We start from the raw sequence: 114,100 nt of genomic DNA on the forward strand, positions 1-114,100 counted from the left end.
CCGGTGGTGTGCTGCTGCCGTTCTTCTCCTTCATGACGTTCCTCATCGCCGTCCCCACCGGCGTGAAGTTCTTCAACTGGATCGGCACCATGTGGAAGGGCTCGCTGTCCTTCGAGACGCCGATGCTCTGGGCGACCGGCTTCCTGATCACCTTCACCTTCGGTGGTCTGACCGGTGTCATCCTGGCCTCGCCGCCGATGGACTTCCACGTCTCCGACTCGTACTTCGTGGTGGCCCACTTCCACTACGTCGTCTTCGGCACCGTGGTGTTCGCGATGTTCTCCGGCTTCCACTTCTGGTGGCCGAAGTGGACCGGCAAGATGCTGGACGAGCGCCTGGGCAAGATCACCTTCTGGACGCTGTTCATCGGCTTCCACGGCACGTTCCTGGTCCAGCACTGGCTGGGTGCCGAGGGCATGCCGCGCCGGTACGCCGACTACCTGGCGGCCGACGGCTTCACCGCGCTGAACACGATCTCGACGATCAGCTCGTTCCTGCTCGGCATGTCGATCCTGCCGTTCCTCTACAACGTCTGGAAGACCGCCAAGTACGGCAAGCCCGTCGGCGTCGACGACCCGTGGGGCTACGGGCGCTCCCTGGAGTGGGCCACCTCCTGCCCGCCGCCGCGGCACAACTTCATCACCATGCCGCGGATCCGCAGCGAATCCCCGGCGTTCGACCTGCACCACCCGGAGATCGCAGCTCTCGACCAGCTCGAGAACGTGGGCCACGGCGACAAGGCCCTCGCTGGCGGCAAGGAGGCCGGCAAGTGAAGATCCAGGGCAAGATGTTCATGTGGCTGAGCGTCTTCATCCTCGTCATGGCGATCGTCTATGGCGTGTGGTCGAAGGAGCCGGCCGGCACCACGGCCCTCTTCCTGGCCTTCGGCCTCGCGATCATGATCGGCTTCTACCTCGGCTTCACGGCCAAGCGGGTGGACGTCGGCGCGCAGGACGACAAGGAGGCGGACGTCGCGGACGACGCCGGCGAGGTCGGGTTCTTCAGCCCGCACAGCTGGCAGCCGCTCTTCCTGGGCATCGGCGGCGCCCTCGCCTTCCTGGCGGTCGCCATCGGCTGGTGGCTGATGTACTTCTCGCTGCCGGTCATCCTGATCGCCGTCTGGGGCTGGGTCTTCGAGTACTACCGCGGTGAGAACCGCACCCAGTAGGACACACGAGCGCCGCAGGGGCCCGGACACTCCGAGAGGAGTGTCCGGGCCCCTGTTGTCGTGTCCGCCGTCCACCGCAATGCGTGTCACTCGTACGAGTCATCCGGCGTGCCGCGATTGACGCCGCTTCCTAGCGTGAGGTCATGAGCCACACAGCGAACTCCCGCCCCGTCGTCAGCTGCACGCTGCTGGTGATAGCCCTCTGCGCGGGCGTCACCGCCTGCGGCTCGGACGGCGACCCGCTCTCCGCCCGCCCCTACGACGCGGCGGACCAGATCTCCTTCAACGCCCCCACCGAGGGGAACAGGAAGGCCGACCCGGACAAGCCCCTCGAAGTGGTCGCCGAGGACTCCGACGGACGCATCACCGACGTCACGGCCTACGACGCCTCAGGGCGCTACGTGGCGGGCGAACTCGCCGCCGACGGGCGCCGCTGGCACAGCACCTCCCCGCTGGCCGCCGACGCCGGCTACACGGTCCGGGTGAGCACCGAGAACGAGGACGGGGAGCCCGGCCGCAAGGTCATCACCTTCGACACCGGAAAGCCCACCGTCAAGAAGCGCCTGGACGTCGCGTTCGGCCCGAAGAAGGGCACGTACGGCGTCGGCCAGCCCGTCACGGCCGAGCTGAGCCAGCCCGTGAAGGACCCCGCCCAGCGGGCCGTCGTGGAGCGCGCCCTCAAGGTCACCTCCACGCCCGCCACCGAGGGCGCCTGGCACTGGGTGGACGACAAGAAGCTCCACTACCGCCCCAAGGACTACTGGCCGGCCCAGGCCACCGTCCAGGTCCGCAGCAACCTGGAGGGCATCAAGGTCGGCGACCGCATGTGGGGCGGCAAGGCCAAGCCGCTGACCCTCACCACCGGCGACAAGCTGGTGGCCGTCACGGACGCCGCGGCCCACCGGATGACCGTCTACAAGAACGACGAGGTCATCCGCGAGATACCCGTCACCACGGGCATGCCCGGCTACGACACCCGCAACGGCGTCAAGGTCGTCCTCGCCAAGGAGGGCACCGTCCGCATGACCAGCGCCAGCATCGGCGCCTCGGACTTCTACGACCTGATCGTCCACCACTCGGTCCGGGTCACCAACAGCGGCGAGTACGTCCACGCCGCCCCCTGGTCGGTCGGCTCCCAGGGCTTCGCCAACGTCAGCCACGGCTGCACCGGCATGAGCACCGAGAACGCCGCCTGGTTCTACGACACCGTCCGCGAGGGCGACATCGTCGAGGTCGTCAACTCCGGCGGTGACACGATGGCCCCGTTCGGCAACGGCTTCGGCGACTGGAACCTCGACTGGGCGAAGTGGCGCACCGGCAGCGCGCTGGTGGGCGGCACGTCCGACGGGGCCGCACAGGCCGACACGGCCCGCCTGACGCCGCAGAGCGTGTGAGCGGCCCGCACAGGCTCCCCGGGCTCCTAGGCCTTGAGAGCGGCCTTCTCCCGCAGCAGGGAAGCCAGCGCGGAGGCGAACTCGACCGGATCCACCGGCAGCGTCACCGCCGCCTCCGCGCGGCTCCACGTCGCCAGCCACGCGTCCTGCGGCCGGCCGATCAGCAGCAGCACCGGCGGGCAGTCGAAGACCTCGTCCTTGATCTGCCGGCAGACGCCCATGCCGCCCATGGGCACGGCCTCGCCGTCCAGGACGCAGACGTCGATCCCGCCCTTGTCCAGTTCCTTCACCACCGCCGCGGGGGTCGCGCACTCCACGAACTCCACGACGGGCACGTCGGGTGCCGGCCGCCGTCCCGTGGCGAGCCGTACCTGCTCGCGGGTGTGGGAGTCGTCGCTGTAGACCAGCACCGTGGCGGTCGGCTGCATTGTTCCTCCGTGACGTCAGCGTCGTAAGGACAGGCCCGTTGGGCCGGATGCTACTCCCTTGAACACCACGTCAACACCGGTACGAACGGGTTAGACACTCCGAACGGCACCCCCCGGAGTGAGGGCGGGATAAGCGACCGACATAATGTCGGTCGTGGCGACAGCAACGACAGTAGAAACCGGGCACGCGCACCCGTCGGTCAACCGGCCGAACCTCACCAGCGTCGGAACCATCATCTGGCTGAGTTCCGAGCTGATGTTCTTCGCGGCCCTCTTCGCGATGTACTTCACCCTGCGATCGGTGACGGGTCCCGATCACTGGAAGGAGATGGCGAGCCATCTCAACTTCCCGTTCTCGGCGACGAACACCACGATCCTGGTGCTCTCCTCGCTCACCTGCCAGCTCGGCGTCTTCGCCGCCGAGCGCGGTGACGTGAAGAAGCTGCGGATGTGGTTCATCGTCACCTTCGTGATGGGTGCGATCTTCATCGGCGGTCAGGTCTTCGAGTACACGGAGCTGGTCAAGGAGGCGGGCCTGTCCCTGTCCTCCGACCCGTACGGCTCGGTGTTCTACCTGACCACCGGTTTCCACGGCCTGCACGTGACAGGCGGTCTCATCGCCTTCCTGCTGGTCCTGGGCCGGACCTACGCGGCCCGGAGGTTCACCCACGAGCAGGCGACCGCTGCGATCGTCGTGTCCTACTACTGGCACTTCGTCGATGTCGTCTGGATCGGCCTCTTCGCCACGATCTACATGATCAAGTAGCAGGGCCCCCAACCGCGCGTGCTCGACGAAGCGCGCATCCCAGAAGCATCGACGCAGAAGATCCTGACACCGGGGTAATCCGTGAAAAAGCTCTCCGCACGACGACGCCACCCGTTGGCGGCGCTCGTGGTCCTACTCCTCGCGCTGGCATGCACCGGGGGGCTGTACGCCGTGTTCGCACCCGCGGACAAGGCGCAGGCCGACGAAACCGCCCAGTCCCTCACCATCGAGGAGGGCAAGAAGCTCTACGCCGTCGGCTGCGCCAGTTGCCACGGCACCGGCGGTCAGGGCACCTCCGACGGGCCGAGCCTGGTGGGTGTGGGCGCCGCGGCCGTCGACTTCCAGGTGGGCACGGGCCGTATGCCGGCCGCCACCTCCCAGGGCCCCCAGGTCCCGGAGAAGAAGAACATCTACTCGCAGGCCGAGATCGACCAGCTCGCGGCGTACATCGCCTCGCTGGGCGCCGGTCCGTCCGTTCCGACGGAGGAGCAGTACGGCCCCGAGGGTGCCGACATCGCCAAGGGCGGTGAACTGTTCCGCACCAACTGCGCGCAGTGCCACAACTTCACCGGCAAGGGCGGCGCGCTCACGCACGGCAAGTACGCGCCGACCCTCGAGGGCGTCACCCCGAAGCACATCTACGAGGCCATGCAGACCGGCCCGCAGAACATGCCGTCCTTCCCCGACACCACGCTGACGGAGAAGAACAAGAAGGACATCATCGCGTACCTCGACGCGGTCAACAGCGAGAAGACCGAGAGCCCCGGCGGCCTCGAGCTGGGCGGTCTCGGGCCGGTCAGCGAGGGTCTGTTCGGCTGGATCTTCGGTCTCGGCGGACTGATCGCCGTCGCCGTATGGGTCGCCGCCCGGACCGCAAAGGCCAAGAAGTCATGAGTAGCCAAGACATTCCAGAAGAGAACCTGCCCGCCGCGCAGTCCGCAGGACACGACGAGCACGGCGTGGTGAGCGTCGCGGACGACAAGCACCCGTTCGCCGACCCGGGCCTGCCGCCCCACGAGCACCGGATCCAGGACATCGACGAGCAGGCCGCCAAGCGGTCCGAGCGCTCGGTCGCCCTGATGTTCACGGTGTCGATGCTGGCCACCATCGCCTTCATCGCTGCGTTCGTGGCGATCCCGGTCGACAAGTCGGTCTACATCTTCCCGCTGGGCCACATCAGCGCGCTGAACTTCGCGCTGGGCGTCACGCTCGGCATCGCGCTGTTCTGCATCGGCGCGGGCGCCGTCCACTGGGCCCGCACCCTGATGTCGGACGTGGAGATCGCCGACGAGCGTCACCCGATCGAGGCGGCGCCCGAAGTCCGCGAGAAGGTCTTCGCCGATTTCAAGCAGGGCGCCAAGGAGTCCGCGCTCGGCCGTCGCAAGCTGATCCGCAACACCATGCTCGGCGCGCTGACGCTGGTCCCGCTCTCCGGTGTCGTGCTGCTGCGCGACCTCGGCCCGCTGCCCGGCGAGAAGCTCCGCCACACCCTGTGGTCCAAGGGCAAGCTGCTCGTCAACATGAACACCAACGAGCCGCTGCGTCCCTCCGACGTCGCGGTCGGTTCGCTGACCTTCGCCAAGCCCGAGGGCCTGGAGGAGCACGACCACGACTTCCAGAACGAGATCGCCAAGGCCGCCCTGATGATCGTCCGGATCCAGCCGGACAACATCAAGGACAAGCGCGAGCTCGAGTGGTCGCACGAGGGCATCGTCGCGTACTCGAAGATCTGCACCCACGTGGGCTGCCCGATCTCCCTGTACGAGCAGCAGACGCACCACGTGCTCTGCCCCTGCCACCAGTCCACCTTCGACCTGTCCGACGGTGCCCGAGTGATCTTCGGTCCCGCCGGTCACGCCCTGCCGCAGCTGCGCATCGGCGTGAACGACGAGGGCTACCTCGAGGCGCTCGGCGACTTCGAAGAGCCCGTCGGTCCTGCCTTCTGGGAGCGCGGATGAGTAACAAGGACGACCGCCGCAAGGCACCCGCCGGAGAGCGGGTCGCCGACTGGGCCGACGGCCGCCTGGGGATCTACTCCCTGGCCAAGGCCAACATGCGCAAGATCTTCCCGGACCACTGGTCCTTCATGCTCGGTGAGATCTGCCTCTACAGCTTCATCATCATCATCCTGACGGGTGTGTACCTGACACTGTTCTTCCACCCGTCGATGAACGAGGTGGAGTACCACGGCAGTTACGTCCCGCTCCAGGGGCAGCTGATGTCGGAGGCGTTCGCCTCCACGCTGGACATCAGCTTCGACGTCCGCGGCGGTCTGCTGATCCGGCAGATCCACCACTGGGCGGCGATCATCTTCCTCGCCGGCATGTTCGTGCACATGATGCGCGTCTTCTTCACCGGCGCGTTCCGCAAGCCGCGCGAGATCAACTGGCTGTTCGGCTTCCTGCTGTTCGTCCTCGGCATGTTCACCGGTTTCACCGGCTACTCGCTCCCGGACGACCTGCTCTCCGGCACCGGTGTCCGCTTCACGCAGGGCGCGATCCTGTCCGTGCCGATCGTGGGCACGTACATCTCGATGTTCCTGTTCGGCGGGGAGTTCCCGGGAACCGACTTCGTCGCCCGGTTCTACTCGATCCACATCCTGCTGCTGCCGGGCATCATGCTCGGGCTCGTGGTCGGCCACCTGATCCTGGTCTTCTACCACAAGCACACGCAGTTCGCGGGTCCCGGACGGACCAACAAGAACGTCGTCGGCATGCCACTGCTGCCGGTCTACATGGCCAAGGCCGGAGGCTTCTTCTTCCTGGTCTTCGGTGTCATCGCGGCCATCGCCGGCATCGCGACCGTCAACCCGATCTGGGTCCTGGGCCCCTACCGTCCCGACCAGGTGTCGACCGGTGCCCAGCCCGACTGGTACATGGGCTTCGCCGAGGGTCTGGTCCGCGCCATGCCGGGCTGGGAGATCAACTTCTGGGGTCACACGCTCGTCCTTGGCGTGTTCATCCCGCTGGTCCTCTTCGGCCTGTTCCTCGCGATCATCGCCCTGTACCCGTTCATCGAGTCGTGGATCACCGGGGACAAGCGCGAGCACCACATCCTGGACCGCCCGCGCAACGCCCCGACCCGCACGGCCGTGGGTGTCGCCTGGGTCACCGGCTACGTGATCATGCTGATCGGCGGTGGCAACGACATCGTCGCGACCCACTTCCACCTGTCGATCAACGCGGTCACCTGGTTCGTCCGGATCGGGTTCTTCCTCGGCCCGGTCGTCGCCTTCGTCGTCACCAAGCGCATCTGCCTCGGCCTGCAGCGCCGGGACAAGGAGAAGGTGCTGCACGGCCGCGAGTCGGGCATCATCAAGCGCCTGCCGCACGGTGAGTTCATCGAGGTGCACGAGCCGCTCAGCCAGGAGCAGATGTACACGCTCACGGCGCACGAGCAGTACCAGCCGGCCGAGATCGGCCCGACGGTCGACGAGAACGGCGTCGAGCGCAAGGTGAAGGGTTCCGAGAAGCTGCGCGCCAAGCTCAGCGACGCCTACTACGGCGACGGTTCCCAGATCGCCAAGCCCACCGTCGAGGAGTACCGGGAGATCACGAGCGGCCACGGCCACCACTGATCACTGCTTCGCCACGCCACCGAAGGGCCTCGTCCGGTGTACGGACGGGGCCCTTCGCCCTGTCCGGGGCTGGATAGGGTGGACGCGTCGAGACATTCCGTCCCGCAGTGCGGGACATCTGACCCTGGAGCGGCTTATGAGCGCTGTGACCCCCGCCGGAGGCGACACCGCGGCGGCCCGCTCCTGGCCCCTGCTGCTGAACGGCCTGCTTCAGGGCCGGGACCTGACCGCCGACGACACCGCGTGGGCGATGGACCTGATCATGCGCGGCGAGGCCACGGACGCGCAGATCGCCGGTTTCGTGGTCGCGCTGCGCGCCAAGGGTGAGACCGTCGAGGAGATCTCCGGGTTCGTCCGGGCGATGTACGCGCACGCCAACGTGATCGAGGTGCCCGGACCGGCCGTCGACATCGTCGGCACGGGCGGCGACGGTGCGAAGACCGTCAACATCTCCACGATGTCGGCCATCGTCATCGCCGGCACGGGCGCCAAGGTCGTCAAGCACGGCAACCGGGCCGCCTCCTCGGCGTCCGGGGCCTCGGACGTCCTGGAGAAGCTCGGCGTCAACCTGGAACTGCCGACGCACCGGGTGGCCGGCGTGGCCGAGGAGGCGGGCATCACCTTCTGCTTCGCGGCGAAGTTCCACCCCTCGATGCGCTACGCGGGTGCGGCCCGCGGCCAGTTGGGCATCCGGACGATCTTCAACGTCCTGGGCCCGCTGACCAACCCCGCCAAGGTCCGCGCCCAGGCGGTGGGCGTGGCCGACCCGCGCATGGCGCCGATCGTCGCGGGCGTGTTCGCCGGGCGCGGTCACTCGTCCCTGGTCTTCCGCGGCGACGACGGCCTCGACGAGCTGACCACCACGTCCACCTCCCGGGTCTGGACCGTCCGGGACGGCACGGTGACCGAGGAGGCCTTCGACCCGCGTGACGTGGGTCTGGAGCTGGTCCCGGTCGAGGCGCTGCGCGGCGCGGACGCCTCCTACAACGCCGAGGTCGCCCGTCGCCTCCTGGACGGCGAGACGGGCCCGGTGCGGGACGCCGTCCTGCTCAACTCGGCGGCGGCCCTGGTGGCGCTGGAGCCGGGCACGGGGACGCTGGCCGAGCAGATCGGCGCCGGCATGGCGAAGGCGGCGGAGTCGATCGACTCCGGGGCGGCCAAGCGGACCCTGGAGCGCTGGGTGGCCGCGACCAACGCCTAGGTCGTGTCCGCAAAGTCCCGTCGTTCGCCCGGAGGGCGGGCCCCGCGGCGTCTGGTGCGTGCTCTCGGCGTGCCGGGCGGAGTCCCTCGTACTGGATCGTACTTGGGGCTTCGTCCGGTGCGGCGAGAGTGCGTGCCAGGCGTCGCGGGGCAGGCGGGACTTTGCGGACACGACCTAGCGGCTGCGACGAGGGCGTCCCGCGATCCGGACTCGGGTTGCGGGGCGCCGATCTCTTCGCGTACGTTCCTGAACAGGTCATGAGTGACAGTCATGAGGCCCCGGCCGACTGTCCGGCAACCCTCCGTCCGTGGCGGGGTGCCCCGGGTGAAGACCGGGCCGCAGGCAGCGAGGTCTGCGGCAAGCGCGGACCCCTCGCACGCTTTTGACAAGTGTGGGGCCAGGGGTCCTGGTCGTCGAGGAGTTCTCCGTGAGTCAGCGAATGCGATAGGGCCGCAGAGCCCCGCCTCCGCATCCCTCTTTCTTTCCTCACCCCCCGTCGGCAGCCCTCCGGGCCCGCGGGTGGTCCCGCCTGATCTCACGGGAGTTCACCATGTCCGTCTCCACCGTTGCCGCCGAACAGTCCGTTTGTGCCCCGCTGCCCGTTCTGGGGCGGGATGTCACCGTGCCGCTGGTGACCGGCGGAGAGGTCACCTACGCCGCGCTCGACTACGCGGCCAGCGCCCCGGCGCTCCAGCGGGTCTGGGACGACGTCGCCGCCTACGCGCCCTACTACGGCAGTGTCCACCGGGGCGCCGGGTACCTGTCCCAGCTGTCCACCGACCTCTTCGAGAACGCCCGCCGCACGGTCGCGGAGTTCCTCGGCTGCCGGGACGGCGACCAGGTGGTGTTCACCCGGTCCACCACCGACTCCCTCAACCTCCTCGCCGCCGCCCTGCCGGAGGACTGCCGGGTCTTCGTCTTCGAGACCGAGCACCACGCCTCCCTGCTGCCCTGGCGCGACGCCCACGTCACCTGCCTCGACGCCCCGAGGAGCCACGTCGAGGCCGTCGAGACCCTGGAGCGGGCCCTGGCCGACCGGGACCCCCACGGTCCGGCCCTGGTGTGCGTCACCGGTGCCTCCAACGTCACCGGTGAGCTGTGGCCCGTGCGGGAGCTCGCGGCGGCCGCGCACGCCCACGGCGCCCGGATCGTGCTCGACGCCGCCCAGCTGGCCCCGCACCACCCCGTCTCCGTCGCGGACCTCGACGTCGACTGGGTCGCCTTCTCCGGGCACAAGCTGTACGCGCCCTTCGGCTCCGGCGTGCTCGCAGGCCGGTCCGACTGGCTGCGCGCGGCCGAGCCGTACCTCGCGGGCGGCGGCGCCTCGCGCACGGTCACGCGCCGGGAGGACGGCGGCGTCGACGTGGAGTGGCACGACAGCGCCGCCCGCCACGAGGCCGGCTCCCCGAACGTCATCGGCGCCTACTCCATCGCCTCCGCCTGCAAGACCCTCACCGAGGCCGGGTTCGACACGCTGGTCGCCCGCGAGCAGCACCTGATCGACCGGGTGCGCGCGGGGCTCGCCGAGGTGCCCGAGGTCCGGGTCCTGTCCCTCTTCGGCGACGACGCGCCGCGTGTCGGCGTGATCTCCTTCGTCGTGGACGGCTGGAACAGCTCCCACTTCGCCGCCGCGCTCTCCGCCGAGTACGGCATCGGCGTCCGCGACGGGCTGTTCTGCGCCCACCCGCTGGTGCGCACGCTGCTCGGCGGCGACCCGCAGCAGCAGGGCGCGTGCGGAGCGCCGGAGGCGGCGCCCGGCGAGAAGGCGCTCAACGCCATCCGGGTGAGCTTCGGCGCGGGCACGCCGGACGAGCACGTGGAGAGGTTCGTGCGGGCCGTGCGGGAGCTGGTGACCGACGGGGCGAAGTGGAACTACCGCACGGAGGACGGCCGTTGCGTGCCGGACACCTCCGCCTGAGCCGCCGTCCCTACGCGTCCAGGCCGATGGAGAACGCGGCCTCCAGGTCGTGCTGCGAGTAGGTGCGGAACGCCACGTGCGTGTCCGTGCCCTCCACACCGGGGATCTTGCTGATCCGGCCGGGGATGACCTCGGCCAGGTCCTCGTGCCGGCTCACCCGGACCATCGCGATCAGGTCGTAGGTGCCGGTGACGGAGAAGACCTCGCTGACGTTCTCCAGCGCCGCGATCGACTCAGCGATCTCGGGGATCCGGTCCACGCTGGTCTTGATGAGGACGATCGCGGTGATCACGGCTGGTTCTCTCCCTCGGGGGCCGGAGCAGGGGCGGTCCTCACTCTAGTAGGGCCGGTCGGGCGGCCGTAGCGGACGGACGCGTAGCCGAAACCCAGCCCGAACCCGATCAGGTGGGCCAGGTAGGCCACCCCGGGCCCGTCCGAGGCGCGCCCCGCCGCCAGCCACTGCAGGGCCGCCCAGAACGGCAGTACGACCCACGCCGGGAACCGCACCGGCAGGAAGAACAGGAACGGCAGGAGACTGGTCACCCGCGCCCGCGGGAACAGGTACAGGAACGCGCCGAGGACGGCGGAGATCGCCCCCGAGGCCCCGACCAGGGACTGCCCCGAGTCCGCGTTGGCGACGGCGTAGCCCAGCAGGGCCAGGCAGCCGCAGCCGGCGTAGAACAGCAGGAACTGCACGCGGCCCATCCGTTCCTCGGTCATCGCCCCGAAGACGTAGAGGAAGAGCATGTTGCCGAGCAGGTGCACCCAGCTGCCGTGGACGAACAGCGCGGTCACGGGGGTGAGCACCGAGCCGCCGGTGTGCGCGGAGCCGTCGAACAGCTCCGCGGGGATCACCCCCCAGCGGCGGAAGTAGGCCCGCTGCGCCGCCAGCAGCTCGTCGCCCGTGCCGTACGCCGGATTCAGGCCCGAACCGGGCCCGGCCAGGAAGGCCAGGCAGCACAGGGCGATCAGTGAGTACGTCACCGGTGCCGACGACCCCCGGGCCGCTCTGCCGGCCCGGACGAACGACGCGCTCCACTTGCGGATCATGGCTACAGAGCATGACGTAAGGGGACGCAGTCGGACAGACCGCCTCGCCGCCGTGGACACGTGGGCGGTGGGCATCCGCCAGGCCGTAGGGTTACGAGCCACACGCACCGGGGATGCCGGTGGCGTCACGGACACTATAGGAAAGAGAACAGGTCACGATGACGGTTCCCCTGCCGACCGCCGGGACGCGCTGGCGCTGCACCCTCTGCGGCAACCTCACGCGGTTCGACGTCACCCGCTCGTCGAAGGTCGTCGAGTACGTCCACCTCGACCTGGCCGGAGAGCCGAAGGTCGAGGAGCGCGAGGTGCTCAGTGAGACCATCGAGTCGGTGCGCTGCCGCTGGTGCAACGCGGTGGACCAGGTGGAACTCGTGGACAGGCCGGGCGCCGGCTCCTGAGAGGAGCAGGGCGCGCACAGCATTGGGGTGTGACGGATGGTGGAGACCACGGGCGGGGAGCCGGGCGACGGCGCCGCCGAGGTGCTCGACCGTCCGCTGCCCGACGGCGTGCGCCGCAGGGTCGTGCAGATCGTCTCCGACGGCTTCGGCTCGCTGACCGTCGGCGAGCTGCCCGCCCAGCTGCGGCAGTACGCCCGTTTCGCCCCCAACCGGCGGGCCAAGTTCGCCGGCAACGCCATGGCCTCGGCGCTGGAGACCGACCCGCTGTTCCGCCAGCGTATCGGGGAGAAGCTCAGAGAGACCCAGCCGGAGCTCACCGGCGCCCTCGACTCCGGCTCCCCGCCCCCGGCCGCGGACCCGCTCGACGTGGCGGCCGCGGCCTACGTACTGCGTCCGCCCGGCTGGGTGAAGCTGGTCGCGGCCGCCGGCGAGGAGGCCCAGCGGGCCGACGCCGAACGGGCCGACGAGGAGAGCCGGGCCGAGCTGGCGCGGCTGCGCGCCGAACTCGACCGGGCCCGGGAGGCGACCCGGACCGAGACCGAGCGGCTGCGCGCGGAGCTGGAGACGGCCAAGAAGGAGAGCGAGGCGCTGCACCGCAAGCTGCGCGCCGCCCTCAGCGACGTCAAGCGCGGCGAGGCCGCCCTGCGCAAGGCGCACGGCGAGATCGAGGCCGTGCGCGCCGAGGGGCACGCCCAGGTCTCCGCCGCCGAGAGCGAGACCCGGCGGCTGAAGGCGCGGCTCGGCGAGACCGAGGCGGCCCTGGAGGCCGCCCGGCGGGCCGCGCGCGAGGGCCGCAGCGTGGAGGACATGCGGGTGCGGCTGCTGCTGGACACCCTGCTGGACGCCACCCAGGGGCTGCGCCGCGAGCTGGCCCTGCCGCCGGTGTCGGTCCGCCCCGCCGAGACGGTGGACGCGGTCGAGCCGGGCCGGATGACGCCCAAGGACATCGCCGCCCGCGCCCTGTCGGAGAACGACCCCCAGGTCCTCGACCAGCTGCTCGCGCTGCCGCAGGCGCATCTCGTCGTCGACGGGTACAACGTCACCAAAACGGGTTATCCGCAGATGCCGCTGGAGAAGCAGCGTCTCAGGCTGCTCGGGCAGCTCTCCCAACTGGCCGCGCAGAGCGGCGCCGAGGTGACCTGCGTCTTCGACGGAGCCGAGCTGGCCGCACCGGTGCTGCTCGCGCCGCCGCGCGGGGTGCGGGTGCTGTTCTCGAAGCCGGGCGTCACCGCCGACGAGCTGATCCGGCAGCTGGTGCGCGCCGAACCCCCGGGCCGCCCCGTCATCGTGGCCTCCACCGACCGGGAGGTGGCCGACGGGGTCGCCCGCGCCGGTGCGCGGCCGGTGGCCTCGGCGATGCTCCTCAAGCGCCTTTCGTGAGCCTGTAGGGCGTACGCCCCCATGCGCAACGTCCGGGCGTGATGCCCGGATTGGTGAGGGCTGTGGGCCACGGTGCGTCAAGTGCGTCTCACCGCCTGTGAGTCCAGGGGAAAAGATGGCTTACCGTGACGCGAATTTTCATCTGAGGATTTGAACTGATCACAGGAAGGTCACTAGGGTCGGCCCCAACCTCCGCTCGGGTGATCACTCATCGGGAGAGACGGCGGAGGGGCCAGAAGGAGCTTTTCACCCGTGGCGTCCCACCGTCGTCCGAAGCAGCCCAGCCGCGCACGTGTGACCGTGCTGACCACCGCCGCCGCCGCTGCCGTCGCCTTCAGCTCGCAGGCCGCCAACGCGGCCCCCAGTGAGAAGCCGAGCAAGGACGAGGTCAAGACCAAGGTCGACAAGCTCTACGAGGAGGCCGAGAAGGCCACCGAGAAGTACAACGGCGCCAAGGAGAGGCAGGAGAAGCTCCAGAAGGAGATCTCCACCATCCAGGACAGCGTCGCCCGCGGCCAGGAGGAGCTCAACGAGCTGCGCGACAGCCTCGGCCTCGCCGCCGCCTCCCAGTACCGCACCGGCACGATCGACCCGTCCGTCCAGCTGTTCCTCTCCGCGGACCCGGACGACTACCTCGACAAGGCCTCCACGCTCGACCAGTTGAGCAGCCAGCAGGTCGAGGCGCTGAAGAAGGTCCAGGACAAGCAGCGCGAACTGGCCCAGGAACGCGCCGAGGCCGCCGAGAAGCTCAAGGACCTCGCCTCCACCCGGACCGAACTGGGCAAGAAGAAGACGGAAGTCCAGGGCAAGCTCGCCGCCGCGCAGAAGCTGCTCAACAGCCTCAGCGCCGCCGAGAAGGCCGCGCTGGCCGCCGAGGAGACCCGCGCCACCCGCGCCAGCGAGCGCGACGCCCTCGACGTCGACGTGCCGCCCGGCTCGGGCCGCGCCGCCGCCGCGTTCGCCTTCGCCCAGAGCCAGCTCGGCAAGCCCTACGTCTACGGTGCCACCGGCATGAGCTCCTTCGACTGCTCCGGCCTCACCTCCCGGGCCTACGCGGCCGCCGGCGTGCAGATCCCGCGCACGTCCGAGGCGCAGACCGGGGCCGGCACCAAGATCTACTCGGTCAGCCAGCTCAAGGTCGGCGACCTGGTGTTCTTCTTCAACGACCTGCACCACGTCGGCCTCTACGCCGGCAACGGGCAGATCATCCACGCCCCCCGCACCGGCACGGTCGTCCGCTACGAGTCGATGAACACCATCGGCGGCCCCTTCATGTTCGGCGTCCGGGTCTGACACCCGGACCGCCGGAACCGGTCCGGCTTCCCCCGGACCGGGAGATCACGTCCGCCGTTCGGGGGAATCCCGACAGCCCCGAGTGAGCCCGCGCCCCGCCGGTGACCTGCGTCAGCGGCGGGGCGTCGCGCCGCGTACCCCCGGACGGTCGTTGGCGGTCACCCGCCGCGGGGCTACTGTCTGCCGCGTTCATTCCGCCAGCGGAAGGAGAGCGGCTTCCCGTGGGGTCCCATCGCCGCCTTGCACCGTCCCGGCCCGACCGGGGCGCCGGTGCCGCGTTCGGCCTGCTGTCCGTGGCGGCCGCCGCACTGAGCACCGTCCCGGCCGCCGCCGCACCGCACGACGACACCCGGGCCACGGTGGACCGCCTCTTCGAGCAGGCGGAGCGGGCGACCGAGGCCTACAACGAGGCCGACGAGCGCGCCGACGCCCTGCGTGAGGAGGTCGGCACCGCCCGGGACCGGATCGCCCGCCAGCAGCAGCGCGTCAACTCCCTGCGCGAATCGCTAGGTTCACTGGCCGGAGCCCAGTACCGCTCGGGCGGTGTCGACCCCGCCGTCGAGCTGCTGTTCTCCGACGACCCGGACGACTACCTCGACCGGGCCGCCCGGCTCGACCGCCTCACCGCCCACCAGGCCCGTGAACTGAAGGAGTTGCAGGGCGCCTTGCGCGAACTCGCCCAGGACCGTGAGGAGACGGCGGACAAGCTCCGCGAACTGGAGCGCAGCCGCAAGGCCGTCGCCACCCACAAGAGGACCGTCGAGCACAAGCTCGTCACCGCCCGGCGGCTGCTCAACTCCCTGTCCGACGGCGAACGAGAGGCCTACGACCGGGCCTCCCGCGCCGGCCGCACCGACCTGCCCGCCCCCGGCGCCGCCGCCTCGGGTCGCGGGGCCGCCGCCGTAGCCGCCGCCCGCAGCGCCCTCGGCAAGCCCTACGTCTGGGGCGCCAACGGGCCCACCGGCTTCGACTGCTCGGGCCTGATGCAGTGGTCGTACGCGCAGGCCGGGGTGGCCCTGCCGCGCACCTCGCAGGCCCAGCGCTTCGCGGGGCGGCAGGTTCCGCTGTCCGAGGCGCGCCCCGGCGACCTGGTCGTCTACCGGTCCGACGCCAGCCACGTCGGGATGTACATGGGCAACGGCCAGGTCATCCACGCGCCCTACCCGGGAGCGCCCGTGCGCTACGACCCGGTCGGGATGATGCCGGTCTCCTCGGTCACCAGGGTCTGACCGGACCGGCCGGGCGCCCGTACGATCGGGAGGTGGCTGGTCGAAGGTCGGGGTCCGCGGTGCTGGTGCTCGTCCTGCTGCTCGTGGCCCTGGCCGGCTGCGGCGGGCCGTCCACCGCCGACAGCACCACCATCGACGTCCAGCGGCTGCTGGACCGCCGGGCCGCGGCCGTCCTGGACCGTGACGCACGGGCCTACGCCCGCACCGGCAAGGGAGTCGACTTCGGCCGGCTGCGCGCCGTGCCCCTGACCGCCTGGTCGTACCGCGTGACCGAGCTGCGCCGCACGGGCGGCACGGCCACCGCCGACGCCGAGCTGCGCTACCGCCTCGCCGGGTACGACCGGGCGCCGGTCACCGCCCGGCGCACCCTGCGGCTGAGCCGGGACGCCGACGGGGACTGGACCGTGGACGCCGAGCGGCCCGCCGAGAAGGCCGCGCAGCAGCTCTGGGACCAGGGGACCGTGCGGCTGGTCCGGGGCGAGCGCAGTCTGGTCCTGGGTGTCGGGCAGTCCGCCGGCGCGCTGCGCGACTTCGCCGGACTGGCCGACCGCGCGGTGCCGGCCGTGACGGACGCCTGGGGCGCGGACTGGAGCGGCCGGGTCGTCCTCCTGGTGCCCGACTCGCTGACGGGCATGGCGGGCCTGCTGGGCTCGCCCGCCTCCTCGTACCGGGGCATCGCGGCGGTCACCACCGGGGAGACCGGCGCTTCCGGCCGGTCCCCGGCCGACCGGATCATCGTCAACCCGGAGGCGTTCGCCCTCCTCGGCGGCCCCGGGGAGCAGGTCGTCGTCACCCACGAGACCACGCACGTCGCCACCCGCGCCCACACCGGCGCCGCGACACCCCTGTGGCTCTCCGAGGGGTATGCCGACTGGGTCGGCTACCGCGCGGCGGGCCGCGCCCCCGCCGAGGCCGCCCCGGAGCTGTCCCGGGCGGTGCGCCGGGGCGAGGTCCCGGCCGGACTCCCGTCGGACGAGGACTTCGGCTTCACGGGTGACGCGGGCCGGCTGGCCCGGTCCTACGAGAGCGGCTGGACGGCGTGCCTGATGATCGCGGGCCGCTGGGGCGAGGCCCGGCTGCGCGCCTTCTACCGGGCCGTGGGGGAGCACGGGACACGGGAGGGGGCGGTGGAGGGGGCGATGCGCGACGTCCTGGGCACGACGCCGCAGGCGTTCACCCGTGAGTGGCGGGCGTACCTGCGGGATCAGCTGGGCTGACCGGGCGGGAGCAGGTCGCCCGCCGCACGGCGCGCACCGGCGGGCTCCGGCTCGCCGGACACCCCGGACCGGTCGCGGTCGCCGCGGGCGGAACCGGCGGGCACCCGGGCGGAAGCCGCCCCCGGGACCGTCGCGCGCCACAGGACGCGCGCCGCGACCAGCGTGGCGGCCACCAGCAGGCCGTTGCGCAGGAACAGCAGGGTCAGCCCGAGGCCGTTGCTCGCCACCACGTCGGCGAAGTACAGCGGGAACTCCAGCACCGTCACGAAACACGCCACCAGCACCAGCGTCACGGGCAGGCGCATCCGGCTGCCCGGGAAGCACAGGCACACCGCCGCCAGACCGACCAGCCACACCATGTACTGCGGGCTGATCACCCGGCTCGTGGTGGTGAACATCAGCACGGCCACGAAGGCCGCGTCGGCGAGGGTGTGCTCCTCGAAGCGCCGGGCCAGCAGCCGCCACAGCACCAGCCAGCCGAAGGCCGCCCCGGTGAAGAACAGCGCCCCCGTGCTCACCTCGCTCACGTACGGGCCGAGGAACTCGATGGAGCCGTAGTTCAGCTTGATCTCGCCCTGCCAGCCGAAGTGCCGGGCGACGTGGAAGACCAGCGCGCCCAGCGACTCCACCTCCGTGCCCCGGTCCCGCTGGAAGGTCAGGAACGCGAACGGCCCCGGTATGGTCAGCAGGAACAGCGCCGACACCAGCAGACCGGTGCCCAGGGCCGACACCCAGGCGCTGCGGCGGCGCGCGGCCAGCAGCAGCATCGCCGGCCACACCTTCAGCAGCGCGCCGAAGGCCGCCAGCACGCCGAGCGTCCTCGGGTGCCGGACGCCCGCGAGCAGGGCGGCCACCGCGACCGCGGTGACCATCACGTCGTAGCGGGCGTAGACGGTGGGGCCCAGCAGCGGGACGCCGACGACCCACACCCAGGCACCGCGCGGGGACCGGCCCGGGCGGCGCCCGGCGTACGCCAGCAGCGCCAGGACGAGCAGGTCGGTGACGCAGACCAGGACGAAGAACGCCGTGGCGTAGTCGAGGAAGGGCAGCAGGCCGGGGGAGAGGATCGCCAGGGCGGCGGCCGGCGGGTACTGCCAGGTGACGTCCTCCAGCGGGAACGTTCCGCCGCGCAGCACGTCGTACCAGCCCTGGTAGATCACGTGCACGTCGCTGGTGACGTCCGGGCCGGGGAAGACGTACACCTTCAGCACCCACAGCAGCAGCAGCGTCCTCGTGAGACACCAGATCACCGGCAGCCATGCCAGGGACCGCCTCGTGCTCGTCGTCTCCACGTGATCCCTGTCCGTTCGGCTGCCGCGTCGATGGGGCCATGATGGGGCCGCCGCCTGTGAGCGTGCCACACCCGCCGCCGCGCGGGGGCCCGCGGGGCCGTTCGGTAGGGTCTGCGGCGTGCGCAAGACCCTGATCGTGACCAACGACTTCCCGCCCCGGCCCGGTGGCATCCAGGCGTTCCTGCACAACATGGCGCTGCGGCTGGATCCGCAGCAGCTGGTCGTCTACGCCTCGACGTGGAAGCGCGGCAGCGAGGGGATCGAGGCGACCCGCGCCTTCGACGCCGAGCAGCCCTTCACCGTCGTACGCGACCGGACGACCATGCTGCTGCCGACGCCGGGGGCGACCCGCCGGGCCGTGGGACTGCTGCGCGAGCACGGGTGCACGTCGGTGTGGTTCGGCGCGGCCGCCCCGCTCGGCCTGATGGCCCCGGCCCTGCGCGAGGCGGGCGCCGAGCGGCTGGTGGCCACCACGCACGGGCACGAGGCCGGCTGGGCCCAGCTGCCCGCCGCCCGGCAGCTGCTGCGCCGCATCGGCGACGCCACGGACACGCTGACCTACCTCGGCGAGTACACCCGCTCGCGGATCGCGACCGCGCTGACGCCGCAGGCCGCCGCGCGCATGGTGCAACTGCCGCCGGGCGTCGACGAGAAGACCTTCCACCCCGGCTCGGGCGGCGACGAGGTGCGCGCCCGGCTGGGCCTGACGGACCGGCCCGTGGTGGTCTGCGTCTCCCGGCTGGTGCGGCGCAAGGGGCAGGACACCCTGATCCGGGCCATGCCGCGCATCCTGGCGGCCGAGCCGGACACCGTGCTGCTGATCGTCGGCGGCGGGCCCTACGAGAAGGACCTGCGCCGGCTGGCCCACGAGACGGGCGTCGCCGCGTCGGTCCGCTTCACCGGCTCGGTCCCCTGGTCCGAGCTGCCCGCGCACTACGGCGCCGGCGACGTCTTCGCCATGCCCTGCCGGACCCGGCGCGGCGGCCTCGACGTGGAGGGCCTCGGCATCGTCTACCTGGAGGCCTCGGCGACGGGCCTGCCGGTGGTGGCCGGGGACTCGGGCGGGGCCCCGGACGCGGTCCTCGACGGCGAGACCGGCTGGGTGGTGCGCGGCGGCTCCGCCGAGGACGCGGCCGACCGGATCACCACCCTCCTCGGCGACGCGGAGCTGCGCCGCCGGATGGGCGAGCGGGGCCGGGAGTGGGTCGAGGAGAAGTGGCGCTGGGACCTGCTGGCGGAGCACCTCGAGCAGCTGCTGTAGAGGGTGCCCGTCCCGCGGGTGCCCGGCGTCACTTGGCGTAGATCGCCTCGATCTCGTGCGCGTAGTCCTTCGCCACCACGTTCCGCTTCAGCTTCAGCGAGGGCGTCAGGTGGCCCGACTCCTCCGTGAACTGGTGCGACAGGACGCGGAACTTGCGCACCGACTCCGCCTTGGACACCGCGGCGTTGCCGTCGTCGATCGCCGCCTGGATCGCGGCCAGCAGGTCCGGGTCCTCGCCCAGCGACGCCGCCGTGGAACCGGCCGGCTTGCCGTGGTCGCTGCACCAACGGCCCAGGAACTCCTCGTCGATGGTGACCAGGGCGCCCACGAACGGCCGTCCGTCGCCCACCACCATGCACTCCGCGACCAGGGCGTGCGCCCGGATGCGGTCCTCGATCACGGCCGGGGCGACGTTCTTGCCGCCCGCGGTGACGATGATCTCCTTCTTGCGGCCGGTGATCCGGAGGTAGCCGTCCTCGTCGAGCGTGCCGATGTCACCGGTGTGGAACCAGCCGTCGGCCAGCGCCTCGGCGGTCGCGCCGGGGTTGTTCCAGTACTCCTTGAACAGGTGCTCGCCGTGCAGCAGCACCTCGCCGTCGTCGGCGATGCGGACCACCGAGCCGGGCAGCGGCTGCCCGACCGTGCCGATCTTCTGCCGGTCCCAGGGGTTGAACGCGGTGGCCGCGCACGACTCGGTCAGGCCGTAGCCCTCCAGGACCGTGAAGCCGATGCCGCGGAAGAAGTGCCCGAGCCGCTCGCCGAGCGGGGCTCCGCCGGAGATGGCGAACTCGCCCCGGCCGCCGAGGACCGCGCGCAGCTTGCTGTAGACGAGCTTGTCGAACGCCTTGTACTTGATCTTCAGGCCGAAGGACGGACCCGAGGGGGTGTCCAGCGCCCTGCTGTAGGCGATCGCCGTGTCGGCGGCCTTGTCGAAGATCTTTCCCTTGCCGTCGGCCTGCGCCTTGGCGCGCGCCGAGTTGTAGACCTTCTCGAAGACGCGCGGCACACCGAGGATCAGCGTCGGGCGGAACGCGGCCAGCTCGTCGGTGAGGTTCTTGATGTCCGGCACGCAGCCGAGCTTGATCGGCGCCATCATGGGCGCGATCTGCACCAGCCGGCCGAAGACGTGCGCGAGCGGCAGGAAGAGCAGCACCGAGCACTCGCCCGTGCGGAACAGCGGACGCAGCCGCTCCACGATGTTGCCGCACTCGGCGAAGAAGCTGCGGTGGGTCAGCACACAGCCCTTGGGGCGGCCGGTGGTGCCCGAGGTGTAGACGATCGTCGCCGGGTCGTCGGCCCGGGCGAGGGAGCTGCGCTCCTCCACCGTCCGGTCCGTGACGTCCTGGCCGAGCCGGCCCAGTTCGTCGACGCCGCCGCCCTCGATCTGCCACACGTGCTTGAGCGCCGGCAGCCGGTCGCGCACCGACTCGACGGCGGCGGTGTGGGCGTCGCTCTCCACGACACAGGCGGTCGCGCCCGAGTCGCCCAGGATCCACTCCACCTGCTCCGGCGAGCTGGTCTCGTACACCGGGACGGTCACCGCGCCCGCGCTCCAGATGGCGAAGTCCAGCAGCGTCCACTCGTAGCGGGTGCGCGACATCAGGCCCACCCGGTCGCCCGGCTGCACCCCGGCGGCGATGAGCCCCTTGGCCGCCCGGTGCACTTCGGCGAGGAACGCGGTGGCCGTGACGTCCTGCCAGGTGCCGCCGGCCTTGCGGGCGATCACGGCGACGTCGGGGTGCTGCGCGGCGTTTCTGCGGACGATGTCGGTCAGATTTCCGTCCGCAGGGACCTCGTACAAAGCCGGAAGGCTGAACTCGCGCAAGACTGCTGCTCCTCATAGGGCACCGGCGCCACGACGGTGTGTGCTGCGACGGTGCGGTCCAAGGCTCGGGCAGGTACTCAGGCATTCACTTGTTGAAATGCAGAGCACGACTGGACTGCCCGGACGTTACCCGCCGGTATGGCTTCTCCGACAGGGGGTCCCATCGAGATGTTCGCTGCGTCACACGGTCGGGCGTTCCTTCGCGCACAGTAGTCCACAGCGAAAACGACTGGCCAGTAACCGCAGGTAGGACCGCCACTGTTCACAAGCGCAGCGCGCGACCTACCCTTGATCGTCATGGCACCCACACCAGCCGGACGCCCCAGCACCCGCGTGCACGTGGTCAGCGACGTGCACGGCAACGCACGCGACCTGGCCCGGGCCGGCGACGGCGCCGACGCCCTGATCTGCCTGGGCGACCTCGTGCTCTTCCTCGACTACGCCGACCACTCGCGCGGCATCTTCCCGGACCTGTTCGGCGTGGAGAACGCCGACCGCATCGTCGCCCTGCGCACCGCCCGGCGCTTCGAGGAGGCCCGCGCGTTCGGCGCCCGCCTGTGGGCCGGCGTCGGCGAGGACCGCGCGACGGTGATCGAGCAGGCGGTGCGCAAGCAGTACGCCGAGATGTTCGCCGCGTTCCCCACCCCTACGTACGCGACCTACGGCAACGTCGACATCCCGTCCCTGTGGCCGGAGTACGCCGGTCCCGGCACGACCGTCCTGGACGGGCAGCGCGTGGAGATAGGCGGGTGGGTCTTCGGCTTCGTCGGCGGCGGGCTGCGCACCCCGATGCGTACGCCCTACGAGATCAGCGACGAGGAGTACGCCGCGAAGATCGAGGCCGTGGGCGAGGTCGACGTGCTCTGCACGCACATCCCGCCGGAGGTCCCGGAACTGGTCTACGACACCGTCGCGCGCCGCTTCGAACGCGGCAGCCGGGCCCTGCTCGACGCCATCCGCCGCACCCGGCCGCGCTACTCCCTCTTCGGACACGTGCACCAGCCGCTGGTGCGGCGGATGCGGATCGGGGCAACCGAATGTGTGAACGTCGGGCACTTCGCGGGGACCGGCACGCCCTGGGCGCTGCAGTGGTGAGGACGCCCCAGGTCGGATGAGATCGGGCGGTCCCGTGCGCGGTAGCCTTCACGCTGCACACACGTGCGCACCACGATCCATACCGGCCCGCATCTGGAGGAGCCACGGCGATGGCGGAACACACCAGCTCGAGCATCACCATCGAGGCGGCCCCGGCCGACGTCATGGCGGTCATCGCCGACTTCGGCCGCTACCCGGACTGGACCGGTGAGGTGAAGGAGGCGGAGGTCCTCAAGTCCGACGCGCAGGGCCGCGCCGAGCAGGTCCGCCTCGTCATGGACGCGGGCGCGATCAAGGACGACCAGGTCCTCGCCTACACCTGGACCGGTGACAACGAGGTGTCCTGGACGCTGGTGAAGTCCCAGATGCTGCGTTCGCTCGACGGCACCTACCTGCTGAAGCCGGCGGGGACGGGCGGCACGGAGGTCACGTACGCGCTGACCGTCGACGTCAAGATCCCCATGCTCGGCATGATCAAGCGCAAGGCCGAGAAGGTCATCATCGACCGCGCGCTGGCGGGGCTGAAGAAGCGCGTCGAATCCGCCTGATCGCCGCGATCCGCCTGATCGCCGCGGGGACTTCCACGACGGGTCCGCCCGCGGCCCGGCCGTGGCGGCTCGCGCCGGCGTGGCGGAGCCGGGGGTCCGGCACGGGCCCGGGCCGGCGGGGGCCGTGCAAGCCGGTCGCGGCTGCCTGATCGCCGCGGGGACTTCCGCGACGGGCCCGGCACTGCCCCGGGCCGGAGGCAGATGATGGAGCAGCCTCGCATCCGACTGATCGCCGCGGGACCTCCGCAGCAGCCCGGCGTGGGCTACTCGCGGCCTCGCGGTGGAACCGTCGGGCGCACGGCCCCGCGCCCCTGCGGTGGGCGAGGGCCCCGCGGCCACGCCCGGCTCGCCGGCCGCGGCCGGTAGCGTTCAGCCCCATGCGCACCCTCCTGATCACCGGCCCCGGCGGCAGCGGTCGTAGCACCCTCGCGGCCGCGACCGCCCTGGCCGCGGCGGCCGGGGGCACCCGCACCCTCCTCCTCGGCAGCGACCGCACCGACACCCTCGGTGCCGCGCTCGGCGTGCCGACCGGACCGGCCCCCGTCGAAGCCGCCCCGCACCTCACCGTCCGGCGCCCCGACCCGGCCCGGGACTTCCGCCGGGACCTCACCGCCCTCCAGGACCGCGCCACCTCCGCCCTCGACCTCCTCGGCGCCGCACGCCTCGACCCCGAGGAACTCACCCCGCTGCCCGGCGCGGAGGAACTCGCCCTGCTGCGCGCCCTGCGCGACGCGGCGCTCGGCGAGGCGTACGACCTCCTCGTCGTCGACCTGCCGCCGGCCCCGCAGGCCCTCGCCCTGCTCGCGCTGCCCGAGGAACTCCGCCGCTACCTGCGCCGCCTTGTGCCGCCCGAGCGGCGGGCAGCACGCGCCCTGCGCCCCGTCCTCGGCCGCCTGGCCGGCGTCCCCATGCCCGCCGAGTGGCTCTACGAGACGGCGGCCCGCTGGGACACGGAACTGGCCGCGGTCGAGGCCGTCCTCGCCGACCGGGAGACCGTCGTGCGCCTGGTCGCCGAGCCCGGCCCGGCCGGCTCCGACGCCCTGCGCACCGCCGGCCTCGGACTCGCCCTGCGCGGACTGCGCACCGACGCCGTCGTCGCCAACCGCGTCCTGCCCGAGGCGTCGCCCGACACCTGGCTGGCCGGCCCGGTCGCCCAGCAGCGCAAGACGCTGGAGGAGTGGCGGCAGGTCCACGACGTCCGCACCGTCGCGCACCTCGGCCGCGACCCGCGCGGCGCCGACGACCTCGCAGCGCTCGGTGCCCCGGGTGCCGGCGGCGCTGTTCCCGCCGTCGACTGGCCCGTGACCGACCGGCTCGCCGAGGACGGCGTGCTGGTCTGGCACCTTCCCCTGCCCGGCGCCGTACGCGAGGAGCTGGACCTGGTCCGGCGCGGTGACGAACTCGTGGTCACGGCGGGCGTCTTCCGCAGGATCGTCCCCCTGCCCTCCGCCCTGCGCCGCTGCACGGTCGACGGGGCCGCCCTGCGCGAGGGCGAGCTGCGCATCCGCTTCGCGCCCGACCCCGGGCTGTGGCCCCGGACCCGGTGAGACGGCCGGTGCGGCCGGACACGGCCCGTCCGGCCCGTGAACCCGGTACGGCCGTTCGGGTAACGTCGTAGGGACGAACCGTAGTCAGGAGTCCGTCATGAGCGAAGAGCAGCCCCCGTTCGACGCCGCGCGCGACGAGGCCGCGGACGAGGCGCGGGCGTTCGACGCCGACGCCTGGTCGAGGGCGTGCGCCGAGGACCTCGAAGCGGAGAAGGCCCGCCGCCGCACGCAGCACGGCACGCCCCCGGGCTCCGCGGCCGAGGAGCTGAAGAAGCTCGTCGACGCGGTCGCGGACAAGCTGTCGGGCGTCCAGTCCCCGCTGCTCGGCGCACTCGCGGGCCCGGCGGCCCAGCAGGCCGTCCGGCAGGTCGTCGAGCAGGCCAGGTCCGCGGTGGAACCGGTCATCGAGCGCAACCCGGACGTCTTCGACCACCTCGCCGCCGCCGGCAGCGAACTGCTCGCCGCCTACCGCACCGCCGTACAGGGCCAGGAGCGGCGCTGGACCGGCCGCGACACCGAGGGCGACCCGCGTGACCAGGACGAACGCCGGGACCGCGGCGACGACGACGGCCCCGGCGAGCGCATCGACCTCGACTGAATCCCGCGTTCCGCAGGCGAGCGGCACTCCGGGTGCCGCCGCCGGGCCGTGCCCAGCACGCGGACGACCGCGAATCCGGGGTCAAGGCCTCGGGTACCGTTGCCGTAGCGGGGCTCGACCGAAACTGAGGGATTCATGGGACTCACCATCGGCGTCGACATCGGCGGCACGAAGATCGCGGCCGGCGTGGTCGATGAGGAAGGCAACATCCTCTCGACCCACACGGTGCCGACCCCGGGCACGCCCGAGGGCATCGTGGACGCCATCGCCTCGGCGGTGGACGGCGCGCACGTCGGTCACGAGATCGTCGGCGTGGGCATCGGCGCCGCCGGCTACGTCAACCGGCAGCGTTCCGAGGTCTACTTCGCGCCCAACATCGACTGGCGCAACGAGCCGCTCAAGGAGAAGGTCGAGGCCCGCGTGGGCCTCCCCGTGGTCGTCGAGAACGACGCGAACGCCGCGGCCTGGGGCGAGTACAAGTTCGGTGCGGGCAAGGGCCACCGCAACGTCATCTGCATCACCCTGGGCACCGGGCTCGGCGGCGGCATCATCATCGGCAACAAGCTGCGCCGCGGGCACTTCGGCGTGGCCGCCGAGTTCGGCCACATCCGCATGGTGCCGGACGGCCTGCTGTGCGGCTGTGGCTCGCAGGGCTGCTGGGAGCAGTACGCCTCGGGCCGCGCGCTCGTGCGGTACGCCAAGCAGCGCGCCAACGCCACCCCGGAGAACGCCGAGACCCTGCTCGGGCTCGGCAACGGCACGCCCGACGGGATCGAGGGCAAGCACATCTCCATGGCCGCCCGGCAGGGCGACCGCGTGGCCGTCGACTCGTACCGCGAACTGGCCCGCTGGGTCGGTGCGGGGCTGGCCGACCTCGCCTCCCTCTTCGACCCCTCGGCGTTCATCGTCGGCGGCGGTCTGTCCGACGAGGGCGAACTGGTCCTGGGCCCGATCCGCAAGTCCTACAAGCGCTGGCTCGTGGGCGGCAACTGGCGCCCGGTGGCCGAGGTCCGCGCGGCGGAACTGGGCAACAAGGCCGGCCTGGTGGGCGCGGCCGACCTGGCGAGGGAACCCGACCCGATCATGTGAACGCCCGCACGGACGCGCCCCAGGGCGCGGGGGTACCGCGCGACCGGGCCACGAACCACCGGCACGCGCGCACAGTCCTCGCGCCCCGGGCCGCCGGGCGTAGATTGATCACATGTCGCTGCTCCCCAACTCGCGTACGGAACCCGACGGTTCCGCAGTCATCAGGGTCCTCGGCTACAACATCCGCTCCCTGCGGGACGACACGGACGCCCTCGTCCGCGTCATCCGGGCGTGCGAGCCCGATCTCGTCCTCCTCCAGGAAGCCCCCCGCTTCTTCCGCTGGCGCAAGAAGCTCGCCCGCCTCGCCCGCGCCTGCGACCTGGTGATCGTCACCGGGGGCGCCACCACCACCGGACCGGCGATCCTCGGCTCGCTGCGGGTGGGCGTCGAACGCACCGAGGACGTCCTGCTGCCCCCCACCCCCGGACTGCACCGCCGCGGCTTCGCCACCGCCGTCGTCCGGATCGCCGGCACCCGCCTGGGCGTGCTCAGCTGCCACCTGTCCCTGCAGAAGGACGAGCGCTACGCGCAGTCCGGCATGCTCCTGGACCGGCTCGCCGGGATGGGCGTGGAGCACGCGATCGCCGGTGGCGACCTCAACGAACGCCCCGAGGGCCCGGCCTTCCGCCGGCTGGCCGGGCGGCTGACCGACTGCCGGGCCGCCGCGCCCTGGGGCGGTGAGCACACCTGGACCCCCCACGACCCCTACCAGCGCATCGACGCGATCTTCGCGACCGATGGCATCGAGGTGCTCGGCTGCGGGGTGCCGTCGGCTCTGCCCGGGGTGACGGACGCAGACCTGAGGGCGGCCACGGACCACCTTCCGGTCCTGGCCGCCCTCAAGGTGCCCGCCGTCTAGACGACCGCCCCGCGCCCGGGGTCGTCGTCGTCCTCGTCGTCCGTGCGCATCCGCGTCACCAGCGTCGTGAAGCCGCCGAGGAAGCCGCCGATCCCCAGCGTGGCCAGCCACCAGGTCATCTCCCAGCCGAGCAGCACGGCGAGCAGCAGCAGCACCGGGCCGCCCAGCACGCCGAGCCAGGCGAACTTCGCCGTGGGGTCGGCGGTCGGCAGGGGAGGCGGCTCCGGCGGCACGAAGTGGCCCTCGTCGTCCTCGTCGAAGTCCTCCTCGGCGGGCTCTTGCACGCTGTAGTCGCGCGGGCCGACGCCGGGCGCGAAGGAGACCGAGCCGCCCAGCGGCTTGACCGGCTTCTCCACGGGCCGGTCGGTCTCCTCCGGCTCGGCGGGCTTCACCGCCTCGCCGGCGGCCCCGGCCGTGTCCACCCGGTCGTCGTTGGTACCGGCCTCCAGCAGCGCCAGGTCCTCCACCGGCTTGAAGGGTTTCGCGCCGGGCGGGTCCGGCGGCTCCTCGCCGTACCCGGCGACGATCGCGGCCCACGCGGCGTCCTCGTCGAACGGGACGCCCTTCTCGTCCGGCTCCCGGCCGTCGCGGTCGGAGTCGTTCTCAGCCACCTGCGGTCGTCCCTTCCTTGCCGAGACCGGACTCCTGGACGGGGCCGGACGCGAGCCGGCCGATGAACGCGAGGCTCTCCTCGTGGATCCGGTCCGCGTCATGGTCCAACGTGGCGACGTGGTAGCTCTGTTCCAGCAGGACCTCACGCACGTCCGTCGACGAGATGCGGCCGAGGATGCGGGCCGAGTCGGCGGGCGGCACCACGTGGTCCTGCGGGCTGTGCAGCAGCAGCACCGGCTGGGTGACCTGGGGCAGCTCCCCGTCGACGATCCGGAAGAACTGCCGCAGGGAATGCGCCGCGTGCAGCGGCACCCGGTCGTAGCCGAGCTCCCTGCCGTCCGGCTTGGCGATGTCGCTGGCGATGCCCTTGGTCGCGGGGACGAGGTGGCGGACCACCGGCAGCGCGTGCGCGGCCAGCCCGTGCACCTTGTTCGCCGGGTTGACGACCATCACACCGCTCACCGCGTCGCCGTACTTGGCGGCCAGCCGCAGGGCCAGGGCGCCGCCCATCGACAGACCGGCGACGAAGACCTTCTCGCGGCGCTCGCACAGCAGGCGCAGGGCGCGGTCCACCTCCGCGTACCAGTCCTGCCAGCCGGTGATCCGCAGGTCCTCCCAGCGCGTGCCGTGCCCGGGCAGCAACGGCAGGGAGACGGTCATGCCGTGCTCGGCGAGGTGCTCCGCCCAGGGGCGCAGCGACTGCGGTGATCCGGTGAAGCCGTGGCAGAGGAGGACGGCGACCTCCCCGCCCTCGTGGTGGAACGGCTCGGCTCCGGCGAGGACCGGCACCTTCGGCCTCCAGGTCGTGAGAAGGGACGGACACGATCACTGATGTCACGGAACGTCATGGAAGGGGTCGCACGGCGTTCGCGGGACCTTCACCGTACGCGACCGCACTGACACCGACCAGGGCCGTCGGCGCCTTTGACGGCACTCCGGGTTATGGTCTGACCGATACCTACAGGAGGCACTCGGTTGTTGTACGGCGCGATGAAGGTCGCTGTTGGGGGACCGCTGAAGGTCGCCTTCAGGCCCTGGGTGGAAGGTCTGGAGCACATTCCCGCCGAGGGCCCCGCGATCCTGGCGAGCAACCACCTGTCCTTCTCGGACTCGTTCTTCCTGCCCGCGGTGCTGGACCGCAAGGTCACCTTCATCGCGAAGGCCGAGTACTTCACCACGCCCGGGGTCAAGGGCCGGCTGACGGCCGCCTTCTTCAAGGGCGTCGGACAGCTGCCCGTGGACCGCTCCGGAGCGCGCGGCGCGGGCGAGGCCGCCATCAGGAGCGGCATCGAGGTGCTGGAGCGCGGCGAGCTGTTCGGGATCTACCCCGAGGGCACGCGCTCGCCCGACGGGCGGCTGTACCGGGGCAAGCCCGGTGGCCTCGCGCGCGTGGCGCTCGCGACCGGCGCGCCCGTCGTCCCCGTCGCCATGATCGACACGGAGAAGATCCAGCCGCCCGGCCAGGTGATGCCCAAGCTGATGCGGCCCGGCATCCGCATCGGCAAGCCGCTGGACTTCAGCCGCTACCAGGGCATGGAACACGACCGGTTCGTGCTGCGCGCGGTGACCGACGAGGTCATGTACGAGATCATGAAGCTGTCCGGCCAGGAGTACGTCGACATGTACGCCACGGCCATGAAGCGGCAGCTCGCGGAGGCGGCGAAGGCGGAGAAGGAAGCCGGGAAGGCCGCCAGGGCCGCGCTCGCCAAGGCCGAGAAGGAAAAGCAGTCGGAGCAGCGCACCGAGCCCTAGCCGGGGCCCGGGCCGGGGGTGGGGGAGATGGCCAGGCGCGAGCGTGTCATGAGGATGTCGGTCGAGCAGCCGCTGTGGCGTGCGCTGACCGCCTACCGGGTGCTCACGATGCTGTACGCCATCGGCCTGTTCGCCACCGCCCACGACGAGTTCCCGCGCCCCTGGATCGCCGTCGGCTACTACGTGGTGCTGGCCGGGTGGACCCTGGCCACGCTGACCCGGGTCGCGAACGCGGCCCGCTGCACCCGGGGGTTCCTGGCCGCCGACCTGACCGTCGCCCTCACCGGCATCCTGCTCACGCCCGTCGCCGACGCGCACGAGCGGGTCCAGGCCGGCGGCCCGACGCTGCCGTCGATATGGACGGCGGGCGCCGTCCTGGCCTTCGCGATCAAGGGCGGCTGGCGCTGGGCGGCCCTGGCCTCCTCCCTGGTGGCCGTGGCCAACCTGGCCGAGCGCGGCAGCCCGGCCCGCGACACCGTCCACAACGTCGTGCTGGTCTGCATCGCCTCCGTCGCCATCGGCTACGTCGTCGAGGTGGCCCGCGCCTCCGAGCGCACCCTCGCCCGCGCCCTGGAGATCGAGGCCGCCACCCGCGAACGCGAGCGCCTCGCCCGGGACATCCACGACAGCGTGCTGCAGGTGCTGGCGATGGTGCAGCGCCGGGGCGCGGTGATCGGCGGCGAGGCGGCCGAGCTGGGCCGCATGGCCGGCGAGCAGGAGGTCGCGCTGCGCACCCTCGTCTCCGGCGGGCTGGTACCGGTCTCCCGTGTCTCGGAGGACGCCGCCGAGGGCGCGCTCGTCCGGGCCGTCGAGGAGGAGCCCGACGACGGGCCCGCCGACCTGCGCGCCCTGCTCGCGCCGTACGCCAGGGCCACGGTGAGCCTCGCCGAGCCCGGCGCTCCCGTGCTTCTCGCGCCCGCCGCCGCCCGGGAGGTCGCCGCCGCGGTCGGAGCCGCGCTGGACAACGTCCGGCGGCACGCGGGGGAGGAGGCCCGCGCCTGGATCCTGGTCGAGGACGAACCCGACGAGGTGATCGTCACCGTCCGGGACGACGGGCCCGGCATCCCGGAGGGGCGGCTCGCCCAGGCCGAGGGCGAGGGGCGGCTCGGCGTCGCCCAGTCGATCCGCGGCCGGCTGCGCGACCTCGGCGGCAGCGCCGAGCTGATCTCGGTGCCGGGGCAGGGCACGGAAGTCGAGTTGAAGGTACCGAAGAGCGTGACGGACACGCGGGGGAAGGCGGAGCGGCGATGACGTCGAGCACCGGGGACGGACGGGACCCGATCAAGGTGATGGTGGTCGACGACCACCCCATGTGGCGCGACGCCGTCGCCCGCGACCTGGCCGAGTCGGGCTTCGACGTGGTGGCCACCGCGGGCGACGGCGACCAGGCCGTGCGCCGCGCCAGGGCCGCCGCGCCCGAGGTCCTCGTCCTGGACCTGAACCTCCCCGGCAAGCCCGGCGTCCAGGTCTGCAAGGAGGTCGTGGCCGCCGACCCGGCCCTGCGCGTGCTGGTGCTGTCCGCGAGCGGCGAGCACGCCGACGTGCTGGAGGCGGTGAAGTCCGGCGCGACCGGCTACCTGCTGAAGTCGGCCTCCACCGAGGACCTCCAGGACGCGGTCCGCCGCACCGCCGCCGGCGACCCCGTCTTCACCCCGGGCCTGGCCGGTCTGGTCCTCGGCGAGTACCGCCGCCTGGCCTCGGAGCCGGCGCCCGCGCCCGACACCGACGAGCCGAAGGCGCCCCGGCTCACCGAGCGCGAGACCGAGGTGCTGCGCCTGGTCGCCAAGGGCCTGAGCTACAAGCAGATCGCCGAACGCCTGGTCATCTCCCACCGCACGGTGCAGAACCACGTCCAGAACACCCTGGGCAAGCTCCAGCTGCACAACCGCGTGGAGCTCGTCCGGTACGCCATCGAACGCGGCCTCGACGACGAGTGACGGCCCCCACCGGCCGGAACCCCGCGGCCCCGGCCGGTCCGTCACACGGTCCGCGCCCCGACGGCCGGCGTCACCGCGAAGGCGCGCCGGTGCCCCGCAGCTGCCCGATCAGGTCCCGGACGATCCGCGCCCCGTTCAGCGTCAGCACCGACTCGGGGTGGAACTGCACACCGGCGAAGCCCGGCCCGCGCAGGGCGTGCACCTCCCCGTTCGCGGCGCGGGCGACCTCCACCCCGTGGGCGGCCAGCCCGGCCGCCGCCTCGTCGTCGCAGCGTGCGGTGAAGCTGTTGTAGAAGCCGACCGTCTCGCGCCGTCCGAACAGCTCGATCTGCGTCTGCGCCCCCTGGTACGGCACGTCCTTGCGGGCGATCTCCAGCCCCAGCTCGGCCGCGATCAGTTCGTGCCCGAGGCAGACGCCGAGCACGCCCTGCCGCCCGGCGCGGACCACCTCGGCGGTCAGGGCGCGCAGCGACCGCATCTTCGGGTCCGCGGGGTCGGACGGATCACCCGGCCCCGGCCCCAGCACCACCGGCCCCTCGTGTCCCAGCACCGCCTCCCGCAGCCCGGGCTCGTCGTACCGCCGCACGGTCACCCGCAGTCCGCCCGAGCGCAGCACGTGCGCGAGCATCGCCGTGAAGGTGTCCTCGCCGTCGACGACCAGGGCGTGCCCGGCCGGCTCCTGCGCGGGCTCCTGCATGCGCAGCCAGAAGGGCGCCAGCGACGCCCGCCGTCCGTCCAGCGCGGCCCGCACGCGCGGGTCGTCGGCCAGGCGGGCGCCGGAGTGCTCCGCCCGCGGCCGCGAGGGACGTACGCCCAGCGCCGCCAGCACGCCCGCCGCCTTGGCGTGGGTCTCCGCGACCTCGCCCGCCGGGTCCGAGCCGCGCACGAGCGTGGCGCCGACCGGCACCCGCAGCCGCCCGTCCGCGTCGATGTCGGCCGTGCGGATGAGGATGGGGGAGTCCAGGGTCTGGGCCCCGCCCGCGTCCCGGCCGATCAGGGCCAGCGCCCCGGCGTAGTACCCGCGCCCGCCGCTCTCGTGCCGCTCGATCACCCGGCAGGCGTTCTGCACCGGCGAGCCGGTGACGGTCGCCGCGAACATGGTCTCCCGCAGCACGTCCCGCACGTCCAGCGTCGACCTGCCGCGCAGCTCGTACTCCGTGTGGGCGAGATGTGCCATCTCCTTCAGCCGGGGTCCGATCACCACCCCGCCCCTGTCGCCGACGGTGCACATCATCTTGAGCTCCTCGTCGACGACCATCGACAGCTCCTCGATCTCCTTGCCGTCGGCGAGGAAGTCCAGCAGGTGCTCCGGGGTCGGGCCGTCGGCGGGATAGCGGTAGGTGCCGCTGATCGGGTTCATGACGACCGTGCCGCCGGACATCCGCACGTGCACCTCGGGACTGGCCCCGACCAGGGTGCGCCCGCCCGTCTCCCACCGCCGCCCCTCCGCGGAAGGCCCTTCGGGCCCCTTCTGATCTCCGGTGTGCACGACGAACGTCCAGTAGGCGCCCCGCTCGTCCTCCAGCAGCCGCCGGAACAGCGCGAGGGCGTCCGCCCTGCCGAACCCGGGGATCTCGCCCTCGTAGGTCCGCCGGATGACGAAGTTGGCGCCCTCGCCGCGGCCGATCTCCTCCTCCAGCACCCGTCCGACGATCCGCGCGTACTCCTCGTCGTCGACGTCGAAGGCCCCGTCGTGGACCCGGACGTCGTGCGCCGGGAGCTGCTCCAGCGCCTCGGCCAGCGGGACGGTGTACGTCTCCTCGGGCGTGAGGGCCAGCAGGGGTGTGCCGTCGTCGCGGACGTCGAAGCCGCGCTCGCGGATCTGCCGGAACGGCACGAGCGCGAGGCTCTCGGCGGGCAGGCCGGCCAGCCGCTCATGGGCGGTGACGGGGCCGATCAGCACCTCGACCAGGTCGTGGTCGTGGCCCGGGGTGCGGCGGCGCAGCAGGGCGAACGGACGGGGGTCGTCCGGCAAGCCGAGCAGATTCATGGTCCGTGCTCCTTCTCGGAGAACTCAGAGGGAGAGGAACGGACCCCGGGAACGCCGAAGGCCGCCCCTCGGGCGGCCTTCGCGAAGTCTGGGATACGCGCAGTCAGCGGGCCGCCGGATGAGCGGTCCACCACCAGTTCTGGATCGAGTGCGCGAACATGCCCCGCACCCTACCCCACGTCCGAGGGGTGTACCCCGTGTCTCATTTGCTGGTCACCGGTCGGGAGGCCCGTGCCGACCCCGTAGGGTTGAGTGCGTGACCGTGAACGCTAAGACCAGCGCGACTGCTGGCAACACCTGGCGAGACCTGCCCGCGGCGCAGCAGCCCGAGTACCCCGACACCGAGGCTCTGCGCGCAGTGATCGCGGACCTCGAGTCGTATCCGCCGCTCGTCTTCGCGGGCGAGTGCGACCAGCTGCGCGCCCGGATGGCGTCCGTCGCCAAGGGAGAGGCGTTCCTCCTCCAGGGCGGCGACTGCGCCGAGGCCTTCGACGCGGTGTCCGCGGACCACATCCGCAACAAGCTCAAGACCCTGCTGCAGATGGGCGCCGTGCTCACGTACGCGGCGTCCGTGCCCGTGGTGAAGGTCGGCCGCATCGCCGGCCAGTACTCCAAGCCGCGCTCCAAGCCCACCGAGACCCGCGACGGCGTGACCCTGCCGACCTACCGCGGTGACTCCGTCAACGGCTTCGACTTCACCGAAGAGGCCCGCGTCCCGGACCCCGAGCGGCTGAAGCGGATGTACCACGCCTCCGCCTCCACGCTGAACCTGGTGCGCGCCTTCACCACCGGTGGCTACGCCGACCTGCGCCAGGTGCACGCCTGGAACCAGGACTTCGTGAGGTCGTCCCCGTCGGGGCAGCGCTACGAGCAGCTGGCCCGCGAGATCGACCAGGCGCTCAACTTCATGCACGCCTGCGGGGCCGACCCGGAGGAGTTCAAGACGGTCGAGTTCTACGCCTCGCACGAGGCGCTGCTGCTCGACTACGAGTCGGCCCTGACCCGGGTCGACTCGCGCACGGGGCAGCTGTACGACGTCTCCGGCCACATGGTGTGGATCGGTGAGCGCACCCGGCAGCTGGACCACGCGCACATCGAGTTCGCCTCGAAGATCCGCAACCCCATCGGGATCAAGCTGGGCCCGACCACGACGGCCGAGGACGCGCTGCAGTACATCGAGCGCCTCGACCCGGAGCGGGAGCCGGGCCGGCTGACCTTCATCGTCCGCATGGGCGCCGACAAGGTCCGCGACAAGCTCCCCGAGCTGGTCGAGAAGGTCACCGCCTCCGGCGCCACCGTCGCCTGGGTGACCGACCCGATGCACGGCAACACCTTCGAGGCGGCCTCCGGGCACAAGACCCGCCGTTTCGACGACGTGCTCGACGAGGTCAAGGGCTTCTTCGAGGTCCACAAGGCGCTCGGCACCCACCCGGGCGGCATCCACGTGGAGCTCACCGGCGACGACGTGACCGAGTGCGTGGGCGGCGGCGACGAGATCTTCGTCGACGACCTGCACCAGCGCTACGAGACGGCCTGCGACCCGCGGCTCAACCGCAGCCAGTCGCTGGACCTGGCGTTCCTCGTGGCGGAGATGTACCGGGACCAGTAGCGGTCCGCCTGCCCGTCACCGGGGCAAGCACTGGGGCGCGGATCACACGATCCGCGCCCCTCACTGCTTTCGTGCTCCCGGGCCGACGGGTAAGGTTAGGTTTGCCTCACCGATCACGGGGACGGCACTCAGATCCCGTCGGGAGGTGGACCGCGTGTACGTCTGCAGTTGCTTCGGCATCACCGAGCAGCAGGTCAAGCAGCACGCGGACGGCGGCGCCTGCACGCCCCGCCAGATAGCCTCCGCCTGCAAGGCGGGCACGGACTGCGGGTCGTGCGTCCGCCGGATCCAGGCGATCCTCGGCCGGGGCACCTGCCCGCGCCGCGACCTGGCCGACCGCGGCGAACCGGTCCTGTCGGAACTGGAAGACGCCGCCTGACGGCCGGGCTCAGCTCGGCTGCTCGATCTGCTGCGCGATGTACAGCGCCTCGCCCAGCTTCTCGATGAGCTCCAGCTGGGTGTCCAGGTAGTCGATGTGGTGCTCCTCGTCGGCGAGGATGTCCTCGAAGATGTTCGCGGACGTGATGTCGCCCTTGGTGCGCATCACCTCGATGCCGCGCTTGAGACGGTCGATCGCCTCGACCTCGACCTGCCGGTCCGCCTGGAACATCTCGGTGACCGTCTGGCCGACCCGTACGTGGAAGAGCCGCTGGTAGTTGGGCAGGCCGTCCAGCATCAGGATCCGCTCGGTGATCCTGTCCGCGTGCTTCATCTCGTCGATGGACTCTTCACGCGTGTACTTGGCGAGCTTGGTCCAGCCCTTGTTGTCCTGGATCCGGTAGTGCAGCCAGTACTGGTTGATCGCCGTCAGCTCGCCGGTCAGCTGCTCGTTGAGAAATTCGAGGACCTCGGGGTCGCCCTGCATCGCAGAGGCTCCTTCCACGCGTGGGACGGGCACGTGCGCCGCATGATTCCACTGAGGGCGAAGATCGTCCAGTAAGTGTTCACTTAGTAAGTTAGGGCATGCTTAGTCCATTTCGTCCGAGTATGGAATGGCCCCGGTCAGGGGCATCACCCCGGGTCTGTCAGGATGGAGTCATGGGTCAGCCGCTGGGACACGAATCGGGAGAAGGGCGCGATTCGGCAGGAGCGGTGCAGCCGGCGCTGCCCCCGGGACAGCGCGTACAGCGCGGCTGGCCGGTCACGCACTACGGCCCCGTCCCCAAGTTCCGGCCCGAGCGCTGGGAGTTCCGGGTCTTCGGCGCCACCGCCGCCGGCGGCAAGCACTGCTGGACGCACGAGGAGTTCACGGCGCTGCCCCACACCACCGTGCTGGCCGACCTGCACTGCGTCACCAAGTTCAGCATGCTGGGGGCCGAGTGGGGCGGCATCCCCGCCCGGACCATCCTCGACCTCGCACCGCCCGCCGACGACGTCACCCATGTGATGGTGTGGGCCGAGTACGGGTTCAGCTCCAACCTGCGGCTGGCCGACTTCGCCTCCGAGCAGAGCGTGTTCGCCACCCACAAGGACGGCGAACTGCTCACCGCCGAGCACGGCTTCCCGGTCCGGCTGATCGTGCCCCACCTCTACGCCTGGAAGGGCCCCAAGTGGGTGCGCGGCGTGGAGTACATGACCGCCGACCGGCGCGGCTTCTGGGAGGAGCGCGGCTACCACAACATCGGCGACCCCTGGCGCGAGCAGCGCTACTCCTACCAGGAGGAACCGGGGGACGGTCCCGGGCTCTGAGACGGCCGGCGGACGTCCGCAGGCCGTCGCGGCTGCGTCAGCCGTCGCGCAGCTTCTTCAGCCGCTCCACATCCGCCGCGTGCCCCTGCTTGCCGCCCGGCGTCTCGATGACCAGCGGCACGCCCTCGGTCGCCGGGTGGGTCATCAGCGCGCGGAACGGGTCCTCGCCGATGTGGCCGGCGCCGATGTTCTCGTGCCGGTCCTTGTGCGCGCCCGCGACGTCCTTGGAGTCGTTGGCGTGGATCAGCTTCAGCCGGCCCTCGCCGACGGTGTCCACCAGCAGGTCCAGTGTCCGGTGCATCCCGTCGGGGCCGGTCAGGTCGTGCCCGGCGGCGAACACGTGGCAGGTGTCCAGGCAGACACCCAGTTTCGGATGGGCGTCCAGCGCCTCGAAGTACGGGCCGAAGTCCCAGGTCCGCGAGCACAGTGACGCGCCCTGGCCGGCGGTCGACTCCAGCAGCAGGAACGGGTCGTCGTCGTGGGTCAGCTCGTCCAGCAGCGGCAGCAGGTGCTCCCGGACCTGCCGCAGCGCCACCGGCCGCTCCCGGCCGCCGGTGGCACTGCCCGTGTGGACCACCACGCCCCGCGCGCCGATCGCCCGTCCGCGCCGCAGCGAATGCCGCAGCGACTGCACGGACCGCTCGACGGTCGCCTCGGTGTGCGAGCCGAAGTTGATCAGGTAGGGGGCGTGCACGTACGCGGGGATCCCGCCGGCCTCGCAGGCCGCGCGGAACGCCTCGTCCTGCTGCGGGTTCCCGGCCGGGGTGGCCCAGCCGCGGGGGTTGGCGACGAAGACCTGCACGGCCTCCGCCGCCAGGTCACGGGCGTACGACAGGCCGACACGGTGGAGACCGCCGGCCACGGGGACATGGCCGCCCACGGGGTTGCGGGACGGGCCGGGCAGCTGAGCAATCACCCGTTCAGGGTGTCATGCCCGCGGCCCCGCTCCGGCCGCGGGCCCCGCGCCCGCGGCCGTCACCTGATCTCGATCGTGATCGTCGAACCCTTGGGCGCACGCTCGCCGCCCTCGACGGACTGCCCCTCGACGGTGTCACCGAACAGGCCGAGCAGCCCGCGGTCCTCGTCGACCTGGAAGCCCGCCTCCTCCAGCTCCCGGGTGGCGTCGTCGACGTTGTCGCCCACCACGTCCGGGACCTCGATCATCTCGGGCCCCTTGGAGACCGTCAGCGTCACCGTGTCGCCCTCGGCCGCCCGGCCGCCGGCGCCCGGGTTCTGTCCGGCGACCTCGCCCTTGTCGTACTCGGAGGAGGTGACCTGCTTCTCGGCGACCTTCACCTTGAGGCCGGCCTCCTTCAGCTCCGCCTCGGCGTCGGCCAGATCGTCGCCGGTGACGTCCGGGACGTCGACGGGGCTGCCCTTGCTGACGACGAGCGCCACCGCCGTGCCCGCGCGCACCTTGGTGCCGTCCGCCGGCTCGGCGGAGACGACCGCGCCACGCGGCACGTCCTCGCTGAACTCCCGGGTCACCATGCCGGGCTCCAGCCCGTCGTCCTTCAGCAGGGACCGCGCCTCGGCCAGCTTCCGGCCGGCCAGGGCGGGCACCCGCACGGTGGCGGGGCCGTCGGAGACGGTGATGCCCACCGAGTCGTTGCCACGGATGCGCGTCCCGGTCCTGGGGTCGCTGCTGATGATCCGGCCGCGCTCGACGGTGTCGCTGTGGGCGTGCTCGACCTTGCCCAGCTCCAGCCCGGCGTCCCGCAACCGGTCCTCGGCCTGGTCCTGGGTCTTCGCCAGCAGCGGCGGGACCTCGGTGAACTGGCCGGAGTTGATGTACCAGACGCCCGTGCCCACGCCCAGCACGAGCAGCAGGGCCACGACGACCGCCAGCGGGCCGCGCGGCACCGCCCGGCGCCGTGACGGCGGGAGCGGCGGCGGGGACGCCAGACGGCTGGTGCGGTTCAGCTCCGCCTCGGGCGCCGCGCCGTCCCGGCCGGAGGATCCCGGGCGCGGTGTCGTCAGCGCACGCGGGATCACGCTCGTGCGGTCGTCGGCGTTGTCGTGGTCCGACGCCAGCGCCTGCGGCGGCACCGCGTCCAGCTGGTCGCCGGTGAGCCGGGCGCGTCCGTCGCGGACCTGCGCGAGCAGGGCCACCGCGTCGTACGGGCGGACCTCCGCGGAGCGGGCCGTCGCCGAGGCGACCAGCTCGTCCAGCTCGTACGCCAGACCCGGCACGGCGGCCGAGGGCGGCGGGACGTCCTCGTGCAGGTGCTTGTAGAGGATCACGGCGGGGGAGTCCCCGTCGTGCGGCTTGTCACCGGTGAGCATCTCGTAGAGCATCACGCCGCACGCGTAGACGTCGACGCGGGGGTCCGCGGTGCCGTTCTCTATCTGCTCGGGAGCGAGGTACGACACCGTGCCGAGGACCGTGCCGGTGGTGTTGGTCACCGTGTCGACGGCCCTGACCAGGCCGAAGTCGGCGACCTTCACCCGGCCGTCGTCCCCGATCAGCACGTTCTCCGGCTTCATGTCGCGGTGCACGAACCCGGCCCGGTGGGCGGCTCCCAGGGCGGCCAGCACCGGCTCCAGGATGTCCAGGGCGGCACGCGGCTGCAGCGCCCCGCGCTCGCGCAGCACGTCCCGCAGGGTGCAGCCGGCGACGTACTCCATCGCGAGGTAGACGTACGCGCCGTCGGTGCCCTGGTCGAAGACCTGCACCACGTTCGGGTGGGCCAGCCGGGCCACCGACTTCGCCTCGCGGATGAACCGCTCGACGAACGAGCCGTCGACCGCGAGCGAGGGGTGCATCACCTTGAGCGCGAGGACCCGGTCGAGCCGGGTGTCCACGGCCCGGTAGACCGTGGCCATCCCGCCGACCGCGATCCGCGCGTCGATGCGGTACCGGCCGTCGAGCACCTGCCCGACCAAGGGGTCCTGAAGGGTCGTGTCCACGCAGGCGAGTGTACGAGCCGTGACCGACAGCCCCCGCCTCCCGGCCGTCTTCGGGGCGGGACTGCAGCGGACCTGTGACGTGTCCCCGGGAAGACGTGCCCAACGGACCTAACGGAACGCCGGACGCTCCGGGTCCAGCGCGGCCACGCCCTCGACCGGCGACGACGCCCGGGCGAAGTGCCGCCGCGGGATCCGGCCCGCCCGGTGGGCCAGCCGGCCCGCCTCCACGGCGTGCCGCATCGCGCCGGCCATCAGCACCGGCTCCTGCGCCCGCGTCACCGCCGAGGCCAGCATCACGCCCGCGCACCCCAGCTCCATCGCCAGGGCCGCGTCCGAGGCCGTCCCGGCGCCCGCGTCGAGGATCACCGGCACACGCGCGTGCTCCACGATCAGCTCGAAGTTGTGCGGGTTGCGGATGCCCAGCCCCGACCCGATCGGCGAGCCGAGCGGCATGATCGCCGCACAGCCCACGTCCTCCAGCTTCCGCGCGAGCACCGGGTCGTCGTTGGTGTACGGCAGCACCGTGAAGCCGTCGTCCACCAGCGTCTCGGCCGCGTCCAGCAGCTCGATCGGGTCCGGCAGCAGGGTGCGCTCGTCGGCGATGACCTCCAGCTTGATCAGGTCCGTGCCCAGGGCCTCGCGGGCGAGGCGGGCGGTGAGGACGGCCTCGCCGGCGGTGAAACAGCCCGCCGTGTTGGGCAGCACCCGGATGCCGAGCCGGTCGAGGACGGACAGCACCGAGCCGTGCACGGAGGCGTCCACCCGGCGCATCGCCACGGTCGTCAGCTCGGTGCCGGAGGCGACCAGGGAGCGCTCCAGCACGTCCAGGCTGGGCGCCCCGCCGGTCCCCATGATCAGGCGGGAGGTGAAGGACGTGCCTGCGAGGACGAACGGATCGTCGGCCATGGTCAGCCTCCTTGGACGGCGGTGAGGACTTCCACGCGGTCCCCCTCGGACAGGGGCGTGGCGGGCCACTGCGCGCGCGGGACGACGGTTTCGTTGAGGGCGGCGGCCACTCCCGAGGGCGAGGTCGTGAGGGACTCCACGACCGTGTCGAGGGCCGTGCCGGGGCGGACGTGGCGGGACTCGCCGTTGACGGAGATGTTCACGCGGGCTGCTCCTGGAGTGCGGTGACGGCGCGGAAGCGCTCCGGGGTGAAGGGGCGGGCCTCGGCGGGCAGTTCGCCCGTGGCCAGGGCGTGCGCCAGGACCTCGCCGGTCACCGGGGTGAGCAGCACGCCGTTGCGGTGGTGTCCGGTGGCCAGCAGGAGCCCGTCCAGAGCCGTCGGGCCGAGCAGCGGGGCGTTGTCCGGGGATCCGGGGCGCAGCCCGGCGCGGGTCTCGGTGAGCGGCAGTTCGGTGATGCCCGGCACCAGCTCGTGGGCGTCGCGCAGCAGCTCGTAGACGCCGCCCGCGGTGACGGTGGTGTCCCAGCCCAGCTCCTCGCTGGTCGCCCCGATCACCAGCTCGCCGCTCTCGCGCGGCACCAGGTAGACGTGGCTGCCGCGCACGACCGCGCGCACGGTGCGGCTCAGGAACGGCCCGTGCCGCGCCGGCATGGTCAGCCGCACCACCTGGCCCTTCACGGGCCGCACGGGGGGCAGCACCTCGTCCGGGACGCCCGCGAGCCGGCCGCTGAAGCTGCCCCCGGCCAGCACCACCTGCCCCGCGCCCAGCGCGGTCCCGTCGTCGGTGACCACACCCGCGGCCCGGTCCCGTGCCACGGTGAGCCGCTCGGCCCACGCCCGGTGCAGGACCACCCCGGCCCGCTCGCAGGCGGCGAGCAGCGCCGCGGCGAGGCGCCGGGGGTCGATCTGGTGGTCGCCGTCGACCCGCAGCCCGCCGCGCACCCCCGGCGCGAGCATCGGCTCCAGCCGGCGGCACTCCCGCCCCGACAGCCACTGCGAGTCCAGTCCCGACTGCTGCTGGAGGGCGTGCAGCTCCCGCAGGTGCGCGCGGTCGTCGGCGTCGAGGGCCACGGCCAGGGTGCCGCTGCGGCGGTAGCCGAGGTCGTGCCCGGTCAGCTCGGTCAGCTCGGCCGCGAACTCCGGGTAGCGGCGGGCGGAGGCGAGGTTCAGCCCCAGCAGGGTCTGCTCGCCGTAGTGCAGTTCGGTGACGGCGGCCAGCATCCCGGCGGCGACCCGGGCGGCTCCGCCACCGGGCTCGGGATCCACCACGGCCGTGGCGAACCCGCGTTGCGCGGCCCGCCAGGCCGTGACCAGGCCGATGATCCCGCCCCCGACGACCAGGACGTCTGACGTGGTGGACGTGCGCGACATGGGCGTCCAGCCCCTCCCTTCGCCGGCATGACCCGGATCAGGTTCGTACGGTCGGAGGCCGCCAGCCTCCCTCTCAGCCCGGTGCGTCCGGGCTCCCGCGAGTGCTCTACGTTGGCCACCCTAGCCCGATCCCGCACGCCGCAGTAAGGGAGCCTTCCCCATGGCCCGATCCCTCGACGGTCTCGTCCTCGCCCCGGTCGCCGACCAGGCACCCGGCCAGGTGGGGACCCGCACCCGGTTCAGCTACCACGAGCGGGAGGGCGAGATCTGGGCCGACTACGCGGGCGGGGACGTCGTACGCGGGCATCTCGTGGGTATCCGGGAAGGTGACAGGCTCGACTTCCGCTACGTCCAGCTCAGGCGGGACGGCACCACCGCCTCGGGGCACTGCGTCTCGACGGTCGTGGAGCTGCCCGACGGCCGGGTGCGGCTGGAGGAGACCTGGGAGTGGGAGTCCCGGCAGGGCAGCGGCACCAGCGTTGTGGAGCAGGTCACGGCGCAGGGCCACTGACTGACGAAACGTCAGGTGTCTATGGTGATCAGGTGAGCGAGCAGACGCAGGAACCAGGCCCGTCCGCGCCGCGGCGCGTGGTCGTGGCGGGCGCGGGCATGGCCGGGGTGCAGACCGCGGTCGCCCTGCGCGAACAGGGCTTCACCGGCACCGTGAGCCTCATCGGCGCCGAGCCCCACCAGCCCTACGACCGCCCGCCGTTGTCCAAGGCGGTCCTGCTCGGCAAGGCCGAGGGCTCCGCCTTCGACGTGGACTTCGAGGCCCTGGGCATCGAACTGCGCCTCGGCTGCGAGGTGCTGGGCCTGCGCCCCGGCGACCACGAGCTGGACACCGAGACCGGGCCCGTGCCCTACGACGTCCTGGTGATCGCGACCGGCGCCGAGCCGGTCCGGCTGCCCGGCGCGCAGGGCGTGCCCGGCGTGCACCTGCTGCGCACCCTGGACGACGCCGAGCGGCTGCGGCCGGTGCTGGCCGCCCGGCACGAGATCGTGGTCGTGGGCGCGGGCTGGATCGGCGCGGAGTTCGCCACGGCCGCGCGCGAGGCGGGCTGCTCGGTGACCGTCGTGGAGGCCGCCGGCCGTCCCCTCGCCGACGCCCTGCCCGCCGAGGTCGCCGCGCCGATGGCCCGTTGGTACGCCGACGCGGGCGCCGCCTTGCGCACCCACGCGCGCGTGGAGCGGGTCGAGCCCGGTGCGGTGGTCCTGGACGACGGCTCGCGGCTGCCCGCGGAGGCGGTCGTCGTCGGGATCGGCGCCCGCCCCGCCACGGCCTGGCTGTCCGGGTCCGGCGTCGAGCTCGGCGCGCACGGCGAGGTCGTCGCCGACGCGCACCTGCGCACCCGCGTGCCGGACGTGTACGCCGTCGGCGACTGCGCCTCCTTCCCCTCGGGCCGCTACGGCGAGCGCCTGCTGGTGCACCACTGGGACAACGCCCTGCAGGGGCCGCGCACGGTCGCCGCGAACATCGTCGGCGGGGCCTCGGGCGAGCCGCCCGCGGTATACGACCCGGTGCCCTACTTCTGGTCCGAGCAGTTCGGCCGGTTCGTGCAGTACGCCGGGCACCACGCGGCCGCCGACGCGCTGCTGTGGCGGGGCGACCCCTCCGGCCCGGCCTGGACGGCGTGCTGGCTGCGGGACGAGCGGCTGGTCGCGCTGCTCGCGGTGGGCCGTCCCCGGGACCTGGCCCAGGGCCGCCGCCTGATCGAGTCGGGCACGCCGATGAACCGGGTGCTGCTGGCGGACCCGGCCCGGCCGATGAAGGCGGCCACGGCCTGAGCGCCGGGCCCGGGCGGGGCGGGCCGGAGCGCCCGGGTGGACCGGGTCGGTTTCCGACTGTCGGTGGCGGATGGCAGGCTTGTCACCGTGACCGAGATTGACGCAAAGATCGATGCTCTCGTCCCCGCCTGGCTCACCCTCCCCGACATCGCCGAGCAGTTCGGCGTCGAGGTGACGCGTGTGCGACAGCTGGTCAAGGAGGGCCAGCTCATCGCCGTACGCCGCGGTGAGAACCGCGCGCTGCACGTCCCCGCCGCCTTCATCGACGGGGACAAGGTCGTCAAGGGCCTCACCGGGACCCTGACGCTCCTGCGGGACGACGGCTTCAAGGACGAAGAGATGCTGGAGTGGCTCTTCACCCCCGACCCCAGCCTGCCCGGCACCCCGGCGCAGGCGCTCAGCGAGAATCGCGGCACGGAGGTGAAGCGCCGCGCGCAGGCGCTCGCGGTCTGACCCGGATCCGACCGGACGACCGTCCGGCGCCGCGCGAGCGGCGCCGGATCCGAGCAGCCGCCGGTGCGGGTCCGTGGCCCTCGTGGCCACGGCCCGGCCCGGGCCGTGCCTGTCCAGGGGCCTGGCGAGCATTCCGGGCGGTGCCTGTTCAGGGGCCTGGCGAGCATTCCGGCCGGGCCCGTTCTCGGGCCCCGCGAGCATTCCGGGTGTCTGTTTACGGGCCCAGCGAGCATCCTGGCGGTGCCTGTCCACGGGCCAGGCGAGCATTCCGGCCGTGCCTTTTCTCGGGCCCCGCGAGCATTCCGGCGGTGCCTCTCCATGGGCCGGCGAGCATCCCAGCCGGTGCCTGTGGGCCTGGCGAGCATCCCGGCCGTGCCCGTTCTGGGGCCCCGCGAGCGTTCCGGCGGTGCCTGTCCACGGGCCCCGCGGGCACCCCGGCTGTGCTCTTCAGGGCCCCCCAAGGATCCCGCGCCGTGTCCGTTCACCGGCCACGGCGGGCGGACGCGGGTCGGGTCCGCGTAGGGTGCCCGAGTCGGTCCCGGACGGGACGCGGACGCCCGGCCGGGGCCCTCGGCGGGGCGGGGCCGCCCGGGGACGGGACCGCACCGGCCTGCACGGGCCTTCCGCTCACGCGCAGCGGGCGGGTGCGCGGGGCCGCCCGCAGCCACCGGCCGGGTAACCGCGCCCGCGCCCGCCCACGGCGTACGGGCGGGCCGGCCCGCGCCGACCACCGGGCCCCGACGCCCGCATGCTCCGCACGGGCAGGCGGAGGGGGTCCGCGCCACCGACACCGAGGGGGACTCGCATGACCGGCACCACCACCGCCACCACCGCCCGCGCCCGACTCGCCGACGCCCGGCTCTACCTCTGCACCGACGCCCGCAAGCGCCAGGGCGACCTCCCCGCGTTCCTGGACGCCGTCCTCGCCGGTGGCGTCGACATCGTGCAGCTGCGCGACAAGGGCATGGAGGCCGGCGAGGAGCTGGCGCACCTGGAGGTGTTCGCCGAGGCCTGCGCCCGGCACGGCAAGCTGCTCGCGGTCAACGACCGGGCGGACGTCGCCCACGCCGCCGGCGCCGACGTCCTGCACCTCGGCCAGGGCGACCTCCCGGTCCCCGCGGCCCGGGCCGTCCTCGGTGACGACGTCCTGATCGGCCGCTCCACCCACGCCGAGCCCGAGGCCGCCGCGGCCGCCCGGCAGGAGGGCGTGGACTACTTCTGCACCGGCCCCTGCTGGCCGACCCCCACCAAGCCCGGCCGGCACGCCCCCGGCCTGGACCTGGTCCGGTACACGGCCGGTCTCGGCACGGACCGTCCCTGGTTCGCCATCGGCGGCATCGACCTCGGCAACCTCGACCAGGTCCTGGACGCGGGCGCCCGGCGGGTCGTCGTCGTACGGGCGATCACCGAGGCCGGTGACCCCGGTGCCGCGGCGGCCGAGTTCGCCGAGCGCCTGCGCGAGCGCTGAACCGTCCCGCGCTGAACCATCCCTCTGTCCAAGGAGTGGACAGAGGGATGGACAACAAGTGGACAAAAGGGGCAAAATGCCGCGCCCGGTTGGGGGACCGCCCACCCCTGGCTAACCTGCCGGTATGGCCCTCGGCACCGCATCCATCAGGTCGGACCACGCTCGCACCGTGCGCGACATGCTCGCGACCGGCAAGACGACGTACTCGTTCGAGTTCTACGCGCCCAAGACCCCGAAGGGCGAGCGGAACCTGTGGAACGCGCTGCGCCGGGTCGAGGCCGTGGCACCCGACTTCGTCTCCGTGACCTACGGCGCGGGCGGCTCGACCCGCGCCGGGACGGTCAAGGCGACCGAGGCGATCGCCTCCGACACCACCCTCACGCCGATCGCACACCTCACCGCGGTCGACCACTCGGTGGCCGACCTGCGCAACATCATCGGCCAGTACGCGGACGCCGGGATCCGCAACATGCTCGCCCTGCGCGGCGACCCGCCCGGCGACCCCATGGGCGACTGGGTGCCGCACCCCCGGGGGCTGGCCTACGCCGCCGAGCTCGTCGAACTGATCAAGGCCTCCGGTGACTTCTGCGTGGGCGTGGCCGCCTTCCCGGCGATGCACCCGCGCTCCGCGGACTGGGAGACCGACGTCCGCCACTTCGTCGACAAGTGCCGCGCGGGCGCCGACTACGCCATCACGCAGATGTTCTTCCAGCCGGAGGACTACCTCCGGCTGCGCGACCGGGTCGCGGCCGCCGGCTGCGAGACCCCGATCATCCCCGAGGTCATGCCGATCGCCAGCGTGCGGACGCTGGAGCGCATCGGCTCCCTGACCAACGCCGCGTTCCCGGACGCCCTGAAAGAGCGGATCCTCACAGCACAAGACGATCCGGCCGCTGTACGCTCCATTGGGATCGAATTCGCCACGGAGTTCTGTGCGCGGCTGCTCGCCGAAGGCGTGCCCGGGCTGCACTTCATCACGCTCAACAACTCCACGGCGACCCTGGAGATCTACGAGAACCTGGGCCTGCACCACCCATCGCAGGCCTAGACCGTTCGCACCGGTATACGACACACTGCGTAACGGCCACTGGGAGAGGGGCGTACATGGGCTGGGCGGTCCTCTACATCGCGTTCGGCATCGTCGCGCTGTGGCTGCTGGGCGAGGTGCTCCTGCAGTACAAGGCGCGGCTGCGCTGGCGTCTGCTGGCCTTCGTCGGCTTCCTCGGTGTCGTCGTCGGTGTCCTGATCCCGTCGGTCGTGGTGATCGGACTGGGCGCGGCCGCCTTCGCGGTCGGCCAGACCTACGTCACGCTGTCGTTCCGCAGCGGCTTCGCGGCCGGCTGGGCGGTCAACGCGCCGGTGCTCGGCGGCAGCAAGCGCCGCCGCGGTGAGCGCGGACGCCAGGAGCCGACCCTGGAGGTCTCCGGCCTGGAGGACGAGGGCGGTTACGGCGACGAAGGGGCCGGGCACGGGCACAGCCGGGACACCGACGCGTACGGCCAGGACGACGACCACGACGACGTGTTCACCCCGGTGCGCCAGGGCCGCGCGGCCGACGACGGGAACACCGCCGTCTACGAGCCGCAGCCCATGCCCGACGACACCGGCACCTACGGCGTCTACGGCGACACCGGCTACCCGGGCCAGCCCCAGGACCAGTACGCGGCCCAGGGCGCCGACCAGTCCTACTCCTACGACTACTCGGGCTACGGCCAGCAGCAGGGCTATGACAGCACCGGCCAGCAGCAGTACGCCGCCTACTCCGACCCGTACATCGGCTCGTCGAACTACGCCGGTGCCTCCTACGACACCGGCTACGGCGACCAGCAGTACTACGACCAGCAGGGCTACGGACAGGACGCGTACTCCGGCACCTACGCCGGTCAGACGCCGCCCGGCGGGGTGTGGGTGCCGCAGCAGCGCAACACCGACGAGTACGGCCAGGAACTCCCGCCGGAGCAGCACTATCCCCATGAGGGCGGCGGGCAGCAGCCGCAGGGGAACGGCTTCGACGAGCAGTACCGTTTCTGAGCGCGGCACCGTTTCTGAGCGCAGTACCGTTTCTGAAGTCCGCGCGGTGGCAGGTCACTGCGAGCCGCGGAACCCGGGTCCCTCCACGATCAGTCCGGCCACCAGCGCCCCCGACATGCCCGCGTGCGGCAGCCCGCCGCCGGGGTGCGCCCAGCCGCCGACGGCGAACAGGCCCGGCAGGCCGGTGGAGTTGGACGGGTGCAGCAGCCGCCCGCCGGCCGCCGCCAGCGCCGGGACCGGCACCGCACCGCCCTCGGCGCCCGTCGCGTCCACGATGTCGGCCGGGGTGCGCAGTTCCTGCCAGAGCAGCCGCTCGCGCAGCCCGGGCACGGCCTGTCCGGCCGCGGCCAGCATCCGTTCGGCCAGGTCGTCCCAGGAGCGGTCGGGCCGCGCGGGGACGACCGCGGTGACGGTGACCGCCTCGTGGCCCTCCGGGGCCGCCCGCTCGTCGCCCGGCCGCAGAACCGTCACCGTCGGCTGTCCGGCCGGCTCGGCCCGGCCGGACAGGGCGTCCAACTCGGCCTCGCGGTCCGGGGCATGTACCACCGTGCGGTGAGCCGTGCCCTCGGGGCGGGCGCCGCGCAGGGCGAGCAGGAGCGTCAGCCGTGCGGCCGCCGCCGGCTGCGGGCGCACCCCGCTCCCACCGCGCACCGCCCGGCCCGCCGCCAGCCGGTCCAGCGTGCCGGGGGAGACCCCGGCCACCACGTGATCGGCCTCCACGGCCGTCCCGTCGGCCAGTTCGATCCCCGAGACCCGGCCGTCCTGTTCCAGGACGCCGGTGACCTCGGCACCGAAGTGGAACGCGACCCTGCGGGCCAGGCACCGCTCGTGCACCGCCCGCGCCAGTTCCCGCATCCCGCCGCGCACGTACCAGGTGCCGAACGCGTGCTCCATGTACGGCAGGACGGCCGTGCTCGCGGGCGCGGTCCGCGGGTCCAGACCGTACGTGAGGGCGTAACTCTCCAGCAGCGCGACCAGCCGCGGGTCGCGCAGTTCCCAGGCGCCGACCTCGGCGAGGGTGCCGGCCCTGCGGGTGCGCAGCAGGCGCTTGTGCGGCACCGCCGGGTAGGGCTCGCGCTCGGCCAGCACCTGCCAGTTCGGCCACAGCGGCTCTTCGAGAAGCGGCCGCCGGGTCCGGTCCCAGGCCTCGCGCGCCCGGACCAGGAAGTCGCCCCAGCGCTGCCCGGCGCCCGCGCCGAGAGCCACGTCCAGGGCGGCGACCACACCGGCGCGGGAGGCGTTCGGCAGGGACACCGCGGTGCCGTCCGCGAACACGTGCCGTGACGACGGGTCGACCTGGACGAGGTCGGCACACGCCTCCAGCGGCTCCTTGCCGGTCTTGACGAACAGGTCCCGGTAGACGGCGGGCAGCGGCAGCAGACCGGGGCCCGTGTCGAAGGAGAACCCGTCGCGTGTGAAGCGGCGCACCGCTCCGCCGTACGTGTCCGTCCGCTCGTACACCGCCACCCGGTGGCCCGCGACGGCCAGCCGGGCGGCGGCCGTCATCGCGCCCATCCCGGCGCCGATCACCGCAATCCGTGCCATGCCAGGGACTTTATCCGCCCTGCTCGGAGCACTTCCCCCGGCCACCCGCGAGTACGGGCGCGGACGTGATCGTGACCAGCCGGCCACGAGGCGTTCCGGGGGCAGGTGCGCAGGGGTGAGTACCCGTACTCAGGCGGGGAGTTGAGTACGCGCGCGGATGGGAGGACACCTGCGGGGACGGGAGAGTGGAGCCACGGAGAGGGGCACGGCTCCGGCACCGGCGGCACGGGGCGCCGGAACGGAGCCGGCCCGCGATCCGCTCCTTCCGCCGGCGGTGTCGGCGGGAGCGAGACACGGGGGAGAACCGGGGGAAAACCGGGGGAACGGGAAGAAACCGGGGGACGACCGAACGGGGGTCCTGCGGGAGGGACGCACGGGGGAGCAGGAGAAGGAAACGGGGGAGTGGGGAAGGCGCCGGTTCGAGGTGGCCCGCGGGGGACGCGGCCACACCGGACCGGCGCTTTCACCTGTGCACCGGACGGTGGGTCAGCGGCAGCCGCTCACGCGTCCCTGGAGCAGGCGGGACAGGGCCGCGTGCACGTCGTCCAGGGAACGCTCCGGCTGGAACGACTTCCAGTCGAGGGCCGCCACGAGCACCATGCCGACCAGTGCCGCCGCCGTCAGCGGCACGTCGATCTCGTCGCTGAACTCGCCGTTGCCCACGCCCTCGCGCAGCACGTCCTCCACCACGGCGACGGCCTGCTGCCGGACCACCATCAGGGTCGACTGCCAGGCCCGGTTGGTGCGCCACAGCTCCGCCACGTACAGCTGCGTGAAGGCCGGGTAGCGGTCGATGAAGACCAGCCCCGCGCGGATCATCGCGTCCAGGGCGTCGACCTTGCTGCCGCCCCGGCCCGCGGTCTGCTCGGCCGCGTCCCGCAGGGAGGCGGTGAGGAGGCCCACGCCGTGCCGCAGCAGTTCCTCGAACAGGACGGACTTGCTCGCGAAGTTGTAGTACACCGTGCCCTTCGCGACCCCGGCACGCTCGGCGATCTCGTCCACGGTCGTGGCGGAGAACCCCTGCTCGGCGATGAGCGTGACGGCCGCCTCGTAGAGCTTCTGCCGGGTGGCCTCGCGGCGCGTGCTGCCGCCCGACGCGGCACTGCTGCTTTCCATGGCCCTGATTGTCACAGGAACCTTTCCGGGAGAAGTGACGGAGGCACTCACAGGCTCAGCTCCGGGTGCAGCCGGTCCAGCGTCCACACCTGGCGCCTGCGGGCCGCCACGGCGGTCAGCGCGAGGGCGCCGGCGGTGAACGCCGTCAGCACCACGCACGCCTGCCACACCGGCCCGAGTCCGCCTCCCGTGATGAGCCGCCGCAGCGCCTCGACCACGTAGCTCATCGGCAGATACGGGTGCAGCGCGTTGAAGAAGCCGGGGCTGGTCTGCACCGGGTACGTGCCGCCCGCCGAGGTCAGCTGCAGCATCAGCAGCGCCAGGACGAGGATCCGGCCCGCCGCCCCGAAGCGTGCGTTCAGCCACTGCACGATCGCCGCGAAGCACGCCGTCACGAGGAACAGGAAGGCCACCGTACCGGCCGCCCGGACCATTTCCAGGCCGACGGCCCAGTGCAGCACCGACATCAGGGCGGCCGTCTGCAGCACGCCGATCGCCACCACCGGCAGCCAGCCGGCCAGCGCGATCCGCCAGGCCGGGGCACCGGCCGCGAGGGCACGCCGGTTCATCGGCGTGATCAGCATGTAGGCCACCATCGCCCCCACCCACAACGACAGCGGGATGAAGTACGGAGCGAATCCGGTGCCGTAGTTCGGCGCCTTGTGCAGGTCGTGGGAGGCCATGCGCACGGGGTCGGCCATGACCTCGGTGCGGCGGTCGCGGTCCTGCTTGTCGTAGTCGGGGATCTTCTCCGCCCCGTCGTGCAGACCGCCGGCGAGCTTCCCGGAGCCGCCGACGAGCTGGTAGATGCCGCCGTTGAGGTCGTCCGCGCCGGTCTTCAGCTTGCCGACGCCCTTGTCCAGATCGGCGGCGCCGGTCCTGGCCTTGCCGAGCCCCGTGTGCAGCTTCTTCGCCCCCGCGGCGACCTTGGCCGCACCGTCGTTCAGCTTGTTGATCTTCTTGACGGCGTCGTCGAGGTCCTCGGCGAGGTGCGGTGCGCGGTCGGCGAGCGCCTGGGACTGCTTCTGCAGGGTGGCGAGGTGCTTGTCCAGTCGGTCCAGGTCGCCGTCCTGGTCCGCGATCAGCGTGTTGAGGTCGTCCGCGATGAGGGTGACGTCGGCGGCGGCGTCCTTGGCCTTCTTCAGGTCGGCGCAGGCCGCGTCGGACAGCACCGGGTCGTCGCAGCGCCGGGCGTACACGTCGTTCAGCGTGCCGGAGGCGGCGCGGGCGTCCTTGGCGGCGGTGGGGGCTCGCTCCACCAGGGTGTCCAGGTGTTTGCGCATCGCGCCCGAGAGGTCGGCGACCAGCTGGGCCGTGTCACCGATGGCCTTCTCGTTGCCCTTGAGGAACGGACCCACCTTGCCGGCCGTGCCGTTGACCCGGTCGGCGAGCTGCTGCGTGCCGTCGGCGACACCCCGGGTGCCGTCCTCCACGGCACCGGCCCCCCTGGTGAGCTTCGTCAGGGCCGTGGACAGGTCGCCGCTGCCGTCCTTGGCGTCCCGCAGGCCGTCGGCGAGGTCCTTGGACCCCTTCTCGGCCTTGCCGATGCCGCCCTTGAGCCGGTCGGCGCCCTTCGCCGCCTTCACGGTCTCGCCGTGGATGCCGGAGAACGACACGAAGATCTTGTCCAGGAAGTTCCGCGAGGTCTTCGTGGAGGCGGCCTGGCGCACCTCGCTGAAGACCGTCCGGGAGATCTGCCCGACGATGTAGTTGTTGGCGTCGTTCGTGCGGACCTGGAGGGCCCCGGTCTCCGGGGACTTGCCCGAGCTGGAGGCGATGCGCTCGCTGAAGTCGGCCGGCATGGTGAGCGACAGGTAGTAGGTGCCGTCCTCGACGCCCCGGCGGGCCTCCTCGGCGCTCACCTCGCGCCAGTCGAAGGTCTTGCTGTCGTGCAGCCGCTCCGTGATGTCGTCGCCCGCCGTGACCTTCTTCCCGTCGGCCGTCGCCCCCTTGTCGTCGTTGACCAGGGCCACGGGGATCCGGTCCAGCCGGCCGTACGGGTCCCAGAACGACCACAGGTACAACGCCCCGTACAGCAGCGGCAGGACGAGCAGCGCGACCAGCGCGGCCCGCGGCAGCTTCCCCCGGCCGAAGCGGCGCAGCTCAAGCGCGGCGAGTTTCGGCGAACGCATCGCCCGTCCCCTTCCCCTGGCCGGCCTGGCCGTCGTGGCCGGCCTGGCCGTCGTGGCCGGCCTGGCCGTCGTGATCGGTCTGGCCGTCGTGGTCGGTCTGGCCGTCGTGGTCGGTCTGGTCGGTCTGACCGTCGTGGTCGGCCCGGCCGTCGTCGGCGGTGCCCGCGGCGTCGGTCTCCTCCGCGGACCCGGTGGCCACGGTGGCGTCGGCGTGCGGGTCCCGGTCCTTGCCCGCCGCGGCCCGTCGGCCGTCGTCGCCCGCGCCGTCACCGTCGTGGTCCGGGTGTGTGGAGAGCCGGACGGCTCCCTCCGGCGCCTCGCTGCACACCGCCACCACCGTGGTCCCCGCCTCGGCGAGGGACCTCAACAGGTCCCACACCTGCGCCCGTTCGGGTCCGGCGAGCTTCAAGTCCGCGTCGTCGACGCCCAGCAGGCGCGGCCGGGCGATCAGTGCGAGGGCCACGGACAGCCGCAGCGCCTCCAGGCGCTCCAGGTCGCGCACCGCCGTGCGGAGCCCCTTCGGCAGCGCCTCCACGTCGAGCCCGGCGGCGTCCAGTGCCTCGTCGACACGGCGCCGCGACTCGGCCGCCCGCTCGCGGCGCGGACGCAGCAGTCCGCGCAACGAGCCGCCGAACCGCCGCTGGAGCAGCGCCCGTTCGCGCAGGTGCTCGCCGACGGTCAGGGCGGGGTCGAGGTCGGTGACCCCCGGGACGTGTGCCAGTGCGCTGAAGCGGCGTACCGCCGACAGCTGCTTCGGCAGCCGGGCCCCGCCGACCTCCGCCGTGCCCTCCGCGACCTTCATCCGCCCGGTCAGCGCCAGCAGCAGGCATGTGCGGCCGGACCCCGACGGGCCCTCGACCGCGACGAGCGATCCCGGCCCGGCGTCGACGGACATCCCGCGGACCGCCCAGCCCCGTGGCCCCCTGACCCCGAGGCTCTCGGCGGCGATCCGCACCCCTCCCGTCCGTTCCCCCACGAGACTCCCCCATATTTGAACTGACTGGTCAGTGCAAAAACTACTCCGAACCTACGAGCGAGGCAAAACCGCAGGTCGGATCGGATTGTCAGTGCCATACCGCACGATGGGGGCATACGGCACTGACGTGCCGTCACACAGACGACAGGAGGTTCGTCATGGCCACCTACAACGCAGCAGCCGCCCGCCGGCGCCGCGCCACCGGCCCTGCCCCCTCACTGACCGGCCCCGCGAGCGATGTCCACCCCGTGCTGCGCAGGGCCTCGGCCCCGCCCGCCGCCCTCGACCTGCTCGCCCAGGCGCGCGCGGGTCTCGACGAGGCCACCGTCCTGGAAACCCCCAACGAGCGCTACGCGACGGCCCATCTGGCCGCGCTGCGCACCGCCGCCGCCGTGCTCGCCGCCCGGGGCCGGCCCGAGACGTCACCCCGGGCCCGGGCCAAGATCCGAAGCGCCTGGGAGGTGCTCCCGGAGATCGCGCCCGAACTGGCCGAGTGGAGCGCCCTGTTCGCCGCCGGCGCCCGGCGCCGCGCCCGTGCCGAGGCCGGCATCCAGGGCGCGGCCGGCGAGCGGGACGCCGACGACCTGATACGGGACGTGTCGATGTTCCTCCGTCTCGTGGAGCGCATGCTGGTCCTCCAGCCGGTGCTTCCGCAGCCCCGTGCGGACCAGGACCGCCCGGAGGGCCCGGACCAGGAGCGGGACATGCCGGACGCGGGCTGACGGACACCACGCCGGACCGGAGTCCGCCCGGAGGGCCCGGACCAGGAGCGGGACATGCCGGACGCGGGCTGACGGACACCACGCCGGACCGGAGTCCGCCCGGCTCTGACCTGACCCGACCGGCTCCCGGCCTGACCGGCTCCCGGCCCGACCGGCTCCTGCGTGATCCCGCCTCGGTGTGGCCGGGGCTCAGGCCCCTCCGGGGCAGGTGCGCGTGCTCACCGCGCGGTCGTCCCAGGACCGGGGCATGCCGGTCGCCGTGCCCGAGGCAATAGGGTGGGGGACGCCTGAGGTCTTCCCCGCCCGCTCGTACGGCGCCGGGGGAGGCACCCCGTTAGCGCCGCCGTGCAAGAGGCGGTGCCGCGCCGAGGAGTCAACTGCCGTGCCGGACCCGATGCGCCCCCGCGCCTCACTCCGTACCGCCGTGGTCTGGGAGGTCCTCCAGGACGCCCTGGACCGCCGGGTCAAGGCCACGGGTCGGGAAGCGCTCGACGTCCTCGACACCGGGGGCGGCAGCGGCAACTTCGCGGTGCCCGCAGCCCGCCTCGGCCACCGGGTCACGGTCGTCGACCCCAGCCCCAACGCGCTGTTCGCCCTGGAGCGCCGCGCCGCCGAGGCGGACGTCGCCGACCGGGTCAAGGGCGTGCAGGGCGACGCCCACGGCCTCTTCGACGTCGCCGAGCGCGGTGGCTACGACGCGGTGCTGTGCCACGGCGTCCTGGAGTACGTCGACGACCCGGCCGAGGGCATCCGCAACGCCGTGGCCGCGCTGCGCTCCGGCGGCGTCCTGAGCCTGCTCGCCGCCGGTCTCGGCGGTGCCGTGCTCGCCCGGGCCCTCGCCGGGCACTTCAAGGAGGCCCGGCAGGCCCTCGACGACCCGAACGGACGATGGGGCTCGGGTGACCCCGTGCCGCGCCGCTTCACCGCCGAGCAGCTCACGGACCTGGTCGAGGGCGCGGGCCTGCGGGTCGCGTCCGTGCACGGTGTGCGGGTCTTCGCAGACCTGGTGCCGGGCGTCCTGGTGGACACCGAGCCGGGAGCGCTGGAGGCCCTGCTGAAGCTGGAGGAGGCCGCCGCCGGACTCCCTGCGTTCCGGTCCGTGGCCACGCAGCTCCACGTCCTGGCGGAGTCGGCCGGGGCCGATGAGCCTGCCGGGGGTGCTGGGACGGGCGATGCCGGTGGGGTCACCGGTACCGCCGGGAGCTGAGCAGCCCCCTGGGGCACCGCCGCTGATCAGCGGCGCGGCTGCGCATGGAGTACGCCACAGGCCCCCCGAATGGGGGCTTCGCGCCGTATGATCGAGGGAGACCGTTCCGGCATGACGGGTCGGCCGCCGGGGAATGGAAGCCTCAGCGAGCCGGATGTCCATGGCGGGTGCCGGTTGGCAATTGGCGCAGAGGGGCGGGTTTCACGGGGGCGATTCCCTGCCTATCCTGAAGGGACCCCCCGGGTCGCCCCGGCGACTGCACGATGAGGAGGACTCCGTGCCGCTCTCGGAGCACGAGCAGCGCATGCTCGAGCAGATGGAGCGAGCGCTGTACGCCGAAGATCCCAAGTTCGCGTCGGCGCTCGAGGGAAGCGGGCTGCGTACGTACACCCGTCGGCGGGTCTACCAGGCGGTCGCGGGCTTCCTCGTGGGTATTGCGCTCCTCATGGCCGGTATGGTCGCCAAGCAGGTGTGGCTCAGTGTCGTGGGCTTCCTCGTCATGCTGGGCTGTGCCGTGCTGGCGGTGACCGGATGGCGCAAGGCGCCCAAGCCGGGCGAACAGCAGGCCGCCGGTGCCGCCGGAGGGCCCCAGGCCCGCCGCCAGGGCCGTTCGCGGCGCTCCATGATGGACCGCATCGAACAGCGCTGGCAGAAGCGCCGTGACGAGCAGGGCGGCCACTAGCCCCTCGACCGGCCCCGTCCGCGCCACGTGATCTCATCCGCCAGGGGGTGACCACCGACTCGGTGGTCACCCCCTGACGCATGAGCGCGCACCGACCGACGCGGGCCGGACCCGGACCCAGGACCCCGGACGTCGGAAGGCCGGGGCCGACTGCGGCCCCGGCCGTTGCCCGCGCGGTGTCTCAGCCCCGCTGGCCCGACGTCTTCCGCCAGGTCGGCCGCAGGGCCAGGGCCCGTTCCCGCACGCCCGACCACCAGGCCGATGCCGCCCACACCACACGGACCGTGGAGCGGGGGGCCAGGCGGGCGCGCAGCCTGGTGGAGCGGCCGGCCGCCGCGCCGAGGCCCGCCGCAGCGAGCCGGACGTCCTCCGTCAGCCCCGCCACCGGACGGGGGCGCGGCGCGTAGAGGGCCTGCTCCACGGCGTCCGCCAGCCGGTGCACCGAGGCCGCCGCGGTGTCGTCGAGCCGGCCGAGCCGGACGATCCGGGCGGCCGCCTTGCGCGGGGTCCGGGATTCCTCCGGGACGATGCCGAAGTCCCACGCCGTGTCGATCAGCTCCTGCCACAGGGCCAGCGTGTGCGGCACGGCGTCCGCCTCGGCCCGCCCATGGGCCCCGAGCCGGGCAGCCCGGGTCCGCAACCGCCACAGCATCGGCGCCAGTGGCAGTGCCAGGACCGCCAGTCCGGCCAGCGTCCAGAGCACGAGCGCGTACCACCTCGGGCCGTCGTCGTCGACGGGGAGCGCCGCCTGCGGCGACTCGCTCGCGCAGCCGCCGTCCAGCCTCTTCTGCTCCGGGGTGCAGTCCTCGCTGCGTGAAGGCGCCGCGGACGGCGCCGCGGACGCCGACTCCGATGGCCGCGCGGACTCCGGCGCCGAGCTGTCCGGGGTGTCCGGCAGGGTGTACGACGGCATCGAGCCCCGGTTCGGCGTGGGCTCGAACCGGGTCCAGCCCACCCCCTCGAAGTACAGCTCGGGCCAGGCGTGCGCGTCCCGCAGTCCCACCGACACCGAACCGTCCGCCTGCGGGGAACCCGGCGCGAAACCCACCGCGACCCGGGCCGGTATGCCCAGCGAGCGGGCCATCGCCGCCATGGCGAACGAGAAGTGCACGCAGAAGCCCTGCTTGTCGCGCAGGAAGCGGGCGATGGCCTGCGAGCCACTGCCGACCTGCACCTGCGTGTCGTACTCGAAGCTGCCGGTCACGGCGAACCAGTCCTGCAGCTTGACGGCCTGGTCGTACGGGTCGGCCGCGCCCGCGGTGACCTTGCGGGCGGTGCGCGGCACCGACGACGGCAGGGAGTCGGGCAGCTCGGTGAAGTCGCGCAGGACGTCCGCGGGCGGCGGCCCTGCCGACGCCAGCTGCTCCGCCGTCGGCTGCACGTCCAGGCTCTCGACCCGGTAGGTCAGTCCGCGGGTGTTCTGCCCGTGGTCGCCGACCAGGGTCATGCCCTGGGGTTCGTAGCGCCAGTTGCCGCCGATCCGCACGCTGCTCGGCGGGTACGGCATGGGCAGCCAGTCCTGGGCGTACCAGTCCGCCGCCGAGATCGTGGTGGCGACCTCCGTGCGCTTCACGTCGGGGCTGAGGCCGGCCGGCGTGGGAAACGTGCCGTCCGGGACGGCCGTGATGGACCGGCGGGACGGCTTCCAGGTGGTGCCGTCGAAGTCGTCGAGGGACACGATCCGCAGGTACAGGTCGGCGACGTCCGGCATCTTCGTCCGCACGGACAGCACCTGCCGGTCCTCGTCCGCGTTCAGGTTGTCGCGCAGCGACACCAGGGGGTTCACGGCGGAGATCGTGCCCCCGCCGCCCGCGCCGCCGCCCGCGCCCGTCCCCACCGAGTCCAGCAGGCCGCCGTTCATCGCCGGCAGGCCCAGCGGCACCACCAGGGCGATGCCCAGCGCGACCACGCCGATGCGCCGGCCCGTGCGGACCGGGGCGACGGTGCCCCTCTCCTCGGCCCCGGCGGTGTGCGTGGGCCCGCCGAAGACCCGGCCCCACTGGGAGAGCCGGTCCCGGCCCTCGGCGAGCAGCAGCATGAGGTAACCGGCGGCCGCCAGCACGAACCACAGCCAGTCCGTGCCGCCGTCGGAGAGCCCCGCCGCGACCGAGTACAGCGCGAGCAGCGGAAGCCCGGCCGGGGCGGCGCTGCGGAAGGTCACCGCCAGGGTGTCCACCAGCAGACCGATGATCAGCACCCCGCCGATGAGCATCAGCCGGATGCCGTCGGAGTCCAGGGGCGCCGGGATCGCGTAGCGCGCTATGTCGTCGCCGCCCTGCTGGAGCAGGGCCGCGAAACGGTCCAGGGCCTGGGGGCCGGGGATCAGCCCGGCCAGGGCCTGCTCGCGGACGAACAGGAAGGTCAGCAGCGCGACCGACACCACGGCCTGGGCCGCCACCGTCAGCGGCCGGGGCAGCAGCATCCTGCGGGCCGCCGTGCCGACGCCCGCCTGCACGGCGAGCAGGAACGCCGCCTGCACGATCCACGTGGCCGGCTGGACGAGGGGCAGCAGCGCGCACGCGGCCAGCATCGTGGCCGTCCAGGCCCCCAGCGTCAGTCGTATCCGCCCGCTCATCGCGGTCCCTCCCCGCCGCTCGCCGCGGCCACGCCCCGGCGCTCACGGTCCGCCTGCCGCCACAGCCCGTCCAGGGAGGCGCCCCGCGGCACGCCCAGGGCCGTCCAGCCGGCCTCGCGCAGCATGCGCAGCTGCTCCCCGCTCGTGTCCGACGGACCGGGCACGTCGCTCGGTTCCCGCACCCAGGTGCGGCTGTCCAGGACGAAGGCGACCGCCCCGGGGCTGCGTTGACGCATCCGGCCCAGCACCGCGGCCTGCTCCTCGTCGAGGTCGCCGAGGAAGGCCACCAGCAGCCCCTCGTTGCCGCCGCGCAGCACGTCGTAGGCGCGGGACAGGCCCGCCCCGTCGGAGTGGTCGATCACCGCGAGGGTGTCCATCATCAGCCCGGCCGCGTCCGCCGACTCCTGGCTGACGCCGGCGAAGCCGTCACCGCCCTCGCCGGGCACCGTGCTGCCGGTGTCCGTCAGCAGCCGCACCGAGTAGCCCCGCTCCAGCATGTGCACCAGCACGGACGCGGCGCCCGTGACGGCCCACTCGAAGGCCGAGTCCGGTCCGGCGCCCCGGTAGGCGATGCCCCGGGTGTCGAGCAGCACCGTGCACCGGGCGCGCTGCGGCTGTTCCTCGCGGCGGACCATCAGCTCGCCGTAGCGGGCGGTGGAGCGCCAGTGCACCCGGCGCAGGTCGTCGCCGTAGCGGTAGCCGCGCGGGATCACGTCGTCGTCGCCGGCCAGGGCCAGGGAGCGCTGCCGCCCTTCGCCGTACCCCTTGGCCTCGCCGCTCAGCCGGACCGGGGCCAGCGGCTCCACCCGCGGGATGACCGTCAGCGTGTCGTACGACGAGAAGGAGCGGGTCAGCTCGCACATGCCGAACGGGTCGGTCAGGCGCAGCTGGAGCGGGCCCAGCGGGTAGCGGCCCCGCAGGTCGGAGCGGACGCGGTAGGACACCTCGCGCCGGCCGCCGGCCTCCACCCGGTCGAGCACGAAACGGGGCCGGGGCCCGAGGACGTAGGGCACGCGGTCCTGGAGCATCAGCAGGCCGGTGGGCAGCCGCGAGACGTTGTCCATCCGCAGGTGCACCCGCGCCTCGCTGCCGGCGGGCACGCGTGCGGGGGAGAGGCGGCGGCTGCCCGCGACCCGGTAGCGGGTGCGGTAGAGCACCGCCGCGCACACCAGCGGCAGCACCGCCAGGAGCAGTCCCACCCGCAGCAGGTCGCCCTGCCCGAGCACATAGCTGCACACGGCGGCCGCGACACCGGCGGCCAGGAACGAGCGTCCGCGGGTGGTCAGACCGGCCAGGGCGGTGCGGATGCCGCCCTTCTCACCCCGGTCGGCCACCGCCTGCCCCGTCCCCGCGGTGCTCATCACAGCCTCCGGGGCGGGTGCGAGGGATAGGCCGGTGCGGCCCGGCCCACGGCGCCGTAGCCGCTCTGCTGCGGCGCGGACGGGACCGGGGTGCCCTGCAGGATCTCCTCGACGACCTGCTCGGCGGTGCGGCGGTTGAGCTGGGCCTGGGCGGTGGGCAGCAGGCGGTGGGCCAGGACGGCCACGGCGAGGGCCTGTACGTCGTCCGGCAGGGCGTACTCGCGGCCGCTCAGGGCCGCGGACGCCTTCGCCGCGCGCAGCAGGTGGAGCGTGGCGCGCGGGGAGGCACCCAGTCTCAGGTCGGGGTGCGTGCGCGTGGCGCCGACCAGTTCGACCGCGTAGCGCCGGATCGGCTCCGCGACGTGCACCCCGCGCACCGCCTCGATGAGCTTGAGGATCTCGTGCGCGTGCGCCACGGGCTGGAGGTCCTCCAGCGGGGAGACGCCGCCGTGCACGTCCAGCATCTGCAGCTCGGCCTCCGCGCTCGGGTAGCCGACCGAGACGCGGGCCATGAAGCGGTCGCGCTGGGCCTCCGGCAGCGGGTAGGTGCCCTCCATCTCGACCGGGTTCTGCGTCGCCACCACCATGAAGGGGCTGGGCAGCTCGTAGGTCTTGCCGTCGATGGTGACCTGGCGCTCCTCCATGGACTCCAGGAGCGCGGACTGGGTCTTGGGCGAGGCGCGGTTGATCTCGTCGCCGATCACCACCTGGGCGAAGATCGCGCCCGGCTTGAACTCGAAGTCGCGCCGCTGCTGGTCCCAGATGGACACGCCGGTGATGTCCGACGGCAGCAGGTCCGGCGTGAACTGGATGCGCCGCACCGAACAGTCGATGGACCGCGCCAGCGCCTTGGCCAGCATGGTCTTGCCGACACCGGGAACGTCCTCGATCAGCAGGTGTCCCTCGGCGAGCAGCACGGTCAGCGAGAGCCGTACGACCTCGGGCTTGCCCTCGATCACGCCTTCCACCGACTCCCGCACGCGCTCCACCACGGCGGTCAGATCAGTGAGGCTCGCTCGATCGTCATAGGTCGTCACCCGGCCCTCCTCGGCCTTTCCCGCTCTCCCAGGGAGCACGGGATACCCCAATTTCCCGGGCCGACGCCGCATGACGCGGGCCGGCCCACCCCGAACCACGGGCACCACGCGCGCACAGCCCCGCGCGACGCCACTCCCGCATTCTTGCTGCCGTTACCGATTCGTGTCACTCGACTGTGGACAACTGGCCGCGATATGTCGGCCTTGGGGCCATTCGAACATGTGACTGACAGGATTTCGACAGCGGCGGTTTCCGTGGTCGTACGGTGGGCGGCCCTCGTCACCGGGCCGCCGGCCCCCGGTCAGGAGGCCGGGTCGACCTCGCGCAGCAGGCCGGTGCGCACGTCGAACACGAAGCCGCGCACGTCGTCGGTGTGCGGCACGAACGGCGAGGTGCGCACGCGCTGCATCGACTGCCGCACGTCCTGGTCGACGTCCCGGAAGGACTCCACCGCCCACGCCGGGCGCTGGCCGACCTCGGCCTCCAGCTCGTTGCGGAAGTCCTCGGTGAGGCTCTCCAGGCCGCAGCCGGTGTGGTGGATGAGGACCACGCTGCGCGTGCCCAGCTTGCGCTGGCTGATGGTGAGGGAACGGATCACGTCGTCGGTGACGACGCCGCCCGCGTTGCGGATGGTGTGGCAGTCACCCAGCTGCAGGCCGAGCGCCTTGTGCAGGTCGAGGCGGGCGTCCATGCAGGCCACGACGGCGACGTTCAGGACGGGGCGGGCGTCCATTCCCGGGTCGGTGAAGGAGGCGGCGTAGCGGGCGTTCGCCTCGACGAGACGGTCCGTGACCGTGCCGCCACCGTTCGCGGCGTTCTCCGAACCTGTGGGAACCGATGCAGAAGTCGTCATAGTCATGACGTTACTGGTCGGACGCCCTGCGAACCTCCTGTGAGAGTGGACAAAAAATGTCAGTCGGGCGGGGTTGTGAGGTATTGCACAGACGCGCGCCGGCGGCTCCCGCGCCGGCGGCTGCGACGCGCAGGCCGGTTGATTGACCGCGAGACACCGTGGACTAAAGTGACGCGAAGCGGGAGGCGGGACCTCCTCGCTGTCATGACTTCCCCGGAGATCCCGGCGACGACCGGAGATCTCCCCGCGTGCGCGGCGCGTACGTACGGCTCGGCCTCCTCCCGCTCCCGGTCGGCTGACGCCCCCGGCGCCGGCGGGCCCCCCGTCACCGGGGCCCCCAGCCGGGGGAGGGCGGGGACCCGGCGGTGCGTACGGGCCCGCCGGATCTGAGAGGGCCCCTTGAGCCAGAGTCGACACGTCCCGGTGATGCTCCAGCGGTGCCTGGATCTGCTGGCACCCGCCCTGGAGGGCCCGGACGCGGTGGTCGTCGACTGCACTCTGGGCCTCGGCGGCCACAGCGAGGCCCTGCTGGAGCGGTTCCCCGGCGTCCGCCTCGTCGCCCTCGACCGCGACAAGGAGGCCCTGCGCCTGTCCGGCGAGCGCCTGGCACCCCACGGCGAGCGCGCCACCCTCGTGCACGCCGTCTACGACGAACTGCCCGAGGTGCTCGACCGGCTCGGCATCGCGGGCGTGCAGGGCGTCCTGTTCGACCTGGGCGTGTCCTCCATGCAGCTCGACGAGGCCGACCGCGGCTTCGCCTACGCGCAGGACGCCCCCCTCGACATGCGCATGGACCAGACGACCGGGATGAGCGCCGCCGAGGTCCTCAACACCTATCCGCCGGGCGAACTCGTGCGCATCCTGCGGGCCTACGGCGAGGAGAAGCAGGCCAAGCGGATCGTCGCCGCGATCGTGCGCGAGCGCGAGAAGGAGCCGTTCACCACCAGCACGCGGCTGGTCGAGCTGATCCGCGACGCCCTGCCGCAGGCCGCCAAGCGCACCGGCGGCAACCCGGCCAAGCGGACCTTCCAGGCCCTGCGCATCGAGGTCAACGGCGAACTCTCCGTCCTGGAGCGGGCGATCCCGGCCGCCGTGAAGGCCCTCGACGTGGGCGGCCGGATCGCCGTGCTGTCGTACCACTCGCTGGAGGACCGGCTGGTCAAGCAGGTCTTCGCGGCCGGCGCCGCCACCACCGCGCCGCCCGGACTGCCCGTCGTGCCCGAGCGCTACCAGCCGCGGCTCAAGCTGCTGACCCGGGGTGCCGAACTCCCCACCGAGGAGGAGATCGCCGAGAACCGGCGTGCCGCGCCCGCGCGACTGCGCGGAGCGCAGCGCATCAGGGCGGACGTCGAGTGAGCCGCGGGTGGCCGTCCCGGACCGAGGAGCGTGAGTGAGCAGCAAACCCGAACTGAAGGGCAGAGCGGCCCGTCTCGCGCGGCTCTTCCCGAACGGCCCGGGCCGGGCGGCCCGCACGCCCTTCGTCCTCCTGGTCGTCCTCCTCCTCGGCGGCGGACTCATCTGCCTGCTGGTGCTGAACTCCGCCCTCAGCGAAGGGGCGTTCAAGCTCGACGACCTCCAGCGCGAGACCAAGAGCCTCACCGACGAGGAGCAGGCCCTCCAGCGGGACATCGACGCCTACTCGGCGCCCGAGGCCCTCCAGCGCCGCGCCCGCGAGCTCGGCATGGTCCCCGGCGGCGACCCCGCCTTCCTCGGCCCCGACGGCAAGGTCAAGGGCGTCCCGGGTCCCGCCTCCGGCATCCGCCGCACCGACACCCACATCCCCCCGGTCCTCGCCCCCGAGGCCATGACCGACGGCCCCACCCAGACCCCCGGCAGGTGACGGAAGTGTCCGACAGGGAACCGCCCCGCCGTCGCGTGCCCGGCCCCGCACGGCCCGCCCGCCCCGACGCCCGGCGCCGCCCCGGCCCGGGCGCCCGCCCCGCCCGGCGGCCGTCACCGGGCCGCCGCCCGGCCCCCGCCAAGCAGCTCCGGCTCGGCAGCCCCCGCCCCCGCCTGCGCCTGGTGGGGCTCGCCCTGACCCTGGTCCTGACCGCCTTCGTGGTGCGGCTGTTCCAGGTGCAGGCCGTGGACGCGAGTACTTACGCCGCCAAGGCCGAGCAGAACCGCTACGTCGGGCAGGTGCTGGCCGCGGACCGCGGCGAGATCACCGACCGGTCCGGAGTGGCCCTGGCGACCAGCGAGGACGCCTACGACATCACCGCCGACCCCACGATGTTCGCCCCGGACATGCTGAAGATCGACGACGGGCCCGAGCAGGCGGCGGCCCTTCTCGCCCCGATCCTCGGCCAGGACCAGGAGGACCTGGTCGGCAAGCTCCGCCCGAAGAACGAGGCCCTGCGGTACGTGAAGCTCGCCTCCCGGCAGACCCCGCAGGTCTGGAAGCAGATCAAGGACCTGAAGTCCGCGCTCGCCAAGAAGGCGGAGACCGACAAGTCCGCGCGGAACGTCCTCGGCGGGGTCTTCTCGGTCGCCACCAGCAAGCGGGTGTACCCCAACGGCGAACTCGCCGCCGGGATACTGGGCTGGGTCAACTCCGAGGGCAAGCCCGGCGGCGGCATCGAACTGCAGCTGGACAAGCGGCTGGCCGGCAAGGACGGCAAGATCCGCTACGCCCAGTCCGGCGGCCGGCTCGTGCCCACCGCGGGAGGCGCGACCGAGACGCCGGCCGTCCCGGGCAGCGACGTCGAGCTCACCATCGACCGGGACATCCAGTGGGCCGCCCAGAAGGCCATCACCGACCAGGTGAAGGAGTCGGCGGCCGACCGCGGCTACGTCATCGTCCAGGACACCCGGACCGGGCAGATCCTCGCCATGGCGAACTCGCCCGGCTTCGACCCGAACGACCTCTCCGGTGCGGACCCCGCAGCCCTGGGCAACGCGGCCCTCCAGGACGCCTTCGAGCCCGGCTCCACGGCCAAGGTCATGTCGATGGCCGCCGTGCTGGAGGAAGACGCGGCCACCCCGGCGACCCACGTCGTCGTGCCCAACCGGCTGCACCGCGGCGACCGGCTGTTCAAGGACGACATCGACCACCCCACCTGGTACCTGACGCTGAACGGTGTCCTGGCCAAGTCCAGCAACATCGGCACCATCCTGGCCACCGGCCAGCTCGGCAAGACCCAGGCCCGGTCCAACAAGATCCTCTACGACTACCTGCGCAGGTTCGGCCTCGGCCACTACACCGGCCTGGGCTTCCCCGGCGAGACCCCGGGCATCCTCGCCCCGCCCGCCAAGTGGTCGACCTCGCAGCAGTACACGATCCCTTTCGGCCAGGGCGTGTCCATCAACGCGATGCAGGCGGCCTCCGTGTACTCGACCATCGCCAACGGCGGCGTACGCGTCGAGCCCACACTCGTGCGCGGCACCAAGGGACCCGACGGCCGCTACACCCCCGCCCCGAAGCCCGCGAAGACACGGGTCGTCAGCGCGAAGACGGCCAAGACCCTCGCGCAGATGCTGGAGTCCGTGGTGGACGACCAGGAGGGCACCGGCACCAAGGCGCGCATTCCCGGGTACCGCGTCGCGGGCAAGACGGGCACCGCCAACCGCGTGGATCCGGCCACCGGCAAGTACCACGGCTACACCTCGTCGTTCGCCGGGTTCGCGCCCGCCGACAAGCCCCGCATCACCGTCTACTGCGCCATCCAGAACGCCACGCAGGGCAGCTACTTCGGCGGGCAGATCTGCGGGCCGGTCTACAAGCAGGTCATGGAGTTCGCACTGAAGTCCCTCCAGGTCCCGCCGACCGGCGCCCCGCCCGCGAAACTCCCCGTCACCTTCGAGCGCTGACGGGCCGCAGGCCCAGGTCAGCACGGAACACACCAGGAACCACCTCGTGACGACGATCACTCCCGGCCCCGGGAACCACAACAGCCCCGGCCCCTCGCTTCGCCCGGAGGCGGGTACGCCCGGTACGCTCACCGCCGTGCCACACGCTGATCAGTCCCAAACCACCCAGAAGGGCCATCCCGTGACATACCCCGGGCCGCCCCGGCCGGTGCAGGTGTCCGCCACACCCCTCGCGGAACTCGCCGGTCAGCTGGGTGCTCCCACGCCGGAGAAGGCCGCCGAGGTCACGGGCATCACCCACGACTCGCGCGCCGTCCGCCCCGGCGACCTGTACGCCGCCCTGCCGGGCGCCCGGCTGCACGGAGCGGACTTCGTCACCCAGGCCGCGGGCCTCGGTGCCGCCGCCGTGCTGACCGACCCGACCGGCGCCGAGCGCGCCGCCGCGTCCGGACTGCCGGTCCTGGTCGTCGACGACCCGCGCGGGCGGATGGGCGAACTGGCCGCCACGATCTACGGCCACCCCGGCCGGGACCTGCTCCAGATCGGCATCACCGGCACCTCCGGCAAGACCACCACCGCCTACCTCGTCGAGGGCGGCCTGAAGACGGTCCGCTCCACCGGCCTGATCGGCACGGTGGAGATGCGCATCGGCGACGAGCGCATCAAGTCCGAGCGCACCACCCCCGAAGCCACCGACCTGCAGGCCCTGTTCGCCGTCATGCGCGAGCGCGGTGTCGAGGCGGTCGCCATGGAGGTCTCCAGCCACGCCCTGGTCCTCGGCCGGGTCGACGGCTGCGTCTTCGACATCGGCGTCTTCACCAACCTCAGCCCGGAACACATGGAGTTCCACTCCGACATGGAGGACTACTTCCGGGCCAAGGCGCAGCTCTTCACGCCCGAACGCGGCAGGCTCGGCGTGGTCAACGTCGACGACGAGTACGGCCGCAGGCTGGCCAACGAGGCCACCGTCCCGGTCGTCACCTACTCCGCCGAGGGCCACCCCGACGCCGACTGGCGCGCCGAGGACGTCGAGATCGGCCGGCTGGACTCGACGTTCACCGTCGTCGGCCCCAAGGGGGAGCGGATCGCGGCCAGGTCGCCGCTGCCCGGCCCGTTCAACGTGGCCAACACCCTCGCCGCGATCGTCGCCCTGGCCGTCGCCGGGCTCGACCCGCAGGCCGCCGCCGACGGCGTCGCCGCCGTCCCGGGCGTGCCGGGCCGTCTGGAGCGCGTCGACGCCGGCCAGCCGTACCTCGCGGTCGTCGACTACGCGCACAAGACCGACGCCGTCGAGTCCGTGCTGCGCGCCCTGCGCAAGGTCACCGAGGGCAAGCTGCACATCGTCCTGGGCTGCGGCGGCGACCGGGACACCACCAAGCGCGAGCCGATGGGCGCCGCCGCGGCCCGGCTCGCCGACACCGCCGTGCTGACCTCCGACAACCCCCGCTCCGAGGACCCGCTCGCGATCCTCGCCACGATGCTGCAGGGCGCGGCGTCCGTGCCGGCGCACGAGCGCGGCGAGGTGCAGGTCTTCGAGGACCGGGCCGCCGCGATCGCCGCCGCCGTCGCCCGCGCCGAACCGGGCGACACCGTGCTGGTCGCCGGCAAGGGCCACGAGCAGGGCCAGGACATCGCCGGGGTGGTCCGTCCCTTCGACGACCGCCAGGTGCTGCGCGAAGCCATCCAGAAGACCCAGGGATGAAAATCCAGAAGACCCAGGGGATGAACTTGTGATCGCCCTCTCCCTCGCCGAGATCGCAGAAGTCGTCGGCGGGCAGACGCACGACATACCGGATCCGTCCGTCGAGGTCACCGGCCCGGTCGTCCGGGACTCCCGCGAGGCGGGACCGGGCAGCCTGTTCGTGGCCTTCGCCGGCGAGCGGGTGGACGGCCACGACTTCGCGGCGGCCGTCGTCGAGGCGGGAGCGGTGGCCGTCCTCGGCACCCGTCCCGTCGGCGTGCCCGCGATCGTCGTGGACGACGTGCAGAACGCCCTCGGCGCCCTCGCCCGGCACGTCGTGGCCCGGCTCGGCGCCACCCTCGTCGCCCTCACCGGCTCGGCCGGCAAGACCAGCACCAAGGACCTCATCGCGCAGGTGCTCCAGCGCAAGGCCCCCACGGTGTTCACGCCCGGCTCGCTCAACAACGAGATCGGCCTGCCGCTGACCGCGCTCAGCGCCACCGAGGAGACGAAGTTCCTCGTCCTGGAGATGGGCGCCCGCGGCATCGGGCACATCCGCTACCTCACCGGCCTGACACCCCCCAGGGTCGGTCTGGTCCTCAACGTCGGCAGCGCCCACATCGGCGAGTTCGGCGGCCGCGAGCAGATCGCCCAGGCCAAGGGCGAACTCGTCGAGTCCCTGCCCGCCGAGGCCGACGGCGGCACCGCGATCCTCAACGCGGACGACCCCTACGTCCGGGCCATGGCCTCCCGTACGAAGGCGAAGGTGCTGTTCTTCGGAGAGTCCGGCGAAGCGGACGTTCGTGCCGAGAACGTGCGACTCACGGACACCGGACAGCCCTCGTTCAGGCTTCACACACCCTCCGGTGCAAGTGATGTGACCATGCGCCTGTACGGTGAGCATCACGTGTCGAACGCGCTCGCCGCGGCCGCCGTCGCCCACGAGTTGGGCATGTCCGCAGACGAGATCGCCCTCGCGCTCTCCGAGGCGGGCTCCCTCTCCCGCTGGCGGATGGAGGTCACCGAGCGCCCGGACGGCGTGACGGTCGTCAACGACGCCTACAACGCGAACCCCGAGTCCATGAAGGCCGCGCTGCGCGCGCTGGTGGCGATCGGCAAGGGGCGTCGTACGTGGGCGGTGCTCGGCAAGATGGCCGAGCTCGGGGACGAGGCTCTCGCCGAGCACGACGCGGTCGGACGGCTCGCCGTCCGGCTCAACGTCAGCAAGCTCGTCGCGGTCGGTGGCAGGGAAGCCGCCTGGCTGCAACTGGGCGCATATAACGAGGGTTCGTGGGGTGAGGAGTCGGTGCACGTGTCCGACGCACAGGCGGCGGTCGACCTGTTGCGCAGCGAGCTGCGCCCGGGGGACGTCGTACTCGTGAAGGCGTCCCGTTCGGTCGGGCTCGAGACGGTGGCCCAGGCGCTGCTCGAGACCGGTGCCGAGGGTGAGGTTTCCGCCCGATGATGAAGCAGATCCTGTTCGCGGGAGTCATTGGTCTGTTCCTCACACTGATCGGCACCCCGCTGCTGATCAAGCTCCTCGCGCGCAAGGGCTACGGCCAGTACATCCGCGACGACGGCCCGCGCGAGCACGCCAGCAAGCGCGGTACGCCGACCATGGGCGGTATCGCCTTCATCCTGGCGACCGTCGCCGCGTACTTCCTGGCCAAGGTGATCACCGGTTACGTGGACCCGGACGTCGACGCGGCGCCCACCTTCTCGGGTCTGCTGGTGCTCGGCCTGATGGTCGGCATGGGCCTGGTCGGCTTCCTCGACGACTACATCAAGATCGTCAAACGGCGTTCGCTGGGTCTGCGGGCCAAGGCGAAGATGGCCGGCCAACTGATCGTCGGCATCGGCTTCGCCGTGCTGTCGCTGCAGTTCGCGGACAACCGCGGCAACACCCCGGCCTCCACGAAGCTGTCGTTCATCACGGACTTCGGCTGGACGATCGGCCCCGTGCTGTTCGTCGTCTGGGCGCTGTTCATGATCCTCGCCATGTCCAACGGCGTGAACCTGACCGACGGTCTGGACGGTCTGGCCACCGGCGCCTCGGTGCTGGTCTTCGGCGCCTACACCTTCATCGGCGTCTGGCAGTTCCAGGAGTCCTGCGCCAACGCGCAGACCCTCACCAACCCCGGCGCGTGCTACGAGGTGCGCGACCCGCTCGACCTCGCGGTGGTCGCCTCCGCGCTGATGGGCGCCTGCCTCGGCTTCCTGTGGTGGAACACCTCGCCGGCCAAGATCTTCATGGGCGACACCGGTTCGCTCGCGCTCGGCGGTGTGCTCGCCGGCCTCGCGATCTGCTCGCGCACCGAGCTGCTGATGGCCATCCTCGGCGGCCTGTTCGTCCTCATCACCATGTCCGTGGTGATCCAGGTCGGTTCCTTCCGCCTGACCGGAAAGCGCGTCTTCCGGATGGCGCCACTCCAGCACCACTTCGAACTCAAGGGCTGGTCCGAAGTCCTGGTGGTGGTCCGCTTCTGGATCATCCAGGGCATCTGTGTGATCGTCGGACTGGGCCTCTTCTATGCGGGATGGGCAGCGGACAAGTGACCTCCTCGGAGCCCTTCGACTTCCAGGGCAAGCACGTCACCGTCGCCGGGCTCGGCGTCTCGGGCGTCCCGGCGGCCAAGGTGCTGCACGGCCTCGGCGCGCGCGTCACGGTCGTCAACGACGGCGCGGACGAGCGCGCCCGGGCGCAGGCCGCCGAACTGGAGGCGCTCGGCATCACCGTGCGCCTCGGCGACGGCGACAGCCTCCCGGAGGGCACCGAGCTGATCGTCACCGCGCCCGGCTGGAAGCCGGACAAGCCGCTGTTCGGGGCGGCGGAGCAGGCGGGCGTGCCGGTCTGGGGCGATGTCGAACTGGCCTGGCGCCTGCGCGGCCCCGACGCCGCCGACTGGCTCGCCGTCACGGGCACCAACGGCAAGACCACCACCGTCCAGATGCTCGCGTCGATCCTGAAGGCGGCCGGGCTGCGCACCGCCGCCGTCGGCAACATCGGCGTCTCGCTCCTGGACGCGGTCCTCGGCGAGGAGACGTACGACGTCCTGGCCGTGGAACTGTCCAGCTACCAGCTGCACTGGGCGCCCTCGCTGCGCGCCCACTCCGCGGCCGTGCTGAACCTCGCCCCCGACCACCTCGACTGGCACGGCTCCATGGAGGCGTACGCCAAGGACAAGGGCCGCATCTACGAGGGCAATCGCATCGCCTGCGTCTACAACGTGGCCGACAAGGCCACCGAGGACCTGGTCCGCGAGGCCGATGTCGAGGAGGGCTGCCGCGCCGTCGGCTTCACCCTCGGCACCCCGGCACCCTCCCAACTCGGCGTCGTCGAGGGCATCCTGGTCGACCGCGCCTTCGTCGAGGACCGGCACAAGAACGCCCAGGAGCTCGCCGAGGTCGCCGACGTCAGCCCGCCGGCCCCGCACAACATCGCCAACGCCCTCGCGGCGGCCGCCCTCGCCCGCGCCTACGGCGTCCCCGCCAAGGCCGTACGGGACGGCCTGCGGGCCTTCACGCCCGACGCCCACCGCATCGCGCACGTGGCCGACGTGGACGGCGTGGCCTGGGTCGACGACTCCAAGGCCACCAACACGCATGCCGCAGAAGCCTCGTTGGCGGCCTACGAGTCCATCGTGTGGATCGCGGGCGGACTCGCCAAGGGCGCCTCCTTCGACGAGCTGGTCGCCAAGTCGGCGGCCCGGCTGCGCGGCGCCGTCCTCATCGGCGCCGACCGCGCGCTCATCCGCGAAGCCCTGGCGCGACACGCCCCGGAAGTACCCGTCGTCGACCTCGACCGGACCGACACTGGGGCGATGCGCGCGGCGGTCGACGAGGCCCGGCGGCTCGCCCGCCCCGGCGACACGGTGCTGCTGGCACCGGCGTGCGCCTCCATGGACATGTTCGTCAACTACAACAAGCGCGGGGACGCTTTCGCGGACGCCGTTCGTGAGCTCGGCTCCGCCGAGGGCTGACCCGGGTTCCGCCACGCCCGGCGGGGACGCCGGGCGTACCTGGGAGGGACGCGTGACACGGATGCGGCTGGTGCCCGAGCAGTGGCCTGACGGCCCGCACGGCAAGGCGATCCCCTCCGGCACGGCGGGGTGAGCGCGGATGCCCACCAGCCGCACCGGACGGCCCCCCGTCGCGCGCGCACCCAAGCGCCCCGCCCCGTCCCGCTCGCTGCGCGACAACCCCGTCTCGGCCTTCTACGACCGGGCGCGCCGGGGCTGGGACCGGCCGCTCACGGCGTACTACCTCGTCCTGGGCGGCAGCGCGCTGATCACCGTGCTGGGGCTCGTGATGGTCTACTCGGCCTCCCAGATCACCGCGTTGCAGATGTCCCTGCCGGGCTCCTACTTCTTCCGCAAGCAGCTGCTCGCGGCCGCCATCGGCACCGGACTGCTGCTCGCCGCGTCCCGCATGCCGGTGCGGCTGCACCGCGCGCTGGCCTACCCCATCCTCGCGGGCGCCGTCTGCCTCATGGCCCTGGTGCAGGTGCCGGGGATAGGAGTCTCGGTCAACGGCAACCAGAACTGGATCGCCCTCGGCGGCTCCTTCCAGATCCAGCCCAGTGAGTTCGGCAAGCTCGCCCTGGTGCTGTGGGGCGCCGACCTGCTGGCCCGCAAACAGGACAAGCGGCTGCTGAACCAGTGGAAGCACATGCTGGTGCCGCTGGTGCCGGCCGCGTTCATGCTGCTCGGCCTCATCATGATCGGCGGCGACATGGGTACCGCGATCATCCTCACGGCCATCCTGTTCGGCCTGCTGTGGCTGGCCGGGGCGCCCACGCGGCTGTTCGCCGGCGTGCTGTCGGTCGCCGCCGTGCTCGGCCTGATCCTCATCAAGACCAGCCCCAACCGCATGGCCCGCCTGCAGTGCCTGGGCGCCACCGAGCCGCAGTCCGGCCCGGTCGACTGCTGGCAGGCCGTGCACGGCATCTACGCCCTGGCCTCCGGCGGGATCTTCGGTTCCGGGCTGGGCGCGAGCGTGGAGAAATGGGGCCAACTACCCGAAGCCCACACCGACTTCATCTTCGCCGTCACCGGTGAGGAACTGGGCCTCGCGGGGACGCTGTCGGTCCTCGCCCTCTTCGCGGCTCTAGGCTATGCGGGTATCCGCGTGGCCGGACGCACGGAGGACCCCTTCGTCAGGTATGCCGCGGGAGGCGTGACCACCTGGATCACGGCCCAGGCCGTGATCAACATCGGTGCGGTGCTCGGTCTGCTGCCGATCGCCGGTGTCCCCCTCCCGCTGTTCTCCTACGGAGGATCCGCCCTGCTGCCGACCATGTTCGCCATCGGGTTGCTGATCGCCTTCGCACGCGACGAGCCCGCTGCGCGGGCGGCGCTTGCGATGCGGCAACCCCGCTTTGGTAGAAAGCGGGGGGCTGGGGGCACCCGTTCCGGTCGGAGTCCCCGGAGATGGAACACGATGCGACGGCGCGCCTCGGTGGCGCGTCCGTCCGGAGAGCGGTGAATTTCGGTGCATGTCGTACTCGCCGGCGGAGGAACCGCGGGCCACATCGAGCCCGCGCTCGCCCTCGCGGACGCCCTGCGCAGGCAGGATCCGACCGTGGGGATCACGGCCCTGGGCACGGAACGCGGGCTCGAGACCCGTCTCGTACCCGAGCGCGGGTACGAACTGGCGCTGATCCCGGCCGTTCCGCTGCCGCGCAAGCCCACCCCCGAGCTGATCACGGTCCCGGGCCGGCTGCGCGGCACGATCAAGGCCACCGAGCAGATCCTGGAGCGCACCAAGGCGGACGCGGTGGTCGGCTTCGGCGGCTACGTCGCCCTGCCCGGCTACCTCGCGGCCAAGCGCCTGGGTGTGCCGATCGTCATCCACGAGGCCAACGCCCGGCCGGGCCTGGCCAACAAGATCGGCTCCCGCTACGCCAGCCAGGTCGCCGTGTCCACCCCGGACAGCAAGCTGCGCGGCGCCCGGTACATCGGCATCCCGCTGCGGCGCTCCATCGCCACCCTGGACCGGGCCGCCGTACGCCCCGAGGCCCGGGCCGCGTTCGGGCTCGACCCCAACCTGCCCACGCTGCTCGTCACGGGCGGCTCCCAGGGCGCCCGCCGGCTGAACGAGGTCGTCCAGCAGGTCGCGCCCTGGCTGCAGCAGGCCGGAATCCAGATCCTGCACGCGGTCGGGCCGAAGAACGAACTGCCGCAGGTCCACCAGATGCCGGGAATGCCGCCGTACGTACCGGTAAGTTACCTGGACCGGATGGACCTCGCGTACGCCGCGGCCGACATGATGCTCTGCCGCGCGGGCGCGATGACCGTCGCCGAACTCTCCGCCGTCGGGCTCCCGGCCGCCTACGTCCCGCTGCCCATCGGCAACGGCGAACAGCGGCTCAACGCCCAGCCGGTGGTCAAGGCCGGCGGCGGCCTGCTGGTCGACGACGCGGAGCTGACCCCCGAGTGGGTCCAGCAGAATGTCCTGCCCGTGCTCGCCGACCCGCACCGGCTGTACCAGATGTCCCGCGCCGCCGCCGAGTTCGGCCGCCGGGACGCCGACGACCTGCTCGTCGGCATGGTGTACGAGGCGATCGCCGCCGCTCGTGCACACCGCTAGGCCCGTATGACGGAAGGCAGGGGAGCGTGGCCGGATCGACCACCGCCGAGCGCGGTGAACGCCAGCAGAGGTCGTCCGGCCCGCCGCCCGCAAGACGCCTGCGGCGGCGCCACGTTCGTGTGATCGTCATCCTGGTGCTGGCCCTGGTCTTCCTCGGCATCCCGGGCGTCTGGCTGTTCTACGGCTCCGACTGGCTGCGCGCCGAGCACGTCTCGGTGTCGGGCACCCGGGTCCTGACGCCGGCTCAGGTCGAGGCGGCCGCGGACGTTCCCCTCGGCGATCCGCTCGTCTCCGTCGACACCGGCGCGATCGAGGCGCGGTTGCGCCGGGAACTGCCCCGGATCGACTCGGTCGACGTCGTCCGTTCCTGGCCCCATGGCATCGACCTGGACGTGGTCGAGCGGACTCCGGTTCTGGTGGTCCGCACCAGCGGCAAGTTCGTCGAAGTGGACGACGAAGGTGTCCGTTTCGCCACGGTGTCCAAGGCGCCAAAAGGCGTTCCCGCACTGGAATTGACGCTGTCCAGGTCCGGATCCGCCGCGGCGAGCCTGCGCCGCTTCGGCGAGGCCCGGCTGGTGCGCGAGGCCGTCGCCGTCGCACGCGCCGTCCCGGCGGCCGTCGCGCGCGACACGCGGACCGTCAAGGTCCGTTCCTACGACGACATCTCGCTGGAGTTGCGGGACGGCCGCACCGTCGCGTGGGGCAGCAGTGAGAAGGGCCCCGCGAAGGCCCGTACCCTCACCGCCCTGATGAAAGCAACGCCCGATGCGGGGTACTTCGACGTGAGTGTGCCCACCGCTCCCGCGTCATCGGGGAGTTGACGCACATCCGCGCAGGCCAGCACCCTGGTTGGGCAGTGCTACGGCTGATCACATAGGGTGAAAAGAAAAACGGGAGGTTCGGCGTGTTCGTTGAACGTGCGCCACTTGTCGACTTAGTGTCCTGTTCAGAAGACTCCAAGGAACAGACACACTGGTAACCCTAAACTTCAGGGTTAGGGTTCGGGTCGGCGATACGGACCGTCCCATTCGGCATCAGTCGTCGGGTCGCGGGGCGCAAGGCGTCACGGTGATCCGGCGACACGTAACTCGAGGCGAGAGGCCTTCGACGTGGCAGCACCGCAGAACTACCTCGCAGTCATCAAAGTCATCGGTGTCGGCGGCGGTGGTGTCAATGCCATCAACCGGATGATCGAGGTCGGTCTCAAGGGCGTCGAGTTCATCGCCATCAACACCGACGCGCAAGCTCTGTTGATGAGCGACGCCGACGTCAAGCTGGACGTCGGCAGGGAACTCACCCGCGGACTCGGCGCCGGAGCCAACCCGGCCGTGGGCCGCAAGGCCGCCGAGGACCACCGCGAGGAGATCGAGGAGGTCCTCAAGGGGGCCGACATGGTCTTCGTGACAGCCGGTGAAGGCGGCGGCACCGGCACCGGCGGCGCGCCCGTCGTGGCCAACATCGCCCGCTCCCTGGGCGCCCTCACCATCGGTGTGGTCACGCGCCCGTTCACCTTCGAGGGACGGCGCCGGGCGAACCAGGCGGAGGACGGCATCGCCGAGCTCCGTGAAGAGGTCGACACCCTCATCGTCATCCCGAACGACCGGCTGCTGTCCATCTCGGACCGCCAGGTCTCGGTCCTCGACGCCTTCAAGTCGGCCGACCAGGTCCTGCTCTCCGGTGTCCAGGGCATCACCGACCTCATCACTACCCCCGGCCTCATCAACCTGGACTTCGCCGACGTCAAGTCGGTCATGTCCGAGGCCGGCTCGGCCCTCATGGGCATCGGCTCGGCCCGCGGCGACGACCGCGCGGTGGCCGCCGCCGAGATGGCGATCTCCTCGCCGCTGCTGGAGGCGTCCATCGACGGCGCCCGCGGTGTCCTGCTCTCGATCTCCGGTGGCTCCGACCTCGGCCTGTTCGAGATCAACGAGGCCGCCCAGCTGGTCAGCGAGGCCGCGCACCCCGAGGCCAACATCATCTTCGGCGCGGTCATCGACGACGCCCTCGGTGACGAGGTCCGGGTCACCGTGATCGCCGCCGGGTTCGACGGGGGCCAGCCCCCGGCCCGCCGGGACAACGTCCTCGGCTCCTCCTCGGCCAAGCGCGAGGAGCCGGCCCCGGTCCGCCAGGCCGAGAGCCGCCCGTCCTTCGGGTCGCTCGGCAGCGTGACCCCGAAGGAGGACCCGGAGCCCGCGCCGAAGCCGGTCGAGGACATCCCGGTCGCCCCGCCGGTCCCGCCGGCGCCGCGGACCTACTCGGACAGCGCGGCCGAGGAACTGGACGTACCGGACTTCCTCAAGTGATCCTTCTGACGTGATAGGACAGCGCGAGAGCGTGAGCGGCGCGCACTTCGCCTTCACCGACCGGTGGGGCGGGGTGAGCGCCGCTCCGTATGAGGAGCTCAACCTCGGCGGAGCGGTCGGCGACGACCCCGAAGCCGTACGCACCAACCGGGAGCTGGCCGCCAAGTCCCTGGGCGTCGCACCCGAGCTGGTCGTCTGGATGAACCAGGTGCACGGCGCGGACGTGGCGGTGGTCGACGGTCCGTGGGAATCGTCGGCCGGCCTTCCGTCCGTCGACGCGATCGTCACCACGCGCCCGGGTCTCGCCCTGGCCGTGCTCACCGCCGACTGCGTGCCGGTGCTGCTGGCCGACCCGGTCGCCCGGATCGCCGCGGCGGCTCACGCGGGCCGGCCGGGCATGGTCGCCGGTGTCGTCCCTGCCGCGGTGCGCGCCATGACCGAACTGGGGGCCGAGCCCTCCCGCATCGTCGCCCGCACCGGACCCACCGTGTGCGGCCGGTGCTACGAAGTGCCCGGCGAGATGCGCGCCGAGGTGTCCGCCGTCGAGCCGGCGGCGTACGCCGAGACGAGTTGGGGCACGCCGGCGGTCGACGTGAGCGCCGGAGTGCACGCCCAGCTGGAACGGCTCGGAGTGCGCGACCGGGAGCGGTCACCGGTGTGCACGCTGGAATCACACGATCACTTCTCGTACCGCCGCGACCGCACCACCGGTCGGCTCGCGGGCTATGTGTGGCTGGACTGATGGGCATGACGGAGCGCAAGGACGAACTCGCCGCGAACCTGGCGAAGGTGGAGCGGCGCATCGCCGAGGCGTGCGCGGCCGCGGGGCGGGCACGCGAGGAGGTGACCCTGATCGTGGTCACCAAGACCTACCCCGCGAGCGACGTCCGCTTCCTCGCGGAGCTCGGCGTGCGGCACGTCGCCGAGAACCGCGACCAGGACGCGGCCCCCAAGGCCGCCGACTGTGCGGATCTGCCCCTCACCTGGCACTTCGTGGGTCAACTCCAGACCAACAAGGTCCGTTCGGTGGTGAATTACGCGCATTTCGTGCAGTCCATCGACCGGGCCAAGCTGGTCACCGCCCTCTCCAAGGAGGCCGTCCGGTCGGGGCGCGAACTGGGCTGCCTGCTGCAGGTCGCCCTGGACGCCGGGGAGAGTGCCCGGGGGGAGCGCGGTGGCGTGGCGCCCGACCGTATCGGCGAGTTGGCGGATCTGGTGGCCGGCGCCCCGGGCCTGCGGCTCGCCGGACTGATGACCGTCGCGCCGCTCACGGGGGAGTACGCGGGACGTGAACAGGCGGCGTTCGGGCGGTTGATGGATTTGTCGACCGACCTGCGCCGGAGTCATCCGGCTGCCACCATGGTCTCGGCAGGGATGAGTGCGGACCTCGAGCAGGCCGTGGCGGCCGGAGCGACACATGTGCGCGTCGGCAGCGCGGTACTCGGAGTCCGCCCCAGGCTCCGGTAACGTCGCCAAGAAGTCGGACCACAGCAGAAAATATGGTCATTGCCGCCGAAAGGCGGATTCAAGGACCACGTGGATCGCAGGCACTTGGCAGTCGTCAGCCGATCCACCACAGAGCGGAGGACTCAGAGCATGGCCGGCGCGATGCGCAAGATGGCGGTCTACCTCGGCCTCGTGGAGGACGATGGGTACGACGGCCGCGGATTCGACCCCGACGACGACTTCGAACCCGAACTGGACCCGGAGCCCGAGCGGGACCACCGACGGCACGAGCCGTCCCACCAGCCGCACGTCTCACATCAGCCCCAAAGGGACGAAGAGGTACGAGTCGTACAGCCGCCCGCTCCTCGCGAACCGGCCGCCCGCTCCGCTTCGCTCCCCGCGGAATCCAGCCGCCCGGCGCGCATCGCGCCCGTGGCATCCATCACACAAGAACGCGCAAACCTGGAGAAGAACGCACCGGTGATCATGCCCAAGGTCGTGTCCGAACGAGAGCCTTACCGGATCACCACACTCCACCCACGGACCTACAACGAGGCCCGTACCATCGGGGAACACTTCCGTGAGGGCACCCCGGTGATCATGAATCTGACTGAGATGGATGACACAGACGCGAAGCGACTTGTCGACTTTGCGGCCGGTTTGGTGTTTGGTCTTCACGGCAGTATCGAGCGGGTGACGCAGAAGGTGTTCCTGTTGTCGCCTGCTAACGTCGATGTCACGGCGGAGGACAAGGCCCGCATCGCAGAGGGCGGGTTCTTCAACCAGAGCTGAGACGCACCACCGGGAACATCAGTACACAACGCAACACAGCAGGGCACAGGGGAGAGGGAAGCAAGAGGTCATGGGCGTGGTTTTGGATGTCGTCTACATCGCGCTGATGTGCTTCCTCATCGTGCTCATCTTCCGGTTGGTCATGGACTACGTCTTCCAGTTCGCCCGCTCGTGGCAACCCGGCAAGGCGATGGTGGTCGTTCTGGAGGCCACCTACACTGTCACCGATCCACCGCTCAAGCTTCTGCGGCGGTTCATTCCGCCGCTGCGTCTCGGGGGCGTGGCGCTCGACCTGTCCTTCTTCGTACTGATGATCATCGTCTACATCCTGATCACACTCGTGCGGAACGCGATGTGAGCGATGTGACAGCTACGGTCTTGCCGACTGCCGACGACTACGTTGAGGTGAAGAGATGCCGTTGACCCCCGAGGACGTGCGGAACAAGCAGTTCACGACCGTCCGCCTCCGAGAAGGCTATGACGAGGACGAGGTCGATGCCTTCCTCGACGAGGTCGAAGCCGAACTGACCCGCCTGCTCCGCGAGAACGAGGACCTGCGCGCCAAGCTGGCCGCGGCCACGCGTGCGGCCGCGCAGAACCAGCAGAACATGCGCAAGCCCCCGGAGCAGCAGGACCAGCAGCAACAGCAGCAGGGCATGCGCGGTCCGGGTGGTCCCGTCCCCGCCGGCATATCGGGCCCGCCGCAGCAGCAGATGGGTGGCCCCATGGGTGGTCCGCCCCAGCTGCCGAGCGGTGCCCCGCAGCTGCCCGCCGGTCCCGGCGGTCAGGGCGGCCCCCAGGGTCCCGGCCCGATGGGCCAGGGTCCGGGTCCCATGGGCCAGCCCCCGATGCAGCAGATGGGCGGCCCGATGGGCGGCCCCATGGGCGGTCCGATGGGCGGCCCCGGTCAGCAGGGTCCCGGTGGCGACAGCGCCGCCCGTGTCCTGTCGCTGGCCCAGCAGACCGCCGACCAGGCGATCGCGGAGGCCCGTTCCGAGGCCAACAAGATCGTCGGCGAGGCCCGTTCGCGTGCCGAGGGTCTGGAGCGCGACGCCCGTGCCAAGGCCGACGCCCTGGAGCGGGACGCGCAGGAGAAGCACCGCGTCGCGATGGGCTCCCTGGAGTCCGCCCGCGCCACGCTGGAGCGCAAGGTCGAGGACCTGCGCGGCTTCGAGCGCGAGTACCGCACGCGTCTGAAGTCGTACCTGGAGTCGCAGCTGCGTCAGCTGGAGACCCAGGCCGACGACTCGCTGGCCCCGCCGCGCACCCCGGCGACCGCGTCCCTCCCGCCGTCCCCGGCGCCCTCGATGGCTCCGGCCGGCGCGAGCGCCCCGTCGTACGGCGGCAACCAGACGATGGGCGGCGCCCCTTCGCCGTCCGGCCCGTCCTACGGTGGCCAGCAGCAGATGTCCCCGGCGATGACCCAGCCCATGGCGCCGGTGCGTCCGCAGGGTCCGTCGCCGATGGGTCAGGCGCCCTCGCCCATGCGGGGCTTCCTGATCGACGAGGACGACAACTGACGGCCTGACGGCCGGTAGTACGGCGTAGCGGTCGGCAGCGTTCAGGGCGAGGCCCCGGGATCCCTCCCGGGGCCTCGCCCTTGTGCTACGCGCGTTCGCCTCCCGCACACGCCGGCGTTCGGCCGTACGCACCTGCGTTCACCGTCCGCGACCGCGTTCCGCGTACGCAACGCCGAAGGCCCGGTCCTGCCAAGATCTTCGGCGGGACCGGGCCTTCGGCGTTGCGGCGGTTACGCCTTGCGCAGGCGGAACGTGAGGGTCAGGCCCTCGTCGGTGAAGGGCTCCCCGTAGGCGCCGTCCGCCTCGCCCTGGGCGAAGTCGGTGGCGAGCACCTCGTCGGCGATCAGACCGGTGTGGTCGGTCAGGGCCTCCACCGTCGCCCGGTCCGTGGCGGTCCAGCGCAGCGCGATGCGGTCGGCCACGTCGAGGCCGCTGTTCTTGCGGGCCTCCTGGATCAGGCGGATCGCGTCACGGGCGAGGCCCGCACGGCGCAGCTCCTCGGTGATCTCCAGGTCCAGGGCGACCGTCGCACCGGCGTCGGACGCCACCGACCAGCCCTCGCGCGGGGTCTCGGTGATGATGACCTCGTCGGGGGCCAGCGTGATGGTCTCGCCGTCGACCTCGACGGACGCCGTGCCCTCGCGCAGCGCCAGGGACAGGGCGGCCGCGTCCGCGTTCGCCACGGCCTTGGCCACGTCCTGGACGCGCTTGCCGAACCGCTTGCCCAGCGCGCGGAAGTTGGCCTTGGCCGTGGTGTCCACCAGGGAACCGCCGACCTCGCTGAGCGTCGCCAGGGACTCGACGTTCAGTTCCTCCGTGATCTGCGCGCGCAGTTCGGTGTCCAGCGTCTCGAAGCCGGTCGCCGCGATCAGCGCGCGGGACAGCGGCTGCCGGGTCTTGACGCCCGACTCCGCGCGCGTGGCGCGGCCCAGCTCGACCAGGCGGCGCACCAGCACCATCTGCTTCGACAGCTCCGGGTCGATGGCGGACAGGTCCGCCTCCGGCCAGGACGACAGGTGGACCGACTCGGGGGCGCCCGGGGTGACCGGGACGATCAGGTCCTGCCAGACCCGCTCGGTGATGAACGGGGTCAGCGGGGCCATGAGCTGCGTCACGGTCGCGACGACCTCGTGCAGGGTGCGCAGGGCCGCCTTGTCGCCCTGCCAGAAGCGGCGGCGGGAGCGGCGCACGTACCAGTTGGACAGGTCGTCGACGAACGCGGACAGCAGCTTGCCGGCGCGCTGGGTGTCGTAGGCGTCCAGCGCCTGGGTGACCTGGTCGGTGAGGGCGTGCAGCTCGGACAGCAGCCAGCGGTCCAGCACCGGGCGGTCGGCCGGGGCCGGGTCGGCTTCGGACGGGGCCCAGTTCGACGTACGGGCGTACAGGGCCTGGAAGGCGACCGTGTTCCAGTACGTCAGGAGGGTCTTGCGGACGACCTCCTGGATGGTGGTGTGGCCCACGCGGCGGGCCGCCCAGGGGGAGCCGCCGGCCGCCATGAACCAGCGGACCGCGTCGGCGCCGTGCTGGTCCATCAGCGGGATCGGCTGCAGGATGTTGCCCAGGTGCTTGGACATCTTGCGGCCGTCCTCGGCGAGGATGTGACCGAGACAGACCACGTTCTCGTACGACGACTTGTCGAAGACGAGCGTGCCGATCGCCATCAGCGTGTAGAACCACCCACGCGTCTGGTCGATGGCCTCGCAGATGAACTGCGCCGGATAGCGGGCCTCGAACAGCTCCTTGTTCTTGTACGGGTAGCCCCACTGCGCGAACGGCATCGAGCCCGAGTCGTACCAGGCGTCGATCACCTCGGGCACGCGCGTGGCGGTCTTGCCGCAACCGCCCTGCGGGCAGGCGAAGGCGACCTCGTCGATGAACGGGCGGTGCGGGTCCAGGCCCGACTGGTCGGTGCCGGTCAGCTCGGTCAGCTCGGTGAGCGAGCCGACGCAGGTGAGGTGGTCGTCCTCGCAGCGCCAGATGGGCAGCGGGGTGCCCCAGTAGCGGTTGCGGGACAGCGCCCAGTCGATGTTGTTGTTCAGCCAGTCGCCGTAGCGGCCGTTCTTGACCGTGTCCGGGAACCAGTTGGTGCCCTCGTTCTCCGCGAGGAGGCGGTCCTTGACGGCGGTGGTGCGGATGTACCAGGACGGCTGGGCGTAGTAGAGCAGCGCGGTGTGGCAGCGCCAGCAGTGCGGGTAGCTGTGCTCGTACGGGATGTGCTTGAAGAGCAGGCCGCGGCCGTCGAGGTCGGCGGTGAGCTTCTCGTCGGCCTTCTTGAAGAAGACGCCGCCGACGAGCGGGACGTCCTCCTCGAAGGTGCCGTCCGGGCGGACCGGGTTGACCACGGGCAGGCCGTAGGAGCGGCAGACCTTGAGGTCGTCCTCACCGAAGGCGGGGGACTGGTGGACCAGACCCGTGCCGTCCTCGGTGGTGACGTACTCCGCGTTGACCACGAAGTGGGCGACCTCGGGGAACTCGATCAGCTCGAAGGGGCGCTGATAGGTCCAGCGCTCCATCTCGGCGCCCGTGAACGTCCGGCCGGTGGCCTCCCAGCCCTCGCCGAGGGCCTTGGCGAGCAGCGGCTCCGCGACGACGAGCTTCTCCTCACCGTTCGTCGCGACGACGTAGGTGACCTCGGGGTGGGCGGCGACGGCCGTGTTGGACACCAGGGTCCAGGGGGTCGTCGTCCACACCAGGAGCGCGGCCTCGCCGGCGAGCGGGCCGGAGGTGAGCGGGAAGCGGACGAAGACCGAGGGGTCGACGACCGTCTCGTAGCCCTGCGCCAGCTCGTGGTCGGACAGGCCCGTGCCGCAGCGGGGGCACCAGGGGGCGACACGGTGGTCCTGCACCAGCAGGCCCTTGTTGAAGATCTCCTTCAGCGACCACCAGACCGACTCGATGTACTCGGGGTCCATCGTGCGGTACGGGTCGTTCAGGTCGGTCCAGTAGCCCATGCGGGTCGTGAGCTCTTCGAAGGCGTCCGTGTGCCGGGTCACCGACGCACGGCACTTCTCGTTGAACTCGGCGATGCCGTACGCCTCGATGTCCTGCTTGCCGGAGAAGCCGAGCTCCTTCTCGACGGCGAGCTCCACCGGGAGGCCGTGGCAGTCCCAGCCGGCCTTGCGGGCGACGTGGTAGCCGCGCATGGTGCGGAAGCGGGGGAAGACGTCCTTGAAGACGCGGGCCTCGATGTGGTGGGCACCGGGCATGCCGTTGGCGGTGGGCGGGCCCTCGTAGAACACCCACTCGGGGCGGCCCTCGGACTGCTCCAGGCTCTTGGCGAAGATCTTCTGCTCGCGCCAGAAGTCGAGCACGGCGTGCTCGAGTGCGGGCAGGTCGACCTGGGCGGGTACCTGGCGGTACGTCGGCGATGTCATCAGCGGGCTTCCTCCGGCGGACTTGCTGCCTTCCGTCCGGAGGGACGAGAGCTACGTCTGCCTGCGCCGCCTTCGGCGCGCTCCCGCGGTACCACCCTCCTTGGCCCCCCGGCACGGGGTGTGCGCCGGTGAGCCCCCTCATTGGGGTCGCGATGCCGGGTCTACTGGCCGCTGCCTGGGCTGCGGCGTTCTTCCGGCGGCTCCGGGGTGATCTTCACGTCGCGCTCGCCCCCGGGCTTCCACCGTCCCCGGGTCGCTCTGGGCTGCGTACGCCGCTACTCGTCCCCATCCACGCTTCTCGCTCCGCCCAGTGTACGGCGCCGGGCGGGTGGCGGCCGACCCGCTTTCCGGGCCGGGCAGGGGCTGGTCGGAGGACCGGGAGGGGCACCGAGGGCGGAATGGGTTTGATGACCCGAATGGAGCGGGTATGGGTGTTCGGATCCTGGGACGCCCTGACCGGCGGATTACCAGGCGGGGAGCTGGGCACAACGGATGCAGGTCCGCCGCGCGGCGTGCGCGAGGCGGGCGAATCGGGCGGTGTGCCCCGTTGCCGCGGGACTCGAGTCGATTTATCGTCCCAGCACGATTCGCGAGCAAGATCACAATATGTGAAGGGGCCGCGGCCATGGTGGCGAAGAAGACCGCCGTACAGCAGCCGGCGTCCGGCAGGTCCGCGGGGTCCTCCGGCGGCGCGGCCAAGGACATCGGCGGGAAGAAGTCCGCGCAGGCGGGGCCGGCGGGGCGGGCGGCGAAGGGGGCGGCGCAGAAGGCGACCGAGGGGGCGAAAGCGGTCGTCCGCAAGACGAAGGCGGCGGTGAAGAGGACTGCCCCGGGCGGGAAGGACGCCGGGGGCGAGACGGACACGCCGGGGGCGACCGAGGCCGGGAAGCCTGCGGCCGGCAAGGCGTCGGGCGGCAAGGCGGCGGCCGGAAGGGCGGTGGCCGGAGGGGCGCCCACGGGGAAGGCGAGCGAGGGGAAGGACGGGCCGGCCCCGAGGAGGACGGCGTCCGCGAAGGCGGCTGCGGAGGGGTCCCCCGGCGGGGAACCCCTGAGCGGGTCGGCTGCGGCTTCGAGGCGGGTGGCCTCTGCGAAGGCGGCTGCGGGGAAGTCCGCGGGCGGGAAGTCCGCGCGCGGGTCGGCTGCGGCTTCGAGGGGGGCGGCGTCCGCGAAGGCAGCTGCGGAGGAGTCCGCCGGCGGGGAGTCCGAGACCGGACCGGTCGCGGCCGCTGGGACCGCCGCGAAGGAGACGGTCGCCAAGAAGGCCGCCGCCAAGAAGACGCCGGGCAAGAAGGCCGTTGCCAAGAAGACGCCGGGTAAGAAGACCACTGCCAAGAAGGCCCCGGCGCGGAAGGTGGCGGGCGGCACGGCGCAGGCGGGGGAGACCGTCGCGGAGAAGGGCGCCCGGGGCGCCGCCGGGCAGGGCGCCACGGACACGAGCACCACCACGAAGGGCGCGACCGGAAAGGGCACCGCCCGGACCGGCGCGGTCACACAGGACACGGCCGGCAGCAGCACGGCCAAGAAGGCGGGCGCGGCCCACGCCGCGCAGCAGACGGGAGCGACCACGGTGAGTGCGAAGAAGACTCCTGGCGCGGCGACGGCGGCCAAGACCGCCGTGCCGAAGGCGCGCGGCGCGGCCGAGCCCGGTGAGCTCGCGGTACGTCCGGGCGAGGACCCCTGGACTGCGGAGGAGGTCGACGAGGCGCGGTCGGAGCTGATGTCGGAGGAGACCCGGCTGCGGGAGGAGATCGCGTCCTCGGAGCGGTCGCTGGCCGGTCTGATGCGGGACTCCGGTGACGGCGCCGGGCACGACGAGGCCGACACCGGCAGCAAGAACATCACGCGCGAGCACGAGCTGGCCCTGGCCGCCAACGCGCGCGAGATGCTCGACCAGACCACGCGCGCGCTGGAGCGCCTCGACGCGGGCACCTACGGCCTGTGCGAGAACTGCGGCAACCCCATCGGCAAGGCCCGGATGCAGGCCTTCCCGCGGGCCACGCTGTGCGTGGAGTGCAAGCAGAAGCAGGAGCGCAGGTACTGACCGGTGCCGAATGCCTCCTGAGCACGTGGATCGCGGCGGGCGTGTCGTACCCTCGTGCTCAGTCAGGCACCTAGGCGAGGGACTCACGTGGCAGAGGCGGAGCGCATCATCGGTACGCCGGACACTCCGGACGCGGCCGGGGCCGGGCGGGAGCGGCCCGGCGAGGACGCGGCGCCCGGTGGGAGCGCCGGCTCCGAGGGCGCTCCCACCGCGGGGTCGGGCACCGACCGGACCCCGGTGGCCGACGGAGCCGCCGGAGCCGACGGGTCCGAGGCCGCCGGGCGGCCCCGGGGCAGGCGCCGGATCGCGGTCCTGTTCGCGGTGGCCGCCTTCGCCTACGCCCTGGACCTGGTCAGCAAGCTGATCGTGGTGGCGAAGCTGGAGCATCACCCGCCGATCGAGATCGTCGGGGACTGGCTGAGGTTCGAGGCGATCCGCAACGCGGGCGCCGCCTTCGGCTTCGGTGAGGCCTTCACCGTGATCTTCACCGTGATCGCGGCGGCGGTGATCGTGGTGATCGCCCGCCTGGCCCGCAAGCTGTACAGCCTGCCCTGGGCGATCGCGCTGGGCCTGCTGCTCGGCGGTGCGCTGGGCAACCTCACCGACCGGATCTTCCGGGCTCCCGGCGTCTTCGAGGGCGCGGTCGTCGACTTCATCGCACCCAAGCACTTCGCCGTGTTCAACCTGGCCGACTCGGCGATCGTGTGCGGCGGCATCCTGATCGTGCTGCTGTCGTTCAAGGGGCTCGACCCCGACGGGACCGTCCACAAGGACTGAGCGCGCGTACGGCCCTGTCGGAGCCGTCCGGCATACTCGACGGGTGAGCACGATTCCCGAGATCCGTACCCTGCCCGTGCCCGACGGCCTGGAGGGCGAGCGCGTCGACGCCGCCATCTCCCGCATGTTCGGCTTCTCCCGTACCAAGGCCGCCGAGCTGGCCGCCGCGGGAAAGGTCACGGTCGACGGATCGGTGGTCGGCAAGTCGGAGCGCGTGCACGGCGGCGCCTGGCTGGAGGTCGAGATGCCGCAGGCGCCCGCGCCGGTGCAGGTGGTGGCCGAGCCGGTCGAGGGCATGGAGATCGTCCATGACGACGACGACGTGGTCGTCATCGTCAAGCCGGTCGGCGTGGCCGCGCACCCCTCGCCCGGGTGGACCGGCCCGACCGTCATCGGGGGCCTGGCCGCCGCCGGGTACCGGATCTCGACGTCCGGGGCGGCCGAGCGCCAGGGGATCGTCCACCGCCTCGACGTCGGCACGTCCGGCCTGATGGTGGTCGCGAAGTCGGAGTACGCGTACACGTCGCTCAAGCGCCAGTTCAAGGAGCGCACGGTCGACAAGCGGTACCACACGCTGGTCCAGGGCCATCCCGACCCGACCAGCGGCACCATCGACGCGCCCATCGGCCGGCACCCCCAGCACGACTACAAGTGGGCGGTCACCGCCGAGGGCAAGCCGTCGGTGACGCACTACGACCTGATCGAGGCCTTCCGCGCGGCGTCCCTGCTGGACGTGAAGCTGGAGACCGGCCGCACCCACCAGATCCGCGTCCACATGGCCGCTCACCGCCACCCCTGCGTCGGCGACCTGACCTACGGCGCCGACCCGACGCTCGCCAAGCGCCTGCGGCTGACGCGGCAGTGGCTGCACGCGGTGCGGCTCGGCTTCGAGCACCCCGGGGACGGGCAGTGGGTGGAGTTCTCCTGCGACTACCCGGAGGACCTGCAGCAGGCCCTGGACCAGGTCCGGGAGGAGACGTACGCGTGAGCACGGGGACGTACGCGGTGCGGGTCGCAGAGGATCCGGCGGACCGCGAGGCGTGCTTCGCGGTGCGCAAGGAGGTCTTCGTCGGCGAGCAGGGCGTTCCCGAGGACCTCGAGTACGACGCGTACGACGCCGGGGCCGTGCACGTGCTGGCCGTCCGGGAGGACGGTGCGCCGCTCGGGACCGGGCGGCTGCTGACCGGGGCGGCGGCCGTGGCGCAGACCGGTGCGGACCCTTCCGTGGGGTGCCTGGGCCGGCTGGCGGTGGCGGCCCACGCGCGCGGGCTCGGGGTCGGGGCCGCCCTCGTGCGGGCCGTCGAGGAGGCGGCGCGCGCCCGCGGACTCGTGGCCATGGACCTGCACGCGCAGACGCACGCGCTCGGCTTCTACGCGCGGCTCGGCTACGAACCGTACGGGCCCGAGTACCTGGAGGCCGGCATTCCGCATCAGGGGATGCGGCGTTCCCTCTGAGCCGTTCCGGCCGGTGCCGCAGGGGTGCAGAAACGGTTTGCCCAGGCAGTCGCGTGGCAGTCTTGAGATCAGTCGTGTGCACCTCTGACCTCCCGGAGCGCTGACCGTGGATCAGCTGGCCCTGCTGTTCGTCCTGCTGCTCGGGGCCGTGATCAGTGTTCCGCTCGGGGACCGGCTCGGCGTCCCCGCTCCGGTGCTGATGACGCTCCTGGGCATCGTCCTGGCCCTGCTCGAGTTCGTGCCGAACGTCGAGATCCCGCCGGACCTGATCCTGCCGCTGCTGCTGCCGCCCCTGCTGTACGCGGCCGTACGGCGTACCTCGTGGCGGCAGTTCACGGCGAACAAGAGACCCATCTTCCTGCTGGCCGTGGCGCTGGTGTTCGTCACCATGGCCTGTGTGGCCGCTGCGGCGGACGCGATCGTGCCGGGCCTGCCGCTCGCCGCCGCGTTCGCGCTCGGGGCGCTGGTGGCACCACCCGACCCGGTCGCCGCGACCGCCGTGGCCGGACAGCTCGGTCTGCCCCGCCGCCTGGTGTCGATCCTGGAGGGCGAGGGCCTGTTCAACGACGTCACGGCCATCGTGCTCTACCACGTGGCGATCGCCGCCGCCGTCAGCGGGACGTTCTCGCCCTGGCAGGCCGGTCTGGACCTGGTGCTGTCGGCCGTCGTCGCGGTGGCCGTGGGGCTCGCGCTGGGCTGGGGCGCCAACAAGCTGATGGACCTCCTGGGCGACGCGACCCTGCAGATCGGGCTGACCCTGCTGGTGCCGTACGCCGCCTACGTGATGGCCGAGGAACTGCACGGCTCCGGCGTGCTCGCCGTGCTGACCACCGCGCTGTTCCTCGCCGAGCACGGCTCCGACGCCGACGACGTCATGACGCGGCTGGCCGGGCACACCTTCTGGAACATCGTCGACACGCTCGTCACCGGCGTCGCGTTCGGACTGGTCGGCCTGGAGCTGCACAACGCGATCAACACCGCGTCCGGGCGGTGGGGCGAACTGCTCGGCTGGGCGGCGCTCGTGGTGTGCGTGGTCGTGTTCGTACGGCTGCTGTGGCTGCTGCCGGCGACGTGGCTGACCAAGCGGCTGCACGCGCGGCGGGACTACGACGAGGACATCCCCGTCAGCTGGCGCGAGACCGTCGTCATGTGGTGGGCGGGGATGCGCGGCGTCGCGTCCGTCGCACTGGTGCTGGCGATCCCGCTGGAGACCGACAGCGGCTCCCCGTTCCCCAGCCGCGACGAGATCATCTTCATCGCCTTCGGCGTGATCATGGCGACGCTGGTACTGCAGGGCCTGACCCTGCCCTGGCTGGTGCGGCGCCTGGGCGTGAAGGCCGACACCGACCACGAGAAGGAGTTCGCCAAGTCCCTGGCGCTGCGCGCGGCCAAGGCGGCCAAGGGGCGGCTGCGGGAGATCGAGGAGGACGAGGAGCTTCCGGAGGAGCTGTCCGAGCAGATGCTGCGCCGGGCCATGGACATCGCGGTGCGCATCAGCCCGGAGCTGGCCGAGGACGAGCGCCGCGAGGCGTACCGGGAGCGCGCCCGGCGGGTGAAGCGGGTCCGGCAGATCCAGCAGCAGATGCTCAGCGCGGCACGCCACGAGGTGCTGTCGGCGCGCAGCGAGCCGGGCGCCGACCCGGAGGTGGTGGACCGGGTCATGCGGCACCTGGACGTGCGCAGCCTGCGATGAACTCGCACGCGCCGCCTGACGGGTCGTAAGGTCGTGCGCATGGCACGCAACGTGGTGATCAGTGGTGGCGGCACGGGAATCGGGCTCGCGGCGGCGCGGGTCTTCGCGGCGGACGGCGACCGGGTGCTGCTGCTCGGCCGGCGGGCCGGGGTACTGGAGCAGGCCGGCGTGCCCGGCGCGCTGACCTACGCGGCCGATCTCGCGGAGCCGGACGACGTGCGCGGTGTCGCCGCCTTCGTGCAGCGGGAACTGGGCGCGGTGGACGTGCTCGTCCACAGCGCCGGGGGCAACGGACTGCTCGAGGCGGACGACGGGGGCGACGGCGACGCGCTGCACGGCGTCGCCCACACCTGGACGGTGAACTTCCGGCTCAACCTGCTGACCGCCGTGCTGCTGACCGAGGCGCTGAAGCCGCGCCTGGCCGAGCCCGGCGGGCGGGTGCTGTTCCTCGGTTCCATCGCCGCCTTCCGGGGATCCGGCAGCGGGGCCTACGCGGCGGCCAAGGCCGGACTCCACCCGTACGCCCACGAACTGGCCCGGGAGCTGGGCCCGCGCGGCATCACCGTGAACGTCGTCGCGCCGGGATACGTCGAGGACACCGAGTTCTTCGGGGACGCGATGGCCGACGAGCGGCGGGAGCGGCTCATCGCCGAGACCTCCACCGGACGGGCCGGGACCCCCGGCGACGTCGCCGGGACCCTGCACTGGCTGGCCTCACCGGGCGCCCGGCACGTCACCTCCCAGATCATCCAGGTCAACGGTGGCGCCGAGCGCGGCCACTGACCGGGCGAGCACGCGCGAGGGCCGCCCGCGCAACTCGCGGGCGGCCCTCCCGGTCAAGGGCCCGGCTCAGCGATCGGTGCGGCCCGAGCCGTGGTACCGGCGCTGCGGCACCGGCACGCTGTCGTGGGAGAAGCGGTGGCCGTTGCGGGACGGGGGCAGCACCGCGTCGGCGGTGTTCACCCGGGGCAGGGCGTAGGGGTGCTCCGCGGTCAGCCAGCGGATCATCTCCTCGCGGACGGTGACCCGCACGGTCCAGATGTCGTCCGCGTCCTTGGCCGTCACCAGCGCCCGCACCTCCATGGTGCTGGGTGTGCTGTCCGTCACGGACAGGCTGTAGGCGCGGCCGTCCCAGGCCGGGCACTCGCGCAGGATGTCGCGGAGCTTGTCGCGCATCGCCTCCACGGGCGCCGAGTGGTCGACGTGCCAGAACACGATGCCGGTCATCTGCGGAGTGCCGCGCGACCAGTTCTCGAACGGCTTGGACGTGAAGTACGACACCGGCATGGTGATCCGGCGCTCGTCCCAGGTACGGACGGTCAGGAAAGTCAGCGTGACCTCCTCGACCGTGCCCCACTCGCCGTCCACCACCACCGTGTCCCCGATGCGCACCATGTCGCCGAAGGCGATCTGGAAGCCCGCGAACATGTTGCTCAGCGTGGACTGCGCGGCGACACCGGCGACGATGCCGAGGATGCCGGCCGAGGCCAGCAGGGACGCGCCGGCCGCCTTGAACGCCGGGAAGGTCAGCAGCATGCTCGCCGCGGCCACCACGCCGACGATCGCGGACACCACCCGCATGATGAGCGACACCTGGGTGCGCACGCGGCGCACCCGGGCCGGGTCCCGGTGCGCCCGGGCGTGGGCGTACCGGCTGTAGGACGTCTCGACGATCGCCGCCGCGATCCGGATGACCAGCCAGGCGGTGGACCCGATCAGCACCAGGGTCAGCGTCCGCCCGACGGCCTCCTCACGGCTCTGCAGCAGCTGCGCCTGGTCGTAGGACCCTCTCAGCAGGGCGGCGCACAGCACGAGCTGGTAGGGGATGCGGGCACGGCGGAGCAGACCCCACAGCGGGGTGTCGTGGTGCCGTCGGTCGGCCTTGCGCAGCAGGAAGTCGGTGGCCCAGCCGATCACCAGCGTGAGCACGACCGAGCCACCGACCACGATCAGCGGTCGTAGCAGGTTCTCCATGCCACCGAACCTAACCGGCTCACCGGGGACATGAACATGTGACTTCCACTGCGTCCGGGGTACTGCCGCGATCACGGGCCCCCACACCCGGCTGGCACCATGGCCCCATGAACATCATGCTCTTTCACTCCACCTACGGGCTGCGGCCCGCCGTCCATCAGGCCGCCGACCGGCTGCGGTCGGCCGGGCACCAGGTGTGGACGCCCGACCTCTTCGAGGGGCGCACGTTCGAGGCGGCCGAGGAGGGCATGGAGCACAAGGAGAAGATCGGCAAGGACGAGCTGCTGAGGCGGGCGGTGCTGGCCGCCGCGCCCTACTCGGAGCGCGGGCTGGTCTACGCCGGGTTCTCGCTCGGCGCCTCCGTGGCGCAGACCCTCGCCCTCGGCGACGACAAGGCGCGCGGCCTGCTGCTCCTGCACGGCACGTCGGACATCGCCCCGGGCGCCACGGCCGAGGACCTGCCGGTCCAGCTGCACGTGGCGGAGCCGGACCCCTTCGAGACGGACGACTGGCTCAGCGCCTGGTACCTGCAGATGGGCCGCACCGGAGCCGACGTCGAGGTGTACCGGTACGCCGGGGCCGGTCACCTCTACACCGACCCCGACCTGCCCGACTACGACGCGGAGGCCGCCGAGGCCACCTGGGGGGTGGCACTCGGCTTCCTCGAGACCCTGTAGCGGTTACACCGGGTCGTAGGTGCGCTCGACCTTCTGTGTGCCGCTGCGGGTGCGGTACGAGCGGGACCACTTGGCCGTCGCGTCGCGCTTCGCGCGGTCGGAGACGACGTAGTAGTCCATCTGCGCGCGTTCGGCCGTGAGGTCCAGGACGCCGAAGCCGTGCCGGTCGGTGTCGACCCAGTGCACGTGCCGGTTGGCCGCGCGGATCACCGGCGAGGCGACCGCGGAGACCGTGCCCTCCGGCACCTTGACGATGTCGTCGAGGTTGTCCGAGGTGACCGAGGTGACGACGAACTCCGTCGCGGCCGACGGGGACAGCGGGTAGGTGCCGGCGTCGACCGGCACGTCGTTGGCCCACGCCATGTGGATGTCGCCGGTGAGGAAGACCGTGTTGCGGATGGCGTTCGCGCGCAGGTGAGCCAGGATCTCGCGGCGGTCGTCGGTGTAGCCGTCCCACTGGTCGGTGTTGAGGGCGAGGCCCTCCTGCGGCAGGCCCAGCAGCTTGGCGAGCGGCTTGAGCAGGTCGGCGGAGAGCGAGCCGATGGCGAACGGTGAGATCATCACGGAGTTGCCGACCAGGCGCCAGGTGGTGTCGGACGCCTTCAGGCCCGCCTTGAGCCAGTCGAGCTGGGCGCGGCCGGTGAGGGTGCGGTCCGGGTCGTCGACCTCGCCGTTGCCGACCTTGACCTGCTGGGAGCGGAACGAGCGCAGGTCGAGCAGCGAGAGGTCGGCCAGCTTGCCGAAGCGCAGCCGGCGGTAGGTGGTGCCCGCGAGGGCGGGACGCACCGGCATCCACTCGAAGTAGGCCTGCTTCGCGGCGGCCTGACGGGCGGAAAAGCTGCCCTCGGCGCCCTCGGTGTGGTTCTCCGCGCCGCCCGACCAGGTGTCGTTGGCGAACTCGTGGTCGTCCCAGATCGCCACGACCGGGGCCGCGGCGTGCAGCGCCTGCAGGTCCGGGTCGGTCTTGTAACGGGCGTGCCGGGTGCGGTAGTCGGCCAGCGTGACGATCTCGTGCGCCGGGGCGTGCGGGCGGACGACCTTGCCGCGGGTGCCGTACTCGCCGGTGCCGTACTCGTAGATGTAGTCGCCCAGGTGCAGCCAGGCGTCCAGGTCGCCGCGGGCCGCGAGGTGCCGGTACGGGGAGAAGTAGCCGGCCTCCCAGTTGGCGCAGGAGGCCACGCCGAAGCGCAGGCCCGTGACGGCCGCGTCGTGCGCGGGGGCGGTGCGGGTGCGGGCGGCGGGGGAGTCGGTGCCGCCGGCGGAGAAGCGGAACCAGTAGTCGGTGGCCGGCTCCAGACCGCGGATGTCGGCCTTCACGGTGTGGTCGGAGGCGGCCGTCGCGAGGGTGGAGCCCTTGGCGACGATGTTCGTGAACGCCTTGTCCCGGGCGACGATCCAGCTCACCTCGGTGTCCGGACCGGCACCGGAGCCCGGTATCGCCTCCGGGACGGGCGTCACACGCGTCCACAGCAGGACGCCGTCCGGCAGGGGGTCGCCGGAGGCGACGCCGTGCAGGAAGGCGGGGGCCTGATCCACGGCGCGGGCGGGCAGGGTTGCCGCCAGCGGCCCGGCCAGGACAGCAGTCGCCGCCGCGGCCTTGACGACCGTACGGCGGCGAGGAGTGAGGGAGTTGAGGCCCTCGGACGTGTTCGATGATCTGTATCGACTGGTCACGGCCGATCAGGTTACCGGTCGGTATGACCCAGGGCGGGCGAACTCCCGAAGTTCGCCCGCTGTTTGAGTAGTGGCTCCTCACATCCCCCCGGCCGGCCCGCGCGCGGCGTCGTCCCGTGCTACCGCGGGCCGGGCCCGCGGACCGGCCGGGAGGGCCCGGCTACTTCTTGAGGGCGGCGTCGATCGCCTTGGTGAAGTCGGCGGTGGTCATCGGGGTGCTCTCACCGTCGCTGCCGGTGATCTTCTTGCCGTCCATGACCAGGGAGGGCGTGCCCTGGAAGCCGTACTTCTTGCCGTCGGCGTCGAACTTCTCGCTCATGACCAGCGCCCACTTGTCGTAGGTGCCCTTCTCGACCGCCGTCCGGAAGGTCTTGTTGCCCTTCAGACCGTCGACGGAGTTCGCCACCTCGATCAGGTAGTCGTCGTCCTTGAACTTGTCCTCGGTCTCCTCCGGGTGGAACTTCGTCGAGTACAACGCCGTCTTGTACTCCATGAAGGCCTCGGGGCCGACGTTCAGGGCGGCGCCGAGCGCGCTCAGGGCGTTCTTGGAGCCCACTCCCGGCACGTTCCTGTCGATGAACGTCGCACCGACGAACTGGATCTTGTACTTGCCGTCCTCGACGTCCTTGTCGACGGTCGGGCCGACGGACTGCTCGAACGCGGCGCAGGCCGGGCAGCGCGGGTCCTCGTACATGACGAGGGTTTTCTCGGCGCTGTCCTTGCCGATGACGACCGTGGTGCCGTCCTTGCCGGAGGTGTTGGCCGGCTTGACGAGCTTGGCGTCCTTCGCGGCGTCCCATCCGTCGGGCTCGTTGGCCTGGACGACCGCGTAGCCGATGCCGCCGGCTATCGCCAGGACGGCGACGATCGAACCGGCGACGATGACCTGCCGCCTGGTCTTCGCGCGCTTGGCCTCGCGCTCGCGCTCGATGCGCAGCCGCTCGCGGGCCGCCGTCTTGGCCGCCTGGCTGTTCCGCTTGCTCATGGTGGTGTTCTCCAGTGGGGGACGCGCACACGCCGGTGCGCGGACTACGTGAGGGGGACTGCGGGTGCTCGGGGGAGTGCCTCAGACGAGGACGGGCGAGCACGGCGGTCCACGCCGTCCCAGGGAGTACGCGAGGAGCCGGCCGCGGGCGCCGGCCCCGCGGCGGGCCGCGGGGCCGGCCGGCCGGCGTCCGGCGGGGGCCCGCTCCACCGTGACCGCGGCGACCGCCAGCAGCAGCGGCCGGAACGTCGTCGCGGCCACCGCCCGCAGCAGCTGCGCGAGGGCCCGCTCGCCCCGGCGCAGCCAGAGGGCGGCCGTGAGGCCGACCCCGAGGTGCGCACCGAGCAGCAGCCAGGCCGTGGCCGGGTCGGCGTGGGCGATCGTGGCGGCGAGCCGCTCGGTGCCGGTGGCGTCGGCCACCCGGGCCAGCGGACCGCCGATCTCGCCGCCGCCGCAGAGCACCTCCAGGCCGACCGAGCGCAGCGGGCCCGCGACCGGGCCGCCCGCCCGGCCGTAGCAGGCGTGCTGGCCGGTGGTGAACACGGTGTCGGCGGCCAGCTCCAGCGGGACCAGCAGGGCCGCGATCCGGGCGAAGGAGCGCTCGCGACCCGCCAGGGCGAACGCGAGGGCGAACACGGCGGCGGCGACCGCGCTCACCGTGCCCACCGGCAGGGGGACCCGCGACAGCAGCACGTGCGACGCGGTGCTGAGCGTCACGACCACGGCCGTGAACAGCGCCGCGCGTACGGCTCTGAGCGGGATCCCGGATATGTCCATAGCGATAGGAGAGTCTGTCACGCGGTCCGGTAAGAGACCCCTAAAGGGTGGCTGTGAAAGGTGCTGTTCGTCACAGCCCCGGAATGCGGCCGTTGCGGAACAGGTCCACGAAGATCTGGTGGTCGGCCCGCGCGCGGGCGCCGTAGCCGTGGGCGAAGTCCACCAGCAGGGGCGCGAAGCCCTCCTCGTCGGCCGCGATCGCCGCGTCGATGGCCCGCTCGGTGGAGAACGGCACCAGGGACTCGCCGGACTGGTCGTCGGCCGCCGCGTGCATGGCGGCCGTCGCCCGGCCGAGGTCCGCCACCACCTGCGCGATCTCCTCGGCCTCGTCGATGTCCCCCCAGTCGAGGTCCACCGCGTACGGCGAGACCTCGGCGACCAGCTGGCCCGCCCCGTCCAGCTCCGTCCAGCCCAGCCACGGATCGGCGTGCGCCTGCAGGGCCCGCTGGGAGATGACCGTGCGGTGCCCCTCGTGCCGGAAGTAGTCGCGGATCGCCGGGTCGGTGATGTGCCGGGAGACCGCCGGGGTCTGGCCCTGCTTGATGTAGATCACCACGTCGTTCTCCAGGGCGTCGCTGTGCCCCTCCAGCAGGATGTTGTACGACGGCAGTCCCGCGGAGCCGATGCCGATCCCGCGCCGGCCCACGACGTCCTTGACGCGGTAGGAGTCCGGGCGGGCCAGGGAGTCGTCCGGGAGCGTCTCCAGGTAGCCGTCGAACGCGGCGAGGACCTTGTACCGCGTGGCCGCGTCCAGCTCCACGGAGCCGCCGCCGGGCGCGAAGCGGCGCTCGAACTCGCGGATCTCCGTCATCGACTCCAGCAGCCCGAACCGGGTCAGGGAGCGGGCGTCGCGCAGCGCGTCGAGCAGTGGGCCCTGCGCGGTGTCCAGGGTGAAGGGCGGCACCTCGTCGCTCTTGGCGCCGGTCGCCAGCGCGTGTATCCGCTCCCGGTAGGCGACCGCGTAGACCGTCACCAGCTCGGAGATCTGCTCGTCGCTGAGCGCCTTGGCGTACCCGATCAGCGCGATGGACGCGGCGAAGCGCTTCAGGTCCCAGGTGAAGGGGCCGACGTAGGCCTCGTCGAAGTCGTTGACGTTGAAGATCAGGCGGCCGGTGGAGTCCATGTACGTGCCGAAGTTCTCCGCGTGCAGGTCGCCGTGGATCCACACGCGCGAGGTGCGCTCGTCCAGGTAGGGCGGGCCGGGTGCCCTCCCGGCCCGCCCGCCGTCCTTCTCCTCGTCCAGGTCGTGGTAGAAGAGGCACGCCGTGCCCCGGTAGAAGGCGAACGCCGAGGCGGCCATCTTGCGGAACTTCACGCGGAACGCGGCCGGGTCGGCGGACAGCAGCTGGCCGAAGGCGGTGTCGAAGACGGCGAGGATCTCCTCACCGCGTTGCTCGTCGCTGAGCTGCGGGAACGACATCGCTGGGTGCCTCCTGGTGCAGACGTCTGCGGGCGGCGAGTCCGCCCCTTGCCTAACGTGCGGCGGCCGGCTCGAGTGCCCGCGACCCACGCCAAGAAGGTACGCGGGTCAGCCTCGGGCTGTCGGTGCCGAGGCATAGACTTCGACGCTGTCCCCCAGACTGTCCGCAGCCTGTCGGGCCCCGTCCGCCCACGTCTTCCCTGGAGGCCGCAGCCGTGTCGAAGCCGCCGTTCACGCACCTGCACGTCCACACCCAGTACTCGCTGCTGGACGGTGCCGCGCGGCTGAAGGACATGTTCGACGCGTGCAACGAGATGGGCATGTCGCACATCGCCATGTCCGACCACGGCAACCTCCACGGGGCGTACGACTTCTACCACTCCGCGCAGAAGGCCGGGATCACCCCGATCATCGGCATCGAGGCGTACGTCGCGCCCGAGTCCCGGCGCAACAAGCGCAAGATCCAGTGGGGCCAGCCGCACCAGAAGCGGGACGACGTCTCCGGTTCCGGTGGCTACACCCACAAGACGATGTGGGCGGTGAACAGCACCGGTCTGCACAACCTCTTCCGGCTCTCCTCCGACGCGTACGCCGAGGGCTGGCTGCAGAAGTGGCCCCGGATGGACAAGGAGACCATCTCCCAGTGGTCCGAGGGGATCGTCGCCTCCACCGGCTGCCCCTCGGGCGAGGTCCAGACCCGGCTGCGGCTCGGCCAGTTCGACGAGGCCCTCAAGGCCGCATCCGACTACCAGGACATCTTCGGCAAGGACCGCTACTTCCTGGAGCTGATGGACCACGGCATCGACATCGAGCACCGCGTCCGCGACGGCCTGCTGGAGATCGGCAAGAAGCTCGGCATCCCCCCGCTGGTCACCAACGACTCGCACTACACCTACGCGCACGAGGCGACCGCCCACGACGCGTTGCTGTGCATCCAGACCGGCAAGAACCTCTCCGACCCGGACCGCTTCAAGTTCGACGGCACCGGCTACTACCTCAAGTCCACGGACGAGATGTACGCCATCGACTCCTCGGACGCCTGGCAGGAGGGCTGCGCCAACACGCGCCTGATCGCCGAGATGGTCGACACGACCGGCATGTTCGAGAAGCGCGACCTGATGCCGAAGTTCGACATCCCGGAGGGGTACACGGAGGTCAGCTGGTTCCGCGAGGAGACCCTGCGCGGCATGCACCGCCGCTTCCCGGACGGCATCCCGGACGACCGCATGAAGCAGGTCGAGTACGAGATGGACACCATCATCTCGATGGGCTTCCCGGGCTACTTCCTCGTGGTCGCCGACTTCATCATGTGGGCCAAGAAGCAGGGCATCGCGGTCGGCCCCGGCCGAGGCTCCGCGGCCGGCTCCATCGTCGCCTACGCGCTCGGCATCACCGACCTCGACCCGATCCCGCACGGCCTGATCTTCGAGCGGTTCCTCAACCCCGAGCGCATCTCCATGCCCGACGTCGACATCGACTTCGACGAGCGCCGGCGCGTCGAGGTGATCCGGTACGTCACCGAGAAGTACGGCGCCGACAAGGTCGCCATGATCGGCACGTACGGCACCATCAAGGCCAAGAACGCGATCAAGGACTCCGCGCGCGTGCTGGGCTACCCGTACGCGATGGGCGACCGCATCACCAAGGCCATGCCCGCCGACGTCCTAGGCAAGGGCATCCCGCTCTCCGGCATCACCGACCCCAACCACCCGCGCTACAGCGAGGCCGGCGAGGTCCGCGGGATGTACGAGAACGAGCCGGACGTCAAGAAGGTCATCGACACCGCCCGCGGTGTGGAGGGCCTGGTCCGGCAGATGGGCGTGCACGCGGCCGGCGTGATCATGTCCAGCGAGACCATCACCGACCACGTCCCGGTCTGGGTGAGGCACACCGACGGCGTGACGATCACGCAGTGGGACTACCCGAGCTGTGAGTCGCTCGGCCTGCTGAAGATGGACTTCCTCGGCCTGCGCAACCTCACGATCATGGACGACGCCGTCAAGATGGTGAAGGCCAACAAGGGGATCGACATCGATCTCCTGAGCCTCCCGCTCGACGACCCCACGACCTTCGACCTGCTCCAGCGCGGCGACACGCTCGGCGTCTTCCAGTTCGACGGCGGGCCCATGCGCTCCCTGCTCCGGCTGATGAAGCCGGACAACTTCGAAGACATCTCCGCCGTGTCGGCCCTGTACCGCCCGGGCCCGATGGGCATGAACTCCCACACCAACTACGCCCTGAGGAAGAACGGCCAGCAGGAGATCACCCCGATCCACCCGGAGCTGGAGGAGCCCCTCAAGGAGGTCCTGGACGTCACCTACGGCCTGATCGTCTACCAGGAGCAGGTGCAGAAGGCCGCCCAGATCATCGCCGGCTACTCGCTCGGCGAGGCCGACATCCTCCGCCGCGTGATGGGCAAGAAGAAGCCCGAGGAACTGGCCAAGAACTTCGTCCTCTTCCAGGAGGGCGCCCGCAAGAAGGGCTTCAGCGACGAGGCCATCCAGGCGCTGTGGGACGTGCTGGTCCCCTTCGCCGGCTACGCGTTCAACAAGGCGCACTCCGCCGCGTACGGACTCGTCTCGTACTGGACGGCGTACCTCAAGGCGAACCACCCCGCCGAGTACATGGCCGCCCTGCTCACCTCGGTGAAGGACGACAAGGACAAGTCAGCCGTCTACCTCAACGAGTGCCGCCGCATGGGCATCAAGGTGCTCCCGCCGAACGTCAACGAGTCGATGTCCAACTTCGCCGCGCAGGGCGACGACGTGATCCTCTTCGGCCTCTCCGCCGTCCGCAACGTCGGCACGAACGTGGTCGAGTCGATCATCCGGTGCCGCAAGGCCAAGGGGAAGTACACCTCCTTCCCGGACTACCTGGACAAGGTGGAGGCGGTGGTCTGCAACAAGCGCACCACCGAGTCGCTCATCAAGGCCGGTGCCTTCGACTCCATGGGCCACACCCGCAAGGGCCTCACCGCCCAGTACGAGCCGATGATCGACAACGTGGTCGCGGTCAAGCGCAAGGAGGCCGAGGGGCAGTTCGACCTCTTCGGCGGCATGGGCGAGGCCGAGACCAGCGAACCGGGCTTCGGACTCGACGTCGAGTTCTCCACCGACGAGTGGGACAAGACCTATCTGCTCGCCCAGGAGCGGGAGATGCTCGGTCTGTACGTCTCCGACCACCCGCTGTTCGGGCTGGAGCACATCCTGTCCGACAAGGCCGACGCGGGCATCTCCCAGCTGACCGGCGGAGAGCACGCGGACGGGGCGGTCGTCACCATCGGCGGCATCATCTCCGGCCTGCAGCGCAAGATGACCAAGCAGGGCAACGCCTGGGCCATCGCCACCGTCGAGGACCTGGCCGGCTCCATCGAGTGCATGTTCTTCCCGGCGACGTACCAGCTCGTCTCGACGCAACTCGTCGAGGACGCCGTGGTGTTCGTCAAGGGCCGGCTCGACAAGCGCGAGGACGTGCCGCGCCTGGTCGCGATGGAGCTGATGATCCCGGACCTGTCCAACGCCGGCGCGAACGCGCCCGTGGTCCTCACCATCCCGGCCACCCGGGTCACGCCGCCGCTGGTCAGCCGCCTCGGCGAGGTCCTCAGCCACCACAAGGGCGACAGCGAGGTCCGGATCAGGCTCCAGGGGCCGACCAAGACCACCGTGCTGCGGCTGGACCGGCACCGGGTCAAGCCCGACCCGGCGCTCTTCGGCGACCTGAAGGTGCTGCTCGGCCCGTCCTGCCTGGCCGGCTGACCCGGCCGGCGCGGACCTTCGACGCGCGTGAGGGGCGTACCCGGTACCTGGTACGCCCCTCGTGCACGTGTGTGGGGGGTCTACAACCCTTTACACAGACGTCAGTTGTGGCCGAAGCTGCGCTTCCGCTTGCGGGTCGCCACGTCGCCGGGGGTCAACTCGACCTCGGGCTGGGCCTCCGCCTCCGCCGCCGGACGGCGGTCCGCCCGCTGTCCGCGGTCGGTCGGACGCTGCTGCTTACGGTCACGGTTCTTGTTCTTGGCCATGGTGATGCCTCCTGTGGGGGATCTAGGGGCCAGGGCCGGGACCAGATTCACACACGCCGACAACGATCGCATGTCGGGCAATCACCCTGCGTGACAGGGGTAGTCGGAGAAGGGCGGGGCGAAACGCCACGCCGAAGATCGAGTTCCGGCCGTTAACCTCCGCGCCGTCGGGCAGACTCGAAGCGAGCCCCGAAGCAAACCTCCTGGGAAGCGGGTGAGTCGCGTGGACCGCTGCATCGTCCTGGTGGACGCCGGATATCTGCTGGGAGCCGCGGCGAGCCTCCTCGCCGGGGAGCCCTCGCGGTCCCGCATCACCGTCGACCACGCCGCCCTCATCCAGGCGTTGCGCGAGCGCGCCGAGTCCGACACCGCGCAGCCCCTGCTGCGCATCTACTGGTTCGACGGCGCCCCCGACCGCGTTCCCCAGCCCGAGCACCGCCGGCTGCGCGTCATGCCCCGGGTCACCGTCCGCCTGGGCGCACTGACCCGCAGCGACGGCCGCTGGGCGCAGAAGGGCGTGGACGCGGCCATGCACGCCGAGCTCACCGAACTGGCCCGCAACCGCGCCTGCTCCGACATCGTCCTGGTCACCGGCGACGGTGATCTGCTGCCCGGCATGATGGCCGCCAAGGAGCACGGCGTCGCGGTCCACCTGTGGGCCGTCCAGGCCGCCGACGGCGACTACAACCAGTCCGAGGACCTGGTCGCCGAGGCCGACGAGCGGCGCGTGCTGGACCGGACGTGGATCACCAAGGCCGTCCGCGCCAAGGAGCACCCGGGGGTGTGCGCCCCGCAGCCCGCGCCCCGGCCGGAGATCGCCGCGATCCTCTCCGCGCCCCTGCCGGACTCCGCCCTGTCCGCCCCTCCCCAGCGGCCCGCCTCGCAGCCCGACCACCAGGTGGCCGCCCCCGCGGCCAACGGCACCGGCGAGCGGGTGCCCGCCGCCGCCAAAGGGGTCCCCACCCCCAAGGACCTGGCAGCCCTGCGGGCCCCCGGCGCCCAGCCCGAGCGGCAGCCCTCCTCCGCCACCCTGCGCTGGTCCTCCGACAAAGGGTGGGTCGACCGGCCCGCGCCCGAGCCCCCCGAGGCCGCCTCGATGCCGACGCTGGCCCAGCTGACCTCCGCCGAGCAGCGCTGGGCCGATCGCGAGGAGGACATCACCACGGTCGGCGGCGACCCCTTCGAGGTGGGGCAGGTCTTCGCCCGGCGCTGGGTCGAGCGCCTCGGCGACCACAGCCACCTGCAGAAACTGTCCGGGATGTACCCCCGGATCCCGCACCGCGTCGACGGCGAGCTGCTGCGCTACGCCGCCCGCTTCGGTCTCCTCGCCCACAAGGACGACCAGATCGACGAGCGGGACCGTTACGCCATCCGGGCCGGCTTCTGGAAGGAGATCGGCGTCCGCACGGGTGTGGAGCACGCCCCGGCCGGCGACTGAGAATTCCCCGGGCGGATTTCCGCTCACCCGCCGCCCCGAGAGCGGGCCGGGGTCCCCGACCCCGTAGTCTCGTCCCTTGTGAGTACGCGCGCGGCACAGGCATTTCGGCACGATGGGGACATCGTGTGCGCGGTGCGCGGGCTGACCAAGACCTATCCGGCGGTGCGGGGCCGGCGCGGGGTGCCCGCCACCCCCGAGGTCCGGGCCACGGACGACGTGCACGTGGACATCCGCCGGGGCGAGATCTTCGGCCTGCTCGGACCGAACGGCGCCGGCAAGTCCACCCTCGTCCGGCAGCTCACCGGACTCATGCGGCCCGACCGCGGCAGCGTGGAGATCCTCGGTCACGACGTCGTGCGCCACCCGGAACGGGCCGCCCGGATCCTCGCCTACCTGGGTCAGGAGTCGACCGCCCTCGACGAGCTGACCGTGTCGCTCGCCGCCGAGACCACCGGGCGGCTGCGCGGACTGGACGCCGGGCGGGCCCGCACCGAACGGGACGCCGTCCTGGACGAGCTGGGCCTCACCCCGCTGGCCGGACGGCCGCTGAAGAAGCTCTCCGGGGGCCAGCGGCGCCTGGCGTGCTTCGCGGCCGCCCTGGTGGGGCAGCGGCCGCTGCTCGTCCTGGACGAGCCGACCACCGGCATGGACCCGGTGGCCCGGCGGGCCGTCTGGTCCGCCGTCGACCGGCGGCGCGCCGAGCACGGGACGACGGTGCTGCTGGTCACCCACAACGTCATCGAGGCCGAGACCGTGCTGGACCGGGTGGCCGTGCTGGACCGGGGGCGGGTCATCGCCTGTGACACGCCGGCCGGGCTGAAGGAACGGGTCGCCGGTGAGGTGCGGGTCGACCTCGTGTGGCGGGAGGCCGCGCCGCTGCACGTCCCGGAGGTGGCCGCGCTGCGGGACCGGGTCGCGGAGTCGGGCCGCCGCTGGACGCTGCGGCTCGGGCCCGAGGAGGCCCGGGCTGTCGTGGCGACCGTCACCGGCGGGGCCGCCTTCGCCGCGCTGGACGACTTCACGCTGACCACGCCCAGCCTGGAGGACGTCTACCTGGCCCTGGGCGGGGCCGCGCAGCAGGGGCTGGTGAAGGCGTGAGCCGCGCCGGCCTTGAGCAGTCGGGCCTGCCCGTACGTACCGACTGCCGCAGTGGACCCGACGAAGGGGAGCAGCGCGACGTGAGTGTCGTACCCGCCGATGTCCTGCCGGGCGGTGCCCTGGCCGCCGAGGAGCCCGCCGCGGGCGCGGCCGAGCTCGGTCCCCGGGCGCGGCTGTGGCCCTCGCTGGCGGCCGTGTACCGGGCGCAGCTGTCCCGGGCGCGGGTGGCGCGGATCCCGCTGCTGTTCGTGGCGACCTTCCAGTCGGTCGGGATCATGATCCTGATGCGCGGGGTCGTGGACGACGGGGCGGAGGCGCAGGCGGTCGTCGCCGGATCCTCGGTCCTGGTCGTCGCCTTCGTGGCGCTGAACCTGCTCGCGCAGTACTTCGGTCAGTTGCGTGCGAGCGGCGGGCTCGACCACTACGCGACTCTGCCGGTGCCGCCGGCGGCCGTGGTGCTGGGCGCGGCGGGCGCGTACGCCTCGTTCACCGTGCCCGGGACGGTCGTGACGGCCGTGTTCGGCTGTGTGCTCTTCGGGCTGCCGCTGGCCCATCTGTGGATCCTTCTGGCCGTCATCCCGCTCGCGGGCGCCGCGCTCGCCGGTCTGGGGGCGGCCCTCGGGCTGCTCGCGCCCCGGCCCGAGCTGGCCACGCTGCTGGGGCAGCTGGGCATGTCGGCGGCGCTGCTGCTGGGGGTGCTCCCGGCGGACCGGATGCCGGAGTTCGTGCGCTTCGCGCGGGACCTGCTGCCGTCCACCTACGGGGTGGAGGCGTTCGCGCGGACGTTCGGTCCGGACCCCGACTGGGCGTTCGTGCTGGGGGACCTCGCCGTGTGCGGGGCCGTGGGCGTCGTCTCGCTGGCCGTGGCGACCTGGGCCTACCGCCGGGCGGCCGTCCGGTGAGTCGGGACGGGTCGTCCGGTGACGCGGCACACAGGCGGGCCTGGCACGATGACAGGGTGACCGCACCGCTGACTCCGCCACCGCCACCGCACGACCACTCCGCTCAGGGACCGTGGCAGCCGCCGGCCGACGGGCCCGTGGCACCCGGCTCCGGGCACGCCGGGCACACCGCAGACGGCTGGTACGGACAGGACGGCCCCGGCATGAGGACGGAAGTACGCGAGGCCGGTGTGGTCGCCGTGGCCGTGGCCCTCGGCGGGGTGCTGCTGGGCCTGCTGTGGTGGAAGCTCGCGCCGCACGTCCCGCTGGTCGGGGACGCGACGGGCGGGAACTGGGTCGTCTATCTCAAGGACACCGAGGGCGAGCAGGCGATCGGCGTCGACGGCACGTTCGTGCTGCTCGCGCTGGGCTTCGGGCTGGTCAGTGCCCTGGTGGTGTTCCTGCTGCGGCGGCGCGGGGGCGTGCCGCTGGTGGTGGGGCTGGCCCTCGGCGGCCTGCTCGGCTCGCTGCTCGCCTGGCGGCTCGGGGTCTGGCTCGGACCCGAGCAGGACGTGATCGCGCACGCGCGGGAGGTCGGCAAGGGGGTGACGTTCTCCGCGCCGCTGAAGCTCGGGGCCAAGGGGGCGCTGCTGGCCTGGCCGCTCGCCGCCCTGGTGGTGCACCTCGGGCTCACGGCACTGTTCGGCCCCCGGGACCCGGAGCCGGACTTCCCGGACGGGCCGGACGGCCCGGTCGGGCCCTACGGGGGGCAGCCGCCGGCCAAGTAGCCGGCCGGCGCCGGAACGGCGGGGGTGCGGGCGGTGCCGGGAGCGATGCACGGGCCCGTGCCGGGGCCACCCGGCGAGCGGCGAGTCGCCCCGCCCGTGCCGGGAGCGCCGGGCCGGATCCGCGCCGGGAGTCGTGGGTCGCCCCGTGCCCGAGAACGCCGGGCGCGTTGCTCGGGGGGCAGCGGGGCGTGGTGTGTTCTGTGACGCCGCGTCGGAGTGGTGCGTCGGCCTGTGCCCGGGAACGCCGGGCACGTTGCTCGGGGGTTGGCGGTTCCCGCGCAGGGGCCTGCCCCGGCGGGCCGGGCCGCCGCGGACGGGGTGTGCAGCGCGTCGGCCGGGCGCCGAGGGCGGTGCGCCGTGGGCCCCTGCGTCGGAGCGGCGGGGCGTGGTGTGTTCTGCGGTGCCGGGTCGGAGTGGTGCGTCGGCCTGTGCCCGGGAGCGCCGGGCGCGTTCCTCGGGGATGGCGGGGCGGGGCGTCGCGGGTCCCGTGGCGTCGTGGTGTGCCGCCCGTGCCGGGGGAGCGCGTCCGGTCAGGACGGGCGGCCGATCGGGGCCAGGACGGCCTGCGTGAGGGTCGCCAGGGTCTCCGGGGCGAGTTCCACCTCCAGGCCCCTCCTCCCCGCCGAGACGCAGATCGTCGCGTGGGCCGACGCCGACGCGTCGAGGACGGTCGGGAGCCGCTTGCGCTGGCCCAGCGGGGAGATGCCGCCCCGGACGTACCCCGTGGTGCGTTCGGCGAGCGCCGGGTCGGCCATGGCCGCCCGCTTGCCGCCCACCGCCGCCGCCAGGGCCTTGAGGTCGAGCTGGCCCGCCACGGGGACCACCGCGACCGTCAGCGCGCCGTCGACGTCCGCGACCAGGGTCTTGAAGACCCGGTCGGGGGAGACGCCCATCGCCTCGGCGGCCTCCTCGCCGTAGGAGGGGTGGGCGGGGTCGTGGTCGTAGGCGTGGACCGTGTACTGCGCCCCGGCCGCCGTGAGGGCCACCGTGGCGGGTGTGCCGCCCTGTTGCTGCTTCTTCGCCTTCTTCGCCATGCCGGTCCGCTCAGTTGAGACTCATCGGGCCGCGCGTCAGCTCCGACGCCGGCAACGACGGCAGATTACGGATGATCGCCGTCTCGGCGCGCAGGAGTTTCAGCTCGTCGCGCAGGCGCGACGCCGTGTCGGGCGCCTGGAGCAGCCGCTGCTTGGTCGGGGTGTCGAGCATCATCGCCGCAGCGACGAGGTAGGACACCACGCCCGGCTCGTCCGGCAGGTCCGCCCCGGTCGTCAGGGACCGCTCGCGCGCACCCGCCAGGCGCTTCTGGTACTGGCGGAAGGAGCGCAGCACACCCTCCGCGAGCGGCGCGGCCTCGTCGCCGGGTTCCTCCGCCAGCGGCTCCAGCTCGGCCGTCAGGAAGGGACCGGACGCGTCGACCGAGAGCAGCTTCACCCGGGTGGTGCCGGTCGCCAGCACCTCGAAGGAGCCGTCGGTGCGCTCCCGGAGGGTCGCCGCGTCCGCGATGCAGCCGACCTTGTGGAACGCCTTGGCGGGGTCCGGGCCGAAGCCCGCCAGCGGCCCCCGCTCGGGCACGGCGGTCGGATCGGGCAGGCCGGGTGAGCTCGGAGCCACCTCGTGGCCGTCGCGGATCGCCACGACGGCGAACCGGCGCGGCTCGTCCTCGGGCGTCTTCAGCAGCTCGCGCATCATGGCGCGGTACCGCTCCTCGAAGACGTTGAGCGGGAGCACGAGCCCCGGGAACAGCACCGAGTTCAGGGGGAAGAGGGGGAGCCGGACGGTGGTCACGACCCAAGAGCCTAATGGTCGCCGCCGCGGACCCGTCCGCCCCGTTCACCCTGTGGATGCCGGGGAGGCTCCCCGGCCGCCGCGGCCATGACCTGCTCGCGCACCTCCAGGAAGTGGCCGAGCGGGTCGTCCGACACCCGGTCCCAGGGGAAGGAGGTGGCGTACGGGCCGTTCAGCCGCAGCTGTTCGCGGGCGTCCTGCCAGCGCTCCAGGCGCACCAGGACGAAGACCAGCAGGTTGCGCATCCGGGCGGGCCAGGGGTCGGCCGCGGGGAGCAGCGGGGACAGGGCGATCGCCCGGTCGGCGGCCGCGTCGAGCCGTTCGCGCGGCACCTCGGGCCCGCAGCCGTCGGTGAGGTAGCCGAAGGCGGCCCTGACCGGCAGGGCCTGGACGAGGGTGCCGGCGGGTGCGTCCTGGGCGGCCCGGTCGGCGAAGTCGAAGCACTCGCGGTGCGAGCCGTGCCAGGAGGCGGCCAGGTAGCGCAGGGCCGCGACATGGCAGCCGTAGTGGTGCGGGGCGCGGCGGACGGCCGCCGCCCACAGTTCCTCGAAGTAGGTGTGCCCGGCCTGGGCGCCCCGGGCGTGGTCGAGGGCGAGGCGCCACGGCACGGGGTCGCGCTGGTCGCCCCGGGCCGCCGCCGTGATCAGCGGACTCACCTCGCGCAGCAGTTCGGCCCGGGCCGGTGAGTCCCAGGCGCGGTCGACCGCGAGCTGGGCCCGGACCAGGAGCGCGTCGGGGTCCTTCGGGGCGAGGGCCAGCCAGGCGTCCAGCCATTCGGGGCGCGAGCGGGCGAAGGCGGCCAGCCGGGTCACGTACCGGTCGCGTCGCTCCCACTCCCCGGCCGTCCGGGTGGCGAGGAGCAGAGCGGCGGCCGGGCCGTGCTCGCCGCGGGCGGCTGCGACCAGCGCGGGGCTGAGCCGCGCGTCGGGCGCGTCGAGCAGCACCTCGTCGTCGTCCGGGTGGCCGGCGGGGTGGGGGGTCCTTGTCATCCGGCTCGCGCGGATGAACGGCAACTGCATGGCCATGGTGCCGACCATTGAAAGTCGGCCGCTCGGGGCGGCGCCAGATCGTTCCGGCAAATCGACGAAAGTTGTATGGCGTGTGGTCAAGAGAAGGTAAAAACGTGACCGTTCTTCATCTTTGATCACAGGGCGCACATCATGTGCGCCGCAGCAGCCGGGTCGCGCCCGCCGCGACCGTCGTCGCCAGGATCCAGCCGAGCAGAATCATGGCCGTCGCCAGCCACTGCCACCCCCCGCGCAGCTGCCAGAAGCCCACCTGGCCCAGGTCGATGACCGGCAGCAGCAGGTCGAGGGTGAAGAGCACCGGGCTCCACTCCGGGTGCTCGCCGCGCTTCATCGGCGGGTGCCCGGCCTGCGCGAAGGCGACGGACCCCGCCGCCCACAGCACCACCATCCACACCGCGGCCCGCCCCGGCCGGTAGCCGTAGGCGACCGTCCAGTCCTGCGCGTAGCCCCACACCTTGGCCGCCGGCGGCAGGCTCTCGCGGTGCCGTCGCTGCTTGGCCAGCAGCACCTCCCGCGCGTCCTGGTCCTCCCCGCCCGCCCGCAGCACGGCCGCGAGCCGCTCGTACGGCTCCGGGTTGTACTCGGCGGTCGCCGCGGCGACCCACCGAAGCCGCTCGTCCAGCGGGAACGGCCCGCGCGGCACGAGGTTCTCGTAGGCGAAGCCGCCCATGTGCAGCCGCCCGGGGCCGGGCCAGGCGTCCGCCCGGTCCATCAGGTTGACGACCTTCGCCCCGGACAGCACCACCCGCCCGCGCGCCGGCCGCTCCCCGAGGAACCGCAGCTCCGGCGTCTGCACCCGGCGCAGCGACACCTCCTGGTCGTCCGCGAGGGTGAAGCGGGCCAGCTCGAAGTCGACGGCGTCGCCGAACCGCCCGTCGTCCAGCCGCATACCGCCCTCGCACGCGAACCGCTGGATCCGTGTCCCCTCCGCCGGGGTCATCCCGCTCATCGCCTGCGCGCCCACGCCCGCCGGGGTCAGGTACAGACTGCGCTCGACGGTCAGCTGCGGGGCGTTCAGCGCCAGCCGGGCGTACGGATGGGCCAGACGGGCTCCGCGCAGGCTCAGCGACACGCCGACGGTGGCCGCGCGCAGACTCAGCTCGCCGTGCGACTCCAGCAGCTCGGCCTGCAGGTCCTGGCCGACGGTCAGGCCGTCCGCCGCGATCGACCGGCCGCTGCGGTCCCGGTGCACGACCGCCTGGTTCAGCATCAGGTCCGTGCCGATCTGCGCGTCGGTGAGCCGGATGCCGTGGTGGAAGCGGCAGCGCGGCAGGTGCAGGTCGCCCTCCGTCTGCACCCGGGCCGCCTCCAGTCGCGGCACCGAGCAGTCCACCATCCGCAGGGTCGTGAAGCGGGCCTCCGGCAGCAGCACGTCCTGCTCGAACCGGCAGCGGCGCAGCTCCACGTACGGCTCCACCGTGCCGCCCGCGAGGTCCAGCGAGCCGCTGACCTGCACCCCGACCAGCTTCAGCGACGCCACCCGCCCGGCCAGGGCGGGCGGTCCGTCCAGCAGCAGCCAGCACACGATCCGCGCGCGCACGGTCCGCTCCGCGTCCCACGGCCCGCCGCCGTGCGGGTCGTCCGCCACGGCGTCCCCGCTGCTCAGGTCGTACACGCTGCCGTTGCGGAACGCCTGCCACATGCCCGCCTCGGCGGCGGTGAGGTCGTCGGGCAGCTCACCGGCGCGCACGCCGTCCCCCTCGGTCACAGGACTCCCTCCCTCCCCGGGTACTCGCCGGTTGGTTCCTTCGTACAACTGTTCATGCCCGCAGAGTGACGGTCCGAAAGCAAGGAGTGAGGGCGGATTCCCGGATGGCGCGACGCGTTGTATCAGCCACTGATACGCGCGGACGGTGCCTCACCCGGGTCTGAGAGAATTGAGCACGTGATCTCCCGAATCGATCTGCGCGGCGACGCCCTCGTCGAGGGCCCCGCCCTGCGTGACCTGCTGCCCCGAGCCGACTTCGACGTACAGGCCGCCCTGGAGAAGGTGCGTCCGATCTGCGAGGACGTGCATCATCGGGGCGACGCGGCGCTGATCGACGCGGCCGAGCGGTTCGACGGGGTCAGGCTCGACCAGGTGCGCGTCCCCGCCGCCGCGCTCACCCGCGCGCTGGAGGAGCTCGACCCGGCCGTGCGCGCGGCCCTGGAGGAGTCCATCCGCCGTGCCCGGACCGTCCACCGCGCGCAGCGCCGGTCCACGCACACCACCCAGGTCGTGCCCGGTGGAACCGTGACCGAGAAGTGGGTTCCGGTCGAGCGCGTCGGGCTGTACGCGCCCGGCGGCCGGTCGGTCTACCCGTCCTCCGTGATCATGAACGTGGTGCCCGCGCAGGAGGCCGGCGTGGAGTCCGTCGCGCTCGCCTCGCCCGCGCAGGCCGACTTCGGCGGCCTGCCGCACCCGACCATCCTCGCCGCCTGCGCCCTGCTCGGCGTCGACGAGGTCTACGCGGCCGGCGGCGCCACGGCCGTCGCGATGTTCGCCTACGGCACCGAGTCCTGCGCCCCCGCGAACATGGTCACCGGGCCCGGCAACATCTGGGTCGCCGCCGCCAAGCGCTACTTCACCGGCAAGATCGGCATCGACGCCGAGGCCGGCCCCACCGAGATCGCCGTCCTCGCCGACGACACCGCCGACCCGGTGCACATCGCCTCCGACCTGATCAGCCAGGCCGAGCACGACCCGCTGGCCGCCGCCGTCCTGGTCACCGACTCCGCCGACCTCGCCGACGCCGTCGAGAAGGAACTGGAGCCGCAGGTCGCCGCCAGCAAGCACGTCGAGGACCGGATCGTCCCGGCCCTGTCCGGCAGGCAGTCGGCGATCGTCCTGGTCGACGGCGTCGAGGAGGGTCTGAAGGTGGTCGACGCGTACGGCGCCGAGCACCTGGAGATCCAGACCGCCGACGCCGCCGCGGTGGCCGACCGGGTCCGCAACGCCGGCGCGATCTTCATCGGCCCGTGGGCGCCCGTGTCGCTGGGCGACTACGCGGCCGGGTCCAACCACGTCCTGCCCACCGGCGGCTGCGCCTGCCACTCCTCGGGCCTGTCCGTGCAGTCCTTCCTGCGCGGCATCCACGTCGTCGACTACACGCGCGAGGCGCTGGCCGACGTCGCGCACCACGTGGTCACGCTGGCCGAGGCGGAGGACCTGCCGGCCCACGGCGCGGCGATCAAGGCGAGGTTCGACTGGAAGGTTCCGCAGGGCAAGTGAGCGACGTAACGATCGACGATCTCCCCGTACGCGACGAGCTGCGCGGCAAGTCCCCCTACGGCGCGCCCCAGCTGGACGTCCCCGTACGGCTGAACACCAACGAGAACCCCTATCCGCTGCCCGAGCCGCTGGTCGAGCGCATCGCCGAGCGGGTCCGCGAGGCGGCCAGGAACCTGAACCGCTACCCCGACCGCGACGCGGTCGAGCTGCGCACCCGCCTGGCGGAGTACCTGACCGACACCTCGGGCCACGAGGTCGGTCCGGCGAACGTCTGGGCGGCCAACGGTTCCAACGAGGTCATCCAGCAGCTGCTGCAGACCTTCGGTGGCCCGGGCCGCACGGCGATCGGCTTCGAGCCGTCGTACTCGATGCACGCGCTGATCGCGCGGGGCACCGGGACGGGCTGGATCTCCGGGCCGCGGGGTGCGGACTTCTCGATCGACCTCGCCGCCGCCCGGCAGGCGATCGCCGAGCACCGGCCCGACGTGGTCTTCGTCACCACCCCCAACAACCCCACGGGCAACGCCGTCCCGCGCGAGACCGTCCTCGCGCTGTACGAGGCCGCGCAGGCGGCGAAGCCGTCGATGGTGGTGGTCGACGAGGCGTACATCGAGTTCAGCCACGGCGACTCGCTGCTGCCGCTGCTGGAGGGACGCCCGAACCTCGTCGTCTCGCGGACCATGTCCAAGGCGTTCGGCGCGGCGGGCCTGCGCCTGGGCTACCTGGCCGCCCACCCGGCCGTCGTCGACGCGGTCCAGCTGGTCCGGCTGCCGTACCACCTGTCCGCCGTCACCCAGGCGACCGCCCTGGCCGCCCTGGAACACACGGGCACGCTGCTCGGTTATGTGGAACAGCTGAAGGCCGAGCGGGACCGCCTGGTCACCGAGCTGCGGGCGGCCGGCTACGAGGTCGTGGACTCCGACGCGAACTTCGTCCAGTTCGGGCGGTTCGACGGCGAGGGCGGCGCGCACACGGCCTGGCGCAAGATCCTCGACCACGGGGTGCTGGTACGGGACAACGGCATCCCCGGGTGGCTGCGCGTGTCGGCCGGCACCCCCGAAGAGAACGACGCGTTCCTCGACGCGGTCCGTGCACTGAAGAAGGAGCAGAGTCAATGAGCCGCATCGGACGCGTGGAGCGGACGACCAAGGAGACCTCGGTCCTCGTCGAGATAGACCTCGACGGCACCGGCAAGACGGAGATCTCCACCGGCGTCGGCTTCTACGACCACATGCTCGACCAGCTCGGCCGGCACGGTCTGTTCGACCTGACCGTGAAGACCGAGGGCGACCTGCACATCGACTCGCACCACACGATCGAGGACACCGCCCTCGCCCTCGGCGCCGCCTTCAAGCAGGCCCTCGGCGACAAGGTCGGCATCTACCGCTTCGGCAACTGCACGGTCCCGCTGGACGAGTCCCTCGCCCAGGTCACCGTCGACCTGTCCGGCCGCCCCTACCTCGTGCACACCGAGCCCGAGAAGATGGCGCCGATGATCGGCGAGTACGACACCACCATGACCCGGCACATCCTGGAGTCCTTCGTGGCGCAGGCGCAGATCGCCCTGCACGTGCACGTGCCCTACGGGCGCAACGCGCACCACATCGTGGAGTGCCAGTTCAAGGCGCTGGCCCGGGCCCTGCGCTACGCCTCCGAGCGCGACCCGCGCGCGGCCGGCATCCTCCCCTCCACGAAGGGCGCCCTGTGAGCGGCATCTCGACCCTGCTGATCGTCGTCGGCCTGTTCCTGGCCGGCGGGGTCTACTCGTTCGTCAAGCAGAAGATGCCCAAGGGACTGATCGTGCTGCTGTCGATCGGCGCGGCCATGTGCCTCGTCGCCGGCGTCGTGCGACTGGAGGTGTGGAATTGAGCAGCCCCCTGACGACGCGGAAGAAGGTCGTCGTCTTCGACTACGGCTTCGGCAACGTCCGCTCCGCCGAGCGCGCCCTCGCCCGCGCGGGAGCGGACGTCGAGATCACCCGTGACTACGACAAGGCCATGAACGCCGACGGCCTGCTCGTGCCCGGCGTCGGCGCCTTCGCCTCCTGCATGACGGGGCTGCGCGAGGCGCGCGGCGACTGGATCGTCGACCGCCGCCTGTCCGGCGGCCGGCCCGTCATGGGCATCTGCGTCGGCATGCAGATCCTCTTCGCGCGCGGCATCGAGCACGGCGTGGAGAGCGACGGACTCGACGAGTGGCCCGGCTCGGTCGAGCCGCTGCAGGCCGAGGTCGTGCCCCACATGGGCTGGAACACCGTGGAGGCGGCGCCCGGTTCGCGGCTGTTCGCCGGCCTCGACGCGGACGCCCGCTTCTACTTCGTGCACTCCTACGCGGTCCACGACTGGTCCCTGGAGACGCACAACCCGGCGATCGAGGCCCCCAAGGTCACCTGGTCCACGCACGGCAAGCCGTTCGTCGCGGCCGTCGAGAACGGCGCCCTGTGGGCCACGCAGTTCCACCCCGAGAAGTCCGGCGACGCCGGAGCCCAGCTGCTGAACAACTGGATCGGAACCCTCTGATGGCTTCGAAGCTCGAACTCCTGCCCGCCGTCGACGTCCGTGACGGCCAGGCCGTCCGCCTGGTGCACGGCGAGTCCGGCACGGAGACCTCCTACGGCTCCCCGCTGGAGGCCGCCCTGGCCTGGCAGCGTTCCGGGGCCGAGTGGCTGCACCTGGTCGACCTGGACGCGGCGTTCGGCACCGGCGACAACCGCGAGCTGATCGCCGAGGTCGCCAAGGCCATGGACATCAAGGTGGAGCTGTCCGGCGGCATCCGCGACGACGACACCCTCGCCGCCGCCCTCGCCACCGGCTGCACCCGCGTCAACCTGGGCACGGCCGCCCTGGAGACCCCCGAGTGGGTCGCCAAGGTCATCGCCGAGCACGGCGACAAGATCGCGGTGGGCCTGGACGTCCGGGGCACCACCCTGCGCGGCCGCGGCTGGACCCGCGACGGGGGCGACCTCTACGAGACGCTGGAGCGCCTGAACAAGGAGGGCTGCGCCCGCTA

The 114,100-nt window shown here is 72.2% G+C and carries 104 protein-coding genes and 2 riboswitches (1 of these 106 cut by a window edge); of the genes, 70 read left to right on the forward strand and 34 right to left on the reverse strand.

Going from position 1 to position 114,100, the window contains the following annotated elements:
* From ACZ4M5_RS24005 to ACZ4M5_RS24015, 3 genes are all read left to right on the forward strand, one after another.
* Positions 1-773: cytochrome c oxidase subunit I (locus tag ACZ4M5_RS24005; protein ID WP_467739885.1), on the forward strand; the 773-nt coding region annotated here is incomplete at its 5' end.
* Positions 770-1,168: a cytochrome c oxidase subunit 4 gene (locus ACZ4M5_RS24010; protein WP_467739886.1), complete on the forward strand. Its 399-nt coding sequence runs from the start codon at positions 770-772 to the stop codon at positions 1,166-1,168. The genes ACZ4M5_RS24005 and ACZ4M5_RS24010, both read left to right, overlap by 4 nt.
* A gap of 143 nt (positions 1,169-1,311) precedes the next feature.
* Complete coding sequence (locus ACZ4M5_RS24015; RefSeq protein WP_467739887.1) at positions 1,312-2,562, forward strand: L,D-transpeptidase; 1,251 nt, start codon at positions 1,312-1,314, stop codon at positions 2,560-2,562.
* Positions 2,563-2,588: 26 nt separating this feature from the next.
* Here the strand turns inward: ACZ4M5_RS24015 and ACZ4M5_RS24020 are convergent, their stop codons facing one another.
* Positions 2,589-2,990 (reverse strand): response regulator, encoded by a 402-nt coding sequence (locus ACZ4M5_RS24020; RefSeq protein WP_398111193.1) that lies wholly within the window; start codon positions 2,988-2,990, stop codon positions 2,589-2,591.
* Between the two features lie 145 nt (positions 2,991-3,135).
* Between ACZ4M5_RS24020 and ctaE the strand changes: the two genes are divergently transcribed.
* The 6 genes from ctaE to ACZ4M5_RS24050 all read left to right on the forward strand — a co-directional run bounded on the left by ctaE (position 3,136) and on the right by ACZ4M5_RS24050 (position 10,452).
* Positions 3,136-3,756 (forward strand): aa3-type cytochrome oxidase subunit III, encoded by a 621-nt coding sequence (gene ctaE / locus ACZ4M5_RS24025; protein ID WP_010048918.1) that lies wholly within the window; start codon positions 3,136-3,138, stop codon positions 3,754-3,756.
* Positions 3,757-3,837: 81 nt separating this feature from the next.
* Positions 3,838-4,650: a cytochrome bc1 complex diheme cytochrome c subunit gene (gene qcrC / locus ACZ4M5_RS24030; protein ID WP_467739888.1), complete on the forward strand. Its 813-nt coding sequence runs from the start codon at positions 3,838-3,840 to the stop codon at positions 4,648-4,650.
* Positions 4,647-5,714: a cytochrome bc1 complex Rieske iron-sulfur subunit gene (gene qcrA, locus ACZ4M5_RS24035; protein ID WP_467739889.1), complete on the forward strand. Its 1,068-nt coding sequence runs from the start codon at positions 4,647-4,649 to the stop codon at positions 5,712-5,714. The genes qcrC and qcrA overlap by 4 nt, the downstream gene beginning before the upstream one ends.
* Positions 5,711-7,333 (forward strand): cytochrome bc1 complex cytochrome b subunit, encoded by a 1,623-nt coding sequence (gene qcrB, locus ACZ4M5_RS24040; protein ID WP_467739890.1) that lies wholly within the window; start codon positions 5,711-5,713, stop codon positions 7,331-7,333. Before qcrA ends, qcrB begins: the two co-directional genes overlap by 4 nt.
* A 136-nt stretch (positions 7,334-7,469) precedes the next feature.
* Entirely contained in the window at positions 7,470-8,534 is a 1,065-nt protein-coding gene (gene trpD / locus ACZ4M5_RS24045) for an anthranilate phosphoribosyltransferase (RefSeq protein WP_467739891.1), read from the forward strand.
* Between the two features lie 253 nt (positions 8,535-8,787).
* A riboswitch (SAM riboswitch) is annotated at positions 8,788-8,904 on the forward strand.
* Positions 8,905-9,084: 180 nt separating this feature from the next.
* Positions 9,085-10,452 carry an aminotransferase class V-fold PLP-dependent enzyme gene (locus tag ACZ4M5_RS24050; protein ID WP_467739892.1) on the forward strand — a complete coding sequence of 456 codons (1,368 nt, stop codon included), beginning with the start codon at positions 9,085-9,087 and terminating at the stop codon, positions 10,450-10,452.
* 10 nt (positions 10,453-10,462) lie between these two features.
* Here the strand turns inward: ACZ4M5_RS24050 and ACZ4M5_RS24055 are convergent, their stop codons facing one another.
* Positions 10,463-10,744: an Lrp/AsnC family transcriptional regulator gene (locus ACZ4M5_RS24055; protein WP_376323652.1), complete on the reverse strand. Its 282-nt coding sequence runs from the start codon at positions 10,742-10,744 to the stop codon at positions 10,463-10,465.
* The gene (locus tag ACZ4M5_RS24060; protein ID WP_467739893.1) at positions 10,741-11,502 is read right to left on the reverse strand and encodes a rhomboid family intramembrane serine protease; all 762 of its coding nucleotides are present in this window, start codon (positions 11,500-11,502) and stop codon (positions 10,741-10,743) included. The genes ACZ4M5_RS24055 and ACZ4M5_RS24060 overlap by 4 nt, the downstream gene beginning before the upstream one ends.
* Before the next feature lie 158 nt (positions 11,503-11,660).
* Here ACZ4M5_RS24060 and ACZ4M5_RS24065 point away from each other — a divergent pair, with 158 nt between their 5' ends.
* The 5 genes from ACZ4M5_RS24065 to ACZ4M5_RS24085 all read left to right on the forward strand — a co-directional run bounded on the left by ACZ4M5_RS24065 (position 11,661) and on the right by ACZ4M5_RS24085 (position 17,019).
* Positions 11,661-11,900 (forward strand): hypothetical protein, encoded by a 240-nt coding sequence (locus tag ACZ4M5_RS24065; protein WP_114251597.1) that lies wholly within the window; start codon positions 11,661-11,663, stop codon positions 11,898-11,900.
* A 36-nt stretch (positions 11,901-11,936) separates the two neighbouring features.
* Positions 11,937-13,280: an NYN domain-containing protein gene (locus ACZ4M5_RS24070; protein WP_467739894.1), complete on the forward strand. Its 1,344-nt coding sequence runs from the start codon at positions 11,937-11,939 to the stop codon at positions 13,278-13,280.
* A gap of 252 nt (positions 13,281-13,532) precedes the next feature.
* Positions 13,533-14,573 carry a C40 family peptidase gene (locus ACZ4M5_RS24075; protein WP_467739895.1) on the forward strand — a complete coding sequence of 347 codons (1,041 nt, stop codon included), beginning with the start codon at positions 13,533-13,535 and terminating at the stop codon, positions 14,571-14,573.
* A 221-nt stretch (positions 14,574-14,794) separates the two neighbouring features.
* Positions 14,795-15,802 (forward strand): C40 family peptidase, encoded by a 1,008-nt coding sequence (locus ACZ4M5_RS24080; RefSeq protein WP_467739896.1) that lies wholly within the window; start codon positions 14,795-14,797, stop codon positions 15,800-15,802.
* A gap of 32 nt (positions 15,803-15,834) precedes the next feature.
* Positions 15,835-17,019 (forward strand): hypothetical protein, encoded by a 1,185-nt coding sequence (locus ACZ4M5_RS24085; RefSeq protein ID WP_467739897.1) that lies wholly within the window; start codon positions 15,835-15,837, stop codon positions 17,017-17,019.
* On the opposite strand, the gene ACZ4M5_RS24090 is transcribed toward ACZ4M5_RS24085, so the two are convergent.
* Positions 17,007-18,311 carry a glycosyltransferase 87 family protein gene (locus ACZ4M5_RS24090; protein WP_467739898.1) on the reverse strand — a complete coding sequence of 435 codons (1,305 nt, stop codon included), beginning with the start codon at positions 18,309-18,311 and terminating at the stop codon, positions 17,007-17,009. The genes ACZ4M5_RS24085 and ACZ4M5_RS24090 overlap by 13 nt on opposite strands.
* Positions 18,312-18,429: 118 nt before the next feature.
* Here ACZ4M5_RS24090 and ACZ4M5_RS24095 point away from each other — a divergent pair, with 118 nt between their 5' ends.
* Positions 18,430-19,572 (forward strand): glycosyltransferase family 4 protein, encoded by a 1,143-nt coding sequence (locus tag ACZ4M5_RS24095; RefSeq protein ID WP_467739899.1) that lies wholly within the window; start codon positions 18,430-18,432, stop codon positions 19,570-19,572.
* Positions 19,573-19,600: 28 nt separating this feature from the next.
* Here the strand turns inward: ACZ4M5_RS24095 and ACZ4M5_RS24100 are convergent, their stop codons facing one another.
* Positions 19,601-21,397, reverse strand: coding sequence for an AMP-dependent synthetase/ligase (locus tag ACZ4M5_RS24100; RefSeq protein WP_467739900.1), 1,797 nt, complete (start codon positions 21,395-21,397; stop codon positions 19,601-19,603).
* Between the two features lie 297 nt (positions 21,398-21,694).
* Between ACZ4M5_RS24100 and ACZ4M5_RS24105 the strand changes: the two genes are divergently transcribed.
* The 6 genes from ACZ4M5_RS24105 (at position 21,695) to ACZ4M5_RS24130 (ending at position 27,133) form a co-directional block, all read left to right on the forward strand.
* The gene (locus tag ACZ4M5_RS24105; protein ID WP_467739901.1) at positions 21,695-22,492 is read left to right on the forward strand and encodes a metallophosphoesterase family protein; all 798 of its coding nucleotides are present in this window, start codon (positions 21,695-21,697) and stop codon (positions 22,490-22,492) included.
* A gap of 110 nt (positions 22,493-22,602) precedes the next feature.
* Positions 22,603-23,040 carry an SRPBCC family protein gene (locus tag ACZ4M5_RS24110; RefSeq protein ID WP_467739902.1) on the forward strand — a complete coding sequence of 146 codons (438 nt, stop codon included), beginning with the start codon at positions 22,603-22,605 and terminating at the stop codon, positions 23,038-23,040.
* 377 nt (positions 23,041-23,417) lie between these two features.
* Positions 23,418-24,587, forward strand: coding sequence for an ArsA family ATPase (locus tag ACZ4M5_RS24115; protein ID WP_467739903.1), 1,170 nt, complete (start codon positions 23,418-23,420; stop codon positions 24,585-24,587).
* Positions 24,588-24,684: 97 nt separating this feature from the next.
* On the forward strand, positions 24,685-25,185 hold the full coding sequence (locus ACZ4M5_RS24120) for a DUF5304 domain-containing protein (RefSeq protein WP_467739904.1): 501 nt from the start codon (positions 24,685-24,687) through the stop codon (positions 25,183-25,185).
* Positions 25,186-25,320: 135 nt separating this feature from the next.
* On the forward strand, positions 25,321-26,274 hold the full coding sequence (locus ACZ4M5_RS24125) for an ROK family glucokinase (protein ID WP_467739905.1): 954 nt from the start codon (positions 25,321-25,323) through the stop codon (positions 26,272-26,274).
* A 112-nt stretch (positions 26,275-26,386) separates the two neighbouring features.
* On the forward strand, positions 26,387-27,133 hold the full coding sequence (locus ACZ4M5_RS24130) for an endonuclease/exonuclease/phosphatase family protein (protein ID WP_467739906.1): 747 nt from the start codon (positions 26,387-26,389) through the stop codon (positions 27,131-27,133).
* Here the strand turns inward: ACZ4M5_RS24130 and ACZ4M5_RS24135 are convergent.
* Positions 27,130-27,744 carry a hypothetical protein gene (locus ACZ4M5_RS24135; RefSeq protein WP_467739907.1) on the reverse strand — a complete coding sequence of 205 codons (615 nt, stop codon included), beginning with the start codon at positions 27,742-27,744 and terminating at the stop codon, positions 27,130-27,132. The two genes, ACZ4M5_RS24130 and ACZ4M5_RS24135, sit on opposite strands and share 4 nt — an antisense overlap.
* Complete coding sequence (locus ACZ4M5_RS24140; RefSeq protein WP_398111171.1) at positions 27,737-28,534, reverse strand: alpha/beta hydrolase; 798 nt, start codon at positions 28,532-28,534, stop codon at positions 27,737-27,739. The genes ACZ4M5_RS24135 and ACZ4M5_RS24140 overlap by 8 nt, the downstream gene beginning before the upstream one ends.
* Positions 28,535-28,735: 201 nt before the next feature.
* Between ACZ4M5_RS24140 and ACZ4M5_RS24145 the strand changes: the two genes are divergently transcribed.
* The 3 genes from ACZ4M5_RS24145 to ACZ4M5_RS24155 are packed head-to-tail and all read left to right on the forward strand — an operon-like array spanning position 28,736 to position 31,434.
* Positions 28,736-29,497 (forward strand): lysophospholipid acyltransferase family protein, encoded by a 762-nt coding sequence (locus ACZ4M5_RS24145; RefSeq protein WP_467739908.1) that lies wholly within the window; start codon positions 28,736-28,738, stop codon positions 29,495-29,497.
* Between the two features lie 27 nt (positions 29,498-29,524).
* The gene (gene macS, locus ACZ4M5_RS24150; RefSeq protein WP_467739909.1) at positions 29,525-30,748 is read left to right on the forward strand and encodes a MacS family sensor histidine kinase; all 1,224 of its coding nucleotides are present in this window, start codon (positions 29,525-29,527) and stop codon (positions 30,746-30,748) included.
* Positions 30,745-31,434 (forward strand): response regulator, encoded by a 690-nt coding sequence (locus ACZ4M5_RS24155; RefSeq protein WP_467739910.1) that lies wholly within the window; start codon positions 30,745-30,747, stop codon positions 31,432-31,434. The genes macS and ACZ4M5_RS24155 overlap by 4 nt, the downstream gene beginning before the upstream one ends.
* Before the next feature lie 70 nt (positions 31,435-31,504).
* Here the strand turns inward: ACZ4M5_RS24155 and ACZ4M5_RS24160 are convergent, their stop codons facing one another.
* The gene (locus ACZ4M5_RS24160) at positions 31,505-33,424 is read right to left on the reverse strand and encodes an anthranilate synthase family protein (protein WP_467739911.1); all 1,920 of its coding nucleotides are present in this window, start codon (positions 33,422-33,424) and stop codon (positions 31,505-31,507) included.
* A gap of 103 nt (positions 33,425-33,527) precedes the next feature.
* Positions 33,528-33,584, reverse strand: coding sequence for a trp operon leader peptide (locus tag ACZ4M5_RS24165; RefSeq protein WP_079033853.1), 57 nt, complete (start codon positions 33,582-33,584; stop codon positions 33,528-33,530).
* Between the two features lie 96 nt (positions 33,585-33,680).
* Between ACZ4M5_RS24165 and ACZ4M5_RS24170 the strand changes: the two genes are divergently transcribed.
* Entirely contained in the window at positions 33,681-35,033 is a 1,353-nt protein-coding gene (locus ACZ4M5_RS24170; protein WP_398111166.1) for a class II 3-deoxy-7-phosphoheptulonate synthase, read from the forward strand.
* A 145-nt stretch (positions 35,034-35,178) separates the two neighbouring features.
* The gene (locus tag ACZ4M5_RS24175; protein WP_398111165.1) at positions 35,179-35,412 is read left to right on the forward strand and encodes a (2Fe-2S)-binding protein; all 234 of its coding nucleotides are present in this window, start codon (positions 35,179-35,181) and stop codon (positions 35,410-35,412) included.
* 9 nt (positions 35,413-35,421) lie between these two features.
* Here ACZ4M5_RS24175 and bfr read toward each other — a convergent pair whose 3' ends face one another.
* Complete coding sequence (gene bfr, locus ACZ4M5_RS24180) at positions 35,422-35,898, reverse strand: bacterioferritin (RefSeq protein WP_467739912.1); 477 nt, start codon at positions 35,896-35,898, stop codon at positions 35,422-35,424.
* A 173-nt stretch (positions 35,899-36,071) separates the two neighbouring features.
* Between bfr and ACZ4M5_RS24185 the strand changes: the two genes are divergently transcribed.
* Positions 36,072-36,722 carry a sulfite oxidase-like oxidoreductase gene (locus ACZ4M5_RS24185; RefSeq protein WP_467739913.1) on the forward strand — a complete coding sequence of 217 codons (651 nt, stop codon included), beginning with the start codon at positions 36,072-36,074 and terminating at the stop codon, positions 36,720-36,722.
* Positions 36,723-36,759: 37 nt separating this feature from the next.
* On the opposite strand, the gene ACZ4M5_RS24190 is transcribed toward ACZ4M5_RS24185, so the two are convergent.
* The 5 genes from ACZ4M5_RS24190 to thiO form a co-directional block, all read right to left on the reverse strand.
* Positions 36,760-37,638: a deoxyribonuclease IV gene (locus ACZ4M5_RS24190; protein WP_467739914.1), complete on the reverse strand. Its 879-nt coding sequence runs from the start codon at positions 37,636-37,638 to the stop codon at positions 36,760-36,762.
* Between the two features lie 59 nt (positions 37,639-37,697).
* On the reverse strand, positions 37,698-39,632 hold the full coding sequence (pknB, locus tag ACZ4M5_RS24195; protein WP_467739915.1) for a Stk1 family PASTA domain-containing Ser/Thr kinase: 1,935 nt from the start codon (positions 39,630-39,632) through the stop codon (positions 37,698-37,700).
* A gap of 108 nt (positions 39,633-39,740) precedes the next feature.
* Positions 39,741-40,538: a thiazole synthase gene (locus ACZ4M5_RS24200; RefSeq protein WP_467739916.1), complete on the reverse strand. Its 798-nt coding sequence runs from the start codon at positions 40,536-40,538 to the stop codon at positions 39,741-39,743.
* Positions 40,539-40,540: 2 nt separating this feature from the next.
* A complete protein-coding gene (gene thiS, locus ACZ4M5_RS24205; RefSeq protein ID WP_467739917.1) occupies positions 40,541-40,741 on the reverse strand; it encodes a sulfur carrier protein ThiS in 201 nt (66 codons plus the stop codon).
* Entirely contained in the window at positions 40,738-41,910 is a 1,173-nt protein-coding gene (thiO, locus tag ACZ4M5_RS24210) for a glycine oxidase ThiO (protein ID WP_467739918.1), read from the reverse strand. Before thiO ends, thiS begins: the two co-directional genes overlap by 4 nt.
* A riboswitch (TPP riboswitch) is annotated at positions 41,908-42,019 on the reverse strand. Its footprint overlaps the gene before it by 3 nt.
* 51 nt (positions 42,020-42,070) lie before the next feature.
* On the opposite strand from thiO, the gene ACZ4M5_RS24215 reads away from it, so the two are divergent.
* The 6 genes from ACZ4M5_RS24215 to ACZ4M5_RS24240 all read left to right on the forward strand — a co-directional run bounded on the left by ACZ4M5_RS24215 (position 42,071) and on the right by ACZ4M5_RS24240 (position 47,647).
* A complete protein-coding gene (locus tag ACZ4M5_RS24215) occupies positions 42,071-42,421 on the forward strand; it encodes an avidin-fold protein (RefSeq protein ID WP_467739919.1) in 351 nt (116 codons plus the stop codon).
* Positions 42,422-42,453: 32 nt separating this feature from the next.
* A complete protein-coding gene (locus ACZ4M5_RS24220) occupies positions 42,454-43,695 on the forward strand; it encodes an NAD(P)/FAD-dependent oxidoreductase (RefSeq protein WP_467739920.1) in 1,242 nt (413 codons plus the stop codon).
* A gap of 87 nt (positions 43,696-43,782) precedes the next feature.
* Positions 43,783-44,148, forward strand: a complete 366-nt coding sequence (locus tag ACZ4M5_RS24225) for an Rv2175c family DNA-binding protein (protein WP_467739921.1) — start codon at positions 43,783-43,785, stop codon at positions 44,146-44,148.
* An 805-nt stretch (positions 44,149-44,953) separates the two neighbouring features.
* The gene (gene thiE / locus ACZ4M5_RS24230; RefSeq protein WP_467739922.1) at positions 44,954-45,616 is read left to right on the forward strand and encodes a thiamine phosphate synthase; all 663 of its coding nucleotides are present in this window, start codon (positions 44,954-44,956) and stop codon (positions 45,614-45,616) included.
* 124 nt (positions 45,617-45,740) lie between these two features.
* A complete protein-coding gene (metF, locus tag ACZ4M5_RS24235) occupies positions 45,741-46,664 on the forward strand; it encodes a methylenetetrahydrofolate reductase [NAD(P)H] (RefSeq protein WP_467739923.1) in 924 nt (307 codons plus the stop codon).
* Between the two features lie 56 nt (positions 46,665-46,720).
* Positions 46,721-47,647: an SCO2102 family sporulation regulator gene (locus ACZ4M5_RS24240; RefSeq protein ID WP_467739924.1), complete on the forward strand. Its 927-nt coding sequence runs from the start codon at positions 46,721-46,723 to the stop codon at positions 47,645-47,647.
* A gap of 54 nt (positions 47,648-47,701) precedes the next feature.
* On the opposite strand, the gene ACZ4M5_RS24245 is transcribed toward ACZ4M5_RS24240, so the two are convergent.
* The 4 genes from ACZ4M5_RS24245 to ACZ4M5_RS24260 form a co-directional block, all read right to left on the reverse strand.
* Positions 47,702-49,192 carry a phytoene desaturase family protein gene (locus ACZ4M5_RS24245; RefSeq protein WP_467739925.1) on the reverse strand — a complete coding sequence of 497 codons (1,491 nt, stop codon included), beginning with the start codon at positions 49,190-49,192 and terminating at the stop codon, positions 47,702-47,704.
* Positions 49,193-49,678: 486 nt separating this feature from the next.
* Positions 49,679-50,308 carry a TetR/AcrR family transcriptional regulator gene (locus ACZ4M5_RS24250; RefSeq protein WP_467739926.1) on the reverse strand — a complete coding sequence of 210 codons (630 nt, stop codon included), beginning with the start codon at positions 50,306-50,308 and terminating at the stop codon, positions 49,679-49,681.
* A 47-nt stretch (positions 50,309-50,355) separates the two neighbouring features.
* Complete coding sequence (locus ACZ4M5_RS24255) at positions 50,356-52,440, reverse strand: YhgE/Pip family protein (RefSeq protein WP_467739927.1); 2,085 nt, start codon at positions 52,438-52,440, stop codon at positions 50,356-50,358.
* The gene (locus ACZ4M5_RS24260) at positions 52,412-53,416 is read right to left on the reverse strand and encodes an ATP-binding cassette domain-containing protein (protein WP_467739928.1); all 1,005 of its coding nucleotides are present in this window, start codon (positions 53,414-53,416) and stop codon (positions 52,412-52,414) included. The genes ACZ4M5_RS24255 and ACZ4M5_RS24260 overlap by 29 nt, the downstream gene beginning before the upstream one ends.
* Before the next feature lie 158 nt (positions 53,417-53,574).
* Between ACZ4M5_RS24260 and ACZ4M5_RS24265 the strand changes: the two genes are divergently transcribed.
* The 3 genes from ACZ4M5_RS24265 (at position 53,575) to ACZ4M5_RS24275 (ending at position 56,027) form a co-directional block, all read left to right on the forward strand.
* Positions 53,575-54,138 (forward strand): SAV_6107 family HEPN domain-containing protein, encoded by a 564-nt coding sequence (locus ACZ4M5_RS24265; RefSeq protein ID WP_467739929.1) that lies wholly within the window; start codon positions 53,575-53,577, stop codon positions 54,136-54,138.
* A 382-nt stretch (positions 54,139-54,520) separates the two neighbouring features.
* Positions 54,521-55,345: a methyltransferase gene (locus ACZ4M5_RS24270; RefSeq protein WP_467739930.1), complete on the forward strand. Its 825-nt coding sequence runs from the start codon at positions 54,521-54,523 to the stop codon at positions 55,343-55,345.
* 277 nt (positions 55,346-55,622) lie between these two features.
* Positions 55,623-56,027, forward strand: a complete 405-nt coding sequence (locus ACZ4M5_RS24275; RefSeq protein ID WP_376323727.1) for a DUF3040 domain-containing protein — start codon at positions 55,623-55,625, stop codon at positions 56,025-56,027.
* A 181-nt stretch (positions 56,028-56,208) separates the two neighbouring features.
* On the opposite strand, the gene ACZ4M5_RS24280 is transcribed toward ACZ4M5_RS24275, so the two are convergent.
* From ACZ4M5_RS24280 to ACZ4M5_RS24295, 4 genes are all read right to left on the reverse strand, one after another.
* Positions 56,209-58,602, reverse strand: coding sequence for a transglutaminase TgpA family protein (locus ACZ4M5_RS24280; RefSeq protein WP_467739931.1), 2,394 nt, complete (start codon positions 58,600-58,602; stop codon positions 56,209-56,211).
* Positions 58,599-59,963 carry a DUF58 domain-containing protein gene (locus ACZ4M5_RS24285; protein ID WP_467739932.1) on the reverse strand — a complete coding sequence of 455 codons (1,365 nt, stop codon included), beginning with the start codon at positions 59,961-59,963 and terminating at the stop codon, positions 58,599-58,601. The genes ACZ4M5_RS24280 and ACZ4M5_RS24285 overlap by 4 nt, the downstream gene beginning before the upstream one ends.
* Positions 59,963-61,000: an AAA family ATPase gene (locus ACZ4M5_RS24290; RefSeq protein WP_467739933.1), complete on the reverse strand. Its 1,038-nt coding sequence runs from the start codon at positions 60,998-61,000 to the stop codon at positions 59,963-59,965. Before ACZ4M5_RS24290 ends, ACZ4M5_RS24285 begins: the two co-directional genes overlap by 1 nt.
* A 302-nt stretch (positions 61,001-61,302) precedes the next feature.
* Positions 61,303-61,854, reverse strand: a complete 552-nt coding sequence (locus ACZ4M5_RS24295) for a beta-class carbonic anhydrase (RefSeq protein ID WP_398112048.1) — start codon at positions 61,852-61,854, stop codon at positions 61,303-61,305.
* A gap of 399 nt (positions 61,855-62,253) precedes the next feature.
* On the opposite strand from ACZ4M5_RS24295, the gene rsmH reads away from it, so the two are divergent.
* The 16 genes from rsmH (at position 62,254) to ACZ4M5_RS24375 (ending at position 79,994) form a co-directional block, all read left to right on the forward strand.
* Positions 62,254-63,210, forward strand: a complete 957-nt coding sequence (gene rsmH / locus ACZ4M5_RS24300; protein ID WP_467739934.1) for a 16S rRNA (cytosine(1402)-N(4))-methyltransferase RsmH — start codon at positions 62,254-62,256, stop codon at positions 63,208-63,210.
* A gap of 34 nt (positions 63,211-63,244) precedes the next feature.
* On the forward strand, positions 63,245-63,694 hold the full coding sequence (gene ftsL / locus ACZ4M5_RS24305) for a cell division protein FtsL (protein ID WP_467739935.1): 450 nt from the start codon (positions 63,245-63,247) through the stop codon (positions 63,692-63,694).
* A 5-nt stretch (positions 63,695-63,699) separates the two neighbouring features.
* Entirely contained in the window at positions 63,700-65,664 is a 1,965-nt protein-coding gene (locus tag ACZ4M5_RS24310; RefSeq protein WP_467739936.1) for a peptidoglycan D,D-transpeptidase FtsI family protein, read from the forward strand.
* A gap of 181 nt (positions 65,665-65,845) precedes the next feature.
* A complete protein-coding gene (locus ACZ4M5_RS24315) occupies positions 65,846-67,366 on the forward strand; it encodes a UDP-N-acetylmuramoyl-L-alanyl-D-glutamate--2,6-diaminopimelate ligase (protein WP_467739937.1) in 1,521 nt (506 codons plus the stop codon).
* 28 nt (positions 67,367-67,394) lie between these two features.
* The gene (locus ACZ4M5_RS24320; RefSeq protein ID WP_467739938.1) at positions 67,395-68,810 is read left to right on the forward strand and encodes a UDP-N-acetylmuramoyl-tripeptide--D-alanyl-D-alanine ligase; all 1,416 of its coding nucleotides are present in this window, start codon (positions 67,395-67,397) and stop codon (positions 68,808-68,810) included.
* Complete coding sequence (gene mraY / locus ACZ4M5_RS24325) at positions 68,810-69,901, forward strand: phospho-N-acetylmuramoyl-pentapeptide-transferase (protein ID WP_467740132.1); 1,092 nt, start codon at positions 68,810-68,812, stop codon at positions 69,899-69,901. The genes ACZ4M5_RS24320 and mraY overlap by 1 nt, the downstream gene beginning before the upstream one ends.
* Complete coding sequence (gene murD / locus ACZ4M5_RS24330) at positions 69,883-71,325, forward strand: UDP-N-acetylmuramoyl-L-alanine--D-glutamate ligase (RefSeq protein ID WP_467739939.1); 1,443 nt, start codon at positions 69,883-69,885, stop codon at positions 71,323-71,325. Before mraY ends, murD begins: the two co-directional genes overlap by 19 nt.
* Positions 71,326-71,464: 139 nt before the next feature.
* The gene (ftsW, locus tag ACZ4M5_RS24335; RefSeq protein WP_467739940.1) at positions 71,465-72,829 is read left to right on the forward strand and encodes a putative lipid II flippase FtsW; all 1,365 of its coding nucleotides are present in this window, start codon (positions 71,465-71,467) and stop codon (positions 72,827-72,829) included.
* 6 nt (positions 72,830-72,835) lie between these two features.
* Positions 72,836-73,933 carry an undecaprenyldiphospho-muramoylpentapeptide beta-N-acetylglucosaminyltransferase gene (murG, locus tag ACZ4M5_RS24340; RefSeq protein WP_467739941.1) on the forward strand — a complete coding sequence of 366 codons (1,098 nt, stop codon included), beginning with the start codon at positions 72,836-72,838 and terminating at the stop codon, positions 73,931-73,933.
* Between the two features lie 26 nt (positions 73,934-73,959).
* Positions 73,960-74,754: a cell division protein FtsQ/DivIB gene (locus ACZ4M5_RS24345; protein WP_467739942.1), complete on the forward strand. Its 795-nt coding sequence runs from the start codon at positions 73,960-73,962 to the stop codon at positions 74,752-74,754.
* 288 nt (positions 74,755-75,042) lie between these two features.
* The gene (gene ftsZ, locus ACZ4M5_RS24350; protein ID WP_369196222.1) at positions 75,043-76,236 is read left to right on the forward strand and encodes a cell division protein FtsZ; all 1,194 of its coding nucleotides are present in this window, start codon (positions 75,043-75,045) and stop codon (positions 76,234-76,236) included.
* 10 nt (positions 76,237-76,246) lie between these two features.
* Entirely contained in the window at positions 76,247-76,978 is a 732-nt protein-coding gene (gene pgeF, locus ACZ4M5_RS24355; RefSeq protein ID WP_467739943.1) for a peptidoglycan editing factor PgeF, read from the forward strand.
* Positions 76,979-76,983: 5 nt separating this feature from the next.
* Positions 76,984-77,703: a YggS family pyridoxal phosphate-dependent enzyme gene (locus tag ACZ4M5_RS24360; protein ID WP_467739944.1), complete on the forward strand. Its 720-nt coding sequence runs from the start codon at positions 76,984-76,986 to the stop codon at positions 77,701-77,703.
* A gap of 129 nt (positions 77,704-77,832) precedes the next feature.
* A complete protein-coding gene (locus ACZ4M5_RS24365; protein ID WP_062926338.1) occupies positions 77,833-78,474 on the forward strand; it encodes a cell division protein SepF in 642 nt (213 codons plus the stop codon).
* 70 nt (positions 78,475-78,544) lie between these two features.
* Entirely contained in the window at positions 78,545-78,832 is a 288-nt protein-coding gene (locus ACZ4M5_RS24370) for a YggT family protein (RefSeq protein ID WP_369196225.1), read from the forward strand.
* Positions 78,833-78,887: 55 nt separating this feature from the next.
* Positions 78,888-79,994, forward strand: a complete 1,107-nt coding sequence (locus ACZ4M5_RS24375; protein ID WP_467739945.1) for a DivIVA domain-containing protein — start codon at positions 78,888-78,890, stop codon at positions 79,992-79,994.
* Between the two features lie 230 nt (positions 79,995-80,224).
* On the opposite strand, the gene ileS is transcribed toward ACZ4M5_RS24375, so the two are convergent.
* Positions 80,225-83,368 (reverse strand): isoleucine--tRNA ligase, encoded by a 3,144-nt coding sequence (gene ileS / locus ACZ4M5_RS24380; protein WP_467739946.1) that lies wholly within the window; start codon positions 83,366-83,368, stop codon positions 80,225-80,227.
* 625 nt (positions 83,369-83,993) lie between these two features.
* Between ileS and ACZ4M5_RS24385 the strand changes: the two genes are divergently transcribed.
* From ACZ4M5_RS24385 to ACZ4M5_RS24410, 6 genes are all read left to right on the forward strand, one after another.
* The gene (locus ACZ4M5_RS24385) at positions 83,994-85,409 is read left to right on the forward strand and encodes a TraR/DksA family transcriptional regulator (protein ID WP_467739947.1); all 1,416 of its coding nucleotides are present in this window, start codon (positions 83,994-83,996) and stop codon (positions 85,407-85,409) included.
* An 87-nt stretch (positions 85,410-85,496) separates the two neighbouring features.
* Complete coding sequence (gene lspA, locus ACZ4M5_RS24390; protein ID WP_467739948.1) at positions 85,497-86,186, forward strand: signal peptidase II; 690 nt, start codon at positions 85,497-85,499, stop codon at positions 86,184-86,186.
* A 43-nt stretch (positions 86,187-86,229) separates the two neighbouring features.
* Positions 86,230-87,174, forward strand: a complete 945-nt coding sequence (locus ACZ4M5_RS24395; RefSeq protein WP_467739949.1) for an RluA family pseudouridine synthase — start codon at positions 86,230-86,232, stop codon at positions 87,172-87,174.
* Entirely contained in the window at positions 87,171-87,641 is a 471-nt protein-coding gene (locus ACZ4M5_RS24400) for a GNAT family N-acetyltransferase (RefSeq protein ID WP_467739950.1), read from the forward strand. Before ACZ4M5_RS24395 ends, ACZ4M5_RS24400 begins: the two co-directional genes overlap by 4 nt.
* A 106-nt stretch (positions 87,642-87,747) precedes the next feature.
* On the forward strand, positions 87,748-89,334 hold the full coding sequence (locus tag ACZ4M5_RS24405) for a Na+/H+ antiporter (protein ID WP_467739951.1): 1,587 nt from the start codon (positions 87,748-87,750) through the stop codon (positions 89,332-89,334).
* A 39-nt stretch (positions 89,335-89,373) separates the two neighbouring features.
* On the forward strand, positions 89,374-90,117 hold the full coding sequence (locus tag ACZ4M5_RS24410) for an SDR family NAD(P)-dependent oxidoreductase (protein WP_467739952.1): 744 nt from the start codon (positions 89,374-89,376) through the stop codon (positions 90,115-90,117).
* Between the two features lie 66 nt (positions 90,118-90,183).
* On the opposite strand, the gene ACZ4M5_RS24415 is transcribed toward ACZ4M5_RS24410, so the two are convergent.
* Complete coding sequence (locus tag ACZ4M5_RS24415; RefSeq protein ID WP_467739953.1) at positions 90,184-91,308, reverse strand: mechanosensitive ion channel family protein; 1,125 nt, start codon at positions 91,306-91,308, stop codon at positions 90,184-90,186.
* Between the two features lie 107 nt (positions 91,309-91,415).
* Here ACZ4M5_RS24415 and ACZ4M5_RS24420 point away from each other — a divergent pair, with 107 nt between their 5' ends.
* Positions 91,416-91,985, forward strand: a complete 570-nt coding sequence (locus ACZ4M5_RS24420) for a dienelactone hydrolase family protein (protein ID WP_467739954.1) — start codon at positions 91,416-91,418, stop codon at positions 91,983-91,985.
* A 3-nt stretch (positions 91,986-91,988) separates the two neighbouring features.
* Here ACZ4M5_RS24420 and ACZ4M5_RS24425 read toward each other — a convergent pair whose 3' ends face one another.
* From ACZ4M5_RS24425 to ACZ4M5_RS24440, 4 genes are all read right to left on the reverse strand, one after another.
* The gene (locus ACZ4M5_RS24425) at positions 91,989-93,659 is read right to left on the reverse strand and encodes an alkaline phosphatase D family protein (RefSeq protein ID WP_467739955.1); all 1,671 of its coding nucleotides are present in this window, start codon (positions 93,657-93,659) and stop codon (positions 91,989-91,991) included.
* Positions 93,660-93,819: 160 nt separating this feature from the next.
* Positions 93,820-94,644 carry a thioredoxin domain-containing protein gene (locus ACZ4M5_RS24430; protein WP_467739956.1) on the reverse strand — a complete coding sequence of 275 codons (825 nt, stop codon included), beginning with the start codon at positions 94,642-94,644 and terminating at the stop codon, positions 93,820-93,822.
* 81 nt (positions 94,645-94,725) lie between these two features.
* Positions 94,726-95,421: a hypothetical protein gene (locus tag ACZ4M5_RS24435; protein ID WP_467739957.1), complete on the reverse strand. Its 696-nt coding sequence runs from the start codon at positions 95,419-95,421 to the stop codon at positions 94,726-94,728.
* 70 nt (positions 95,422-95,491) lie between these two features.
* Positions 95,492-96,841 (reverse strand): DUF2252 domain-containing protein, encoded by a 1,350-nt coding sequence (locus ACZ4M5_RS24440; RefSeq protein WP_467739958.1) that lies wholly within the window; start codon positions 96,839-96,841, stop codon positions 95,492-95,494.
* Positions 96,842-97,056: 215 nt separating this feature from the next.
* Here ACZ4M5_RS24440 and dnaE point away from each other — a divergent pair, with 215 nt between their 5' ends.
* Positions 97,057-100,596 carry a DNA polymerase III subunit alpha gene (dnaE, locus tag ACZ4M5_RS24445; protein WP_467739959.1) on the forward strand — a complete coding sequence of 1,180 codons (3,540 nt, stop codon included), beginning with the start codon at positions 97,057-97,059 and terminating at the stop codon, positions 100,594-100,596.
* A 101-nt stretch (positions 100,597-100,697) separates the two neighbouring features.
* Here the strand turns inward: dnaE and ACZ4M5_RS24450 are convergent, their stop codons facing one another.
* Positions 100,698-100,862 carry a hypothetical protein gene (locus tag ACZ4M5_RS24450; protein ID WP_369196239.1) on the reverse strand — a complete coding sequence of 55 codons (165 nt, stop codon included), beginning with the start codon at positions 100,860-100,862 and terminating at the stop codon, positions 100,698-100,700.
* 223 nt (positions 100,863-101,085) lie between these two features.
* On the opposite strand from ACZ4M5_RS24450, the gene ACZ4M5_RS24455 reads away from it, so the two are divergent.
* From ACZ4M5_RS24455 to ACZ4M5_RS24470, 4 genes are all read left to right on the forward strand, one after another.
* Complete coding sequence (locus ACZ4M5_RS24455; RefSeq protein WP_467739960.1) at positions 101,086-102,300, forward strand: NYN domain-containing protein; 1,215 nt, start codon at positions 101,086-101,088, stop codon at positions 102,298-102,300.
* A 123-nt stretch (positions 102,301-102,423) separates the two neighbouring features.
* Entirely contained in the window at positions 102,424-103,398 is a 975-nt protein-coding gene (locus ACZ4M5_RS24460; protein WP_467739961.1) for an ABC transporter ATP-binding protein, read from the forward strand.
* Positions 103,399-103,478: 80 nt separating this feature from the next.
* Positions 103,479-104,300, forward strand: coding sequence for an ABC transporter permease (locus ACZ4M5_RS24465; protein ID WP_398112017.1), 822 nt, complete (start codon positions 103,479-103,481; stop codon positions 104,298-104,300).
* Positions 104,301-104,356: 56 nt separating this feature from the next.
* Positions 104,357-105,067, forward strand: a complete 711-nt coding sequence (locus ACZ4M5_RS24470; protein ID WP_467739962.1) for an AAA family ATPase — start codon at positions 104,357-104,359, stop codon at positions 105,065-105,067.
* 530 nt (positions 105,068-105,597) lie between these two features.
* On the opposite strand, the gene ybaK is transcribed toward ACZ4M5_RS24470, so the two are convergent.
* The 4 genes from ybaK to ACZ4M5_RS24490 all read right to left on the reverse strand — a co-directional run bounded on the left by ybaK (position 105,598) and on the right by ACZ4M5_RS24490 (position 109,588).
* Positions 105,598-106,101 (reverse strand): Cys-tRNA(Pro) deacylase, encoded by a 504-nt coding sequence (gene ybaK / locus ACZ4M5_RS24475; protein WP_467739963.1) that lies wholly within the window; start codon positions 106,099-106,101, stop codon positions 105,598-105,600.
* Between the two features lie 10 nt (positions 106,102-106,111).
* On the reverse strand, positions 106,112-106,852 hold the full coding sequence (locus tag ACZ4M5_RS24480; RefSeq protein WP_467739964.1) for an LON peptidase substrate-binding domain-containing protein: 741 nt from the start codon (positions 106,850-106,852) through the stop codon (positions 106,112-106,114).
* Between the two features lie 11 nt (positions 106,853-106,863).
* Complete coding sequence (locus ACZ4M5_RS24485; protein ID WP_467739965.1) at positions 106,864-107,889, reverse strand: hypothetical protein; 1,026 nt, start codon at positions 107,887-107,889, stop codon at positions 106,864-106,866.
* 121 nt (positions 107,890-108,010) lie between these two features.
* Positions 108,011-109,588 (reverse strand): oxidoreductase, encoded by a 1,578-nt coding sequence (locus ACZ4M5_RS24490; RefSeq protein ID WP_467739966.1) that lies wholly within the window; start codon positions 109,586-109,588, stop codon positions 108,011-108,013.
* Positions 109,589-109,765: 177 nt separating this feature from the next.
* On the opposite strand from ACZ4M5_RS24490, the gene hisD reads away from it, so the two are divergent.
* The 6 genes in view from hisD to priA are tightly spaced (at most 8 nt apart) and all read left to right on the forward strand, a layout consistent with a single transcriptional unit that may run on beyond the window.
* Positions 109,766-111,091 carry a histidinol dehydrogenase gene (gene hisD / locus ACZ4M5_RS24495; RefSeq protein WP_467739967.1) on the forward strand — a complete coding sequence of 442 codons (1,326 nt, stop codon included), beginning with the start codon at positions 109,766-109,768 and terminating at the stop codon, positions 111,089-111,091.
* Complete coding sequence (locus tag ACZ4M5_RS24500) at positions 111,088-112,209, forward strand: histidinol-phosphate transaminase (RefSeq protein WP_467739968.1); 1,122 nt, start codon at positions 111,088-111,090, stop codon at positions 112,207-112,209. The genes hisD and ACZ4M5_RS24500 overlap by 4 nt, the downstream gene beginning before the upstream one ends.
* Positions 112,206-112,799: an imidazoleglycerol-phosphate dehydratase HisB gene (gene hisB / locus ACZ4M5_RS24505; RefSeq protein ID WP_086849365.1), complete on the forward strand. Its 594-nt coding sequence runs from the start codon at positions 112,206-112,208 to the stop codon at positions 112,797-112,799. Before ACZ4M5_RS24500 ends, hisB begins: the two co-directional genes overlap by 4 nt.
* Positions 112,796-112,960, forward strand: a complete 165-nt coding sequence (locus ACZ4M5_RS24510) for a hypothetical protein (protein ID WP_398112007.1) — start codon at positions 112,796-112,798, stop codon at positions 112,958-112,960. Before hisB ends, ACZ4M5_RS24510 begins: the two co-directional genes overlap by 4 nt.
* Before the next feature lie 8 nt (positions 112,961-112,968).
* Entirely contained in the window at positions 112,969-113,610 is a 642-nt protein-coding gene (hisH, locus tag ACZ4M5_RS24515) for an imidazole glycerol phosphate synthase subunit HisH (protein WP_467740133.1), read from the forward strand.
* Positions 113,610-114,100: the 5' portion of a bifunctional 1-(5-phosphoribosyl)-5-((5-phosphoribosylamino)methylideneamino)imidazole-4-carboxamide isomerase/phosphoribosylanthranilate isomerase PriA gene (gene priA / locus ACZ4M5_RS24520; protein ID WP_467739969.1), read on the forward strand. 238 nt of this gene lie beyond the right edge of the window; only the first 491 of its 729 coding nucleotides appear in the window; the start codon lies at positions 113,610-113,612; the stop codon falls past the right edge of the window. Before hisH ends, priA begins: the two co-directional genes overlap by 1 nt.

It is taken from the genome of Streptomyces sp. NPDC026246, assembly GCF_055567995.1.

Bases quoted from the DNA above. Each gene is read 5' to 3' on its own strand.
- ACZ4M5_RS24015 (WP_467739887.1), top strand. From the start codon at position 1,312: ATGAGCCACACAGCGAACTCCCGCCCCGTCGTCAGCTGCACGCTGCTG.
- ACZ4M5_RS24020 (WP_398111193.1), bottom strand. From the start codon at position 2,990: ATGCAGCCGACCGCCACGGTGCTGGTCTACAGCGACGACTCCCACACC.
- ctaE (WP_010048918.1), top strand. From the start codon at position 3,136: ATGTCGGTCGTGGCGACAGCAACGACAGTAGAAACCGGGCACGCGCAC.
- qcrA (WP_467739889.1), top strand. From the start codon at position 4,647: ATGAGTAGCCAAGACATTCCAGAAGAGAACCTGCCCGCCGCGCAGTCC.
- qcrB (WP_467739890.1), top strand. From the start codon at position 5,711: ATGAGTAACAAGGACGACCGCCGCAAGGCACCCGCCGGAGAGCGGGTC.
- trpD (WP_467739891.1), top strand. From the start codon at position 7,470: ATGAGCGCTGTGACCCCCGCCGGAGGCGACACCGCGGCGGCCCGCTCC.
- ACZ4M5_RS24050 (WP_467739892.1), top strand. From the start codon at position 9,085: ATGTCCGTCTCCACCGTTGCCGCCGAACAGTCCGTTTGTGCCCCGCTG.
- ACZ4M5_RS24060 (WP_467739893.1), bottom strand. From the start codon at position 11,502: ATGATCCGCAAGTGGAGCGCGTCGTTCGTCCGGGCCGGCAGAGCGGCC.
- ACZ4M5_RS24065 (WP_114251597.1), top strand. From the start codon at position 11,661: ATGACGGTTCCCCTGCCGACCGCCGGGACGCGCTGGCGCTGCACCCTC.
- ACZ4M5_RS24070 (WP_467739894.1), top strand. From the start codon at position 11,937: ATGGTGGAGACCACGGGCGGGGAGCCGGGCGACGGCGCCGCCGAGGTG.
- ACZ4M5_RS24105 (WP_467739901.1), top strand. From the start codon at position 21,695: ATGGCACCCACACCAGCCGGACGCCCCAGCACCCGCGTGCACGTGGTC.
- ACZ4M5_RS24110 (WP_467739902.1), top strand. From the start codon at position 22,603: ATGGCGGAACACACCAGCTCGAGCATCACCATCGAGGCGGCCCCGGCC.
- ACZ4M5_RS24115 (WP_467739903.1), top strand. From the start codon at position 23,418: ATGCGCACCCTCCTGATCACCGGCCCCGGCGGCAGCGGTCGTAGCACC.
- ACZ4M5_RS24120 (WP_467739904.1), top strand. From the start codon at position 24,685: ATGAGCGAAGAGCAGCCCCCGTTCGACGCCGCGCGCGACGAGGCCGCG.
- ACZ4M5_RS24125 (WP_467739905.1), top strand. From the start codon at position 25,321: ATGGGACTCACCATCGGCGTCGACATCGGCGGCACGAAGATCGCGGCC.
- ACZ4M5_RS24130 (WP_467739906.1), top strand. From the start codon at position 26,387: ATGTCGCTGCTCCCCAACTCGCGTACGGAACCCGACGGTTCCGCAGTC.
- ACZ4M5_RS24145 (WP_467739908.1), top strand. From the start codon at position 28,736: ATGAAGGTCGCTGTTGGGGGACCGCTGAAGGTCGCCTTCAGGCCCTGG.
- macS (WP_467739909.1), top strand. From the start codon at position 29,525: ATGGCCAGGCGCGAGCGTGTCATGAGGATGTCGGTCGAGCAGCCGCTG.
- ACZ4M5_RS24155 (WP_467739910.1), top strand. From the start codon at position 30,745: ATGACGTCGAGCACCGGGGACGGACGGGACCCGATCAAGGTGATGGTG.
- ACZ4M5_RS24160 (WP_467739911.1), bottom strand. From the start codon at position 33,424: ATGAATCTGCTCGGCTTGCCGGACGACCCCCGTCCGTTCGCCCTGCTG.
- bfr (WP_467739912.1), bottom strand. From the start codon at position 35,898: ATGCAGGGCGACCCCGAGGTCCTCGAATTTCTCAACGAGCAGCTGACC.
- ACZ4M5_RS24185 (WP_467739913.1), top strand. From the start codon at position 36,072: ATGGGTCAGCCGCTGGGACACGAATCGGGAGAAGGGCGCGATTCGGCA.
- ACZ4M5_RS24200 (WP_467739916.1), bottom strand. From the start codon at position 40,538: ATGGCCGACGATCCGTTCGTCCTCGCAGGCACGTCCTTCACCTCCCGC.
- thiO (WP_467739918.1), bottom strand. From the start codon at position 41,910: ATGTCGCGCACGTCCACCACGTCAGACGTCCTGGTCGTCGGGGGCGGG.
- ACZ4M5_RS24215 (WP_467739919.1), top strand. From the start codon at position 42,071: ATGGCCCGATCCCTCGACGGTCTCGTCCTCGCCCCGGTCGCCGACCAG.
- thiE (WP_467739922.1), top strand. From the start codon at position 44,954: ATGACCGGCACCACCACCGCCACCACCGCCCGCGCCCGACTCGCCGAC.
- metF (WP_467739923.1), top strand. From the start codon at position 45,741: ATGGCCCTCGGCACCGCATCCATCAGGTCGGACCACGCTCGCACCGTG.
- ACZ4M5_RS24240 (WP_467739924.1), top strand. From the start codon at position 46,721: ATGGGCTGGGCGGTCCTCTACATCGCGTTCGGCATCGTCGCGCTGTGG.
- ACZ4M5_RS24245 (WP_467739925.1), bottom strand. From the start codon at position 49,192: ATGGCACGGATTGCGGTGATCGGCGCCGGGATGGGCGCGATGACGGCC.
- ACZ4M5_RS24250 (WP_467739926.1), bottom strand. From the start codon at position 50,308: ATGGAAAGCAGCAGTGCCGCGTCGGGCGGCAGCACGCGCCGCGAGGCC.
- ACZ4M5_RS24255 (WP_467739927.1), bottom strand. From the start codon at position 52,440: ATGCGTTCGCCGAAACTCGCCGCGCTTGAGCTGCGCCGCTTCGGCCGG.
- ACZ4M5_RS24265 (WP_467739929.1), top strand. From the start codon at position 53,575: ATGGCCACCTACAACGCAGCAGCCGCCCGCCGGCGCCGCGCCACCGGC.
- ACZ4M5_RS24280 (WP_467739931.1), bottom strand. From the start codon at position 58,602: ATGAGCGGGCGGATACGACTGACGCTGGGGGCCTGGACGGCCACGATG.
- ACZ4M5_RS24285 (WP_467739932.1), bottom strand. From the start codon at position 59,963: ATGAGCACCGCGGGGACGGGGCAGGCGGTGGCCGACCGGGGTGAGAAG.
- ACZ4M5_RS24295 (WP_398112048.1), bottom strand. From the start codon at position 61,854: ATGACGACTTCTGCATCGGTTCCCACAGGTTCGGAGAACGCCGCGAAC.
- mraY (WP_467740132.1), top strand. From the start codon at position 68,810: ATGAAGCAGATCCTGTTCGCGGGAGTCATTGGTCTGTTCCTCACACTG.
- murD (WP_467739939.1), top strand. From the start codon at position 69,883: ATGGGCAGCGGACAAGTGACCTCCTCGGAGCCCTTCGACTTCCAGGGC.
- ftsW (WP_467739940.1), top strand. From the start codon at position 71,465: ATGCCCACCAGCCGCACCGGACGGCCCCCCGTCGCGCGCGCACCCAAG.
- ACZ4M5_RS24360 (WP_467739944.1), top strand. From the start codon at position 76,984: ATGACGGAGCGCAAGGACGAACTCGCCGCGAACCTGGCGAAGGTGGAG.
- ACZ4M5_RS24365 (WP_062926338.1), top strand. From the start codon at position 77,833: ATGGCCGGCGCGATGCGCAAGATGGCGGTCTACCTCGGCCTCGTGGAG.
- ACZ4M5_RS24370 (WP_369196225.1), top strand. From the start codon at position 78,545: ATGGGCGTGGTTTTGGATGTCGTCTACATCGCGCTGATGTGCTTCCTC.
- ACZ4M5_RS24375 (WP_467739945.1), top strand. From the start codon at position 78,888: ATGCCGTTGACCCCCGAGGACGTGCGGAACAAGCAGTTCACGACCGTC.
- ileS (WP_467739946.1), bottom strand. From the start codon at position 83,368: ATGACATCGCCGACGTACCGCCAGGTACCCGCCCAGGTCGACCTGCCC.
- ACZ4M5_RS24385 (WP_467739947.1), top strand. From the start codon at position 83,994: ATGGTGGCGAAGAAGACCGCCGTACAGCAGCCGGCGTCCGGCAGGTCC.
- ACZ4M5_RS24410 (WP_467739952.1), top strand. From the start codon at position 89,374: ATGGCACGCAACGTGGTGATCAGTGGTGGCGGCACGGGAATCGGGCTC.
- ACZ4M5_RS24415 (WP_467739953.1), bottom strand. From the start codon at position 91,308: ATGGAGAACCTGCTACGACCGCTGATCGTGGTCGGTGGCTCGGTCGTG.
- ACZ4M5_RS24420 (WP_467739954.1), top strand. From the start codon at position 91,416: ATGAACATCATGCTCTTTCACTCCACCTACGGGCTGCGGCCCGCCGTC.
- ACZ4M5_RS24430 (WP_467739956.1), bottom strand. From the start codon at position 94,644: ATGAGCAAGCGGAACAGCCAGGCGGCCAAGACGGCGGCCCGCGAGCGG.
- ACZ4M5_RS24435 (WP_467739957.1), bottom strand. From the start codon at position 95,421: ATGGACATATCCGGGATCCCGCTCAGAGCCGTACGCGCGGCGCTGTTC.
- ACZ4M5_RS24440 (WP_467739958.1), bottom strand. From the start codon at position 96,841: ATGTCGTTCCCGCAGCTCAGCGACGAGCAACGCGGTGAGGAGATCCTC.
- ACZ4M5_RS24450 (WP_369196239.1), bottom strand. From the start codon at position 100,862: ATGGCCAAGAACAAGAACCGTGACCGTAAGCAGCAGCGTCCGACCGAC.
- ybaK (WP_467739963.1), bottom strand. From the start codon at position 106,101: ATGGCGAAGAAGGCGAAGAAGCAGCAACAGGGCGGCACACCCGCCACG.
- ACZ4M5_RS24485 (WP_467739965.1), bottom strand. From the start codon at position 107,889: ATGGTCGGCACCATGGCCATGCAGTTGCCGTTCATCCGCGCGAGCCGG.
- hisB (WP_086849365.1), top strand. From the start codon at position 112,206: ATGAGCCGCATCGGACGCGTGGAGCGGACGACCAAGGAGACCTCGGTC.